Source organism: Microbacterium proteolyticum (assembly GCF_014192415.1).
In the GTDB taxonomy this organism is placed as follows: domain Bacteria; phylum Actinomycetota; class Actinomycetes; order Actinomycetales; family Microbacteriaceae; genus Microbacterium; species Microbacterium proteolyticum.
Genome location: NZ_JACHXY010000001.1, coordinates 1,140,599 through 1,255,941, shown reverse-complemented (window position 1 = coordinate 1,255,941; position 115,343 = coordinate 1,140,599). Strand labels below are relative to the sequence as shown.

General features: G+C 70.1%; 90 protein-coding genes (2 of these 90 running past the window's edge). 56 read left to right on the top strand and 34 right to left on the bottom strand.

What is annotated here, in order from left to right; translation table 11 throughout:
- A protein-coding gene (gene aceA / locus FHS07_RS05735; protein ID WP_183418879.1) for an isocitrate lyase crosses the window boundary here: on the top strand, positions 1 to 1,199 show its 3' portion. Its footprint begins 118 nt before the window's first position; the window shows 1,199 of its 1,317 coding nt (coding positions 119-1,317); its start codon lies beyond the left edge, outside the window; it ends in the stop codon at positions 1,197 to 1,199.
- Positions 1,200 to 1,370: 171 nt separating this feature from the next.
- Positions 1,371 to 2,984: a malate synthase A gene (gene aceB / locus FHS07_RS05730; RefSeq protein WP_246383121.1), complete on the top strand. Its 1,614-nt coding sequence runs from the start codon at positions 1,371 to 1,373 to the stop codon at positions 2,982 to 2,984.
- 62 nt (positions 2,985 to 3,046) lie between these two features.
- Here the strand turns inward: aceB and FHS07_RS05725 are convergent, their stop codons facing one another.
- Entirely contained in the window at positions 3,047 to 3,532 is a 486-nt protein-coding gene (locus FHS07_RS05725; RefSeq protein ID WP_183418877.1) for a DUF1990 domain-containing protein, read from the bottom strand.
- A gap of 306 nt (positions 3,533 to 3,838) precedes the next feature.
- Here FHS07_RS05725 and FHS07_RS05720 point away from each other — a divergent pair, with 306 nt between their 5' ends.
- Both FHS07_RS05720 and FHS07_RS16440 read left to right on the top strand, forming a co-directional pair.
- Positions 3,839 to 5,053 (top strand): molybdopterin molybdotransferase MoeA, encoded by a 1,215-nt coding sequence (locus FHS07_RS05720; RefSeq protein ID WP_221189128.1) that lies wholly within the window; start codon positions 3,839 to 3,841, stop codon positions 5,051 to 5,053.
- Positions 5,047 to 5,877, top strand: a complete 831-nt coding sequence (locus FHS07_RS16440; RefSeq protein ID WP_343054617.1) for an NTP transferase domain-containing protein — start codon at positions 5,047 to 5,049, stop codon at positions 5,875 to 5,877. The genes FHS07_RS05720 and FHS07_RS16440 overlap by 7 nt, the downstream gene beginning before the upstream one ends.
- Positions 5,878 to 5,954: 77 nt before the next feature.
- Here the strand turns inward: FHS07_RS16440 and FHS07_RS05710 are convergent, their stop codons facing one another.
- Entirely contained in the window at positions 5,955 to 7,130 is a 1,176-nt protein-coding gene (locus FHS07_RS05710) for a citrate synthase (protein ID WP_183418876.1), read from the bottom strand.
- Positions 7,131 to 7,182: 52 nt separating this feature from the next.
- On the opposite strand from FHS07_RS05710, the gene FHS07_RS05705 reads away from it, so the two are divergent.
- The gene (locus tag FHS07_RS05705; protein ID WP_183418875.1) at positions 7,183 to 8,322 is read left to right on the top strand and encodes a citrate synthase; all 1,140 of its coding nucleotides are present in this window, start codon (positions 7,183 to 7,185) and stop codon (positions 8,320 to 8,322) included.
- A 112-nt stretch (positions 8,323 to 8,434) separates the two neighbouring features.
- Here the strand turns inward: FHS07_RS05705 and FHS07_RS05700 are convergent, their stop codons facing one another.
- On the bottom strand, positions 8,435 to 8,806 hold the full coding sequence (locus FHS07_RS05700) for a hypothetical protein (protein ID WP_183418874.1): 372 nt from the start codon (positions 8,804 to 8,806) through the stop codon (positions 8,435 to 8,437).
- A 111-nt stretch (positions 8,807 to 8,917) separates the two neighbouring features.
- Here FHS07_RS05700 and FHS07_RS05695 point away from each other — a divergent pair, with 111 nt between their 5' ends.
- The gene (locus tag FHS07_RS05695) at positions 8,918 to 9,670 is read left to right on the top strand and encodes a DUF429 domain-containing protein (RefSeq protein ID WP_183418873.1); all 753 of its coding nucleotides are present in this window, start codon (positions 8,918 to 8,920) and stop codon (positions 9,668 to 9,670) included.
- Between the two features lie 51 nt (positions 9,671 to 9,721).
- On the opposite strand, the gene FHS07_RS05690 is transcribed toward FHS07_RS05695, so the two are convergent.
- Positions 9,722 to 10,732 carry a Fic family protein gene (locus FHS07_RS05690; protein WP_183418872.1) on the bottom strand — a complete coding sequence of 337 codons (1,011 nt, stop codon included), beginning with the start codon at positions 10,730 to 10,732 and terminating at the stop codon, positions 9,722 to 9,724.
- A gap of 32 nt (positions 10,733 to 10,764) precedes the next feature.
- Between FHS07_RS05690 and FHS07_RS05685 the strand changes: the two genes are divergently transcribed.
- The 3 genes from FHS07_RS05685 (at position 10,765) to FHS07_RS05675 (ending at position 13,484) form a co-directional block, all read left to right on the top strand.
- Complete coding sequence (locus FHS07_RS05685) at positions 10,765 to 11,109, top strand: ArsR/SmtB family transcription factor (protein WP_183418871.1); 345 nt, start codon at positions 10,765 to 10,767, stop codon at positions 11,107 to 11,109.
- Positions 11,110 to 11,520: 411 nt separating this feature from the next.
- On the top strand, positions 11,521 to 13,185 hold the full coding sequence (locus FHS07_RS05680) for an FAD-dependent oxidoreductase (RefSeq protein ID WP_183418870.1): 1,665 nt from the start codon (positions 11,521 to 11,523) through the stop codon (positions 13,183 to 13,185).
- The gene (locus FHS07_RS05675) at positions 13,182 to 13,484 is read left to right on the top strand and encodes a metal-sensitive transcriptional regulator (RefSeq protein ID WP_183418869.1); all 303 of its coding nucleotides are present in this window, start codon (positions 13,182 to 13,184) and stop codon (positions 13,482 to 13,484) included. Before FHS07_RS05680 ends, FHS07_RS05675 begins: the two co-directional genes overlap by 4 nt.
- A gap of 183 nt (positions 13,485 to 13,667) precedes the next feature.
- On the opposite strand, the gene FHS07_RS05670 is transcribed toward FHS07_RS05675, so the two are convergent.
- Positions 13,668 to 14,885, bottom strand: a complete 1,218-nt coding sequence (locus tag FHS07_RS05670; RefSeq protein ID WP_183418868.1) for an AAA family ATPase — start codon at positions 14,883 to 14,885, stop codon at positions 13,668 to 13,670.
- Positions 14,886 to 15,399: 514 nt separating this feature from the next.
- Between FHS07_RS05670 and FHS07_RS05665 the strand changes: the two genes are divergently transcribed.
- Positions 15,400 to 15,882, top strand: a complete 483-nt coding sequence (locus FHS07_RS05665; protein ID WP_183418867.1) for a metalloregulator ArsR/SmtB family transcription factor — start codon at positions 15,400 to 15,402, stop codon at positions 15,880 to 15,882.
- A gap of 19 nt (positions 15,883 to 15,901) precedes the next feature.
- Positions 15,902 to 16,879 carry an SRPBCC family protein gene (locus FHS07_RS05660; RefSeq protein WP_183418866.1) on the top strand — a complete coding sequence of 326 codons (978 nt, stop codon included), beginning with the start codon at positions 15,902 to 15,904 and terminating at the stop codon, positions 16,877 to 16,879.
- A gap of 58 nt (positions 16,880 to 16,937) precedes the next feature.
- Here the strand turns inward: FHS07_RS05660 and fdhA are convergent, their stop codons facing one another.
- The 4 genes from fdhA to FHS07_RS05640 all read right to left on the bottom strand — a co-directional run bounded on the left by fdhA (position 16,938) and on the right by FHS07_RS05640 (position 20,733).
- Positions 16,938 to 18,155 carry a formaldehyde dehydrogenase, glutathione-independent gene (fdhA, locus tag FHS07_RS05655; RefSeq protein ID WP_183418865.1) on the bottom strand — a complete coding sequence of 406 codons (1,218 nt, stop codon included), beginning with the start codon at positions 18,153 to 18,155 and terminating at the stop codon, positions 16,938 to 16,940.
- 190 nt (positions 18,156 to 18,345) lie between these two features.
- Positions 18,346 to 18,789: a hypothetical protein gene (locus tag FHS07_RS05650; RefSeq protein ID WP_183418864.1), complete on the bottom strand. Its 444-nt coding sequence runs from the start codon at positions 18,787 to 18,789 to the stop codon at positions 18,346 to 18,348.
- Positions 18,790 to 19,018: 229 nt separating this feature from the next.
- Complete coding sequence (gene sufU, locus FHS07_RS05645; protein WP_183418863.1) at positions 19,019 to 19,474, bottom strand: Fe-S cluster assembly sulfur transfer protein SufU; 456 nt, start codon at positions 19,472 to 19,474, stop codon at positions 19,019 to 19,021.
- On the bottom strand, positions 19,471 to 20,733 hold the full coding sequence (locus tag FHS07_RS05640; RefSeq protein ID WP_183418862.1) for a SufS family cysteine desulfurase: 1,263 nt from the start codon (positions 20,731 to 20,733) through the stop codon (positions 19,471 to 19,473). The genes sufU and FHS07_RS05640 overlap by 4 nt, the downstream gene beginning before the upstream one ends.
- 271 nt (positions 20,734 to 21,004) lie before the next feature.
- On the opposite strand from FHS07_RS05640, the gene FHS07_RS05635 reads away from it, so the two are divergent.
- The 3 genes from FHS07_RS05635 to FHS07_RS16885 all read left to right on the top strand — a co-directional run bounded on the left by FHS07_RS05635 (position 21,005) and on the right by FHS07_RS16885 (position 22,752).
- Positions 21,005 to 21,481 carry a hypothetical protein gene (locus FHS07_RS05635; RefSeq protein WP_183418861.1) on the top strand — a complete coding sequence of 159 codons (477 nt, stop codon included), beginning with the start codon at positions 21,005 to 21,007 and terminating at the stop codon, positions 21,479 to 21,481.
- 399 nt (positions 21,482 to 21,880) lie between these two features.
- Positions 21,881 to 22,141, top strand: a complete 261-nt coding sequence (locus FHS07_RS05630; protein WP_183418860.1) for a hypothetical protein — start codon at positions 21,881 to 21,883, stop codon at positions 22,139 to 22,141.
- A gap of 332 nt (positions 22,142 to 22,473) precedes the next feature.
- A complete protein-coding gene (locus FHS07_RS16885; RefSeq protein ID WP_183418859.1) occupies positions 22,474 to 22,752 on the top strand; it encodes a helix-turn-helix domain-containing protein in 279 nt (92 codons plus the stop codon).
- A 53-nt stretch (positions 22,753 to 22,805) separates the two neighbouring features.
- Here FHS07_RS16885 and FHS07_RS05620 read toward each other — a convergent pair whose 3' ends face one another.
- The 7 genes from FHS07_RS05620 to FHS07_RS05590 all read right to left on the bottom strand — a co-directional run bounded on the left by FHS07_RS05620 (position 22,806) and on the right by FHS07_RS05590 (position 31,342).
- Positions 22,806 to 23,477, bottom strand: a complete 672-nt coding sequence (locus tag FHS07_RS05620) for a response regulator (protein ID WP_183418858.1) — start codon at positions 23,475 to 23,477, stop codon at positions 22,806 to 22,808.
- On the bottom strand, positions 23,474 to 26,257 hold the full coding sequence (locus FHS07_RS05615) for a DUF4118 domain-containing protein (protein WP_343054615.1): 2,784 nt from the start codon (positions 26,255 to 26,257) through the stop codon (positions 23,474 to 23,476). The genes FHS07_RS05620 and FHS07_RS05615 overlap by 4 nt, the downstream gene beginning before the upstream one ends.
- A 377-nt stretch (positions 26,258 to 26,634) precedes the next feature.
- The gene (gene kdpC / locus FHS07_RS05610; RefSeq protein WP_183418857.1) at positions 26,635 to 27,225 is read right to left on the bottom strand and encodes a K(+)-transporting ATPase subunit C; all 591 of its coding nucleotides are present in this window, start codon (positions 27,223 to 27,225) and stop codon (positions 26,635 to 26,637) included.
- 11 nt (positions 27,226 to 27,236) lie between these two features.
- Positions 27,237 to 29,405, bottom strand: coding sequence for a potassium-transporting ATPase subunit KdpB (gene kdpB / locus FHS07_RS05605; protein WP_183418856.1), 2,169 nt, complete (start codon positions 29,403 to 29,405; stop codon positions 27,237 to 27,239).
- A complete protein-coding gene (kdpA, locus tag FHS07_RS05600; protein WP_183418855.1) occupies positions 29,405 to 31,090 on the bottom strand; it encodes a potassium-transporting ATPase subunit KdpA in 1,686 nt (561 codons plus the stop codon). Before kdpA ends, kdpB begins: the two co-directional genes overlap by 1 nt.
- 1 nt (position 31,091) lies before the next feature.
- Positions 31,092 to 31,181 carry a K(+)-transporting ATPase subunit F gene (kdpF, locus tag FHS07_RS05595; RefSeq protein ID WP_082450303.1) on the bottom strand — a complete coding sequence of 30 codons (90 nt, stop codon included), beginning with the start codon at positions 31,179 to 31,181 and terminating at the stop codon, positions 31,092 to 31,094.
- On the bottom strand, positions 31,178 to 31,342 hold the full coding sequence (locus FHS07_RS05590; RefSeq protein ID WP_156459120.1) for a hypothetical protein: 165 nt from the start codon (positions 31,340 to 31,342) through the stop codon (positions 31,178 to 31,180). Before FHS07_RS05590 ends, kdpF begins: the two co-directional genes overlap by 4 nt.
- A 351-nt stretch (positions 31,343 to 31,693) precedes the next feature.
- Between FHS07_RS05590 and arfB the strand changes: the two genes are divergently transcribed.
- Entirely contained in the window at positions 31,694 to 32,131 is a 438-nt protein-coding gene (gene arfB, locus FHS07_RS05585; RefSeq protein WP_183418854.1) for an alternative ribosome rescue aminoacyl-tRNA hydrolase ArfB, read from the top strand.
- Positions 32,132 to 32,255: 124 nt separating this feature from the next.
- Here arfB and FHS07_RS05580 read toward each other — a convergent pair whose 3' ends face one another.
- Both FHS07_RS05580 and FHS07_RS05575 read right to left on the bottom strand, forming a co-directional pair.
- Entirely contained in the window at positions 32,256 to 34,349 is a 2,094-nt protein-coding gene (locus FHS07_RS05580; RefSeq protein WP_183418853.1) for an APC family permease, read from the bottom strand.
- Positions 34,350 to 34,495: 146 nt separating this feature from the next.
- Complete coding sequence (locus tag FHS07_RS05575) at positions 34,496 to 35,383, bottom strand: serine hydrolase domain-containing protein (RefSeq protein ID WP_183418852.1); 888 nt, start codon at positions 35,381 to 35,383, stop codon at positions 34,496 to 34,498.
- A gap of 48 nt (positions 35,384 to 35,431) precedes the next feature.
- On the opposite strand from FHS07_RS05575, the gene FHS07_RS05570 reads away from it, so the two are divergent.
- The 5 genes from FHS07_RS05570 (at position 35,432) to FHS07_RS05550 (ending at position 40,086) form a co-directional block, all read left to right on the top strand.
- Positions 35,432 to 36,523 carry a VanZ family protein gene (locus tag FHS07_RS05570; protein ID WP_343054614.1) on the top strand — a complete coding sequence of 364 codons (1,092 nt, stop codon included), beginning with the start codon at positions 35,432 to 35,434 and terminating at the stop codon, positions 36,521 to 36,523.
- A gap of 24 nt (positions 36,524 to 36,547) precedes the next feature.
- A complete protein-coding gene (locus FHS07_RS05565; RefSeq protein ID WP_183418850.1) occupies positions 36,548 to 37,801 on the top strand; it encodes a wax ester/triacylglycerol synthase domain-containing protein in 1,254 nt (417 codons plus the stop codon).
- A gap of 283 nt (positions 37,802 to 38,084) precedes the next feature.
- A complete protein-coding gene (locus FHS07_RS05560) occupies positions 38,085 to 38,681 on the top strand; it encodes a hypothetical protein (RefSeq protein WP_183418849.1) in 597 nt (198 codons plus the stop codon).
- A 65-nt stretch (positions 38,682 to 38,746) separates the two neighbouring features.
- Positions 38,747 to 39,499 carry a YcnI family copper-binding membrane protein gene (locus FHS07_RS05555; protein ID WP_183418848.1) on the top strand — a complete coding sequence of 251 codons (753 nt, stop codon included), beginning with the start codon at positions 38,747 to 38,749 and terminating at the stop codon, positions 39,497 to 39,499.
- A 2-nt stretch (positions 39,500 to 39,501) separates the two neighbouring features.
- Entirely contained in the window at positions 39,502 to 40,086 is a 585-nt protein-coding gene (locus FHS07_RS05550) for a copper resistance CopC family protein (protein ID WP_183418847.1), read from the top strand.
- 68 nt (positions 40,087 to 40,154) lie between these two features.
- Here the strand turns inward: FHS07_RS05550 and ypfJ are convergent, their stop codons facing one another.
- Entirely contained in the window at positions 40,155 to 41,030 is an 876-nt protein-coding gene (gene ypfJ / locus FHS07_RS05545) for a KPN_02809 family neutral zinc metallopeptidase (RefSeq protein ID WP_183418846.1), read from the bottom strand.
- Positions 41,031 to 41,213: 183 nt separating this feature from the next.
- Here ypfJ and FHS07_RS05540 point away from each other — a divergent pair, with 183 nt between their 5' ends.
- The 3 genes from FHS07_RS05540 to FHS07_RS05530 are packed head-to-tail and all read left to right on the top strand — an operon-like array spanning position 41,214 to position 44,360.
- Positions 41,214 to 42,515, top strand: coding sequence for an ABC transporter substrate-binding protein (locus FHS07_RS05540; protein WP_183418845.1), 1,302 nt, complete (start codon positions 41,214 to 41,216; stop codon positions 42,513 to 42,515).
- Positions 42,508 to 43,464 carry a carbohydrate ABC transporter permease gene (locus tag FHS07_RS05535; RefSeq protein WP_343054613.1) on the top strand — a complete coding sequence of 319 codons (957 nt, stop codon included), beginning with the start codon at positions 42,508 to 42,510 and terminating at the stop codon, positions 43,462 to 43,464. Before FHS07_RS05540 ends, FHS07_RS05535 begins: the two co-directional genes overlap by 8 nt.
- Positions 43,465 to 43,478: 14 nt before the next feature.
- Positions 43,479 to 44,360 (top strand): carbohydrate ABC transporter permease, encoded by an 882-nt coding sequence (locus FHS07_RS05530; RefSeq protein ID WP_183418844.1) that lies wholly within the window; start codon positions 43,479 to 43,481, stop codon positions 44,358 to 44,360.
- A 129-nt stretch (positions 44,361 to 44,489) separates the two neighbouring features.
- On the opposite strand, the gene FHS07_RS05525 is transcribed toward FHS07_RS05530, so the two are convergent.
- Both FHS07_RS05525 and FHS07_RS05520 read right to left on the bottom strand, forming a co-directional pair.
- Entirely contained in the window at positions 44,490 to 44,669 is a 180-nt protein-coding gene (locus tag FHS07_RS05525) for a hypothetical protein (protein ID WP_183418843.1), read from the bottom strand.
- 210 nt (positions 44,670 to 44,879) lie between these two features.
- Complete coding sequence (locus tag FHS07_RS05520) at positions 44,880 to 49,211, bottom strand: family 43 glycosylhydrolase (RefSeq protein ID WP_183418842.1); 4,332 nt, start codon at positions 49,209 to 49,211, stop codon at positions 44,880 to 44,882.
- A 374-nt stretch (positions 49,212 to 49,585) separates the two neighbouring features.
- On the opposite strand from FHS07_RS05520, the gene FHS07_RS05515 reads away from it, so the two are divergent.
- The 12 genes from FHS07_RS05515 (at position 49,586) to araA (ending at position 65,138) form a co-directional block, all read left to right on the top strand.
- The gene (locus tag FHS07_RS05515) at positions 49,586 to 52,567 is read left to right on the top strand and encodes an immunoglobulin-like domain-containing protein (RefSeq protein ID WP_183418841.1); all 2,982 of its coding nucleotides are present in this window, start codon (positions 49,586 to 49,588) and stop codon (positions 52,565 to 52,567) included.
- A 320-nt stretch (positions 52,568 to 52,887) separates the two neighbouring features.
- Positions 52,888 to 53,541 (top strand): hypothetical protein, encoded by a 654-nt coding sequence (locus FHS07_RS05510; protein ID WP_183418840.1) that lies wholly within the window; start codon positions 52,888 to 52,890, stop codon positions 53,539 to 53,541.
- A gap of 137 nt (positions 53,542 to 53,678) precedes the next feature.
- A complete protein-coding gene (locus FHS07_RS05505; protein WP_183418839.1) occupies positions 53,679 to 54,761 on the top strand; it encodes a hypothetical protein in 1,083 nt (360 codons plus the stop codon).
- Positions 54,758 to 55,000 (top strand): LPXTG cell wall anchor domain-containing protein, encoded by a 243-nt coding sequence (locus tag FHS07_RS05500; protein WP_183418838.1) that lies wholly within the window; start codon positions 54,758 to 54,760, stop codon positions 54,998 to 55,000. Before FHS07_RS05505 ends, FHS07_RS05500 begins: the two co-directional genes overlap by 4 nt.
- A gap of 213 nt (positions 55,001 to 55,213) precedes the next feature.
- Positions 55,214 to 56,245 carry a LacI family DNA-binding transcriptional regulator gene (locus FHS07_RS05495; protein ID WP_246383119.1) on the top strand — a complete coding sequence of 344 codons (1,032 nt, stop codon included), beginning with the start codon at positions 55,214 to 55,216 and terminating at the stop codon, positions 56,243 to 56,245.
- A gap of 200 nt (positions 56,246 to 56,445) precedes the next feature.
- Positions 56,446 to 57,453: a substrate-binding domain-containing protein gene (locus FHS07_RS05490; protein WP_183418837.1), complete on the top strand. Its 1,008-nt coding sequence runs from the start codon at positions 56,446 to 56,448 to the stop codon at positions 57,451 to 57,453.
- 112 nt (positions 57,454 to 57,565) lie between these two features.
- Entirely contained in the window at positions 57,566 to 59,137 is a 1,572-nt protein-coding gene (locus tag FHS07_RS05485) for a sugar ABC transporter ATP-binding protein (RefSeq protein ID WP_183418836.1), read from the top strand.
- Positions 59,137 to 60,174 carry an ABC transporter permease gene (locus tag FHS07_RS05480; protein ID WP_183418835.1) on the top strand — a complete coding sequence of 346 codons (1,038 nt, stop codon included), beginning with the start codon at positions 59,137 to 59,139 and terminating at the stop codon, positions 60,172 to 60,174. The genes FHS07_RS05485 and FHS07_RS05480 overlap by 1 nt, the downstream gene beginning before the upstream one ends.
- Positions 60,171 to 61,223 carry an ABC transporter permease gene (locus tag FHS07_RS05475; protein ID WP_183418834.1) on the top strand — a complete coding sequence of 351 codons (1,053 nt, stop codon included), beginning with the start codon at positions 60,171 to 60,173 and terminating at the stop codon, positions 61,221 to 61,223. The genes FHS07_RS05480 and FHS07_RS05475 overlap by 4 nt, the downstream gene beginning before the upstream one ends.
- Entirely contained in the window at positions 61,220 to 61,981 is a 762-nt protein-coding gene (locus FHS07_RS05470; protein ID WP_221189126.1) for an L-ribulose-5-phosphate 4-epimerase, read from the top strand. The genes FHS07_RS05475 and FHS07_RS05470 overlap by 4 nt, the downstream gene beginning before the upstream one ends.
- Positions 61,978 to 63,585, top strand: a complete 1,608-nt coding sequence (locus tag FHS07_RS05465; protein ID WP_183418833.1) for an FGGY-family carbohydrate kinase — start codon at positions 61,978 to 61,980, stop codon at positions 63,583 to 63,585. The genes FHS07_RS05470 and FHS07_RS05465 overlap by 4 nt, the downstream gene beginning before the upstream one ends.
- Positions 63,586 to 63,626: 41 nt before the next feature.
- The gene (gene araA / locus FHS07_RS05460; protein WP_183418832.1) at positions 63,627 to 65,138 is read left to right on the top strand and encodes an L-arabinose isomerase; all 1,512 of its coding nucleotides are present in this window, start codon (positions 63,627 to 63,629) and stop codon (positions 65,136 to 65,138) included.
- 595 nt (positions 65,139 to 65,733) lie between these two features.
- Here the strand turns inward: araA and FHS07_RS05455 are convergent.
- Positions 65,734 to 68,661 (bottom strand): immunoglobulin-like domain-containing protein, encoded by a 2,928-nt coding sequence (locus tag FHS07_RS05455; protein ID WP_183418831.1) that lies wholly within the window; start codon positions 68,659 to 68,661, stop codon positions 65,734 to 65,736.
- A gap of 175 nt (positions 68,662 to 68,836) precedes the next feature.
- Positions 68,837 to 69,034 carry a hypothetical protein gene (locus FHS07_RS05450; RefSeq protein ID WP_183418830.1) on the bottom strand — a complete coding sequence of 66 codons (198 nt, stop codon included), beginning with the start codon at positions 69,032 to 69,034 and terminating at the stop codon, positions 68,837 to 68,839.
- A 56-nt stretch (positions 69,035 to 69,090) separates the two neighbouring features.
- On the opposite strand from FHS07_RS05450, the gene FHS07_RS05445 reads away from it, so the two are divergent.
- The 4 genes from FHS07_RS05445 (at position 69,091) to FHS07_RS05430 (ending at position 74,998) form a co-directional block, all read left to right on the top strand.
- Positions 69,091 to 71,799 carry a LamG-like jellyroll fold domain-containing protein gene (locus FHS07_RS05445; RefSeq protein WP_183418829.1) on the top strand — a complete coding sequence of 903 codons (2,709 nt, stop codon included), beginning with the start codon at positions 69,091 to 69,093 and terminating at the stop codon, positions 71,797 to 71,799.
- Positions 71,800 to 71,885: 86 nt separating this feature from the next.
- On the top strand, positions 71,886 to 72,905 hold the full coding sequence (locus tag FHS07_RS05440; protein WP_183418828.1) for a permease: 1,020 nt from the start codon (positions 71,886 to 71,888) through the stop codon (positions 72,903 to 72,905).
- A complete protein-coding gene (locus FHS07_RS05435) occupies positions 72,898 to 73,638 on the top strand; it encodes a TIGR03943 family putative permease subunit (RefSeq protein WP_183418827.1) in 741 nt (246 codons plus the stop codon). Before FHS07_RS05440 ends, FHS07_RS05435 begins: the two co-directional genes overlap by 8 nt.
- Positions 73,619 to 74,998, top strand: coding sequence for a hypothetical protein (locus FHS07_RS05430; RefSeq protein WP_183418826.1), 1,380 nt, complete (start codon positions 73,619 to 73,621; stop codon positions 74,996 to 74,998). The genes FHS07_RS05435 and FHS07_RS05430 overlap by 20 nt, the downstream gene beginning before the upstream one ends.
- A 387-nt stretch (positions 74,999 to 75,385) precedes the next feature.
- On the opposite strand, the gene FHS07_RS05425 is transcribed toward FHS07_RS05430, so the two are convergent.
- Complete coding sequence (locus tag FHS07_RS05425; RefSeq protein WP_183418825.1) at positions 75,386 to 79,531, bottom strand: beta-L-arabinofuranosidase domain-containing protein; 4,146 nt, start codon at positions 79,529 to 79,531, stop codon at positions 75,386 to 75,388.
- A 470-nt stretch (positions 79,532 to 80,001) separates the two neighbouring features.
- Between FHS07_RS05425 and FHS07_RS05420 the strand changes: the two genes are divergently transcribed.
- The 4 genes from FHS07_RS05420 to FHS07_RS05405 all read left to right on the top strand — a co-directional run bounded on the left by FHS07_RS05420 (position 80,002) and on the right by FHS07_RS05405 (position 83,909).
- Positions 80,002 to 81,309, top strand: a complete 1,308-nt coding sequence (locus FHS07_RS05420) for an ABC transporter substrate-binding protein (protein ID WP_183418824.1) — start codon at positions 80,002 to 80,004, stop codon at positions 81,307 to 81,309.
- A gap of 91 nt (positions 81,310 to 81,400) precedes the next feature.
- Complete coding sequence (locus FHS07_RS05415) at positions 81,401 to 82,273, top strand: carbohydrate ABC transporter permease (RefSeq protein WP_183418823.1); 873 nt, start codon at positions 81,401 to 81,403, stop codon at positions 82,271 to 82,273.
- Positions 82,270 to 83,169, top strand: a complete 900-nt coding sequence (locus FHS07_RS05410) for a carbohydrate ABC transporter permease (protein ID WP_183418822.1) — start codon at positions 82,270 to 82,272, stop codon at positions 83,167 to 83,169. The genes FHS07_RS05415 and FHS07_RS05410 overlap by 4 nt, the downstream gene beginning before the upstream one ends.
- A 2-nt stretch (positions 83,170 to 83,171) precedes the next feature.
- Positions 83,172 to 83,909, top strand: a complete 738-nt coding sequence (locus tag FHS07_RS05405; protein ID WP_183418821.1) for an alpha/beta fold hydrolase — start codon at positions 83,172 to 83,174, stop codon at positions 83,907 to 83,909.
- Positions 83,910 to 84,416: 507 nt separating this feature from the next.
- On the opposite strand, the gene FHS07_RS05400 is transcribed toward FHS07_RS05405, so the two are convergent.
- The 3 genes from FHS07_RS05400 to hisD (FHS07_RS05390) are packed head-to-tail and all read right to left on the bottom strand — an operon-like array spanning position 84,417 to position 87,252.
- Complete coding sequence (locus FHS07_RS05400; protein WP_221189125.1) at positions 84,417 to 85,184, bottom strand: aldolase/citrate lyase family protein; 768 nt, start codon at positions 85,182 to 85,184, stop codon at positions 84,417 to 84,419.
- Positions 85,181 to 85,939, bottom strand: a complete 759-nt coding sequence (locus FHS07_RS05395; protein WP_183418820.1) for an SDR family NAD(P)-dependent oxidoreductase — start codon at positions 85,937 to 85,939, stop codon at positions 85,181 to 85,183. The genes FHS07_RS05400 and FHS07_RS05395 overlap by 4 nt, the downstream gene beginning before the upstream one ends.
- The gene (hisD, locus tag FHS07_RS05390; protein ID WP_183418819.1) at positions 85,936 to 87,252 is read right to left on the bottom strand and encodes a histidinol dehydrogenase; all 1,317 of its coding nucleotides are present in this window, start codon (positions 87,250 to 87,252) and stop codon (positions 85,936 to 85,938) included. The genes FHS07_RS05395 and hisD (FHS07_RS05390) overlap by 4 nt, the downstream gene beginning before the upstream one ends.
- 109 nt (positions 87,253 to 87,361) lie before the next feature.
- On the opposite strand from hisD (FHS07_RS05390), the gene FHS07_RS05385 reads away from it, so the two are divergent.
- The 4 genes from FHS07_RS05385 (at position 87,362) to FHS07_RS05370 (ending at position 91,458) form a co-directional block, all read left to right on the top strand.
- Positions 87,362 to 88,360 (top strand): LacI family DNA-binding transcriptional regulator, encoded by a 999-nt coding sequence (locus FHS07_RS05385; RefSeq protein ID WP_183418818.1) that lies wholly within the window; start codon positions 87,362 to 87,364, stop codon positions 88,358 to 88,360.
- Positions 88,361 to 88,478: 118 nt separating this feature from the next.
- Complete coding sequence (locus FHS07_RS16800) at positions 88,479 to 89,459, top strand: ester cyclase (protein ID WP_183418817.1); 981 nt, start codon at positions 88,479 to 88,481, stop codon at positions 89,457 to 89,459.
- 20 nt (positions 89,460 to 89,479) lie between these two features.
- Positions 89,480 to 90,646, top strand: a complete 1,167-nt coding sequence (locus FHS07_RS05375; RefSeq protein WP_183418816.1) for a cupin domain-containing protein — start codon at positions 89,480 to 89,482, stop codon at positions 90,644 to 90,646.
- Positions 90,538 to 91,458, top strand: coding sequence for a nitrilase-related carbon-nitrogen hydrolase (locus tag FHS07_RS05370; RefSeq protein WP_343054611.1), 921 nt, complete (start codon positions 90,538 to 90,540; stop codon positions 91,456 to 91,458). The genes FHS07_RS05375 and FHS07_RS05370 overlap by 109 nt, the downstream gene beginning before the upstream one ends.
- A 19-nt stretch (positions 91,459 to 91,477) precedes the next feature.
- Here FHS07_RS05370 and FHS07_RS05365 read toward each other — a convergent pair whose 3' ends face one another.
- A complete protein-coding gene (locus FHS07_RS05365) occupies positions 91,478 to 92,404 on the bottom strand; it encodes a LysR substrate-binding domain-containing protein (RefSeq protein WP_221189122.1) in 927 nt (308 codons plus the stop codon).
- 78 nt (positions 92,405 to 92,482) lie between these two features.
- On the opposite strand from FHS07_RS05365, the gene hisD (FHS07_RS05360) reads away from it, so the two are divergent.
- The gene (gene hisD / locus FHS07_RS05360) at positions 92,483 to 93,805 is read left to right on the top strand and encodes a histidinol dehydrogenase (protein WP_183418815.1); all 1,323 of its coding nucleotides are present in this window, start codon (positions 92,483 to 92,485) and stop codon (positions 93,803 to 93,805) included.
- Positions 93,806 to 93,874: 69 nt separating this feature from the next.
- Here hisD (FHS07_RS05360) and FHS07_RS05355 read toward each other — a convergent pair whose 3' ends face one another.
- The gene (locus FHS07_RS05355; RefSeq protein WP_183418814.1) at positions 93,875 to 95,089 is read right to left on the bottom strand and encodes an amidohydrolase; all 1,215 of its coding nucleotides are present in this window, start codon (positions 95,087 to 95,089) and stop codon (positions 93,875 to 93,877) included.
- A 196-nt stretch (positions 95,090 to 95,285) separates the two neighbouring features.
- Between FHS07_RS05355 and FHS07_RS05350 the strand changes: the two genes are divergently transcribed.
- Entirely contained in the window at positions 95,286 to 96,479 is a 1,194-nt protein-coding gene (locus FHS07_RS05350) for an NAD(P)/FAD-dependent oxidoreductase (protein WP_183418813.1), read from the top strand.
- Between the two features lie 107 nt (positions 96,480 to 96,586).
- Complete coding sequence (locus tag FHS07_RS05345; protein WP_183418812.1) at positions 96,587 to 97,681, top strand: DUF4190 domain-containing protein; 1,095 nt, start codon at positions 96,587 to 96,589, stop codon at positions 97,679 to 97,681.
- A gap of 32 nt (positions 97,682 to 97,713) precedes the next feature.
- Here FHS07_RS05345 and FHS07_RS05340 read toward each other — a convergent pair whose 3' ends face one another.
- Positions 97,714 to 99,618: a DUF4012 domain-containing protein gene (locus FHS07_RS05340; RefSeq protein WP_183418811.1), complete on the bottom strand. Its 1,905-nt coding sequence runs from the start codon at positions 99,616 to 99,618 to the stop codon at positions 97,714 to 97,716.
- A 391-nt stretch (positions 99,619 to 100,009) separates the two neighbouring features.
- On the opposite strand from FHS07_RS05340, the gene FHS07_RS05335 reads away from it, so the two are divergent.
- Positions 100,010 to 105,421, top strand: coding sequence for a FlgD immunoglobulin-like domain containing protein (locus tag FHS07_RS05335; RefSeq protein ID WP_183418810.1), 5,412 nt, complete (start codon positions 100,010 to 100,012; stop codon positions 105,419 to 105,421).
- A gap of 25 nt (positions 105,422 to 105,446) precedes the next feature.
- Here the strand turns inward: FHS07_RS05335 and FHS07_RS05330 are convergent, their stop codons facing one another.
- Together FHS07_RS05330 and FHS07_RS05325 are read right to left on the bottom strand one after the other, a co-directional pair.
- A complete protein-coding gene (locus tag FHS07_RS05330; RefSeq protein ID WP_183418809.1) occupies positions 105,447 to 106,436 on the bottom strand; it encodes a glycosyltransferase family 2 protein in 990 nt (329 codons plus the stop codon).
- Positions 106,433 to 107,530, bottom strand: coding sequence for a glycosyltransferase family 4 protein (locus tag FHS07_RS05325; RefSeq protein ID WP_183418808.1), 1,098 nt, complete (start codon positions 107,528 to 107,530; stop codon positions 106,433 to 106,435). Before FHS07_RS05325 ends, FHS07_RS05330 begins: the two co-directional genes overlap by 4 nt.
- 105 nt (positions 107,531 to 107,635) lie before the next feature.
- On the opposite strand from FHS07_RS05325, the gene FHS07_RS05320 reads away from it, so the two are divergent.
- From FHS07_RS05320 to FHS07_RS05300, 5 genes are all read left to right on the top strand, one after another.
- Entirely contained in the window at positions 107,636 to 108,325 is a 690-nt protein-coding gene (locus FHS07_RS05320) for a Pr6Pr family membrane protein (RefSeq protein WP_183418807.1), read from the top strand.
- A 140-nt stretch (positions 108,326 to 108,465) separates the two neighbouring features.
- Positions 108,466 to 109,599, top strand: coding sequence for a glycosyltransferase (locus tag FHS07_RS05315; protein WP_183418806.1), 1,134 nt, complete (start codon positions 108,466 to 108,468; stop codon positions 109,597 to 109,599).
- The gene (locus tag FHS07_RS05310) at positions 109,596 to 110,879 is read left to right on the top strand and encodes a hypothetical protein (protein WP_183418805.1); all 1,284 of its coding nucleotides are present in this window, start codon (positions 109,596 to 109,598) and stop codon (positions 110,877 to 110,879) included. Before FHS07_RS05315 ends, FHS07_RS05310 begins: the two co-directional genes overlap by 4 nt.
- On the top strand, positions 110,876 to 112,150 hold the full coding sequence (locus tag FHS07_RS05305) for a lipopolysaccharide biosynthesis protein (protein ID WP_183418804.1): 1,275 nt from the start codon (positions 110,876 to 110,878) through the stop codon (positions 112,148 to 112,150). The genes FHS07_RS05310 and FHS07_RS05305 overlap by 4 nt, the downstream gene beginning before the upstream one ends.
- The gene (locus FHS07_RS05300) at positions 112,147 to 113,637 is read left to right on the top strand and encodes an O-antigen ligase family protein (RefSeq protein WP_183418803.1); all 1,491 of its coding nucleotides are present in this window, start codon (positions 112,147 to 112,149) and stop codon (positions 113,635 to 113,637) included. The genes FHS07_RS05305 and FHS07_RS05300 overlap by 4 nt, the downstream gene beginning before the upstream one ends.
- Here FHS07_RS05300 and FHS07_RS05295 read toward each other — a convergent pair.
- Together FHS07_RS05295 and FHS07_RS05290 are read right to left on the bottom strand one after the other, a co-directional pair.
- Positions 113,566 to 114,912 (bottom strand): polysaccharide biosynthesis tyrosine autokinase, encoded by a 1,347-nt coding sequence (locus tag FHS07_RS05295; protein ID WP_183418802.1) that lies wholly within the window; start codon positions 114,910 to 114,912, stop codon positions 113,566 to 113,568. The two genes, FHS07_RS05300 and FHS07_RS05295, sit on opposite strands and share 72 nt — an antisense overlap.
- A 335-nt stretch (positions 114,913 to 115,247) precedes the next feature.
- On the bottom strand, positions 115,248 to 115,343 hold the 3' end of the coding sequence (locus FHS07_RS05290) for a substrate-binding domain-containing protein (RefSeq protein ID WP_183418801.1). It continues 906 nt past the right edge of the window; the window shows 96 of its 1,002 coding nt (coding positions 907-1,002); its start codon lies beyond the right edge, outside the window — the gene reads right to left on this strand; its stop codon occupies positions 115,248 to 115,250.

The window sequence follows — 115,343 nt, the reverse complement described above, 5'->3', positions numbered from 1 at the left end:
CGTTCTCGGCCGACGACGTCATCCGGCTGCGTGGCACCGTCCGCGAAGAGGCGACTCTCGCCCGTCGCGGCGCCGAGAACCTCTGGAACCTGCTGCACACCGAGGAGTACGTCCGCGCACTCGGCGCCTACACCGGCGGTCAGGCCGTTCAGCAGGTGCGAGCCGGCCTGAAGGCCATCTACCTCAGCGGCTGGCAAGTCGCCGCCGACGGCAATCTCGCGGGGCAGACCTACCCCGACCAGAGTCTGTACCCGGCCAACTCCGTACCCGCCGTCGTCCGCCGCATCAACAATGCGCTGCTGCGCCAGGATCAGATCGAGCGCGCCGAGGGCGAGGTCAGCCGGGATTGGCTCGCGCCGATCGTCGCCGACGCCGAGGCCGGGTTCGGCGGACCGCTGAACGCCTACGAACTCGCGCAGTCGCTCATCCAGTCGGGAGCCGCCGGCATCCACTGGGAGGACCAGCTCGCCAGCGAGAAGAAGTGCGGCCACCTCGGCGGCAAGGTGCTCGTGCCGATCCAGCAGCACATCCGCACCCTCAACGCCGCCCGTCTCGCGGCCGACGTCGCGGGAGTCCCGACGGTGATCATCGCCCGTACCGACGCTCTCGCCGCCGACCTGCTCACCAGTGATGTCGACGAGCGCGACGCGCCCTTCCTCATCGGGGAGCGGACGACCGAAGGCTTCTACCGGGTACGTCCGGGGCTGGATGCCGTCATCGCCCGCGGTCTCGCCTTCGCACCCCACGCCGACCTGCTGTGGGTCGAGACCGGCGAGCCCGACATCGAGCTGGCCCGTGCGTTCGCCGAGGCCGTTCACGCCCGCTACCCCGGCAAGATGCTCGCGTACAACTGCTCGCCGAGCTTCAACTGGAAGCGTCATCTCGACGATGCGCAGATCGCGACGTTCCAGGCCGACCTGGCCGCCATGGGCTACGCCTTCCAGTTCATCACCCTGGCCGGCTTCCACGCCGTCAACCACTCGATGTTCTCCCTCGCCCGCGGCTACGCCGAGCGCGCCATGAGCGCCTACGTCGAGCTGCAGGAGAACGAGTTCGCCGCCGAAGTCGACGGGTACACCGCCACGCGCCACCAGCGCGAAGCGGGTACCGGCTACTTCGACGTCGTCTCGACCGCGCTCAACCCCGACAGCGCCACCCTCGCCCTGGCGGGCTCCACCGAGACCGCGCAGTTCCACTGACCCCTCGTTCCGAGTGTCCGAGACACCCGGACCGCTTCGAAATCCGTCCGCGTTCCTCGGACGCTCGGCATCCCCCTCGCGTCGCGCGAGCGGCGGGTGCCGACCCCGACACAGAGAGCCACGACCATGACCCTTCTCACTTCTCCGCCACCCACCACCGAAGAATCACGGATGCCGCAGACCCCGGCATCCATCCCGCATCTGCATCTCGAGCGGCCGCTGCGGGGCCGCGACGCCGAGATCCTGACTCCCGCCGCCATCGGTTTCCTCACCGATCTGCACGACCACTTCGCTCGGCAGCGGCACGACCGGCTCGCCGCGCGCCTGCGGCGCCGATACGACGTGGGAATGGGCGCCGATCCCGACTTCCGCGCCGACACCGCGCACATCCGCGACAGCCCGTCGTGGCGCGTGGCCGGGGCGGGCCCCGGGCTGGAAGACCGCCGCGTCGAGATCACCGGTCCGACCGACCCGAAGATGACGATCAACGCGCTGAACTCCGGGGCTCAGGTGTGGCTGGCCGACCAGGAGGATGCCACCTCGCCCACCTGGAGCAACGTCATCGGCGGGCAGCTCTCGCTGTACGACGCGATCCGCGGGCACCTGTCGTTCACCAGCGCCGAGGGCAAGCGGTACGAGGTCACCGCAGAGCGCACCCCGACCATCGTGATGAGGCCGCGCGGGTGGCACCTGCCCGAGAAGCACCTGACGTTCACCGATCGCTCGGGCCGTCGGCTGCCGGCATCCGGATCCCTCGTCGACTACGGGCTCTACGTCTTCCACAACGCGCACGCCCTCATCGCGGCGGGGCGCGGGCCGTACTTCTACCTGCCCAAGATCGAATCGGCCGAAGAGGCGCGGCTCTGGGACAACGTGTTCTCGTTCACCGAGAGAAGCCTGGGCCTGGCCCACGGGACGATCCGCGCGACGGTGCTGATCGAGACGCTGCCGGCCGCATTCGAGATGGAGGAGATCCTCTTCGCCCTCCGGGACCACTGTGCGGGCCTGAATGCCGGACGGTGGGACTACATCTTCTCGATCATCAAGACGTATCGGGGTCGCGGCGCGCGCTTCGTCCTGCCGGATCGGAGCGAGGTGACGATGACGGTTCCGTTCATGCGGGCCTACACCGAGCTGCTCGTGCAGACCTGCCACAAGCGGGGCGCCTATGCGATCGGCGGCATGAGCGCGTTCATTCCCAACCGTCGCCACCCCGAGGTGACCACGGCCGCTTTCGAGAAGGTCGCCGCCGACAAGCGACGCGAGGCGAACGACGGCTTCGACGGGACGTGGGTGGCCCATCCCGACCTCATCCCCGTCGCGCGTGCCGAGTTCGACGCCGTGCTCGGTGACGCGCCCCACCAGCTCGCGCGCACGCGCGAGGACGTGTCCGTCACGCCCGACGACCTGCTCGACCTGCGCATCGGCCGACCGATCACCGCGGCGGGCGTGCACGCGAACGTCTCGGTGGCGATCCGTTACATCGAGGCGTGGCTGCGGGGTATCGGGGCCGTCGCCATCGACGACCTGATGGAGGATGCGGCGACGGCCGAGATCGCACGGTCGCAGATCTGGCAGTGGATCCAACAGGACCGCTCGACCGAGGAGGGCATCGCCATCACCCGCGCGTTCGTCGAAGAAAGCGTGCAGAACCTCTTGAGCACGGTGCAGCGCTTCGACGGCGACCGCTTCGCTGACGCCGTCGAGATCTTCCGCGTGACGGCGCTGCGCGAGGAGTTCCCCGCGTTCCTCACGCTGCCGGCCTACTCGTCGTACCTCGACTGATCGCCCACGGTCGCGCCCCTCCCGCCCCCAGCGGGAGGGGCGCGTCCGCGGAGAGCCCGAGGTCAGAGCGCGTGCAGGTACCGCCGCGTCATCCACGCCTGCACGAGGCGCCCGAGCGGCGCGCCGACGCGCGTGAACCAGCGGCCCGGTCGCGAGAAAGCCGCGATCTCGAACACGACCTGGTCCGACGGCTCGAGGGTGAGCGTGAACCGCTCCTCCCCGCGCTCGGGGTGACCCGGGAGAGTGCCGTAGGCGAACCCCGCCGAGGTCGGGGTGCGCTCGGCCCAGACGACCAGACACGGGATGCGGATGCTCAGGATGCCGAACCCCAACCGCATCGTCACGCGGGTGCCGGTGCGCATCGGCGTCTCCGACAGCTCGACCCGTGCACCCGCCCGGCGCTGCACCTCTCCCGCCAGCAGAGCGTCGGCGGCTCGCTCGAAGAGCTCACGACCGCGTCCGATCACGCGCCGCTGCCGGACGTGGTGATAGCCGGGCGGCAGCTCGCCGGCGGTCGCGCCGATCTCGTCGTAGGTCAGGCCGTCCATCTTCCGACGGTATCCGGCACGGGGTGCGGCGTGCCGGGGTTGCGGCGGCGGCGCGCGTGAGGTGCGGCCGCGGCGAGGGGAGGAGATCCGGCGGAGGGAGGATGTCGCACCGCTCCCGGGTCCTCCGCTCGCCTTTGTTCCTCCGCTCGGCACCGTGCGGGGGCGCGAGATCCGCCCGGCCCCGCCTCAGCCCGCGCGCCAGACGCCCCATCGCGAGCTCCGTCGATGTCGGAGGGACTGCGACGACGGTCGCACGATCGGGATCCGAAACGCGCCACCCGCTTACGCTGACTGCATGCCCCTCTCATGCAGCGGATCGACCGCGTGATCGACGTCGCCGAGCACCTCGGCACGGTCCTCGCGCAGGTCGTTCCCTTCGCCCCCGAGTCGCGCGCGGTGGCGTCGGCGCGCGGACGAGTGCTGCGGCATCCGGTCCACGCCGACGTCGACGTCCCGGGCTTCGACTGCTCCGCGATGGACGGCTTCGCCGTGCGCGACGCCGATGTCGCGGTGGTCCCCGCGACCCTGCGTGTGATCGCCGACCTGCCCGCCGGCACCGAGCTCGATCCGAGGATGGATGCCGGGCAAGCCGCACGCATCATGACGGGGGCGCCCGTACCGAGCGACGCCACCACCGTGGTCCCGTTCGAGGACACCGCGCGCGGGCTCGCCGGCGGGCTCGACGCGGTCACGATCGTCGCGGCCCCGCGCGGACCGGGAGCCCACGTCCGGCGCCGCGGCTCCGACGTGCGGAAGGGAGCGCTCGTCGTCGACGCCGCGGTGCGCCTCACCGCCGCCCGGCTCGGGGCGATCGCGGCCGCGGGCGTCGGCACGGTCTCGGTGTCGCGAGCGCCGCGGGTCGCCGTCGTCTCGACGGGCTCGGAGTTGCAGCCCGCCGGCGACGCGCTCCGGCGCGGGCAGATCCCCGAGTCCAATAGCGTGCTGCTGGCCGGGTTGGCCGAAGAGGCCGGTGCCGAGGTCGTGCTGCGCACCAGCGTGGGCGACGAGGGGGAAGGACCCCGCCACGCCATCGCCGCCGCCGAAGCTGCCGGAGCCGACGTCGTGGTGTTCTCGGGAGGGGTCAGCGCCGGCGCGTACGAGGTCGTGAAGAACACCCTCGGCGACCTCATGCGCTTCGAGAGCGTGCGCATGCAGCCCGGCAAGCCGCAGGGGTTCGGGCGCACCCCCGGCGGCATCCTGCTGTTCGGCCTCCCGGGCAACCCGGTGAGCGCGGCGGTGTCGTTCGAGCTGTTCGTGCGCCCGGCGCTCCGGGCATTGGAGGGAGACGCCGACCTCGGCGGCGAGGCGGTGCGCGTCGCCCTCACCGTCGGTCGCCGCGCCCGGCCGGAACGCGTGCAGTACGTGCCGGTGCGCGTCGACCGCAGCGACCCCGCCCGATGGACCGCCACGCCGACGGCGCACGGCACGCGGGGTCTCGGCGACGCCGAGGGGCTCGCCGTCATCCCGCCCCGCGCGCACGACCTGGTCGCCGGAGACCTCGTGACGGTGACCCTGTGGTGAGCGTCGGGGCGATCCTCCTGGCCGGCGGACGTGGGTCGCGGGTGGACGGGGCGGTGAAGCCGTTGTTCGAGGTGAACGGAACGACCCTGCTGCAGAGGGCGGTCGACGCCGCCCGCTCGGGTGGCGCGGACCGCGTCGTCGTCGCCGCGCCCGTGCTCGACGAGCAGCTCGACGTCGTCTGGGTGCGCGAGGATCCTCCCTTCGGAGGCCCGGTCGCGGGGATCGTCGCGGCCCTCCCGGAGGTGGATGCCGACGAGGTCTACGTCATCGCGTGCGATCTGCCGACTGCGGATGCCGCGGTGGTCCTGCTCTCCGCTCCCCTCTCGGCCGGGGTCGACGGCGCGTGCCTCGACGACGGGCGCCGCCAGTGGCTGATCGGCCGGTACCGCACCGCGTCGCTGCGGGCAGCGGCATCCGCTCTGCCCGACCGCGGACGCGATGCGTCGATGCGTGCCCTGCTCGGGGGGCTGGCCGTGACCTCGGTGTCGGTGGATCCAGCCATGACGCACGACGTCGACACGTGGGACGATCTCACGAAGGCCCGAGGAGGAGTCATGACAGAATCCCGCACCCTGCCGCCCGAGGCGCTCAACGACTGGAGCGAGGCGCTCGCCGAGCGCTTCGGTCTGGCCGAGGGCGATATCCCCATCGCGCTGATCCTCGACCTCGCGCGCGACGTGGCGAACGGCGTCGCCCGCCCGGCGGCTCCGCTGAGCGCGTTCGTCGCGGGGCTCGTGGCCGGGCGTTCGGGCGGATCACCGGCCGACACCGAGGCCGCGGTCGCGGCAGTGGTCGAGATGGCGAAGGGGTGGGAGAACCGCTGACCCTCCGGGCGCGTGAGGCGCCCGACCGCCTGCCGGCGTTCGTCGAGGTCGGCGAGGCCGGGTCCGCGATCCGAGTACTAGCGCCCGACGTATTCACCTCGTGGCCGCAGCCGCATCGCCTGTTCGCCGTACTCCGCCTCGATGTGCGCGATCCAGCCCGCCAGGCGCCCCACGACGAAGATCGTGCTCGCCGCATCGTCGGGCAGTCGGGCCCCCGACACCAGGGCCGCCAGCGCCAGGTCGACGTTGGGCCGCAGACGCGTGCGGGCGGCGACGGTGTCGCTGAGTCGGCGCACGGCATCCATCGTCCCCTCCCCGTCGGGGAGCGCCCGCAGCAGGGGGAACAGAGCCTCGGCGCGATCGTCGACACCGGCGTAGAGGGGGTGCCCGAAGCCCGGGATGCCGTTGCCCTCCTGCAGCGCCTCGGTCAACGCCCGCTCGGGCTCGAGGCCCCGTCGCACCCGCATGAGCAGGCGGGCGGTCCGCGTCGCCGCCGAGATGTGCAGCGGGGAGTCGGCCGCTCCCAGGGCGGCGCTGACCGCGGCGTATCCGTCGGCGCGAGCGGACGCGGCCACCCGTGCGGCGAAGGTCGACACCGCGAGGTCGTGATCGATGAGCAGGATCAGAGCGGCGTTCACGGCGGCGTCGACGGAGGTCGGCACTCCCCACCTGCTCACGAGGGAGCGGGCGATGTCAACGTGCGGGTCGCCGCCCAGGGCGACGGGCAGGCCCGTGAGCAGCGTCCAGCCGATGCGGTGCAGGGTCGCTCGTGACGGTTCGTATCGCAGCGGATCGTCGGCGGCGAAGCCGGTGAGAGCGGCGCGCAGCCGATCCATGGCGCCGGCATGCGGGGGAAGGGCCGCCACCATCTCGCGTGCGCTGCCGATGGCGGGGTCGGGGGCGTCGAGGCGCTCGGCGGCCCACAGCCACGCGACGACGTCGGCGAACGGCTGGTCGATGAGATCGCGGGCCCGCCGGCCGCGGAACAGCAGCTCGCCGTCTTCGATGTCGGCGATGTCGGTCTGCACGACGCCGAGCGGCGAACCGGTGGTCGGGTGCGACGGCGTCCGCACCGTGATGCGACGGCGGCTCGTCGCGAACGCCTCGACGTCGAGCGCATCGAACGTCGAGCCGCGCGCGTCGCGCTCACGCGGCAGGAGGCCGCGCGACACATAGGCGTACAGCGTCTCGGGCTTGACCCCGAGGCGGGCGGCGGCTTGCGCGGCGGTGAGGCGGGGGAGAGGGGATGCCATCTTGATCCGATCAACGTTGACGCTGTTGCGGTCATGTTTGCACACTGGCCGAATGAGCGACCTGATCGATGTGCCCCGCGGCTTGAACGGCGTCGTGGCGGCCGAGACCACCATCAGCGACGTCGACGGAGACGCGGGTTCCTACCGGTACCGCGGCCACTCGGCCACCGACCTGGCCCGCACGAGGACGTTCGAGGAGGTGTGGCACCTGCTCGTCGTCGGCGACCTCCCCGACGTCGACCGTGCCGCCGCCTTCGCCGGGCGCATCGCCGCCGCCCGATCCGACCCCTGGATGCCGGAGCTCATCGCCGCGGTCACGGCTCGCACCGACCAGCCGCTCGCCGGCCTCCGCGCGGTGTGGACGCTTGCGGCATCCGTCCGCCGTTCGCCCGCCCTGTACGACCTCGACGAAGCCGGCCGGCTCGACGAGGCGATCGCCTTCGCCGCACTGGCGCCGCTCTCGCTGGCGCCGGCCGGCGACCCGGTCTTCCGCGACACCGCCGTCGACGACCGAGGGAGCTTCCCGCCCGCTACGAGCGCGCCTCCGGGCCTCGTCGCCGACTACCTCCGCCGTGTCACAGGCCGCGTCCCCGACGACGCCCACGTTCGCGCGCTGTCGGCGTACCTGATCGCGGCGATGGACCACGGCTTCAACGCCTCGACGTTCACGGCCCGGGTCATCGCCTCGACGGGGGCCGACATGGCATCCTGTCTCTCCGGTGCGCTCGGAGCCCTGTCCGGACCGCTGCACGGAGGCGCCCCCGCCCGCGCGCTCGACAGCCTCGACGCCGCCGGCGACGACCCCGGCGCGTGGATCGCGGGCGAGCTCTCCGCGGGACGGCGGCTGATGGGGTTCGGGCACGCGGTCTACCGCACGGCCGATCCGCGTTCGGAGCTGCTGCGCGAGGTCGCGCAGCGCCTCGGCGGACCGCGAGTGGCGCAGGCGTTGGCGTTCCAGCGGGCGGCGGAGCGCCAACTCGCGCGGCGGCGACCCGAGCGGCCCTTGCACGCCAACGTCGAGTTCTACGCCGCCGTGGTGATGGAGCAGTGCGGCATCCCGTCCACGATGTTCACGCCCACCTTCGCGCTCGCCCGCACGATCGGCTGGACGGCGCACGTGCTCGAGCAGGCGCGGGATCCGAAGATCATCCGACCGTCGGCGCGCTACGTCGGGCCGGTGTTCGCGGGGTGAGGCCGGTGTTCGCGGGGTGAGGCCGGCGTTCGCGGGGTGAGACCGGTGTTCGCGGGGTGAGACCGGTGTTCGCGGGGTGAGACCGGCGCGGTACCTGAGTCCGTGCCGCGCGTCAGTTCAGCAGTTCGAGCCCGCTGAAGAAGCCGATCGAGATCGACAACAGTGCCGCCGCGACCCCGGCGATGAATCCCGCGGCGGCGAGTTCGCGGGCCATCCGGGCATTCAGGCTCAGGATGCCGAACAGCAACGACACCCCCGCCAGCACCCACATGCCGATCTGGATGGCGGCCAGGTTGTCGAGGTCGGAGATGGTGCTGGCGGTCACGACGAACAGGTACCACGCGATCACGACGATCCCCGAGATCAGCGCGATGACCGAGGCCACGCGCAGGTCGCCCTTCGGCGTCGTCGGCGGGGGTGGCTCGTCGCGCGGCGGAACGTCGGTCGCCGGTTCAAGCGAATCGGGGAGATCGTCGTCTGCCATGTCCCGATCCTCCCAGGTCGCGCGCGCGAGCGAGGGTGCATTGTCGGAGGGATGCCGATGTGCACCGCCTGTTCGCCCGTCCATGTCTTCCGGCGGCATAGGCTCCTCCCGATGAGAACCGTGGGAGTCGACCTCGCCGCCGGAGCCCCGGGGACCGCCCTCGCCGAGATCGTCTGGGCCGACGGCGCAGCGATGCTGACGAGGCTGGAGGTCGGCATCGAGGACGCCGACATCGTGGCATCCGTCGCCGCCGGTGACGCGTGGCTGGGCGTGGACTGTCCGCTCGGGTGGCCCGACGCCTTCGTGGACTTCGTACGCTCGCATCACGGCGCCGGAGAGCCGGAACTCGGGCCCGTGGAGGGTCACGCCGAGTGGCGCCGACCGCTCGTCTATCGACACACCGACCATGTCGTGCGCGAGCGCATCGGGCGATGGCCGCTGAGCGTGTCGACCGACCGGCTCGGGGTGACCGCGCTGCGGGGCGCAGGCATGCTGCGACGGCTCGCCGAGGCGGGCGTGGGGGTCGACCGCGCCGCCGAGGGGCGCCTGTTCGAGGTCTACCCCGGAGGATCGCTGCGCCTCTGGGGCTTCGACACCACGGGATATCGAGTGGATGCCGATCGGCGGGCGATCCTTCTCGACGCCCTCCGCGAGCGCGCGCCGTGGTTCGACGTCGGCGGTTTCGCACCGCTCGCGATCCGCAAAGCGGACGCGTTCGACGCCGTCATCGCGGCCCTCGCCACGCGCGTGGGAGCACTCGGCCTGTTCGCGCTGCCGGCCCCCGAGGTGCTCGCCGTCGCGAGACGGGAGGGGTGGGTCGTGCTCCCGGACGGTCCCCTGGAGGGGTTGATCACCGGCGCGTGAGCGCGCGGCGCGACGACGTCGGCGCGGTCGCTCAGACGAGAACCGAAGGCTTCATACACGGCCCCGCCGTGCGCGTGCGGCGAACGCGTCCACGGCATCCAGGATCTCGGATGCCTGCCAGATGCGGTTGCGGCTTCCGCCGCCGACCTGGGTCAGCACTCCTGCTGCGGAGAGCTTGTTGATCGCCGTACCCGCGGCGACCGTGCTGATGTCGAGGGCGGAAGCGACCGACGCCACGGTCACGACCGGCTTCGCCGGCAGGAGTTCCATCAGGCGGTGCGCGGATGAGTCCGACCTGGTCTTGAGAACCGCACTCCATCTGCCGCGGACGCCGATGAGGTCGGCGGCGAGGCGACGACCGTTCGAGATCGCGGAGAAGCTCGCTTCGGTGATGGCGTGGACGATCGCATCCACATCCCCGGCGCGGTAATCGGTGAGGGCCTGGAAGTAGGCCCGCGGATCGCGCAGCAGCCCCGCGGACACGGGGACAGTCAGGTTGCGGGTGAGTCCGCCGCGGTGGAGCAGGGCATGGATGAGGGCGCGGCCTGTGCGGCCGTTGCCGTCGGGGAACGGATGGATGGTCTCGAACTGCGCGTGCGCGATCGCCGCCTGTGCGAGCAGGGGAACGTCGGTACGGTCGACGAAGTCCATCAGATCCCGCATCAACTCCGGCACGCGTTCGTGGTGAGGCGGAATGAACTCCGCATCGTGGGGCGAGATCGCGCCTCCTCCGATCCACACCTGCTCCGTGCGCCAGCCCCCGACGAACCCCGGGGCGGTATCCCGGAGGAGTGCCACCTGTATGGCGACGATCGCGTCTTCGTTTAGGTCGGTGCTGAGCGCTATCGCGGCATCCATCGCGCGTGTGTTCGCGACGATCAGCCGTGCATTCTCGGATCGCGCGGCACCGATCTCGGCGAGGGCCACCTGTCGTGCTCCCGCCGTCAGGTTCTCCACTTCGGAGCTCGAGGCGGACTCGGTGTGGAGCAGGCGCTCGCGTCCGAGCACGTCGGGGAGGGCGTGGGAGATCCGCGCGTCGTCGATGGTTCGTGCCACATTCATCGATGAATGTCAATATTGATTACTATCGATTCATGACCGCGTTGCCGCTCCTGCCGTCCGCCGCCTGCTGCGTGTCCAGCGAGGGTGCCGCGATGTCGGTCGCCGACGCCGAAGGGCTCGCCGCGCGACTGAAGGCTCTCGGTGATCCGACGCGGCTGCGCCTGTTGTCGATCGTCGCGGGCGCGGCGGAGCAGGAGGCCTGCGTGTGCGACCTGACCGAGTCGGTCGGGCTGTCACAGCCCACGGTGTCGCACCACCTCAAGGTGCTGACCGAGGCGGGGTTCCTCACGCGCTCGAAGCGCGGAACGTGGGCGTACTACCGGCTCGTGCCGGGCGCTCTGGATGCCGTGGCCGGGGCGCTGCGCATCGACGCCTGAGGCGGCGCGGTGCGAACACCGCCCGCACAGCTCCTGCGTCGCGCCCGCGCGCGTGTCCGCCGCGCGTTCGGTGCGCGCTCGTGTGCCTGTCTGGCGCGCGACGCGTGGGCGCCTCGGTCGAGCGGTGAGGCGTCATCCCCGTCGGCCGAGGCGCCGTTCGCCGGAGGTCAGCGTCCGAACAGCCGGGAGAAGAATCCGCCGCCCTCGGCGGCTTGCTTCTCGTGCCCCTCGCAGCGGTCGCGCCGGGGAACGCCGGCCATCACCTGATCGACGTGCATCCCGCACCCCGCCCACGTCGCTTTCCTACACGTCTTGCACGTCACCTGTCGGCACATCTCCGGCATCCTTCCGTTCTCCGTCGCAGTCGCGACTGGGCCTCGACTATACCCCCGGGGGTATACAGTGGATGACATGAAGACGGTCATCATCGGCGGAGTCGCGGCGGGAATGAGTGCGGCGACGAGGTTGCGGCGACTCGACGAGACCCGCGATATCACGGTCTACGAGCGCGGCGCGTACGTGTCGTTTGCGAACTGCGGACTGCCGTACCACGTGGGCGGTGTGATCACCGAGCGCTCGTCGCTGCTGCTGCAGACGCCCGAGTCGCTCGCCGCGCGGTTCGCGCTCGACGTGCGCGTGCGACACGACGTGGTCGCCATCGACACGGCCGCCCGAACGGTGACCGTGCGCGATATCGATGCGGGCACCGAGAGCGTCGAGACGTACGACGACCTCGTGATCGCAACAGGGGCCGCGGCTGCTCCGGGGCCGTCCGCAGGGGCCGTTCCCACGCACACGCTGCGCAGCGTCGACGACGTCGACCGCGTTCTCGAGGTGCTCGCCGACGCCGGTCCGCAACCGCGCGTCGTCGTGGCGGGAGCCGGGTTCATCGGGCTCGAGGCGGTCGAGAACCTCGTCGCGCGCGGCGCGCGAGCGACCCTGGTGACGCGCGGCCGGCAGGTGCTGTCGCCCCTGGATGCCGAGATGGCCGCGCCGCTGCTGCCTTTCCTCCGTGAGCACGGAGTCGACGTGCGGCTCGGCGCGACCATCGTCGGTGCGGAGCCGGGGCGCGTCCTCCTGGATGACGGCGGGACCGTCGACGCGGTGCTCGTCGTCGAGGCGAGCGGAGTGCGCCCTGATCGCGGTCTCGCCGAGGCCGCCGGTCTCGAGGTCGGTCCGACCGGTGGGATCGCCGTAGACGCACGGCACCGGACCTCGAGCCCGCACGTCTGGGCGGTGGGTGACGGCGTCGAGAAGCGCGACCACGTCGGCGGAGAGCCTGCGCTCGTCACCATGGCGGGCCTGGCCAACCGGCACGGTCGGGCGGTGGCCGACGACATCGCGGGCCTCGAGCCGTCTGCGGCGCGGCCCGCGCTCGGCACCGCCGTGCTGGGGCTGTTCGGCGCGACCGTCGCGTTCGTCGGGTGGAGCGAACGCCGACTCGTGGCCGACGGGCGGGCGCACCGCGTCATCCACACGCACCCGGCCTCGCACGCGACCTACTACCCGGGGGCGCAGTCGATGGCGATGAAACTGCTCGTCGACCCCGCGTCCGACCTCATCCTCGGCGCGCAGATCGTCGGAGGCGACGGCGTCGACAAGCGCATCGACGTGATTGCCGTGGCCATGGCGGCCGGGCTCACGGCATCCGCTCTCTCGCAGCTCGAACTCGCCTACGCTCCGCAGTACGGCTCGGCGAAGGACCCCGTCAACATGATCGGATACGTCGCGCAGAACCTCGCGGAGGGGACGACGGATGCCGTGCAGTGGCACGAGCTTCCGGCGGCACTCGGCGCCGGGGCCGCCCTCGTCGACGTGCGCACGCCCGCGGAGTTCGCCGCGGGGGCCATCCCGGGGGCGGTCAACCTGCCGCTCGACGAGCTGCGCGAACGCCACGGCGAGATCCCCGACGGCGCGGTGATCGTGCACTGCCAGGTCGGGCAGCGCGGGCACACGGCCGCGCGGCTGCTCACGCAGCTCGGGTACGTGGTGCGTAATCTCGATGGCGGTTACCGCACCTGGCTCGCCGGTCGTGAGGCGACCGCGCCGACGCTCGACGAAGGAGTTCACGCATGACTGACCGCAGCCTCCACGACCCCCAGGCCGTCAAGAAGGTCGCCAACCGCCTGCGCCGCGCGCAGGGTCAGCTCGCCGCCGTGATCGCCGCGGTCGAGGGCGGCGGCGACTGCCGCCAGGTCGTCACCCAGCTCGCCGCGGTGAGCAGCGCGATCGACCGCGCGGGCTTCGCGATCATCTCCACGGCGATGAAGCAGTGCATCACCGAACCGGATGCCGAGGATGCCGAGACCTCGGCCAACGCCCCCGGCCGGCTCACGGTCGAGGAGCTTGAGAAGCTGTTCCTCACGCTTGCTTGAGCGGGCTCCGTCCCCGCCGATTTTCGGAGGGCGGGGGCGCAGCGCCACGACGCCCCGCCGCTGGTCACGGCGCCGCGAGAAGATCCTTCATCGTGGCGATCTCGGCCGTCTGCGCGACCTTTCCCTGACACGGATGACGGTCGTCGACGAAACGAGCGCGACGTGGTGACCGCGCGCACGTAATCAGATTTTGGGGCGGCGGCGCTGCACCGGGGGTACCTCGAGTTTGGGAACCGCGCGGAGCATGAACTTGTCGAAGTCGGGCACCGTGAACGCTGCATATCCATGCTCGGGCGTGTAAAGCAGTCCCATTTCGATGAGTTCCGCGCGAGTTGGGCCGAGCTGGGTCGAGTCGCGCTCGAGCAATCGCGCCACATCCGAGGCCTTTTGGGGCTCGGGGCCCAGTTCGGCCATCGCGCGCATGTACGCGGTCTGAAGGGGTGTAGCGCGATCGAGGCGAACTCGAAAGAAGGAGCTATCGAGTTTGGCTTCATAAGCTTCTTGCGCCAGTGTCACGTCTTCGCGTGTGATCCGGTTATTCCGGGCGATGTTCCACACCTGATACCCGAGCTCCTGGATGAAATAGGGGTATCCGCGAGTGATATCGACGGCGAGGTCGACAGCGTCCCCGTCATAGACGGCGCCTTCCGCGGCGGCCGGCTCGGTGAGTGCGGTGCGTGCGTCAGCGTCATCCAGTGAATCGATCCGCGGGAACGTGAAGAGTCTCTCGGCGTACGACTTCGCATCGCCAGCAAGCTCGGCGATCTGCGGCAGGCCGGCGCCGACGAACGTGACCGGAAGCTTGCGTTGCACGGTCTTGTGGATGGATTGGATCAGCGCTTCGAGTTGAGTTGCGGCGAGGAACTGGACTTCGTCGATGAGTATTGCGACGCCTTTGCCCTCTTCAGCCGCGGCTTCCCCGATAGCGGTGAGGACATCGGTGAGGTCCATGCCCAGGTCACCGTGGTCGCCCAGTCCCTCAGCCGGAGGAACATCCCATGACATCGACCATGTTCCCTGCTGGTCGACGGACACCGCGAACGCGCTCAGGACCTCGGCTGCCCTGCGGCCGCGGGCTGTCCAACGCGCGCGGGGAGAGAGCCGCAAGAGCGCCGCCTTCAGCTGCGAGAAGAGCGCCTGTCGGAACTTCCTATCCTCGTGTTTGCTGGCCTCGAACTCGACGACCTCCCATCCGGCGCCGCGCGCGATTTGCTCAAACCTGTTCAGCAGGACGGTCTTACCGACGCCGCGGAGTCCCGTGATGATCATCGATTGCTCCGAACGCCCACGCTGAAGTCGACGGAGAAGAACCTCGAACGACGCGGTCTGATCATCTCGTCCGATCAGAGCCTCCGGTGAGGCTCCCGCGTTCGGTGTGTATGGGTTGTCAAGGTTGTCCACGGTTAGACCTTAGCAGCCTTAGGGTGATTTACTAGTTTTGAATAAAGCCGAATAAGACTTAAAAAGTACGCAGACTCCGGCGGCCGGCGAGGGCGGGAGGGGCGGTGCCGTCGGTGAGCTGGGCCAGCAGGTCGGGGATGTGCAAATGCCCGGACCGCCGGGAACCGTGCCCGACATCGACCGCCATCGGCTGCGCCCAGAGTCGGCAAACCTGCCCCGCTGGCGCGGGCACCCAGTGGAGCTCGGTACCCGCCGATCGGCGCCTGGTTGTGATCTGCTTCGCGAGGTCGACTGGTCGCTCCTGGAGGCCTCCCTACGGGCTCGCGACGCTGCGTGCTCGGTGCTGATGCTCCTGCTGAGAAGCGCAGCGGGCGCATCGGCATCGGCGTTTCGCTGCATCCCGCGCAACGACAAGCGGGACTCGTGCATTGAAAAGCCCGCAAGTGCAACGAGAACGCGTTCGCGACACGAACCCCCTTGCGACTCTTTTCGATCAACGCTAACGTGCAACCAAATGGTTGAACAACAGAGCGACGCCGACATCGACCGGGTCTTCCACGCCCTGGCCGATGCCACGCGACGCGACATCGTGCGGCGCACGCTGGTCTCCGAGCAGTCGGTGACGCAGCTGGCGACGGCATACGCGATGTCGTTCGCGGCGGTGTCGAAGCACATCGCCGTGCTCGCCGAGGCGCGGCTCGTCACCAAACGCGCGGAGGGGAGGGTGCGACTCGTGCGTGCCGACCCCGATGCGCTCGCCCGGGCGCAAGACCTGCTGCGTTCGTACGAAGACCTCTGGCGCGGACGCGTCGACCGGCTCGACGCGCTGCTGGCCGAGAGACCGGATGCCACGGCATCCGCCGCTCGATCCGTCACCGCCTCGCCCGCCGCGGCACGGGATGCCACGGCATCCACCGCTCAAGCCGCCGCAGCCCCGCCCACAGGGGTGCGGGATGCCGCGGCATCCGCCCCGCCGACCGAACCCACCCACCCCTGATCCGACGAAGGAGCCCGTCATGCCCGTCACATCCGTCGACAGCGACGCCGAAGCCCTCACCATGACCTTGATCGCCGACTTCCCGGTCACCCCGGAGCGGGTATGGGCGGCGTTCGCCGATCCGCGTCAGCTCGAGCGGTTCTGGGGTCCTCCCGGGTGGCCGGCGACCTTCACCTCGTTCGCGTTCGAGGCGGGTGGGCGCGCCAGGTACGAGATGCGCAGCGCCGGCGGCGAGGTCGCCCGGGGCAGCTGGAGGTTCGTCGCCATCGATGCTCCCCGTGGCTTCGAGGTGATCGACTCCTTCGTCGACGAGGACGGGGAGGCCATCCCCGGCATGCCGTCGATGCGCATGACGTTCGCGTTCGAAGCCACCGCCGAGGGCACCCGGATGACGAACGTCACGTTCTTCGACTCGCTCGAGGCGCTCGAGCAGCTCATCGCGATGGGCGCGGTCGAGGGATCGACGATGGCGATGAACCAGTTGGATGCCGTGCTGCAGGGCCTGCGGGAGTTCGCCCACGGCAAGGGGACGCAGCTCGAGATCCTCGACGATCAGCACGTGCGCATCACGCGGCTCATCGACGGCCCGCGCGAGCTCGTGTGGCGCGCGCACGTCGAGCCCGCCCTGATGCGGCAGTGGATGCTCGGTCCCGACGGGTGGCGCATGAGCGTCAGCGAGGTCGACGTCTCGGTCGGCGGGCACTACCGCATCGCGTGGGAGCCCGAGGCGGGAACCGAGGGCGAGGGCTTCGGCTTCGACGGCGAGACGCTGCTCGTCGACGAGCCGCGTCGCATCGTGCAGACCGAGCACATGACCGGCACCGACTGGCCCTCCACCACGAACGACCTGTCGCTCTACGAGGAGGACGGCGCGACCCTCGTCACGCTGCTCATCGAGTATCCGGACGCCACGACCCGCGACGCGGTCCTCTCCACCGGCATGGTCGACGGCATGGAGCAGAGCTTCGAGCGGATGGAGCGCGTCGTCCTCGCCTGACCCCGAAGAACGAGAGCCGGATGCCGCGGCCCCGAGGCCGCGGCATCCGCTCCGCCGATCAGTTCTTGATGTACCCGTTCGGGTTCAGCACGTACTTGCGCGGGGCGCCCTTGTCGAAGTCGGCGTAGCCCTGCGGGGCGTCGTCGAGGCCGATGGGCGTGGCGTTGACGGCCTTCGCGATCTGCACCTTGTCGTGCAGGATCGCCATCATCAGCTGCCGGTTGTACTTCATCACCGGGCACTGGCCCGTGGTGAACGACAGCGACTTGGCCCAGCCGAGACCGAGTCGCAGCGACAGCGAGCCGACCTTGGCCGCCTCGTCGACTCCGCCGGGGTCACCCGTGACGTACAGACCCGGGATGCCGACCCCGCCGCCCGCCGCGGTCACCGTGAACAGCGAGTTGAGCACCGTCGCCGGTGCCTCGTGGCCGGAGTCGGAGCCGTGACCGCGCGCCTCGAACCCGACCGCGTCGACCGCGGCATCCACTTCGGGGACGCCGAGGATCTGCTCGATCTGTTCTCCCGGGTCGCCTTTCGAAACGTCGACGCTCTCGAATCCGAGCGAGCGCACCTGTGCGAGGCGCTCCGGGTTGAGGTCGCCCACGAGCACCGCCGCCGCGCCGAGCAGCTGCGCGCCGACGGCCGCGGCGATGCCGACCGGACCCGCGCCCGCGACGTACACGGTCGACCCCGGACGGACCCCGGCGGTGTAGGCGCCGTGGAATCCGGTGGGGAAGATGTCGGACAGCATCGTCAGGTCGAGGATCTTCTCGAGCGCCTGCTCGCGGTCGGGGAAGACCAGCAGGTTCCAGTCGGCATAGGGCACGAGGACGTACTCGGCCTGCCCGCCGACCCACCCGCCCATGTCGACATAGCCGTAGGCGCTGCCGGGGCGGTCGGGGTTCACGTTCAGACAGATGCCGGTCTTGCCCTCCTTGCAGTTGCGGCACCGGCCGCACGCGATGTTGAACGGCACCGAGACGATGTCGCCCACCTTGACGAACTCGACGTCGGGTCCGACCTCGATCACCTCGCCGGTGATCTCGTGGCCCAGCACGAGGCCCGCGGGGGCGGTCGTGCGACCGCGGACCATGTGCTGGTCGGAGCCGCAGATGTTGGTGGACACGGTGCGCAGGATCGCACCGTGGGGGACCTTCCGGCCGACGTTTGCCGGGTTCACGCCCGGGCCGTCCTTGAGCTCGAACTCGGGGTAGGGGGTGTCGATGACCTCCACCACTCCGGGTTCTTTGTACGCCACTGCCTTGTTACCGGACATCGTCGTCCTCTCCGGCCGGTCGACCCGACCTGGTCGCGTCGCGCGAGCGGACCCGCGGCGACACCCGACGCGACGTGCGACCGGATTCGGCCGTGAGCGACGCGGAGGTACCCCTCAGCCAAGACGCCGATGATCGCAACGTCAAGGGATGGCGCGAGACGCCACTCGATGCGTCACCCGCGCGGGCCGGCTACTCCGAGGGGGAGGCCCGGCGCACGGCGTCGCGAACGGTCTTCTCGACCTCGGCTGTCACCTCGACCACCGCGAACGACACCGGCCACATCGGACCGTCGTCGAGCTGCGCGGTGTCGTCGAAGCTGACCGTGCCGTAGCGCGTCTTGAACTTCGACGCGGGCTGGTAGAACACGACGACCTTGCCGTCCTTCGCGTACGCCGGGAAGCCGTAGAAGGTCTTGGGCGTCAGGTGCGGCGCCTCCTCCAACACGATGACGTGGAGGCGTTCGGCCATCGCCCGGTCGACGCCGTCGAGCTTGTCGATCGCTTCGAGGCAGGCCTCGTTCTCCTTCTCGCGCTTCGCCGAGCCCTTGAGGCCCTTCATGGCCTTCAGCTCCTCGGCGCGCTGCGTCATCGCCGCGCGTTCTTCGTCGCTGAATCCCGCTCCGCTTCCCGCCATGGCATCCACCTCTCGTCGGTCTGGGGGCAGGATAGCGCCGCTGTCGGCGCGGACACAGGGCCGTGCACGACGCCGTAGGACGGGGCGCGCTCGCTCAGGGATCTGCGCAACGTCCGTGCCGATGGGGTGGATACCGCTGAGGTTGCGCGGATCGCTGAGGTCGTGTCTGGACGGGCTGGACGGGCCGGCCCTGGCGCGGCATCGCGGGGGTGCGCGTCCGAAACGCAGGTCAGGCCTGCCGCAGTCCTTCCTCGAGCGCGACCCACGCGAGCATCGCGCACTTCACGCGCGCGGTGTACTTCGACACCCCCGACAGTGCGGAGGCGTCGGCGAAGGTCTCCTCGTCGAGCGGGATCTTGCCGCGCGAGCGCAGCGCCTCGCGGAACGCGGAGATCAACGCCGAGGCGTCGGCGGTCGGCATCCCCTCGTCGCCGCCGTCCTCCTGCAGCAGGGCGACGAGCATGGATGCCGACGCCTGCGAGATCGAGCATCCCGCGCCCTCCCACGTGACGGATGCCACGCGGTCGCCGTCGACGTCGACGCGGAGCGTGATCTCGTCGCCGCAGATGGGGTTGCGCTGATGAACCGTGGCGCTGTGCGCACCCGGTTCGGCGAGGCCGAAGCCGCGACGGTTCTTCGCGTGGTCGAGGATCAGCTCCTGGTACAGCGACTCGAGCCCGCTCATGCGCGTGCCCCCGCGGTGCTCGCGCCGACGCCGAAGAACCCGCGAACGCCCGAGACGGCGTCGAGGAACGTGTCGATCTCCTCTTCGGTCGTGTGGATCGCCGCGCTCGCGCGCACCGACGCCGTCAGACCGAACCGGCGGTGCAGCGGCTGCGCGCAGTGGTGTCCGACGCGCACAGCCACGCCGCGGGAGTCGAGGAACTGGCCCACGTCGTGCGCGTGCACACCGTCGACGGCGAACGCCTGCAGGGCGATGCGCTCGGCGGCATCCGTGTCTCCGAGCAGGCGGATGCCGTCGATCGAGCGGAGTCCTTCGCGCATGCGGGCTTCGAGCGTCGCCTCGTGTGCGTGTGCGGCGGCGAGGTCGTGCTCGCCGAGCCAGCGCACCGCGGCGGCCAGCGCCACCGCCTGCGACACCGGCTGCGTGCCCGCCTCGAAGCGCTGCGGCGGCGGAAGATATTCGGCCTTGTCGAGGGTGACGGTGGTGATCATCGATCCGCCGGTGGTGAAGGGCGGCAGCGCCTCCAGCACCTCGTCGCGGCCCCAGAGAGCGCCGATGCCGTAGGGACCGTAGACCTTGTGCCCCGAGAAGACGGCGAGGTCGACTCCGGATGCCGGCAGGTCGAGCGCGAGGTGAGGCGCCGACTGGCACGCGTCGAGCACCGTCAGCGCGCCGACGCCGCGGGCGAGCGTCACGAGCTTGGCGACGGGGTTCACGATGCCGAGCACGTTCGAGACGTGCGGGAACGCGACGACCCTGGTGCGCTCGCCGATGAGGTCGGCCGCGGCGTGCATGTCGAGCATGCCGTCGTCGAGCACGGGGATGTGGCGCAGGCGCGCGCCCGTGCGCGCGGCGAGCTCCTGCCAGGGGATGAGGTTGGCGTGATGCTCGGCCTCGGTCACGACGATCTCGTCGCCCGCACGCAGGCGCCCCGCGTAGCCGAGGGCACCGGCGATCAGGTTCAGGCCGCCGGTGGCGCCGCTCGTCCAGACGAGCTGCTCGGGCTCGGCGCCGACGAACTCGGCGACGGTGATCCGTGCGTCCTCGAAGAGCTCGGTCGCGTCGGCGGCGAGCGTGTGCGCACCGCGGTGCACGGCGGAGTTCGCACGCTCGAGGAAGTCGCGTTCGGCGTTCAGCACGGCGCGCGGCTTCTGGCTGGTCGCTCCCGAGTCGAGGTACACGAGGGGCCGACCGTCGATCTCGGTCTCGAGGATCGGGAAGTCGGCTCGCACGGCGGCGACGTCGAAGGGGAGTGTCACCCCTCCAGGCTACGCGGGGATGCGTCTGCCCCGGCCGGCCGGGACGATCGTGCCGCGGCGGTACCCGCGTCGATGACGTGATCGGGGTGGCAGGACCGGGCCGAACTCCGCAGGATCGGGACTCGGGGGCATCCGCCCCTCTGATCGGGCGCCCCGCGTCCGGGGTCTCCGGAGTTCCGCACGCCTGAGCGGCGTGAGGTTCACGGCGCGCCCCGCACGGGAACCGTGAGGACGCCGGATCGGCGTCGGTCATCGGCGTAGACCGGATGCCATGACCCTCACGGCCCTGCTCCCCACCCTCCGATCCAGCATCCCGTCGCCCTTCGACTCCGCGGCGTGGCCCGCGGGGTCCGTGCCCACCCTCGACGACGTCACGGTGCGGGCGATGTCGGTCGGCCGTTACGCCGACATCTGCGGCACGCCCTGCGAGTGCACGGGACCTGCCGTCATCCCGGCGTCGGGTGGGGTGGCATCCGCGACGCTGTCGACGACGGTGATCGTGGCGACGGTGGTGGATGCCACTCCCGACACACTGCGCCTCGACGCGTGCCCCGCGGGACTCGACGTGGTGTGGCGCGAGGCGCGACTGCTCGGCCGTGTGTCGCACGCGTACGACGAGCCCTTCGCAGTGATCGACGCGCACGGCAGCGAGGCGTGCGCCACGGTCGCGCTCCCCGGGGACGTACGAGTGGGCGACCGCATCGCCGTCCCCTGCCCCGGGTGCCACACCCTCGGGGAAGTGCGGTGATGCTGCTGCACGCGATCGTCTACAGCTGCCGCTGCGCACGCGTGCAGGCGGAGTTCGAGGCCCGCGACGACGACGACCTCGCACCTTTCGAGCCGCTCTCCTGAGTCGCAGGGACGTCGCCGCCGCCACCGAGCCGCCCCCGAACAGCGCGGAGGCGAGCGGGGGCCGTTCGCGTAGAGGTCAGCCCACGACGGCGCTGCCGGTCGGTGGAAAAGACGGCGTACCGGTCATTTGGGGTTCTGGAATGGAAATCCCCGCGTGTGACGTTGTGGCGATCAGTAATTGTTTGTACTTGCGCTTCGCAGGGGATGATGAACACATTTCGAACTTTCGCCATTTGTGCAGCTTCGCGAAGAGAGAAGAAATTCCGCCGCAATCTCGACGCACTAATATCCCCGGGTGACCGACATGAGCCGTGAGAATCAGGCGCCCTCTCTCGAAATCGTCCTGCGCATCCACGGATGGCGACCCCGACGACAGGGTGACGGATGGGAGATCGGCCCTCGGACCAGCCCCGTCTGCATTCGGCCGCGGGCGAAGGGGGCGTTCGAGTTGGTCGTTGACGGCGAGCCCCTCGCGTTGCCCGATGAGTCCGCCGTCATCGACTTCCTCTCGCAGGTCGCGCTGAGCCGCGCACGCGAGGGCTCGCCGTCGCAGTGAGCGGGGCGAGGCATCCCGCGGACCTGACCGGGTCCTCTCCCGCGCGACACCGCACGCGCGCCCGGCTCCTTGTCGGGCGACGTCGCGTCGGATCAAGGTGAGGTGGGGGAGCAATCCCCCCGCGAAAGACTGCCGGAAGCTCCCCGTCATCGGCGTCGCGTCGCAGCCGAGCCTTCTCGGGTCGACCGTTGCGTGAGCGCACCGCCGGACGGTCCTGAAGGGGCGTGGAGACTCGGGATCTCGCCGCGTGACGGACACATATATGTTCTGGGTGCTGAATCGACCATGAGCGAAGATGAAGAGTTAACGTTCGTTCAGCAACCGGGGCTGCCGTGACTAGACCCTCCGTCGGATCCGCGCACGAGATTATCTGTGCACGTCTTTCGCGCAATCTCGCAATCGAAGTTCATAATGCTCGTAACAGCTTGGGGTATTCCCAAGAACAGGCCGCACTGAGGGCGGGGATCGCGCCTCCGGCTCTGGGTCGGATCGAGAGAGCACGTTTCTCGCACTATCCCTGGGCGAATCCCACATTGGAAACGCTCGTTCGCCTCCATTCGTCGTTCCAGATCGATCCGCAGCGCTGGATTCGGGGCCTTTCCGACGAATAGATCCCGCTCTCTCGTCCGCCGCGCGCGTCACACGTGTTCACGAGAGCGCGGGGTCACACGACGAGCCGGTACCCCATCCCCTGCTCCGTGAGCAGATGCACCGGTGCCGACGGATCGGCCTCCAGCTTCTTTCGCAGCTGCGACATGTACAGGCGCAGATATCCGGAGTCGGCGACCTGCTCGCTGGCCCAGATTTCCTTCAATAGCGTCTGCCGCGTGACGAGCGAACCCGGGTTGCGGGCGAGGAACTCGAGCATCCGCCACTCCGTCGGTGTCAGGTGTACGCGCGCTCCCTCCCGCAGGACGGCTTTGGCGGCGAGGTCGACCTCGACGTCGCCGAATCGCACGACCGACTCGCCGCTCGAGGGCACCGAGCGACGCGCGTGCACGCGCAGGCGGGCGAGCAGCTCATCGATCTGGAAGGGCTTGGTGACGTAGTCGTCGGCACCGGCGTCGAGCGCCTCGACCTTGTCCGCCGAGCCCGTGCGGCCCGAGACCACGATGATCGGCGCAGTCGTCCAGCCGCGCAACGCCTCGATCACCTGCACGCCGTCGAGGTGCGGCATCCCGAGATCGAGCAGCACGACGTCGGGGTGCGCCTGCGCGGCGAGGGTGATGGCCGCGGCACCGTCGGCGGCGGCGACCACGTCGTACCCGTGCGCGGCGAGGGTGATGCGCAGGGCGCGCACGAGCTGTGGATCGTCGTCGGCGATGAGGATCTTCACGGGGCGCCCTTTCCGAGGTCGGATGCCGTGCGGTCCGCGCGCGACGCGGCGGTGGCGGGTGGGTCGGCGACGCCCGGGAGGTCGTATGCCGTGCGGTCTCCGGGCGCCGCGGCCGAGGCGGGTCGGCCGGCGGAGGAGGGGAGGCCGGATGCCGCAGGGGCGGGCCGCGACGCCGCCGTCGCGGACCTTCCGTCGGCGGAGAACGGGGCGGATGCCGCGAGCCCCCTGTCGCGAGACGTCAGGGGCCGCGACGCCGAGCGGACGGAGCTGCGCGTGTACGGGTCGCCCATGGCGCCCTCGGCGGCCACCGGCAGTGCCACGACCATCGTCAAGCCTCCGCCGGGGGTGTCTTCGGGCGTGAGCGTCCCGCCCATGCCCTCCGCGAACCCGCGCGACAGCGCGAGGCCCAGCCCCAGGCCGGCGGTGTTGTCGGTGTCGCCGAGGCGCTGGAACGGCGAGAACATGTCTTCGCGCCGTTCAGCGGCGATGCCGGGGCCGTGGTCGATCACGCGGATCTCGGCCGTGCCGCCCAGGCGGCTCGTCGCGATGCGCACGCGCCGCCCCTCGGGTGTGTACCGCTCGGCATTCGTCAGCACGTTGACCAGCACGCGCTGCAGCAGCACCGTGTCGGCGCGGAGCGCCGGCAGGTCGGGGTCGAGCGCGAGCTCGACGGCATCCGGTCCCAGATCGAGTTCGTCGAGCGCGCTGAGCACGACGCCGGCGGCATCCACCTCGGTGAGCGACACCGCGAGCACCCCAGCCTGCACGCGGCTGACGTCGAGCAGGTCGGTCACGAGCACCGACAGCGTCGCGAGGCTCTCGTCGGCGGTCTCGAGCAGTTCGCGGCGGTCGTCGTCCGAAAGCTGATCGCCCGCGGCCCGGAGTCCCCCGAGCGAGGCGACTGCGGCGGCGAGCGGGCGGCGCAGGTCGTGGCTGACGGCCGAGAGCAGGGCGCTTCGCACCTGGTCGGTCTCGGCGAGGGCCCCCGCCTCGGCGGCGGTCTCGGCCAGGTCGGTGCGTTCGAGGGCGGCGGCCAGCTGCGCGACGACCACGTCGAGCAGGCGCCGCTCGCTCGCGTCGAGGTCGCGGCCGTGCAGCTCGAGCATCGCCCGGTCGGCACCCACGGGAACGGTGGTCGACCGATCGTCGCGCACCGGCTCGCCGTCGGTGGCGATGACCTCACCGTCGGCGGTGATCAGTCGCACGCCCGCGAGACCGAACGCCTCGCGGGCGCGACTGACCAAGGCCGGCACGGCGCTCTCGCCGCGCAGCACGCTGCCGGCGACCGTGGCGAGCAGCTCCGCCTCGGCCGCGGCGCGGCGGGCGGCGCGAGCGCGGCGGGCGGCCTGGTCGACGACGATGCTCACCAGCATCGCGATGATCACGTAGAGCACGAGGGCGATCGCGTGCACGGGGTCGCTGATCGTGACGGTGTACAGCGGCGCGATGAAGAGGAAGTCGAGGGTCACCCCCGACAGCACCGCGGCGAACACCGCCGGCCAGATGCCGCCGATCAGAGCCACGATCACGACGAGCAGCTGATACGCCAGCACGTCGGTGGTGATCGAGTCGTCGGAACGGGTGGACAGCAGCAGAAGCGAGATGAGGGGGCCGCCCACGAGCGCGGTGACGAAGCCCAGGATGCGACGCTTCGCGCTGAGCGCGGGCCCGGTCAGGCGGGGGAGGGCGAACCGGCCGCCGGCGCGCGCGTGGTTGACGATGTGCACGTCGATGTCGCCGGAGGCGCGGATGACGGTCGCGCCGATGCCGGGACCGGTGAGGGCCGCGCCCAGCCGTCCGCGGCGGCTGACGCCGATCACGAGCTGCGAGGCGTTGACCGACCGGGCGAAGTCGACGAGCGCGGGGGCGACGTCGTCGCCCACCACCTGGTGATAGGTGCCGCCGAGCGTTTCGACGAGGGCGCGTTGTTCGGCGAGGGCGCCGGGGGTGCTCGCGCGCAGGCCGTCCTGCGTCGACACGTGCACGGCGAGCAGCTCACCGCCCGACGAACGCGCGGCGATGCGGGCGCCGCGGCGCAGCAGCGTCTCACCCTCGGGGCCGCCGGTGAGTGCCACCACCACGCGCTCGCGCGCCTGCCACGATCCCTCGATGCCGTGCTCCGAGCGATACCGCTGCAGGGCGGAGTCGACCTCGTCGGCCAACCAGAGCAGCGCGAGTTCGCGGAGCGCCGTGAGGTTTCCGAGGCGGAAGTAGTTCGACAGTGCCGCGTCGATGCGTTCGGCGGGATAGACCGAACCCGCCGCGAGTCGATCGCGCAGCGACTGCGGCGCCAGGTCGACGACCTCGATCTGGTCGGCGGCGCGCACCACGGCATCCGGGACCGTCTCGCGCTGCACGACGCCGGTGATCTTCTCGACGACGTCGTTGAGCGACTCGATGTGCTGCACGTTGACGGTCGTGATGACGTCGATGCCGGCGTCGAGCAACTCGTCGACGTCGATCCAGCGTTTGTCGTTGCGCGAGCCGGGGGCATTGGTGTGCGCGAGCTCGTCGACGAGGGCGATACTCGGATGCCGCTGGAGCACGGCATCCAGATCCATCTCGTCGAGCGCGACCCCGCGGTGGGCGACGTCGCGGCGCGGCACGATCTCGAGACCTTCGGCCTGGGCTGCGGTCGCGGCGCGGCCGTGCGTCTCGACGACGGCGACGATGACGTCGCGGCCCTCGTCGCGAAGCCTTCGGCCTTCTTCGAGCATCTCGTACGTCTTGCCGACGCCGGGCGCCATGCCGAGCAGCACGCGTAGCCGTCCGCGCTTCACGCGATGCTCCGGTCTGCCCGTGAGCCCGCATGGGCCCGCGTCGCCCCGTCGAGTGTCCACGACACGCCGCGGCCCCGGTGTGCGTACGGCGTGTTGTGGACACTCGACGGGGCGGGACCCCGCCGGGGCCGTGAGTGCTCCCGCCACGGAATCCTTCCGCCGAGTGTCCAGGACACGCCGCTGCGGCCCCGGGCGTGCGGCGTGTTGTGGACACTCGACGGGGTGGGGGGCGGCTCGAACGCCGGGCACGCCTGCACGCCGGAGGGGAGCGCGGACGCGTGCGGGCGAACCCGCCGCCGGGCGCGAACCCGCCGCCGCGCGCGGAGCGCGACGGCGGCGGGGGACGCGACGAGAGCCATGTCAGCGATTCTCGTCGGTCAGAGCGCGTCGAGGGCGCGGTTGAGCTCGAGCACGTTCACGCGCGGGTCGCCGAGGTACCCCAGATCGCGCGGCAGGGTGTGCTCCGCCACGAGCGCCGACACGTCGGAGACCGGGATGCCACGCGCCTCGGCGACCCGTGCGACCTGGCGCCCGGCGTTGGCGACGGAGATGTCGGGGTCGAGGCCCGAGCCCGAGGCGGTGACCGCATCGGCCGGGATCGCGCCGGAGCCGTTCAGGGCGTCGTAGGCGGCTCTGCGCTCCTCGATCGCGGCGATGAGGTCGTCGTTCTCGGGCCCCCCGTTCGATCCGCTCGAGGCGGCGGAGTCGTAGCCGTCGCCGGCGGCGGACGGACGCGACTGGAAGTACTGCGGCAGGGCGTCGCCATCGGCATCCGTGAAGGACTGCCCGATCAGCCCGGACCCGACGACCTGGTCGTCGGCCGAGCGGATGAGCGATCCGTTCGCCTGGACGGGCAGGGCTACCTGTCCGATCGCGGTGATCAACAGCATGTACCCGACACCGAGCACGGCGGTGAAGACGAGCATCGCGCGGGCCGCGACGCCGGCGGTACGCAGGGTGGTGCGCATGAGGGGGCCTTTCAGAAACCGGGGAAGAGGCCCACGACGAGGTCGATGAGCTTGATGCCGATGAAGGGGACGATGACGCCGCCGAGCCCGTAGACGAGCAGGTTGCGGCTGAGGATGCTGGACGCGCTCGCCGCGCGGTACTTCACGCCGCGCAGCGCCAGCGGGATGAGCACGATGATCACGATCGCGTTGAAGATGATCGCGCTGAGCACCGCCGAGGCCGGAGACGACAACTGCATGACGTTCAGCACCGCCAAGCCCGGGAACACCCCCATGAACATGGCCGGGATGATCGCGAAGTACTTCGCGATGTCGTTGGCGAGCGAGAACGTGGTGAGCGCGCCGCGCGTGATGAGCAGCTGCTTGCCGATGCGCACGACGTCGATGAGCTTGGTCGGGTCGGAATCGAGGTCGACCATGTTGCCGGCCTCCTTCGCGGCCGAGGTGCCCGTGTTCATCGCGACTCCGACGTCGGCCTGCGCCAGCGCCGGTGCATCGTTCGTGCCGTCACCGGTCATCGCGACGAGGTTGCCGCCCTCCTGCTCGCGCTGGATGAGGGCGAGCTTGTCCTCCGGGGTCGCCTCGGCGAGGAAGTCGTCGACGCCGGCCTCGGCGGCGATCGCCTGGGCGGTGAGGGGGTTGTCGCCCGTGATCATCACGGTGCGGATGCCCATCGCCCGGAGCTCCCCGAAACGCTCGCGGAGGCCGTCTTTGACGACGTCCTTCAGGTGGATGACGCCGAGCACCTGCCCGGTGCCGGTTCCGGCCCCTCCGGGAGTCCATGTCGCCACGACGAGCGGCGTGCCGCCGGACTGCGAGATGGCATCCGTCGCGCTCTGCACCTGCGCGCGCAGCGCCTCGGGAACGGGGGATCCGGATGCCGCGAGCCAGGCCACGACGGCGGACGCCGCGCCCTTGCGCACCTGGGTGCCGTCGACGAGGTCGAGGCCGCTCATGCGGGTCTGCGCGGTGAAGGGCACCGATTCCGCGCCACGGGGCATCTGGGCGACGATGCCCTGCGATGCCGCGAGCTCGACCACCGAGACGCCCTCGGGCGTGGGGTCGGCCTGCGACGACAGAGAGGCGAACTCGGCCAGTTCCGGAGCGCCGACGCCCTTCATCGGCACGAAGGCCGACGCACGGCGGTTGCCGTAGGTGATCGTGCCGGTCTTGTCCAGCAGCAGGGTGGTGACGTCTCCCGCGGCCTCGACCGCGCGGCCCGACATGGCGAGGACGTTCCGCTGCACGAGACGGTCCATGCCGGCGATGCCGATGGCGCTGAGCAGGGCGCCGATGGTGGTGGGGATGAGGCACACGAGCAGGGCGACCAGCACCGGGATCGACACCGGCGACGCCGCGTACGAGGCGATCGGGTTCAGCACCAGCACGACGACCACGAACACGATCGACAGGCTCGCCAGCAGGATGTTCAGCGCGATCTCGTTCGGCGTTCGCTGGCGCGACGCGCCCTCGACGAGCGCGATCATGCGGTCGACGAAGGTCTCGCCCGGCTTGGAGGTGATCTCGACCACGATGCGGTCGCTCAGCACGCGTGTGCCGCCGGTCACGGCGCTGCGGTCGCCACCCGACTCGCGCACGACCGGCGCGGACTCGCCGGTGATGGCCGACTCGTCGACGGTCGCGATGCCGTGGACGATGTCACCGTCGCCCGGGATGAGCTCGCCGGTCTCGACCAGCACGATGTCTCCCACGCGCAGGTCGCCCGAGGGGACGTCCTCGCTCTCCGCATCGGAGGCCGCCGCATCCGCGGGGGAGTACGAGACGACGCGGCGGGCAGAGGTGGTCGTGCGGGTCTTGCGCAGGGTCGCGGCCTGCGCTTTTCCGCGCCCCTCGGCGACGGCCTCCGCGATGTTCGCGAAGAACACCGTGAGCCACAGCCACACCGCGATGGCCCAGGTGAAGCCGGCGGGCAGGCCGTCCGCGGTGCCGGAGCCCGTCGACGCGTCGCCGAGGAACGGCTCGGCGATCGCGATGAGCGTGGTCAGGGCCGCGCCCACCCACACCAGGAACATCACGGGGTTGCGCCACTGGGCGGCGGGGTTCAGTTTCTTGGCGGCGCCCGGGAGGGCGGCCGCGATCTGCGACGCGCTGAACGCGCGGCGCGGGGCGGGGGTCGGGGCGTCGTCGACGGGAGCCGGGGCGTGCGTGAGCGTGGACATCAGCGGGTAAGTCCTTCAGCGAGGGGTCCGAGGGTGAGGACGGGGAAGTAGGTGAGCGCCGTGACGATCACCGCGACACCGGCGAGCAGGCCCGCGAACTGCGGGCGATGCGTCGGCAGGGTTCCGGCGGTGGACGGCACGGCATCCTGTGCCGCGAGGGCACCGGCCAGCGCCAGCACGAACACGATCGGCAGGAACCGCCCGAGCAGCATCGCCGCACCCAGTGCGGTGTTGAACCACGGCGTGTTGGCCGTCAGGCCCGCGAAGGCGGAGCCGTTGTTGTTGGCCGCCGAGGTGAACGCGTAGAGCACCTCGCTCAGACCGTGCACGCCGGGGTTCCAGATCGAGGTGCCCTCGACGTCGGCGCGGATGGCCGGGATGCCGAAGCTCATCGCGGTGCCCGCGAGCACGAGCGTGGGGGTCACGAGGATGTAGAGGCTCGCGAGCTTGATCTCGCGCGGCCCGATCTTCTTGCCGAGGTACTCGGGGGTGCGGCCGATGAGCAGGCCACCGACGAACACCGCGATCACGGCGAGGATCAGCATGCCGTACAGGCCCGAGCCGACGCCGCCGGGGGCGACCTCGCCCAGCATCATGTTGATCATCGGCATCATGCCGCCGAGCGCCGTGTAGCTGTCGTGCATCGAGTTGACGGCGCCGGTGGAGGTCAGCGTGCTGGTCGAGCCGAACAGCGTGGAGCCGAAGATGCCGAAACGCACCTCCTTGCCCTCCATCGCCCCGCCCGCGAGCATCGGGGCCGTTCCGTTGCCCGCGAGCTCGGCCCAGGTGAGAAGGGCGGTGGATGCCGTGAAGATCGCGGCCATGACGCCCAGGATCGTGTAGCCCTGACGGTTGTCGCCGACGATGCGGCCGAAGGCGCGGGGAAGCGAGAACGGGATCACGAGCATCAGGAAGATGGAGAAGAGGCTCGTCCACGGGGTGGGGTTCTCGAACGGGTGCGCGGAGTTGGTGTTGAAGAAACCGCCGCCGTTGGTGCCGAGGAGCTTGATCGCCTCCTGCGAGGCCACCGGCCCGCCCGGGATCGACTGTGCGGCTCCGGCGAGGGTCGTGGCATCCGTGAACCCGGTCAGGTTCTGGATGACTCCGCCCGCCAGCAGCACGATCGCCGCGACGATCGCGAAGGGCAGGAGCAGACGGTAGGTGCCGCGCACGAGGTCCACCCAGAAGTTTCCGATCACGCCGCTGCGGCGGTACGCGAACCCGCGGACGAGGGCCATGGCGATGGCGATGCCGACCGCGGCGCTGACGAAGTTCTGCACGGTGAGGGCGGCGAACTGCACGGTGTACCCCAGGGTGGTCTCACCGGAGTACGACTGCCAGTTGGTGTTCGTGACGAACGAGACGGCGGTGTTGAACGACAGTGCCTCGCCGGGGGCCTCGAGGCCGAGCGAGAACGGCAGCACCGCCTGCAGGCGCATGATCGCGTAGACGAACACGACGCCGATGAACGAGAACAGCAGCACCGAGCGCAGATATGCCTGCCAGGTCTGGGCGCTCTGCGCGTCGACGCCGATCAGGCGGTAGGTGACACGCTCGACGGCGAGGTCGCGCTCGCCGGTGTAGATGCGGGCGATGTAGTCGCCGAGCGGGCGGTAGGCCAGGCCCAGCGCGACGATGAGGGTGAGGCTGGTCAGGATGATGGACCAGATCGTTCCGGCATCCATGTCAGAACTTCTCCGGGCGCACGAGGGCGATCACGAGGTAGACGACGGCGGCGACCGCGAGCACCGCGGCGAGGATCGAGAAGAAGATCATGAGCGCTCGCCCCCGTTGCGGCGGGCCGCAGGGGCGGACGGGCCGGTGGTGCGGGCGGACGAGGGGCGGGCTTCGGGGCCCAGCTTCTCGACCCCCTTGGCGACGAGGGCGACCAGCGCGAAGAGCGCGACGGTCGCGGCGAGGAAGACGGCATCGAGCACGACGACTCCAGGATCGGAACAGAACCGCGGCGGACCGCGGGCGCCGCGGGGCGGCACGTGTGTCGATACAACTCCGCCGGGTCCCGGCATCCGGGCGTCCTTACGTTTTCCCTACGGGTCGCTGACGGACGCATACGGAGTGCTTACGCCGCGGGCGGGCGCCGGGACTCCGGCTGATCCTCGCCGCCGACCGGTCGCGCGGCACGGGCAGAGGGATGCTGCGGACACAACGCAGGAGATACAGCGCTCGGGCGCCGCGATGCGGGGGGTCGGGGCAGCCTCGGGCGAGGATTTCCTGCGTTGTGTCCGGGTGATGGACGAGCGGACCCGTCCGAGGCGCAAGATTGAGGCATGCGCGCGACCGACGGCCCCGGCGTCCGGGTGACGGCCGCGCTCGTGATCCCGGCGGCGGAGCTGTCGTGGCGGTTCTCGCGCTCATCCGGCCCGGGTGGGCAGGGGGTGAACACCGCGGACTCGCGCGTGGAATTGATGTGGGATGCCGGGGCTTCGGCGGTGCTGTCGCGCGCTCAGCGCGAGCGGCTCGTCGACCGGCTCGGTCCCCGCCTCATCGACGGCGTGCTGACGATCGCGGCATCGGAGCACCGTGCGCAGCTGCGCAACCGCGACGCCGCCCGGGAGAGGCTGGCCGCGATCGTCGCCGAGGCCGTGCGCCCGCCCGCGCCGCCCCGCCGCGCGACGAGGCCCACTCGCGGCTCGAAGGAGCGCCGCCTGCAGGCCAAGCAGCGCCGCACCGACGTCAAGCGCCTGCGCCGCCGCCCCACCGACTGACGCCCCACCCGTTCCCGGTTGAGTGTCCACAACACGCCGGCGCTTTCCGAATCCGTCCGCGTGTCGTGGACACTCAACGGGCTCGCGCGGCGCCGCGTGGCGCCGCGGGGGCGTCGGGCGGGACTCAGGATGCCGAGCCGGGCGGTGTCTTCTTCGGGCGCGGGGCCGGGACGTTCGCCACGGGCTGCCCACCGCGCTGCTGGCCCGGGAGGGGCCGGGAGCGACGGCCGTAGATGAGCTCGGACGAGTCGAGCAGCCAGGGCACGAGGGTGATCGATACGCCGTGCACGAGCATGAGCTGGTGCGCGAGGCGGCGCGAGCGGCGGTTGTGCAGGATCGACTCCCACCAGTGCCCCACGATGTACTGCGGCAGGTAGACGGTCACGACAGCGGAGCCGTTCTTCTCGCGGTACTTCTTGATGAACGCCGACACGGGCGAGGTGTAGGCGCGGTACGGCGAATCGATGATCACGAGGGGGATCGGCACCTCGTGCTCGGCCCACTCCCTCTGCAGTTTGGCCGACTCCTCCTCGGAGATCGCGACGTGCACCGCGAGCGTCTTGTCGTGCTTGGCGGCCATGGCGTAGTCGATGGCCTTCGACGTGGGCTTCTGCAGGCGGTTCACCAGCACGATCGCGACGTCGCCCGACGAGCCGAAGTGCACGGTGTCATCCATCTGGATCTCGTGTTCGACGTCGCGGTAGTAGCGGTTCACGCCGACCATGAGCACGGCGAGGATCGGGATGGCGATAAACACCAGCCACGCGCCGTGCGTGAACTTCGTGACGGTGACGATGAGCAGCACCAGCACGGTCATCGCGGCGCCGACGGAGTTGATCCACAGTCCCGAGATCGCGGAGCGGCGCTCGATCGCCGCGGACTGCTGCTTCGCGGCCTCGGCGGGGAGGAGCTTGAACTCGCGCAGTGCGCGGCGCCAGTGCCGCACCATTCCGATCTGGCCGAGCGAGAACGACACGAACACGCCGATGATGTACAGCTGGATCAGCGTCGTGAGGTTGGCCTGGTACACGACCAGCACGCCCATCGCGACGATGCCGAGGATGATCATGCCGTTCGAGTAGACGAGCCGGTCGCCGCGGGTGTTCAGCGCCTTCGGGGCGTATCCGTCGCGCGCGAGCACGGCGCCGAGCAGCGGGAAGCCGTTGAAAGCCGTGTTCGCGGCCAGCAGCAGCACGCACGCGGTGGCGGCCTGGATGACGAAGAAGAAGACGCTGCCCGAGCCGAACGTCGCGGCCGCGACCTGGGCCATGAGGCTCGGCTGCGGGTTGTTCACGCAGTCGAAGCCGATCAGGCTGCAGGGGTTCTCTGCGTAGTGGACGCCGGCGATGAGCGCGAGAGCGGTCAGACCGGCGAACAGCAGGATCGCGATGCCGCCCATGAGGCTCAGCGTCGTCTGGGCGTTGCGGATCTTGGGCTTGCGGAACGCGGGGACGCCGTTCGACACGGCCTCCACACCCGTCAGGGCGGAACAGCCGCTCGAGAACGCCCGCAGCACGAGCAGGATCAGCGCCGCCTGCGTGAGTGATTCGGCCTGCACGTCGTACTGCTGGCTGGAGGCGACCGGGGCATCGCCGGCGAGCGTCCGGGCCAGGCCCACGACGATCATCACCGCGACCGAGCCGATGAAGAGGTAGGTCGGGATCGCGAAGACGCTCGACGCCTCGCGCACGCCGCGGAGGTTCACGATCACGATGAGGATCACGAAGCCGACGGCGATCTCCACACGGAACGGATTCAGCTCCGGGAGCGCTGAGATGATGTTGTCGACACCGGATGCCACCGACACGGCCACCGTGAGCACGTAGTCCACGAGCAGGGCCGCGGCCACGATGACCCCGGGCACCTCGCCCAGGTTCTTGCTGGCGACCTCGTAGTCGCCGCCGCCGGAGGGGTACGCCTTGATGAGCTGGCGGTAGCTCAGTACGACCACGGTCAGCAGCACGATGACGGCCACCGCGACCCACGGGCTGAGGGTCAACAGTGCCGTCCCGCCGATGAGCAGGATCATCAGCAACTCCTGTGGCGCGTAGGCCACGGACGACAGCGCGTCGGAGGCGAAGATCGGCAGAGCCATCTTCTTGGGGAGGAGCTGTTCGTCGAGTTTCTCCGACGTCAGGGGCTCGCCGATCAGGATGCGTTTCGCGATCGGAGTCTCATCGACGTCCCCGCGACTTTCGTCAGTCACGGCGCGCGACATTACGCGCACTGGGGGTTCTGCGCAATGTGACGCGCTCGTCGTTCACTTCCTCGTCGTTCGGAGAGGGGGATTTCGACGGGCCCGGTCAGCGGGCGGGTGGGCGGGGGTGCGAGGGCCGTGATCGTGCGAATCGATCGGATTCGCGCTCATCCGCGGGCAGCGCCATGGGGCTCTGTCGCCCCGTGCGAGCCGCTCGCGGCGGCGGCGATGAACGCCGCGACCGCGTCGGCCCCGCCATGGTCGTCCGCCGAGATCGTGACGACCGCGTCGCCCGCGAACACGATGAGCTGGCCGTGCGCCCCGTGCAGGCGCCAGGCGGCGCCGGGGCCGTCCCATCCGGCGAGGGCGTAGCGGCGGTACCCGTCGGCGGTGCCGCCCGTGCCGATCCACCCCGAGTGCATGGCATCCACGGTTCCTGCCGAGACGAGGCGGTGGCCGTCGAACATGCCGCGGTCGCGGATGAGCAGGCCCAGGCGGGCCATCTCGTCGGTGCGCAGGGCGAGCCCCTCACCTCCGAGCACGCGCCCGTTCGGACACCGCCGCCATGACACGTCCGCGAGTCCGAGCGGGGCGAACAGGCGCGGGCGCAGGTACTCCTCGACATCTCCGACACGCTGCGACAGGGCGTGCATGGCCGTGTAGGTGCTGGCGTTGGAGTACTGGAAGACACGGCCGTGCGAGGGGCGCGAGAGGAACTCGGCGGCCAGGTCGGGCCAGTCGGTCATCAGCGTCTCGGAGTACGGGAAGTCGATTCCGCTCGACATCGACAGCAGCTGTCGAAGGGTCGCATCGGTGGCGGTCGGCAGCAGTTCGCGCACCGGCGCGTCGAGCGACACCAGACCCTCGTCGGCCGCGATACCCGCCGCGAGCACCGCGACCGCCTTGGCGACCGAGTGGATCTCCTCGCGCACGTCGGGCGACCAGCGGTGGGTCGCGACGTCGTCGCCGACGCGCACGTGCAGTCCGTGCGCACCGAAGCCGGTGTCGTCGACCCGCACGACGAGGTCGTCACGGAGGGCGTCGGCACGGGTCATCCCCACAGGCTACTTTTCGGCGCGGCCCTGTTCTCTATGCTCACGGGGGTGGACAACATCTTGGGATCCGGTGTGCTCGCGGTCGCGGCCGGGGCGGTCGTCGCGGTGCTGGCATTCATCCCCTTCGTCGCGATCAGCTACCGCCGTCGCGGCGGGCTGACGCTCTGGCGCACGGCGCTCTGGGCCACCGCCGCGGTGTACTTCTGGGCCATCTGGACCTACACGCTCGTGCCGGTGCCCGAGTCCGACGAGTACCGGTGCCGCGGGGTGAACCTGCGGCCGTTCGAGTTCGTCGACGACATCCGCGCCGCCGTCGCCGTCTCGGGGCGCTATCTCACCGATCCCGTGGTGCTGCAGGTGGCGCTGAACGTGCTGCTGTTCGTCCCCCTCGGCTTCTTCCTGCGGGTGCTCGGCGGGCGCGGCATCCTGATCGCGGGCCTGGTCGGCTTGGCGACCTCGGGCATCATCGAGACCACTCAGCTCACCGGCGTCTGGGGTCTCTTCCCGTGCGCTTACCGCGTGTTCGACGTCGACGACCTCATCGCCAACACCTCCGGCGCCCTGCTCGGGTCGCTGGTGGCGTTCGCCGTGCCGGCGAAGCACCGCGGGGCGTGGAGGACCCCGGATGCCGAGGTGCCCCGGCCCGTGACCCGTCGCCGTCGTCTGCTGGGCATCGTCTGCGACGTCGTGGGCATCTCGCTCGTTGGCTTCGCGGTGTCGGTGCTGGTGCAGGCCGCAATCGCCCTCACCCTGGGAGACGCGGCCACCTTCTCGACCGACGACGTCGCCTCGCTCGCGGGCACGGTCGTCTCGGTCGGGCTCTGGCTGGTGGTGGTCTTGGCGACGGGCCGGTCGATCGGCGACATCGCGACGCGTGTGCGCTTCACCGACGGCGTCCTGCCGCGTTGGATGGCCCGCCCGCTACGCTTCGTCACGGGGGCGGGGGCGTTCGCGCTGCTCGCGGGGCTCTCGGCGCCCTGGTCGTTGACCGCGACGGTGCTCGCGCTGGCGACGGCGGCGATGCTGTTCGTCTGGCGCGACGGGCGCGGCCTCACCGGGTGGATCGGGCGCCGCCGCTTGGTGGACGACCGCGCGGGAGTGGTGAGTCCGTCGGTCGACGCGGCGAGCGAGACGCGATGACGCGATGCGCCCTCCGGTGATCGCATGACAGAGCCGTTGTCGCCGGCCGACGCCCGCATCCTCGCGCTGGAGTCCGACGTCGTGCGCGGGCACGCGCTGAAGCTGCTCGTGCTCGAGCCCGGGGCCGCCCTCGATCTCGAGGCGGTGCGTGACAGCGTCGCCGCGAGGCTGGCGGCGTTCCCGCGCGGAGGCCAGATCGTCGTCGATGCGGGCGACGGCCCCGCGTGGGTCGCTGCCCCCGCCGTCGACGTGACCGCGCACGTGCGTCGGCACGCCGCGGACGACCCCGCGGAGCTCCGAGCCGTCGTGGGGCGGCTCATGTCGGAGCCCCTCGATCGCGCCCGACCGCTGTGGAGCGTCGACCTGATCGGTCCCCTCGCCGACGGACGCGAGGCCATCGCGGTGCGTCTTCACCACGCGCTCGCCGACGGCCTCACGGCGGTGCGCTTCCTCGAGTCGGTGATCTTCGAACCGCACGACGCGGCGGCGCACGAGGTCGGCCTCCGCGACCCCGACGCGCGGCCCACACGATGGAGCGAGTGGGAACGGATGCCGATGACCCTCGCCCGCGAGCTCGGGCACCCCGGCTCGCGCTCGCCGTTCGATCGCCCCCTCACCGCCCGTCGTGCACTCGCCTTCGTCGACGTCCCCCTCGCCGAGGCCCGGGCGGTCGGCGCGTCGCGCAGCACGCACGCGACGGTGAACGACGTCCTCCTCGCCGTCGTCGCCGGAGCGCTGCGCCGGCGCCTCCTCCACCACGGCCACGCACCCCGCATGAACGCTCAGGTTCCGGTGAGCCTGCACGAGAAGGGGGAGGATGCCGCGGCATCCGGCAATCGCGACTCCTTCGTCGACGTGGGGCTGCACCTCGATGAGGCGGACGACCTGCGCCGACTCGACCTGCTGAGCGCGCAGATGCGCGCGCGCAAGCACGTGCACGACGCCCGATCGCTCGACGAGCTCTTCCACACCCTCGCCGCATCAGGTCCCGTCGGGGCGCTGGTGCGGGGGCTCGCCGACGATCCCCGCGAGTTCGCGCTGGCGATCTCGAACGTGCCCGGTCCGCGGGTGCCGGTCGCCGTCGGCGGCAGACGCGTCGGACACGTCTACACCTCGTCGGAGCCCGGGCCACGCCACGCGCTGCGGGTCGCGGCGATCTCGAACGACCGGTGGCTCGGCGTCGGCTTCTGCGTCGACCCCGATGCGGTGCCCGATGTCGAGCTGCTCGCCGACGCGGCGCACGACGCGTGGGAGGCGCTGCGCGCGAGCCTGCGGTGACGCCGCTCGCCTGGCCTTTTCACGCCGGGCGGGCCTGGGGGGTCGGGTGCACAGCGGCGGGGTGTTCGGTCGGCACGCCCGCGGGGGATGCCGTGGGGCGGCGTGTCGGTGGTGGCGTCCGCTGGTGCAGGAGCGGGGCCGGGGTGGGCTCGCCGGGCTTGCGGGCGCGGCCGGGCGCGGGGTGCGCGGGGGCGGCTCGGCGCCGGGCTGCCGTGTCTCGACCGCGGAGCAGCGCCGCCGCCGGTGTCGCACCCGCCGCCTAGGCTGGGACGGAAGGAGTCGCATGTCGTCGAGAACAGGTCGCGCCGCCCGCGCGGGGCGCGGTGTCGCCGCCGCCGCCGTGGCGACCTTCCTCGCGACCGTCTCGCATGCCTCGGTCGGGTCGCAGCCGCCGCCCGCGCTGAACGTCGGCATCGCGCTGTTCCTGGCGGCGCCCGTGTGCGTGCTGCTGGCCGGGCGCGCGATGTCCTGGTGGCGTCTGACGGCGGCGGTCGTGCTCAGCCAGGCGCTGTTCCACGGCATCCTGACCCTGGATCTGCGCGGCGACGGCGTCGTCGGCGGCGCGCACCACGGGGGAGCGACCGCGCTGTTCGACGCCACCGCCACCCATGAGGTCGCGGCGCACGCGTCGCACTCGCCCTGGATGTGGGCCGCGCACGCCCTCGCCGCGGCGGTGACGGTCGTGGCGCTCGGCCGCGGCGAACGGGCCGCGCAGGCGGTCGCGCGCTTCGTCGTCGCGGCGTTGTCGGTGTTGCGCCCCTTGCGCGGGCTCGGCCCGCGGACGGATGCCGTTCCCCCGGCGCCCGCGCCGCTGCTGCTGACGACGGCGATGACGGTGTTGTCGCCGATGAGGCACCGGGGTCCGCCGCTCGCGGCCTGACCTCGACCCCTCCTCTCGCGCGTGAAACGCCCCTTCGGCGTGCGCACTTTCCAGAAAGCAGCATCATGTCTCGCAAGACCACTCTTCGTCGCGCCCTCGTGGGCCTCGCCGCCGGCGCGGCGCTCGCCGTCTCAGCTCCCCTCGCGGCATCCGCCCACGTCACCGTCAACCCCGACACCGCGACCCCCGGTAGTTACGCCACCGTGAACTTCCGCGTCCCGACCGAGTCGGAGACGGCATCCACCGTGAAGCTCGAGGTGACACTGCCCACCGACACCCCGCTCAGCGCGGTGCTCGTGCAGCCCGTTCCCGGCTGGACCGCCACCGTCGAGAAGGGGGCGCTGCCCGTCCCCGTCGAGGTCGACGGCAACACCCTCACCGACGCTGCGTTGAAGATCGTGTGGCAGGCCGACCCGGGCGTCGGGATCGGACAGGACCAGTTCCAGGTCTTCTCGGCGGTGCTGGGACCCGTACCCGACACCGGCCACCTCGTGCTGCCGGCCGCGCAGTCGTATTCCGACGGCACGGTCGTCGACTGGGCCGCCACCCCCGACGAGGTCGCCGCCGACGACACCCTCGAACCCGCGCCGGTGCTCTACGTCAACGACGCCCCTCCGTCGGGTGGGCACGGCCACAGCCACGGCACCGCGTCCGCCGAGCCCGCCACGGACGACTCCACCATGGCGACGGCGTCGGCCGCCGCCTCGGATGACTCGTCGGGCGTCGCGCTCGGTCTCAGCATCGCCGCCCTCGTGGTCGCGGCCGCCGGCGCGGTGCTCGGCGCTCTGGCTTTCGCGCGTCGACCGAAGCGCGGCTGACGATGCGATTCCGGAACCCGTTGCGTCGTGTTCTGGCGGGGGCGGTGGTCGTCGCAGCCGCGATGACCGCCGCCCTCGGCGGGGCGACCGCCGCCTCGGCGCACGACTCGCTCGTGTCGTCGTCGCCCGCGGAAGGTGAAGCGGTCGCGTCGATGTCGGAGGTGCGCCTCGACTTCAGCGCCAACCTCCTCGGCGCCGACGGCGGCAACATCGTCATCGTGGTGGGGCCCGACGGGCGCCACTACGAGAGCGCGTGCACCTCGTTGGCCGGCCCCACGCTGACGACCGAGGTCGCGCTCGGTGCGCCCGGCGACTACCAGGTCGAGTGGCGGGCCGTGTCGTCGGACGGACACCCCGTCTCAGGCGTCATCCCCTTCACCCATACCGGCGCGAGCGAGTCGTCGGGGGCGGAGCAGTCGCCCTGCGCCGCCGCGATGGACGCAGGCGAGGCCGCCCCCGCACGCGATGCCGCCGCACCGGGCGGGATGTCGGGCCTCACCCTCGGACTGCTGCTCGGCGGCGGCGTCGTCGTGCTCGTGGGCGCCCTGATCGTCGTCATCCTGCGCACCCGCGCGCGGGAGGACTGACCTTTCACCGCAACGGATGCCATGACCCGGCGCGCTCTTCCCGGCGCCGGGTCGTGGCATCCGGTGCCTTACAGGTTCTGACCCGGCACCGAGAAGGTGTCGCACGCGTTGACGCCGCTGTCGTAGCCGACGTCGAACCAGCGCGTGCGCTGCTCGCTGGAGCCGTGCGTGAAGCTCTCCGGGTTGACGACACCGCCCGATTCGGCCTGGATGTGGTCGTCGCCGACCGCGGCCGCGGCCGCGAGGGCGTCGGTGATCTGCTGCGGCGTCGGCGGCTGCAGGTAGGGCGTCCCGTTCTCGTCGACCTGCTCGCCCGCGGCGGCGACCCACGCCCCGGCGTAGCAATCGGCCTGCAGCTCGGTGCGCACGCCGTTGCTGTCGGGTCCGGTGCCGTTGTTCGGGTACTGCTGCATCACGCCGGTGAGGTTCTGCACGTGGTGGCCGTACTCGTGTGCGAGCACGTACAGCTGGGCGAGAGGACCGGCGGTCGTGTCGAACTGCTCGCGCAGGATCGAGAAGAAGGTCGGGTCGACGAACACGGCTTCGTCGGGCGGGCAGTAGAACGGGCCCGTCGAGTTCGAGGCCGTCCCGCATGAGCTCGAGGTGGCCTGGTCGACGATGATGAGCTGCGGCTCGCGGTAGCCGTCGAGCCGTTCCACCCAGAACTGGTCGATGTTCAGCGACGCCGCGGCCAGGAGGCAGGCGTCGTCGTTGTTGGCATCCCGTCCCGTCTCGCAGTTCGCGATCCGCTCGCCGCCGGTCGCGGGACCGGCCGGTGCCTGACCGCCGCCGAGCAGCGGCGTCAGGTCGGTGCCGGTGAAAAGCGAGAGAAGCAGTACCACGATCGCGCCGACGCCGACTGTTCCGCCGCCGATCGCCGCCACGGTTCCGCCCCGGCGTTTGGCTTTGTTGCCGCCGACGCGGGCATTGTCGTTGAAGGTCACGACGGTCACCGTACCCGCTCGGATTGCCCCTTCGACAGGGCTGGAAATCACCGCCGATCCAGGTCATGGCGCGAGGCGCAACCCCTCCCCGTGCGTATTTCGCACCGGCGTAGCCTCGGGACCCGAGCAGCAGCGCAGCCCCGGCGTCCGCTCCTCGTTGTGACACAACGTTCGGAGTCCGACATGCCTTTGACACGCCGTACCTTCCTCGCCGGATCAGGCGCGCTCGCGCTGCCTTTCCTCCTCGCGAGCTGCGGATTCGTCCAGACCGCCCCCGCCGAGAGACGCCAGGGCACACTCACCTTCACCACCTGGGGGACGGATGCCGAGCTCGCCGGCTTCCGCTCCGCGATCGCTGCATTCGAGGCGGCGAACGAGGGCTCGACCGTCGAGCTCAACGCGGTGCCGTACGAGCAGATGTTCACGAACATCGACGCGCAGCTGCAGGCGGGCAACCCGCCGGACATCTTCCGCGTGCCGTATTACACCTTCGGCGCCTACGCCGGGCGCGGGCAGTTGCTCGACCTGAAGCCCCTGCTCTCGGCCGATCGCCAGAGCCAGTTCACCCCGCAGGCGTGGGCGGCCGTGCAGAACGGCGACGGCACCTTCGGCCTTCCCCACCACACCGACACCTCGGCGATCCTCGTCAACCTCGACATGTTCCGCCAGGCCGGCATCGACCCGTCCGAGATCCCCACCTCGGCAGATGAGGCGTGGACGTGGGATCAGCTCGACGCCCTCGGCGCGCGGCTGCGGGCGGGCCTGCCCGCCGACCGGTGGCCGTGGGCCTACAACTGGCAGGGCAACGGCGTCACGCGCTGGCTGAGCCTGCTGTTCCAGTCCGACGGCGCCTTCCTCGAGAGCGACCAGAAGACGCCGGCGATCGACTCCGACGCCGCCCGCGAGGCGGTGGAGTTCTCGAGTTCGTTCTTCTCGAAGAACTACGTGCCCGCCAACAACACGATCGCCTCGTCGAGCTATGCGGCGGAGTCGTGGTTCTCGCAGTCGGTGGCCATGGTGTGGTCGGGCGCGTTCCAGATCCCGGATGCCGAACAGACCGCCGACTTCGAATGGACGGCGACGTTCGCGCCGCGCAACGCCCGCGCCGGCAGCGACTTCGGCGGCAACGCACTCGTCGCCACGGCGAACACGCAACAGCCCGAGCTGGCCGCCGCGTTCCTGGAGTTCGTCACGAACGCCGACCCCATGCGCGACTTCTGCCGCGCGGCATCCCTCCTCCCCACCCGCACCGACCTGCTCACCGACGACCTCACCTTCGACGTGCGACCCGACCTCGGCCCCGTCTTCGCGGGCCAGGCCTCGCTCGTGCAGCCGCAGGACGTCGCGCAGGTCGCGAGCCCGTCGATGTCGGCGATCATCCCGGTGCTGAAAGAGCAGCTCGACCTCGCCTTCACCGGGGCGCAGGATGCCGCGACCACGGTGACGAACCTGCAGTCGGGGATCGGAGCGGCCACCGGTGGCTGACACCGCGGTCGCCCGACCCGGCACGGTGTCGCGGTCGGGTCGTTCGGGGTCGGGGGAGCGCATGCGCACCCGCCGCCCCGGCGCGCGCCGTGAAGCGCTCGCGGCCTACGGGTTCATCGCACCGAACTACCTGCTGCTGCTGGTGTTCGTGCTCGTGCCGCTGGTGGGGGCCTTCTTCGTCAGCCTGCAGCGCACCGACGGCTTCGGTGCGGGCGAGTTCACCGGTCTCGACAACTACGCGCGTCTCGCGGGCGACCCGCTGTTCTGGCGCGCCCTCGGCAACACCGTGCTGTTCACCGTCCTGGTGACGCCCCTGTCGATGATCCTGGGGCTCGTGGCGGCGACCCTGCTGAATTCGGCGCTGCCGGCGCGTCCGCTGTGGCGTTCGCTGCTGATCCTTCCGATGGCGGTGTCGGGCGTCGCCACCGCCCTCATCGGCGTGCTCGTGTTCGATCAGAACTCCGGCATCCTGAACCGCCTGCTGTCGGCCGTCGGGCTCTCGCCCATCACCTGGCAGTCGGATGCGCTGCCGGCGTTCGCGACGATCGTGCTGGCGACGGTGTGGTGGCGCACGGGATTCAACATGCTCATCTACCTCGCGGGTCTGCAGGGCATCGGCCCCGACCTGTACGAGGCAGCCACCCTCGACGGCGCGAACCGGCTGCAGCGCTTCCGTCACGTGACCGTGCCGCTGCTGGGGCCGACGTCCTTCTTCCTGGTGGTGCTGAACGTCATCTTCTCGTTCCAGGTGTTCGACATCGTCTTCGTGCTCACCGGGGGCGGACCGGGAGGTGCGACCAGCGTGCTCGTCACCTACGCCTACGAGACGGGCTTCGTCACCCGCGACCAGGGGTACGCCGCGGCGATCGGCATGGTGCTGTTCGTCTTCGCGCTCGTCTTCGCCGCCGCGCAGTATCGCGCCAGCGGCACGAAGGACGTGGTCGAGTGAGCGTCGACGAGCGGATGGCACCCGCATCTCCCGTGTCGCCGCCCACCGTGAGCGCCGGCCGGAGGGCCGCCGATCGGACGCGGCGCCGGAGTACGGTGCTGCGCACGATCATCGTCGCCGTCGTGGGGCTCGCGGCGGTGTCGCCGCTGTACTGGATGCTCGCGGTCGCCTTTTCGTCGCGCGCCGAGTTGCTGGGCGGTCGCGAACTGCGCCTGTGGCCGCGCGAGGTGACCTTCGAGAACTTCGAGCGGGTGTTCGCCTCGTTCCCCGTGGCGACGTGGTTCGGCAACTCCGTGGCCATCGCGGTCGTGGTGACCCTCATCTCGGTGACGACGAGCCTGCTGGCCGGCTATGCCTTCGCGCAACTGCGCTTCCGCGGCTCGACGGCGCTGTTCTTCCTCGCGCTCGCGACCCTCGTCCTCCCGGTGCAGGTCATCATGGTGTCGCTGTTCCGCATCGTCACCGCCACGGGCCTGTACGGCACGTACTGGGCGGTCATCCTGCCGGTCTCGGCATCCGCGTTCGGACTGTTCCTCGCCCGGCAGTTCATGCTCGGCATCCCGCGCGAATTGATCGAGGCAGCGCGGCTCGACGGTGCCGGTCACGTGCAGACGTTCCTCCGCGTGGTGCTGCCGCTGTCGAAGCCGCTGATCGCGGTGCTGGTGTTCATGAGCCTGCTGTCGTCGTGGAACGACTTCGCCTGGCCCCTCATCGCGCTGCGGGAGAACCGGCTGTTCACCCTGCCCATCGGCCTGTTGTACCTGCAGGGGCAGTTCGGTAGCGACTACGGCGCCACCATGGCCTACGCACTGCTGAACGTGGTGCCGATCGCGATCGTGTTCCTGGTCTTCCAGCGGTACTTCGTGGCGGGCTTCGCGCGCAGCGGCATCAAGTGATGTGCCGAGCGTCCACGGCGCGCCGCCCGCGCACGACGCGGGGTGTCTCGAGGAAGCGGGAGTCTTCGGCTCCGAGGCCGGTCACATCCTGGCCGACCGTGGTGCCGGGCCGGACCGCCCGCGGCGATGTCACTCCAGGATGAAGGCGCGCCCGTTGATGAACAGCGTGTCCGGCTCGGTGGCATCCATCTGGAAGACGGCGCTGCTGTCGAAATCGGCCTGCTCCCAGGCGACGAGTCCCACCGGCGCGACTGTCGAGGTGACGAGCAGGCCTCTGGCGAGGACGGAGAGAATCTGACGACGAGTCATCGGGAATCCTTCGGGAGGACCGTCGACGTCGACGGCCCCTACGCGGGTCCGCGGGGAACCCTGGTCGGTGGGCGAGGGTGAGCTCGCGTATAAAGCTAACTCGGTCGTGTTCTCGGTAACAAGGGGTTTTCCTGGGAGAACGACAAGTGGGCCCCGGCCGAAGCCGGGGCCCACCTCCTCACCCACCGGTGAGGCGCGTCAGCGTCAGCGTCAGCCGCACGTGCGTGCGCCGTACGCGGCTTTCACCTCCGTCGCGCCGCCACCCGCGTCGGTCGCAATGACCGTCACGGTGCCGGCCGCCAGCGACGACTGGCGCACCGTGAAGCTCTGCGTCGTCGTCTTGCCGGCGGCGAGAGAGGCGACCGTCTTCGACCCGTGGTCCGAGGTCATCGTCAGCGAGACCGGCGCATCGTCACGGTTGGTGACCGAGACGGCCAAGACGGCCTTGCCCGCCACGCACCGGGTGGTGACCGCCGCGGAGACCTCGGGGCCCGCTGCGGGAACGGTCTGCGGCTTCACGCTCTCGAGCGTCGGGGTGACCTTCTGCATGAGGCCGTCGGCGCCGAACGTCACCTTGTCGATGGTGGTCTCGCGGTTGTTCCCGTTGCCGTTCGGCATCGCGAAGCGGTGGTACGCGATGTACCAGTCATCGGTTCCGGGCACGTTGATGATCGAGCTGTGGCCCGGCCCCTTGATTCCGAGGGACAGGTCTTTCTCGAGGATCACGCCGCGGTACGTCCAGGGCCCGTTCATGCTCGTCGCGGTGGCGTACCCGACGCGGTAGTTCTCCGATCCGGTGTCGTCGATGGCGTACGTGAGGTGGTACAGGCCGTTCCGGTAGTTGAAGAACACGCCCTCACGGAAGTCGGTCAGCCCGTTGATCCGCTGGTAGGTGCCCGGCTTGATCGACTTCATGTCGTCGGCCAGCTCCGCCAGGACGGGGGAGCCGTTGCCCCAGCCGAGGTACCACTTGCCCGTCACCGGGTCGTGGAAGGCGGCGGGGTCGATGGCCTGGCCCGAGGTGACGGCCTCGTTGTTGAGGATCATCGCGTTGGGCTCCGCCGTGAAGGGCCCCTCGGGATCGTCCGCGACGGCGACGCCGATCGTCTTGCGATCGACGGCGGAGTTGTGGCCGCTGAAGTAGAAGTAGTACTTCCCGTCGCGCTCGATGATGGTGGGCGCCCACGCGTTGCCCGTGGCCCACGGCACGTTGCCGTTGGTCCCGTCGAGCGTGAGGAAGGGCGTCGCCGACCGCGTCCAGTCCGTCAGGTTCTTCGACTTCCAGACGTAGAACTCTTTGCCGCCCCAGCCGGGGAAGCCGTCGGACGTCGCGTAGATGTAGTACGTGTCGCCGAACACCGCGATGTTCGGATCGGCGTACAGCCCAGGCAGCACGGGGCTGTTGACCACGCGCGCCTCGATCTTCCACTCCGCCTTCGCACCCGAGGGTGTCGTGACCGTGTAGGTCACCGGCTTCGTCAGATCGACCGTGGTTCCCGAGGTCGGCGACACCGTCGAGCCGGGGACCGTGGTGAAGGTGGGCGCGAGCTTCGACACGTCGGTGCCCTTGATCACCGGCAGGATCGCCGTGCGCGCCGTGCCGTCGGTGATCGGAGCCATCTTCAGCTTCTCGGGCTGCGTGAGCGACACGTCGAGCAGCTGATCCTCGACGCCCGCGTTCTGCAGGATCTCCGTGTTCGACAGCGCCCGGTTGTACACCCGGACGTTGTCGTACCAACCCTGGAAGTACCCGTCCGCGCTGTACAGCGACTTGCCGAGATAGCCCATGAGGTTGGAGCCGAGCTCGCTCACCGAGGCGTTCAGGGCGAGGTTCTCATCGACCTTCACCCCGTCGATGTACATGCGCAGCGTCTTGCCGTCGTAGACGAGGTCGTACTTGTGCCACTGGCCGCTCGAGATGCTGCCGGTGACGTCGGACTCGTTCTGCCACGTCGCCTTAGTGATCGCTGTGCGCGCCTCACCGCCCCGCACCCGCAGGAACGAGTACTTGTCCTGGCTCTGCCCGAAGGCGAAGGTGAAGAAATTCCCGCTCGTGCGCTCGGACTTGATGTCCATCGAGACCGTCATCGTGTCGCGGCCGTCGAAGAACCCGGTCGGGAACGAGGCGAAGCCGTTCGCCGCTCCCGTCAGACGCAGAGCCGAGCCCTTCTCGGCATCCGTGGCGACGGATGCCGTGCCGGAGGCGGTGAGGTCGGCGTCGCCCACCGAGTCGGCGAGGGAGCCGTTCTCGAACGTGTACTCCGCGATCGGGGCCTGCTGGGGCTCCTCCGGCGTGACCGGGGTGTCGCCGTACTTCTCGAGCAGACGCGCTTCCTCCGCCTTCGAGAGGCGCAGGACGGACCCGTGACGGAAGCTCTGGTCGAACGAGAACTGGTTCGCTCCGGGACCGGCGCTCAGCTGGCTGTACGTGTTGCTGGCGAGCGTGTCGGCGGTGTGCGCGTAGTAGTTGAACTCGTCACCCATGACCGACCAGCGACCATCGGGCAGCTGGTAGACGGTGAGGCCCTCCATGCGGCCGCGCAGGCCCGCCGCGGCGGCCTGTCCGGGAGCGATCTTCTGCGTCCAGGGACCGTCGAGCGACGGGGCGGTGTCGACGACCGTGTCCCAGTCGGAGGTCGAGAACCGGTAGTAGGTGTCGCCCTCCTTCGCGATGGTCGAGTCGATGATGTTCCGACCGCCCTGACCGTCGCCCTTCGGGTTCAGCGTCGTCCAGATCTCGGGCTTCGTGAACGTCGTGAAGTCACGGGTCTTGGTGAGGTACATGCGCAGCGCCCAGTCGGGCGTGTTGCTATCGGTCTGGTCGCGCGCGGCCCAGTACACGTAGTACTCGCCGGTGGCCTCGTTGTAGATCGCCTCGGGCGCCCACACGCAGCCGGCCTTGTCGAAGCCGGCGAAGACGATGCGCTGGTCGCTCCAGGTCACCAGGTCGGTGGATTCCCACACGACGAGGTTCTGGCTGGCGTTGAGCTGATCCCAGCCCGAACCGCCGGCTCCGCCGCCTTCGGCGTGCAGGTCGGTGCCGATGATCCAGTACTTGTCGCCCTCGGGGGAGCGCACGAGGTGCGGGTCGCGCACGCCGAGGTCGCCGCCCAGGTTGGCGAGGATCGACTTGTTGTCGTTCAGCTTCTCCCAGTGCAGACCGTCGGTGCTGTGCCCCATGAAGATCTTCTCGTAGCCGCCCTCGGTGGCGAAGTGGGTCCACAGATATCCGGCGGTGTAGTCCTTGTCGAGACCCGCCGGAGCGGCCGTGACGGTGACCTCGATCTGACGGGTGACGGAGGTTCCGGATGCCGCGGCGGTCAGCGTCACCGTCGTGTCGGTCGCGCCGCGCGTGACGACGCCGGCGGCCTTGCCGTTGGCCGGTGACGTCGAGATCACACCGGTCGGCGAGGCCGTCCAGGTGATGGCCGTGCCGTTGACCGACCCGGTGGCCGGGAGGGTGATGTTGCCGCGCACGTCGGTGGCGTTGGGGATGCTGATCTGGTCGAGGTCGGCCTTCGCGAGCTCGGCGTTGCCCGGCATCGCCGCCACGGTGACGACGAAGGTGCGGGTCTCGGTGGCCGAGCCGCGCGTGAGGGTCGCCGTCAGCGTCGCGGTGGCGGGCTGCTGTCCGGCCGCCGGGCGCGTGACCTTGCCGGCCTCGCTCACCGCGGCGGTGTTGCTGGAGGCCCAGCTGATGCCGGCGCCGTTGACGCCCGTCGTGGGCAGGCGCAGGTCGGCGGTCACGGCGCTCAGGTCGCCGAGCGAGAGGGCCGCGGCGTCGCGCTGCAGACGGGTGGCGTCGGTGGGGACGAGGGCGGCGACATCGGATGCCGACAGGGCGGCGTTGTAGACCCGGAAGTCGCGCACGCTGCCGGCGAGGCGGCGGTCGGCGTTGTAGACCGAGCGGCCGATGTAGTTCGCGGCAGTGGACCCACCGCCGATGGCGCTCGGCTTGGTGGTGACGCCCGTGGCCTGGCCGACCTGCGCGCCGTCGAGGTAGATGCGCGCCGTGTCGGTGGCGTCGTCGAGGGTGTAGGTGAGGGTCTTCCAGACGTCGCGCTGCAGATTGGCATTGCTGTTCACCGTCTGCTCGGTGCTCCAGTTGCCCGTCGCGATCGACGTCTTGTACGAATTGCCGGTCGAGTAGAGGTAGCCGTTGCCGACACCGCCGCCGTCGGTGTTGCCGAGGCCGTAGATGAAGTACGGCGTGGCCTGATCGCCGCGCACCAGGACGTCGGTGCTGATGGTGATCGAGTCGAGGCCGGCCAGCAGGTTGTCGGGCAGGTCGACGTAGTCGTCGGTGCCGTCCAACCGCACGCCCTCGCCGCCCGTCAGGGCCGCGCCTCCCACGTAGGTGGCGTTTCGTCCCTTGCCGGACGCGTCGACGGCGGTGGTGCCGCTCGCATCCGTGAGGGGGTAGTGGGCGACGAGCCGGTCATCGGCGGCGGCAGCGGGCTGTGCGGCGGCGAGGGCGCCGGTCAGCGCGAGGGCGAGTGTCGCGACGCTCGCGAGCGCGCGGCGGGGTAGGGGATGCTCCATTGCGATCCTTTCGGACAGCCGTCATTGGCTGCCGTCGTGCGGGGATACCGGATGTTATCGCTCACAGGTGTCCGGAAACAAGAGCTCGCGGTGGCGTAGCCCACGTCGGCGGGCCGCGGCCGTGTGCGATCGCGGTCGAGGCGGGACGCGCGCGGATCGCGACCCCGATGAAGGATTGCCCCGGGCGAGTGATACCGCTAACGTGAGCACCACGATCGGCATCCGCCGTCTCCTCACGGGGGCGCGCGAACGCCCTCGAGGTCGTCCTTCCCGGGGTCGACCGACGCGTCGCCGCCGCGACGCAGCACCCACCGCTTCGCCTCGGCCCCCACCGTCGAAGCTGCGCACACAGCGCCGAGAGAAAGGTCTCGAAGATGAGATCACCGGTCACCCGCCCACCCCGAGCCGAGCGCTCGCGTCGTGTGTCGAAGGCGCTGACCGCGTCTCTCACCGGCGTGCTCGTCGCCTCGACCATGAGCATGGTCGCGCCCGCGGCCCACGCCGCCGACGTGCCGGCGCCCACGGCGCACTACGACATGTCGCACTCGGGCACGTCGCTCCTCGACGTCTCGGGCAACAACCGCAACGCCTCGCTCACCGGGTTCACCGACGCGTCGTTCGCCGACGCGGCCGGCGACGCCGTGCTGCGATTCAAGGCCGACGGCTACGCCGCACTTCCCAAGGGCCTGGTCACCGGCACCGACAACGACTTCACCGTCGAGTACACGGTCGCCGCGCAGTCCGCGGCGAACCACTTCGGGTGGGTCATCGGCGATGGCGTCGGGCCGTGGAACACCACGCAGCTCGGCAACCACATCTTCCTCAGCCCGCGTTCGGCGCAGGGCGGCTACACCGACCAGGTGCTCGCCGCCATCCGCGTCAAGAGCGGGTCGAGCAACGGCGAGACGCGCATGCCCGCCGGCGGCGGACTCAACCCGGGGTTCACGACCCTGACGATGGTCGGCAGCGGCAACACGTTGACGCTGTACCGCGACGGCAGCGTCATCTCGACCCTCACGCACGCCAACTCGCTCAGCTCGATCATCCCCTCGGGCAACGTGCTCGGGTACCTCGGCCGGTCGCTCTACCAGGGCGACGCGCTGCTTCGCGCCGACGTCACCGACGTCAAGTTCTGGGACGCGGCGCTCACCTCCGAGCAGGTCGGGTCGAGCATGCCCACGGCGTCGCAGAAGTCGTCGACCACCTCCGCGCTCCTGCGCGGTGACGTCGCGGCGACCATGCTGCGCTCCAACACCTCGCTCGACAGCGTCTCGAGCAACCTCAACCTCGCCTCGTCCGTGAACGGCGTCGCGCTGACCTGGGCGTCGTCCAACCCGGCCGTCGTGTCGACCACCGGTGTCGTCTCACGCTCGATCACGGAGAACACCCCGGTGACCCTCACGGCGACGAGCTCGCTCGGCACCCTGACCTTCGACGTCATCGTGGTCGCCCCCAACGTCGCCACCGACCTGGATGCCATCTCCCTGGCATCCCGCACGACCGAGAACCTGCCGCTGGCCACGAAGGGCGCCGTCAACGGTGCCGCGATCAGCTGGACCTCGTCGAACCCCGCCCTGGTCACCTCGACCTCGGCCGCGTACGTCGCTCCGGCCGTCGGTGCCGCCGACCCGTACCGTGGCGGCGGTCTGGTCGCGCGTCCCGCGTACGGCGCGGGAGACGCGAAGGTCACGCTGACGGCGACGGCCACCCTCAACGGGCAGTCCGCGCAGAAGACGTTCGATGTCACGGTCGCCGAGAAGGGACGCTGGGCCCCGGATGCCGGCTACGCCGCGGCGTACTTCAAGTCCGACGGCGACGAGAAGATCTACCAGGCGGCGACGTCGGGCAACGACTTCTTCTCGTTCTCGCCGGTGAACGCGGGCCAGCCCGTCATCACGTCGACGACCGACACGAAGGGTCTGCGCGACCCGTACATCCTGCGGTCGAAGGACGGCGACAAGTACTACATGGTCGCCACCGACCTGTGCATCAGCTGCGGCACGGGCTGGGGCCCGGCGCAGTCGAACGGCTCGCTCAAGATCGAGGTCTGGGAGTCGACCGACCTCGTGCAGTGGACCCGCACGAACGGCGTCAACGAGGGCATCACGATCAACCAGCCCGAGGCCGGCATGACCTGGGCCCCCGAGGCGTACTGGGACGACGCGCTGCAGTCGTACGTCGTGCACTTCTCGTCGCGTCTGTACAACAGCGCGGCCAAGACGAACACCGACAACCTGCACGCCCGGGTGTTCTACGTGCTCACGCGTGACTTCAAGACGTTCACCTACCCGCCGACCGAGTGGCAGAACACCGGCTTCGCACGCATCGACTCGACCGTGCAGAAGATCGGCGACTACTACTACCGCTTCACCAAGAACGAGGAGGGCGGCGCAGCCGACGGCCTCGAGGCGGGCAAGGACATCTTCCTCGAGCGCTCCAAGGTGCTGACCGCACCCACGACGCGCTCCGACTGGAACGCGGACCCCGAGAAGACCTGGCAACTGACCGACACGAACATGACGGCGTTGGAGACGGGTCAGGCCGGCGAAGGCCCGCAGATCGTCAAGCTCAACGCGGGCGACCCGAACAACGCCGGGGGCGACGGCTACGCCTTCCTCGTCGACAACTTCGGCGCCGGCGGGTACCGCGCGTTCGTCACCACCGGTTCGGCCATCTCGAGCAGCTCGCAGGCCGACCGCCTGTCGCGTCGTTCGGACTGGAACGTCCGTCCCGTCGGCGGCCTGCCCGCCAGCCCGCGTCACGGCTCGTTCGTGAGCGTGAGCCAGTCGGTGCTGACCGCGATGCGCGACTGGACGTCGGTCAGGGCGGTCGCCTCGACGACGACCGTCACCAACGCGGGTCGGACGGTCACCGCTGCCGTCGAGGCCGCGGACAAGGGCGATGTGGCCGGTACCGTGACCTTCACGGGCGAGGGGTGGACGCAGACGGCGGCGCTGAACCAGCGCTCCGCCTCCGTCGAGGTGCCTTCCACGGTTCGCTCGGTGACAGCCCGCTACGACGGGTACACCGACGGTCGGGTCACCGCCTCCACGTCGTCGGCATTGTCGCTGGGTCTCGACCTGTCCGCCGCTGTGGCGAACCGCTGCGTCGCCGGAAAGGTGACGCAGGTCGTCACGGTCACCAATGCCGACTCGGTCGCCGCCGACGTCACGGTCGCCGGTGCCTTCGGCAGCAAGAAGATGACCGTCGCCGCGGGCAAGACCGCATCGACGACGTTCTCGACCCGCGCGACGTCGATCGACGCCGGCACGATGTCGATCGACGCTGTCACCAGCGGCACGAAGAGCGACGCGACGACGTTCACCGTGCCGGCCCCCCGGGGCAGCTGCGGCTGATCCTGCGCCGCCGGTGGGTGGCCCGAATCGATCGGGTCGCCCACCGGCGCGTGGGCCCTCCCGGTGAGTCCCTCGAGTCGGGGGGACCGCCACTTTCACGAGCGGTGGTGCCGCGGTCCGAATCCGCGCACCTCGCCGTGCGACCCTCGATTTCGATTCGGCGTCTGCCCTCAGAACACTTGTCTTCGGATGGTGTTCTCGCTAACATTCATCATGTTGCGGGGCGGAGGATGACCCGGATCCTTCCCGTTACAACCGGAGCGTCCGGTGAGCTTGCTAGTCGTTCGACGTCGGTGTCGAACGAAGAAACGGAGTACACAATGAAGTTTTCCAAGGGTGCCGCGGCTCGTATCGCCGTGGCTGCTGCCGGTGGTCTGGTGCTCGTGGGCACGGCTGGTGCCGCGTTCGCCGCCGAGGTCGGAGACTCGGACGTCGACGTCAACGTGCAGATCGCGCCCGTCGTGGGCCCGGGCAGCCTGAGCCTGACGGTGGCCGGTACGTCGGCCACGCTGACGGAGTCGGCATCCGGCGACGCCGACGTGCGCCAGTTCGACGGCGCCCTGCCCACCGTCACCGTCACCGACACCCGCGACGTCGCCGACATCCCGGCAGACCACTTCTGGTACGTGGTGGGCCAGGCCTCGGCCTTCACCGGTCCGAACGGCGCCACCATCTCCCCCGACCACCTCGGCTGGACCCCCCGCCTCGTCGACGGTGGCGACACCGGCCTCGTTGCCGAGGGTGAGGCCGTCGGCACGTCCGAGGACACCGGAGACGACGCGGTCGGCCTCGTCGACCAGGAGCTGCTGTACACCGCGCTCGAGTCGGCCGCCGTCAAGGCTGACGGCGAGTCGTCCTGGACCGCCGACGCCGCGCTGGTGTTGAAGACCGACGCCGGCGTCGCGCCGGGTGCGTACACGTCGAAGCTGACCCTGTCGCTCTTCGAGGACGTGTTCACGCCGGCTCAGCCGTAAGCTCGACGCATCAGCGGGCCGAGTCCTGAACAGGGCTCGGCCCGCAGTTTCGTATGAGCGACGATGTCGACGGGATCGACGAAGATCTGGGATGGTGACGCAGCGGTATGTCCAGGACACGCCCCTTTCTCGCGCGGATGACGATCGCCCTTGCGGCCGTCGTCGCTCCGCTTCTGTTCGGCGTCCCCGCCGCATCCGCGGCATCCGCCGACGACATCACCTGGTCCGTCACCCCGGCCGATGCGTCGGGCGCCGACGACCGCGGTGTCATCCAGCAGGAACTCGATCCCGGGACGTCGCGCGCGGACTTCCTGGCCGTCCGCAACCTCAGCCGCACAGAGGTGACGTTCGCCCTCTCCGCGGCGGACGGCTACTACACCGACAACGGGCGATTCAACATGCTGCCCTCCGACCAGGAGTCGGTCGACGCGGGTCTGTGGATCGACCTGCCCGACTCGGTCACGGTCGGCCCGAACGGCACCGTCGTCGTGCCCTTCACCACCACGGTGCCGGAGGGAGCGATTCCCGGTGACCACGCGGCGGGCATCGCCGCATCCGTCTCCTCCACCGGTACCGATGCCAGCGGCTCCGAGGTCGGCGTCGAGAGCCGCGTCGGCTTTCGCGTGATGACGCGCGTCACCGGCGACATCGTTCCCTCGTACGCCGTGTCGGGGATTCAATCGGGGTACGACATGTCGTGGAACCCCTTCCGCCCGGGCTCCGCGAGCACGACGTTCACGGTCGAGAACACCGGCAATGCCAGTCTCCTCGTCACCGGAGCCACGACGATCGGAACCGGATCCGCGGTCTTCCCCGCTGACGGCGCACCGCGCCAGGAGCTCCTGCCGGGGGAGTCCCGCTCGTTCACCGTCGCAGTCCCCGACGTCTGGCCTACGTTCTTCGTGCCGGGATCCATCGATCTGGCGCCGACGGCGACCGATCTGGGCGGCGGCGCCGTCGAGGTCGCGCCCCAGTCGGCGGATGCGTCGCTCTGGGCCCTTCCCGTGCCGCAGCTCCTCGTTCTGCTCGGCGTCCTGCTCATCATCGCGGCCCTCTTCTGGCGCCGCCGCCGCTTTACGGCCGCCCTCGACCGTGCGCGCGAAGAGGGGCGTCTCGCGGCGAACGGCACCGCCGCCGCGACGACCGCCGAGGTCCCGCCCACGGCGACGGGAGCGGCCGCCGGCCGCGCCGACGCGGCTCACACGGAGGGACTCCGATGACCCTCGCCATGACGGCGCTGCAGAGAGACGACGCCGTCTACGTCGACGTCGACATCACCCCTCTGCCGACGGTCCTTCCCTCCGCCCCCGCCGGAGTCGCGACGCCGCCGTCCGGTGTACCCGACCACGGGTGGCTCGCGGCGACCGGGTTCGAGCCCGCCTGGCTGATGGCCGCGGGGGCCGTCGTCGTCGTGGCTGTCGGCGTGGCGCTGCTGCATCGTCACCGTCGCCGCGCGTGAGGGCGCCGTCCCGTCGCCGCGCGTGAGGGCGCCGTCCCGCGCGTGTCGGCCGGCCGCAGGGGACGGGGCGCAGACCTATGGCCTTGCCGCGATGCGTGCGGGGTCGCCGCATAGTATGGAATGTTGTGATCAGGCCTTTTCCGGCGTGGTCCGTGGCCTGCCGTGTGCGTTGGGATCGTCCGGTGCGCACCTCGCCCATGATGTTCGGATCGGATGACCTCAATGCCCCAGTCCTCGAGTCGCGGGTGGCAGCGGCCCAGCATCTACGACGTGGCGCGTCGCGCCGGTGTGTCGCACATGACGGTGTCGCGTGTCTTGAACGGTCACCCGAACATCCGCGAGACGACGCGGGCGCGGGTCCTGCAGGCGATCGAAGAGATGAACTACACGCCGAGCTCGATCGCCCGGGCCCTCGCCACCCGGCGAGCCCGTCGGATCGGCGTGCTCATCGACGGCCCCGTGCAGAACGGCCCGAACAGCACCCTCCGCGCCCTCGAGAAGGCGGCGCGCGAGGTCGGATACGCCGTGAGCGCGTTCTCGATCGGCGATGACGACGCGTCGCAAATGGATTCCGGGGTGATGGAACTCGTCACCCAGGGGGTCGACGCGCTGTGCGTCATCGCTCCGCGCGAGTCATCGCTCGATCTGCTCCGACAGCAGACGACGGGCCTTCCTACGATCGTCATCAAGGCCGAGGCGGATGCCGCCTGGCACACGGTCGGCGTCGATCAGCGCGAGGGTGCGCGATTGGCCGTGCGTCACCTCATCGGACTCGGTCATCGCCGCATCGCCCACCTGGCGGGCCCCATGGACTGGTTCGACGCCCGCGAGCGCATGGAGGGCTGGCGCGAATGCCTCGCGGAGGCGGGTCTGCCGGAGGGGCCGATCATCATCGGCGACTGGACGTCGGACTTCGGCTTCGAGTTCGGGAAGTCCTTCGACCTCGGCGACACCACCGCCGTGTTCGCGGCGAACGACCAGATCGCGTTGGGCGTCATCCACGGACTGCACGGTCGCGGCATCCGGGTTCCGGACGACGTGAACGTCATCGGATTCGACGACCTGTCCGACGCGCGGCACTTCCTCCCCCCGCTGACCACGGTCCGCCAGAACTTCGCCGAACTCGGCGAGCTGGCGCTGCAGCAGCTCATCGCCGCCATCGAGGGCGACACCGATCCCAGCCACGACACGATCCAGCCCAAACTGATCATTCGCGAGTCGACGACGGCCGTCGTACCCGGCTGATTCGCCACCGAATCGATACGGTCGAGCGCGCCCATCGGGCCGTGATCGAGTTGTGATCTGAAACCGGGAAAATCTCGTGAAAAAGTCTTGCGCTCTTGAATGTTAGCGCGCACACTAATGAAGACCAGGAGTGCCGCTCTTAGCTGCACAGCATCCCCTCTCCAACCCGAATGCTGGAGAGATCTCAAGGAGGAGAACACATGTCGATTTCGAAGCGCATGCGCGGCGTCGTCGGATTCATCGGTGCGGGCGCAGTCGCCCTGACCCTGGCCGGCTGTGCCGGTGGTGCCGATTCGGGTAGCGGTGGCGACGCCGCCGATGACGGCGTCACCACGGTCGGCTTCGTCGCCGTCGGTCCCGAGGGTGGATGGCGCAACGCCAACGAGCAGGCCATCAAGGACGCCTTCACGGCAGATGCCGGCTTCGACCTCAAGTACGCCCCGGCCGCCAGCCCCAGCGACCAGAAGTCGCAGCTCGACGCCTTCGCCACCTTCGTCAACGACGACGTCGACGTCATCCTGCTCACCGCCACCGAGGCTTCGGGCTGGGAGTCTTCGCTCGAGCTCGCCAAGGAGGCCGAGATCCCCGTCGTGCTCCTCGACCGCGGTGTCGACGCGTCCGACGACCTCTACGTCACCCGCATCGCCCCCGACAACAAGCAGGTTGCGGAGTCGGTCGGCTCGTGGGCCGTCGAGACCTTCCCGACCGGTGCGAAGTACTTCGTCCTCGAGGGCGTCCCCGGCCTCTCGGTCGTCAACGAGCGCAACGAGGGCTTCGACGCCGAGGTGTCCAGCGCCTCCGGCTTCACCAAGGTCGGCGCTCAGACCGCCAACTGGAAGACCGACGAAGGCAAGTCGGTCATCGAGACCGTGCTGAAGGCCAACAACAACGACATCCAGTTCATCTTCGCCCAGAACGATGAAATGGGTATCGGTGCGGCCCAGGCCGTCTCCGCCGCGGGCCTGACCCCCGGCACCGACGTCAAGATCGCCACCATCGACGGCACCAAGGGTGCGCTCGAGGCTCTCGCCGCCGGTCAGCTGAGCTTCGTCGCCCAGTACAACCCGTTCTTCGGCGACACCGCCGTCGACGCGGTGCAGAAGGCCCTCGCCGGTGACACCGTCGAGAAGACGATCATCGTCGACAGCGCGACCTTTGACTCGCCGGCCGCGGCCGACACGGCGCTCGCCGAGGGCCTCGGCTTCTAAGCCGGGTCCACCCGCTCGACACGCACCACTCATGGAGTGGGGGCGGCCCGCCCGGGCTGCCCCCACTCCGCATTCCCCACCCGCTCCGTACCAGCGAGGAAGTTCGTCAGCGATGACAGAATCCCTACCGATCGTCGAAGTCCGCGGCGCATCGATCACATTCCCCGGCGTCAAAGCCCTCGACGAAGTGAACTTCCGACTCCTGCCGGGAGAAGTCCACACCCTCATGGGCGAGAACGGCGCGGGCAAGTCGACCCTCATCAAGGCGTTGACCGGCGTTTACCAGATCGACTCCGGGTCGATCCTCATCTTCGGCGAGGAGCGGCGCCTGACCGGCACCGCCTCGGCTCAGGCGGCCGGCATCTCGACCGTCTACCAAGAGGTCAACCTCTGCACCAACCTCACCATCGGTGAGAACGTCATGCTCGGCCACGAGATCCGCGGGCCGTTCGGCATCAACTGGCGCGCTACGCACGCTCGCGCCAAAGAGGCGCTGACCGGTATGGGTCTCGGCCACCTCGACCCCCGGTCCCCGCTGTCGTCGATCTCGATCGCCCTGCAGCAGCTCGTCGCCATCAGCCGCGCGATGGTCACCGATTCGAAGGTGCTCATCCTCGACGAGCCGACCTCGAGCCTCGACGCCGCCGAGGTCGAGGTGCTCTTCACCGTCATGCGTCGCCTCCGCGACCAGGGGGTGGCCATTCTCTTCGTCTCGCACTTCCTCGATCAGGTCTATGCGATCAGCGACCGCATCACGGTGCTCCGCAACGGCGGCTTCGTGGGCGAGTATCTGACCCGCGACCTCGACCGCACCCAGCTCATCTCGAAGATGATCGGCAAGGACATCGAGGCCCTCCGCGCCCTCGGGTCCAACCGTCAGGTCGATGCCCGTGACCGCAACGAGACCCCCGTCTACGCGGCCGAGGGCATCGCCCGTGCGGGAGCCCTCGCCCCCACCGACATCGAGATCCACAAGGGCGAGGTGGTCGGCTTCGCAGGTCTCCTCGGCTCGGGTCGCACCGAGCTCGCCCGCCTGATCGCCGGCGCCGACCGCGCCGACGCGGGCACCGTGCGGCTCAAGGGCAAGAAGGTCAACGTCAACTCCCCGGTCTCGGGTCTGGGAAACCACATCGCCTACTCGACCGAGAACCGTCGCGACGACGGCATCATCGGCGACCTGAGCATCCGCGAGAACATCATGCTCGCGCTGCAGGCCAAGCGTGGGTGGCTGCGCCGCATCCCCGCGAAGGAGGTCGACCAGCTCGTCTCGACCTACATGGAGCGTTTCAGCGTTCGACCGAACGACCCCGAGCGCCCGATCCGCCTGCTCTCGGGCGGCAATCAGCAGAAGGTCCTGCTCGGCCGGTGGCTGGCGACCGATCCCGAACTGCTGCTGCTCGACGAGCCGACCCGCGGCATCGACGTCGGCGCCAAGGCCGACATCCAGGAGACCGTCGCGGAGCTCGCCGAGGCGGGCATGAGCGTCGTCTTCATCTCGTCCGAGCTCGAAGAGGTCGTGCGCCTGTCCGAGCGCATCGTGATCATGAAGGACCACGAGAAGGTCGGCGAGATCGTCAACGGCCCCGACGTCACCGCCGAGCGCGTCGTGTCGATCATCGCCGCCGAGACCGAAGAAGAGGCGGAAGCCCAGACCGAGGCCCTCGCCGAAGGAGAGACCCGCTGATGACCGTCTTCAAGTCGCTGCTGCGCACTCCCTGGTTCTGGGGCATCATCGGCATCCTGCTGCTGCTGTCGCTGAACGTCATCAAGGACCCGACCTACCTCGCCGTCGGCATCAACCCGACCACCGGACAGCTCTCGGGCAACCTGCTCGACATCCTGCGGGTGTCGGCGCCGATCATCATGATCGCCCTCGGCATGACCTTCGTCATCGCCACCAAGGGCATCGACCTGTCGGTCGGATCGATCATGGCCGTCGGCGGTGCCGCCGCCATGGAGCTCCTGCGCTCGCTCAACGAGACGAGTTCGTTCGGCGCCATGTTCATGGCGATCGGCCTCGCCCTCCTGCTCGGCGCCGTCCTCGGTCTCGTCAACGGCCTGCTCGTCTCGGTCGTCGGCCTGCAGCCGTTCATCAGCACGCTCGTGATGATGCTCGCCGCCCGCGGTATCGCCCGTGTGATCACCGGTGGTCAGAACACCAACTCGCAGAACCAGCCGTTCCAGCAGATCTCCAACGGCCAGGTGCTCGGACTGCCCATCAGCTTCGTCACCGCGATCGTCATCGTCGTGGTCGTCACGGTGATCATGCGCCGCACCGCCCTGGGTCTCATGATCGAGTCCATCGGCGTGAACCCCGACGCAAGCCGCCTCGCCGGCATCCGTCCGCGTCCGATCCTCATCACCGTCTACGTGCTCTCGGGCATCCTCGCCGCCGGCGGTGGTCTGTTCACGGTCTCGGAGGTCATGACGGTCGACGTGTCGGGCACCGGCTATCAGATGGAGCTCGACGCGATCCTCGCCGTCGTCATCGGCGGCACCTCCCTCGCCGGAGGCAAGTTCTCCATCCTCGGTTCCACCATCGGGGCGCTGCTGATCGCGACCCTGAACAAGACCGTCCTCTTCCTCGGGGTCTCCGCCGCGGCGACCCCGGCCTTCAAGGCCATCGTCATCGTGCTGCTCGTCCTGCTGCAGTCCGAGCGGGTGAGGACCTTCGTCCTCCAGGCCGGACGCCGCCGTACCCGTAAGGAGGTCGTCGCATGAGCACGACCGTCTCACCCCCGTCGCCCTCGCACGGCACCGAGGTCCCGGTGCGGGGCCTGGCGATCTCCCGCATGTGGGGTCGCAGCCAGTCCGCCGTCCCGACGCTGGCCGCCGTCGTGCTCCTCGTCGCGATGCTCGTCTACGCCGAGCTCGCCTACGGTCGCGTGTTCCACGCCGGCACCATGTCGAGCCTGCTCGTCAGCTTCGCGCCGACGATCATCCTCGCCGTCGGCATGACCATCGTCATCCTGTCGGGGGGCATCGACCTGTCCGTCGGCGCCGTCGTCGCCTTCACCTCGGTGTCGGGCGTCATGCTGATGAACAACGGCGTCAACGGCTGGGTCGCCGTCATCCTGATGATCGTGTTCGGAGCCCTGTTCGGTCTGGTCTCGGGCGTCCTGATCCAGTACTTCAACGTGCAGCCCTTCATCGCCACGCTGGCCATGATGTTCCTCGCGCGAGGTCTGGCATCCATTCTCTCGACCGTGCCGGTGCAGGCGCCGGACAACTCCCCGATCCTGGTGCTCGCCACCGACTGGAAGCTGTACGACGGTCCGAAGACGAACGACCTCGTCCTCACGCCCGGCTTCTTCATCGCCGTGCTCGTCGTCGCAGCCGCCTTCATGCTCCTGCACCGCACCCGCACCGGCCGCACGGTGTACGGCATCGGCGGGGCCGAGAACTCGGCGCAGCTGATGGGCCTGCCCGTCGCCCGCACCCGCGTGCTCATCTACGTGCTCAGCGGTGCCCTCGCCGGCCTCGCGGCCGTCGTCTACACGGCCGAGGTGGGCGGGAAGGCGCAGAACGTCACCGGCATCGGATGGGAACTGGATGCCATCGCCGCGGTCGTCATCGGCGGAACGCTCCTGACCGGCGGCGCCGGGTACGTCCTCGGTTCGGTCGTCGGCTCGCTGGTGCTCGCCGCCCTGGCCATGATCATCACCAAAGACGGTGGCATCCGCCCCGAATACTTGACCATCATCACCGGCGGTATCCTGCTCGGATTCGTTCTGTTGCAGCGCGTGCTGACCGCGCGGCGCCGAAAATGAGCACCGTCGTCGACCCGCACCCCCGCAAGGAGAACCCCGTGGCAGCGTCCCCTGCTGACATCACACCCGGCGTCCAGGAATCCATCGACCGCGTCCGCGAGGACGTCGCCCGGCTGCACGCCGAGCTCGTGCGCTACAACCTGATCGTGTGGACCGGTGGAAACGTCTCGGGCCGTGTGCCCGGGGCCGATCTGTTCGTCATCAAGCCCTCGGGCGTCTCGTACGACGACCTGGCGCCCGAGAACATGATCCTGTGCGACCTCGACGGCAACGCGATCCCCGGTACGCCGGGCAGTGAGCGCAGCCCCTCGAGCGACACCGCAGCCCACGCGTACGTCTACCGTCACATGCCCGAGGTCGGCGGGGTCGTGCACACGCACTCCACCTACGGCGTCGCGTGGGCGGCCCGCGGCGAAGAGATCCCCTGCGTGATCACGGCCATGGCCGACGAGTTCGGCGGACCCATCCCGGTCGGCCCGTTCGCGATCATCGGCGACGACTCCATCGGTCGCGGCATCGTCGAGACCCTGCGCGGGCACCGTTCGCGCGGCGTCATCATGCAGAACCACGGTCCGTTCACCATCGGCTCGAACGCGAAGGATGCCGTGAAGGCGGCCGTCATGCTCGAAGATGTCGCGCGCACCGTGCACATCGCCCGCGAGGCGGGACCGCTCATCCCGATCCCGCAGGAACACATCGACGCGCTCTACAACCGCTACCAGAACGTGTACGGCCAGAACACGGACGCGCGCCGGTGAGCGCCGTCACCACCTCGCCCGCCGAGGTCATCGCCTCCGGCCGCGCCGTGTTGGGAATCGAACTCGGCTCGACGCGCATCAAGGCCTGCCTCGTCGATGCCGACGAGCCCACCCGCGTGCTGGCCACCGGCTCGCACGCGTGGGAGAACCGCTACCGCGACGGCAACTGGACCTATGCGCTGAACGACGTCTGGACAGGTGTGCAGACCGCCTACGCCGCGCTCGTCGCCGACGTGCAGCGTCGACACGGCGTCGCGATCGAGACGCTCGCCGCGGCGGGCGTGTCCGCGATGATGCACGGCTACCTCGCGTTCGACGCCGAGGGGGAGCTGCTGGTGCCGTTCCGCACCTGGCGGAACACCTCGACCGAGCGGGCCGCCGGCGTGCTGTCGGAGCTGCTGGGCACGAACATCCCGCTGCGCTGGTCGATCGCGCACCTGTACCAGGCGGTGCTCGACGAGGAAGACCACATCCCCGGCGTGGCCTCGTTCACCACCCTCGCCGGGTACGTCCACGAGAAGCTGACCGGTCGTCGGGTGCTCGGCATCGGGGACGCCTCCGGTATGTTCCCCATCGATGTCGCCACCCGCGACTACGACGCCGTCATGGCGGCCAAGTTCGACCGCCTCGTCGCGGAGCGGGCCCCGGGCCTCCGTCTCCGCTCGTTGCTACCCGACGTGCTCGTCGCCGGCGAGGCCGCGGGCGAGCTGACGACCGAGGGTGCGGCGCTCCTCGACCCGACCGGCGCACTGCGTGCGGGTGTGCTGTTCTGCCCGCCCGAAGGCGACGCCGGCACCGGCATGGTCGCGACCAACTCGGTCGCTCCCCGCACCGGCAACGTCAGCGCCGGCACGAGCATCTTCGCCATGGTCGTGCTCGAGGGTCCCCTCCGCCGCACGCACGACGAGCTCGACCTCGTCACCACCCCCGCAGGCGACCTCGTCGCGATGGTGCACTGCAACAACGGCGCGAGCGAACTCGCCGCCTGGGTGGGGCTGTTCGAGCGGTTCGCGGCCATCGCCGGCGGCACCCTCGACCCCGACGAGGTGTTCGAGGCGCTCTTCCTGGAATCGCTGGACGGCGCGCCCGACGCCGGCGGCTTGCTCGCCTACAACCATCTGGCCGGAGAACCCATCGCCGGCCTGCCGGAGGGACGGCCGCTGTTCGTCCGCACGCCCGACAGTCGTCTGACGCTGGCGAACTTCATGCGCGCGCAGCTCTACGGCGTGTTCGGCACCCTCGCCCTGGGCATGCGCGTGCTCGCCGCCGAGGGTGTGGAGCTCGACCGCATGTACGCGCACGGCGGGGTGTTCCGTACGGCAGGGATCGCGCAGCGCTTCCTCGCCGGTGCGCTGGACGCGCCGGTCTCGGTCGCGGCGACCGCGTCCGAGGGCGGAGCATGGGGGATCGCGGTCCTCGCGGCCTTCGCCGCGGACACCGCGGGAGACCCTATCGACACCTATCTCACCGACCGTGTCTTCGCGCAGACGGGCTTCGTCTCCATCGACCCCGACCCCGAGGACGTCCCCGGGTTCGCGGCCTACCTCACCCGATACCGCGCGGGGCTCGCCATCGAGCACGCCGCGATCGCGGCGACGCCCTGACCGCGGCTCTCGCCACTCCCACCACCAAAAGGAATTCCCGCATGACCCGCACCACTCTCCGGAACGATCTCGACGGCTACGAGGTCTGGTTCGTCACCGGCAGCCAGAACCTCTACGGGGAAGAGACCCTCAAGCAGGTCGCCGAGCAGTCGCAGGCCGTCGTCGAGGGCCTTTCCGGCCTGCCCGTCAAGGTCGTCTGGAAGCCCGTGCTGAAGGACTCCGACAGCATCCGCCGCATGGCGCTCGAGATCAACGGCCGCGACGACGTCATCGGCGTGATCGCGTGGATGCACACCTTCAGCCCCGCGAAGATGTGGATCTCGGGTCTCGATGCCCTGCAGAAGCCCCTGCTGCACCTGCACACGCAGGCCAACGTCGAGCTGCCGTGGAACGACATCGACTTCGACTTCATGAACCTGAACCAGGCCGCCCACGGCGACCGCGAGTTCGGATACATCCAGACGCGTCTGGGCATCTCGCGCAAGACCGTCGTCGGCCACGTGTCGAACCCGGCCGTCCGTCAGCAGATCGAAGACTGGGAGCGCGCCGCCGCCGGCTGGACCGCCGCCCGCACCCTCAAGCTCGCCCGCTTCGGTGACAACATGCGCTTCGTCGCCGTCACCGAGGGCGACAAGACCGAGGCCGAGCTGCGCTTCGGCGTACAGGTCAACACGTGGGGCGTGAACGAGCTCGCCGAGGCGGTTGCGCAGGCTTCGGATGCCGATATCGATGCGCTCGTGCAGGAGTACGTCGACACCTACGACGTGGCCTCCGAGCTGCTCCCGGGCGGGGACCGCCACCAGTCTCTGCGCGACGGCGCTGCCATCGAGCTGGGCCTGCGCTCCTTCCTCGAGGAGGGCGGCTTCGGCGCATTCACCACCTCGTTCGAAGACCTCGGTGCGCTCAAGCAGCTCCCCGGTCTCGCCGTGCAGCGCCTCATGGCCGAAGGCTACGGCTTCGGCGCCGAGGGCGACTGGAAGACCGCGATCCTCGTGCGCGTCGCCAACGTGATGGGCGCGGGCCTGCCCGGCGGCGCCTCGCTGATGGAGGACTACACCTACGACCTCGTGCCCGGTGCCGAGCGTATCCTCGGCGCGCACATGCTCGAAGTCTCGCCGTCGCTGACGTCGAAGAAGCCGCGTCTCGAGATCCACGCGCTGGGTATCGGCGGCAAGGACGACCCGGTGCGCCTGGTCTTCACCGCCGACCCCGGCCCCGCGCTGGTCGTGGCGATGAGCGACATGCGCGACCGTTTCCGCCTGACCGCGAACGTCGTCGAGAACGTCGACGCGCCCGACCTGCCGAAGCTGCCCGTGGGCCGCGCGGTGTGGAAGCCCGCGCCCGACTTCGCCACCTCGGCCGCCTGCTGGCTCGCTGCGGGAGCCGCCCACCACACCGTCATGACGACGGCCGTGGGCATCGAGGTGTTCCGCGACTTCGCCGAGATCGCCAAGACCGAGCTCGTCGTCATCGACGAGGACACCACGGTCCGCGCTTTCCAGAGCGAGCTGCGCTGGAACCAGGCGTACTACCGCCTGGCCCAGGGCCTGTAAGAACCCATCGTCCCGGGCGCCGCACTGCCCCGGGGCGATGCGGCACTCGCGCGTCCCGTTCGCTCGGGGCGCGTGCCGCGCGTCGGTTTCGACGCACGGATCGTGCCCCGGACTCGTGGTGGCGGTGGGCTACCGCAGAGTCCGGGGCACTTCTGCGTTCACGCGCGGCTGAGCGGGCGCGGCGCAGGCGCGATCCTGGCGCGCGGACGGGTTCGTCTGCCCGGTGTCGGCGAGGCGGGACGTGACGGACATCGCGGTCGCAGGCTGCAGTCGTCTCGTCCGCGAGATGCGGTCTCCCAGGGCCGCGGAGCGTGCCCCCACAGGGCCGCTCGCCTCGGGACCGCTCGCCACGGGGCCGCCTGCCTCAGGGCCGCCTGCCTCGGGGCCGCTCGCCGCGGGGTCGCCTGCCTCAGGGCCGCTCGCCTCAGGGCCGCCCGCCACGGGGGATGCCGCGACGCGGGCGCTACCGCTCGGGCGTCAGTCCGCCGCCGTATCCGGCACGGGACGTATCCGCGGCCAGGAGACGACGAAGGCCCCGGTGGAGGGGGAATCCACCGGGGCCCGGACCGTCACCCGAGGGGGACGGTGTGGGGGGTCAGCTGCAGGATCTCGCGGCGTAGGCGGCCGTGACCGTCCCCGTCGCCGATCCCTGGGTCACCGTCACCTGCGCCTCGCCGGCGGCAACCGACGCCGAGCGGGTGGCGAAGACGGCCGACGTGGTGGCGCCCGCGGCGACCGTCGCGTTCTTGGAACCGTAGGTCGACGTCATGGCCAGCGTGGCCGTCGTGTCACCGGTGTTGACCGCCTTGAGAACGAGCTGCACCTTGCCGGCGACGCAGCGCGCCTCCGCCGAGAACTGCACCTTCACCAGCGAGCGGACGGTGACGGTGGCCTCGACCGGCATGCGCGAGTCGTCCTGTGCGACGCCCGACACCGTGAAGGTGCCCGCGGCGGCGAACTTCGCAGCATCCACTGCGTCCCACTTCACGTCGACCGTCTGGACCGAACCGTCGGCCTTGGTCAGGCGTGCCTGGGGCAGCACGGGCGCCGTACCGGCGTCGGTGGCGACGTCGATGGCATCCACGGTTTTCACCGCGATGTTCGGCGCGTACGCCTCGAGCACCTTCTGGTACTCAGCGCGTGTGACGGGGATGACGGTGCCGTGGCGCGGCTTGCCGCCGTCGGCGTTCTGCGGCAGGCCCTGACGGAGCTTGCTGCCGAGCGCCTGCCAGCTGCCGGCGCGGTCGAGGTCGTTCGTGCCGAAGGGCACGTAGTGGTTGGGTCCACCGTGATAGTTCGGCTGGTCGATGAAGAGGAACCAGTCGAGGCCGTTCACGTCACCCTCGTTGGCCGCGAAGATGTTCGGGCCCTCACCGCTGGAGTAGGTGCCGTTCGGTTCGCCGTTGGGCAGGCCGCTGGCGACGCGCTCCTCGACGAGGGTCCACTGGTTCGCCGCTCCCGTCGTGCCCGGCAGCGAGCCGGAGATCGTCGCGAGCAGGTCGGTGGACTTCTCGTGGCGCAGGGTCATGCTCGCCTCGTCCTTGGTGAAGCGGTGGTAGACGCCGTCCTTCTTCGCCACGCTGGAGTCGATCAGACCGAGACCGTTTCCGCGACGCACGTCGCTCCAGACCTTCGCGTCGGAGAACGTGACGAAGTCGTCGGTCGTGGCGTACATCATGCGGTTGTAGGTCACGCCCGTGCGGTCGGCCGCGTTCGTGGTGGGGTACAGGTTGGACGCCCAATAGACGACGAAGGTGTCGAGCTCTTCGTCCCAGTACGCCTCGGGGGCCCAAGTGTTGCCGGCGAAGTCCGACGACACCTTCACGTGACGCTGTGCCGACCAGGTGACCAGGTCGTCGGACTCCCAGACCTCGATGTACTTCGAGCCGGAGATCTGCGCGGTGGCGAAGCCGCCCGCGAGGCCGTCGATCTTGAGGTCGGTGGCGATCATGTAGAACTTGTCGCCGTGGGGAGCGCGGATGATGAACGGGTCGCGCAGACCCTGGGTGCCGACGGTCGAGGTGAAGATCGGCTTGCCCTGGTTGAGGGTGTTCCAGCTCAGCGCGTCGTTGCCCTTCGAGGCGGCGATGCTGACGCGCTCGGCGCCGTCGCCCTCACCGGTGAAGTAGGTCCAGAAGTACGCCTCGGTCTTGTCCGTCGCGCCCGGCATGGGCTGGATGCGAGCGGTGAAGGTGCGGCTCGAGGTCGCGCTGCCGTTGGTGGCGGTGGCGGTGAGCTGCACGTCGACGGCGGGGGAGCCGGCGGCCGGACGCTTCACCTCGACGGTGCGCGAGTCTGCGCGCACACCGTCGCGCAGCTCGGCGTTCGCCGCACCGGCGGGGGCGACCGACCAGACGATGGTCGACCCCTGGGCACCGGCGGTGGACACCGAGAAGTTGCCACGGATGTTGTCGAGATTCTGAATCGAGAGGGCGGTGAGGTCGCGCGACACCTTCTCGGAGTCGGCGAGCTGCTGCGGGACCGTCACGGCATAGGTCTGCGTGCGCGTCTCGGCACCGACGGTGAAGGTGGCGGTGAGGGTCACCGAGGCGTCACCCGAGCCGGAGGTCGGACGCGTGACCTTCGCCGCGCCGCCGGTGAAGGCGACGGCGGCGTTGTCGGACGCCCAGCTGACGGTCGCGCCCGCGCTGGAGGTGGGGACCGTGAAGTCGGTGAGGGCCGTGGACGGCACGCTCACGCCGGCGACGGCGCGGTCGAGCGCCTGCGAGTTGTACAGCGCTGTGACGTCGCTCTCGCTGAGAGCCGAGGAGTACACGGCGAAGTCGTCGACGAGGCCGCTCCACCCCGCGTCGGGGTAGGTCGAACGGCCCAGGTACGACACGAGCGACGATCCGAAGGAGGAGACGTCGCGCGCGATGGTGTTCTGCGCGATACGCGTGCCGTTGATGTAGACGCTGAGCTGGCCGGTGGTCCCGCTGATCACCGTCGTGTAGAGGCTGAGCCCTGCGGGGGTACGCGCACCGGTGGTGGCCGTGTTCGTCGCGCCCGGGCCGACCTCGGTGCCCCACGGAGCGCCGGCGTTGACGGAGTTGGTGACGACCGACTTGACATAGCCGTTGGGGTTGGCGGGATTGAGCAGCCAATACCCCGACGAGAACGACGCGCCGGAGGCGACGGGGGCGCCGATGAAGGCGGCGGCGACGTTGCCGTTGCCCGAACGCGGCGAGAGCCACGTCGAGATGGTGAGGTCCTTCTTGCCGACGAGGCCGGCGGTGGGGATGTCGAGGTAGGCCGCGGTGCCGGCCGCGCCGCCGGGCAGAGACAGGGCGCCGCCCGTGACGGAGCCGCCGTTCTGACGAAGGGTGGCGTTGTAGCTGTTGCCGCTGCTGTCGGCGATCGTGACGCCGTCGGCGCCGTCGAACGAGTAGTGGATGAGCGGCTGCGGCCCCGTGGCCGCGTGGGCGGCCGTCGCGGTGGCGCCCAATCCGGTCATCGTGAGGGTGACCGCGGCTGTGACGGCCAGGCCCTTCCTCCACTGGGGTGAACGTGTGCGCGTGCGCATTGCGGGCGTCCTTGCTCTTCGGGCGACGCGAGGCGCATCTCCGGCCCGGACGGCGACGTCGGGGGCGCCGGGACACGCGTCATCGCGGTCTTCGGGTGACCGCAGGGCGGTCGAGGGGCTGTGTTGTTACCGGGAACACCCAGTCATCACAAAATAGGACCGCTGTCAGGGGGTGTCAAGCACCGGTCGGCCCGGATGTGCGGCGAACGCCGTGCGCCGCCGTCATCGACGTGGCGAGCGTCGCCTCCTCGGGGATCGTCGGCGAACCGCGCGAGGCGACGACGGGGAGTCCGGTCTGGTGTCTTCGGTCGCGCGACGGGTCGCCGGTGTCGGAATCACCGGTCTTGCCCGTCCCCGAAGTGAGCGGTAACATCCAGTACGTTCCTGCGCCTCAGGGGCCCCGATCATCCTGGCAAAGGAGCTGGAGTGATGACCGCACACTCGACCGCCCCCACCGCGTCGGCGCGAACGTCGACCAGACGCCGGGGGAGCGTGATCGCCAGCCTCGCCGCCGGCGTCGCCCTGCTCGCGGGCGGCCTCGTGCCCCTGGCTGCGGCACCGGCCACGGCGGAGACCGGGATCCCCTCCGCGGGTCTGCGTGCGGAATACGTCTTCGACGAGACCGCCGGTGCCAGCGTGCCCAACAGCGCGCCGACGACGCTCGGGGCGGCGACCGTGATGAACGCCACCGACGCTCTGTGGACGGGATCGTCGCTGGTCTTCACCGGGGGTGCGAAGACCAGTCCGACCGCCAGCTGGGTCCGGCTCCCGAACGACGCCCTCGCCGGCGCACGTTCGGCGACGGTGACCATCGAGACCAAGCTCGACGCCTCGATGAAGAACAACTGGAACTTCCTCTGGAACATCGGCAGCGACTCCCCGACGCGGTCGTACTTCGCGTCGGTCCGTGACAATCCCCGCACCGTCATCACCACCGACGGCGGTGGCGGCGAGGTCAACGCCCGCTCCGGCGCCGCACTGTCGGCCGACCGGTGGTACAGCCTCACCTCGGTCATCGACGGCGCCGCCGGGCGCGTCACCTTCTTCGTCGACGGCACGCAGGTGGCATCCACCCCCACCACCCTCTCGCCCGCCGACATCACCGATCAGACCCTGAATGCGATCGGTCGCGCGCCGTACCCCGACCCCATGTACAAGGGCGAGGTGTCGACGTTCCGCGTGTACGACCGGGCATTGTCGGCCACCGAGGTCGCGCAGGTGTCGACGACGGACGCCACCATCCACGCCGACGCCCACCGGCAGGCCGCGCAGGCCGTGGTGGACACCGTGTCCCCGGTGACCGTCGACGAGGGCACGACCACCCTCCCGACCTACGGCGGCCGCGTGAGCTGGGCCGCAACCGACTCCGGCGCGACGGTCGCCGCCGACGGCAAGACGCTGACGACGGCACTGCCCGCGGTCGGCTCCCCGGCGCGGACCACCACGCTGACGGCAACCGCGACGGTCCGCGGGGTGGCCGCCTCCCGTGCCGTGACCGCGACGATCCAGCCCGCCCGTGCCGCCGACGACGCGTTCGGGTACGCCATGGTGCACTTCATCGAGGATGCCGACGGCTACGCCGAGAAGATCTACCTCGACGTCTCGCGAGGCGACGACCCCGAGGCCTGGGACCCGTTGAACGGCGGCAAGCCCATCCTCGCGTCGCAGCTGGGCACGACGGGTGTCCGCGACCCCTACCTGACCTACAACCTCGAGACGCAGACGTACTACATCATCGCCACCGACCTGCGGGTGTTCGGGGGCGACGGGGGATCGGGCTCGTGCACGAGCTGGTGCTACTGGACGACCCAGGGCTCCACGAAGCTGGACGTCTGGGAGTCCAAGGACCTCGTCACCTGGGGCGACCTGCGCCAGTTCGACGTCGCCCAGTCGCCCGCCGGAGCCGAGGTCGCCGAGCTGGGAATGGCGTGGGCGCCCGAGGCGACGTGGGTCGACGGGTACAACGCCGACGGCAGCGGTGCCTTCGTCCTCTACTGGTCGTCGACCGTATACGGCAACGACGCCCACACCGGGTCGTCGTACTCGCGCGTGCTCTGGGGGGCGACCACCGACTTCACGCAGCAGACCTACCGCTACGGCGGCACGATGATCGACACCGGCGGCGACGCCATCGACACGACCGTCATCCAGAACGACGGCACGACCTACCGCGTCACGAAGGACAACGCCTTCGGCCGGGGTATCTACATGGAGTCGACCACGGCGGCCGACTGGTGGAAGCCCTCGACGGCCTGGACGACGGTGCAGGAGCGGATCGGCGCGGACTACTCCGGGGGTAACCCGGGCGGCGTCGAGGGACCCGCCGTCTTCCAGCGCCACGGCGAGGACGAGTGGTACCTGTACGTCGACGTCATCCCCTCGACCGGGTACCGGCCGATGCAGACGACGGACCTCGACGCCGGGTGGACGCCGCTCGTTTCCGACACCTTCTCGATGGCGCCCAGCACCAAGCACGGCGGAATCGTGCCGCTGACCTTCGGCCAGTACGACGGGATCCGTCAGGCGGATGCCGCGGCCGTCGTCACCACGGATCTCGGTGACGCCGCCGTCACGCAGGGCGCCACCGCGCCGACCATCACGGCCGCTCTACCCGGCGAAGCGCAGGTGACCCTGGCGTACGGTCGCGGCACCGCCGCGCAGCCCGTGACGTGGAACCTCACCGGCGTCGACGCATCGAAGCCCGGGTCGTATCCGGTCACCGGGACGGTGCGGACGGTCGGAGCGAACCTGAACCAGTGGGTCGGGCCCCACGGCTCGACCGCGTACGACGTCGCCGACCGGCGCCTGTTCAGCTCGACCGCGCTCACCGTCACCGCGGACGTCGTCGTGACCGCCCCCGCGCCGGCCGTCACGGCCACGGCCGAGACGCGGTGCGCCGCCGGCAAGGCGATCGTGGTCACCCGCATCTCCAACGGCGGTGCGGCACCGGTCGCCCTGCAGGTGGACTCGGCGCACGGCTCGAAGACGATCGCGTCCCTCGGCGCCGGCAAGAGCACGATCGTGACCTTCACGGCCCGGACGAACCCCCTGGCCGCTGGCGAGGTCACCGTCGTCGCCGGCGCGGGCGGCGCCACCTCGTCGGTGACGGCGTCGTTCGGGGCGACCACCTGCCGCTGACCCCGCGGCCACGCCCGCACCGCCCACCGACGTCGACCGACGGCCAGGACACCATGCTCCCCACGCGCTCCCGCTCGGCGGCGCCGATGACCGTGCGACCGGAGCCCACCCCTCCGACGCTCGGCTCCGGCGCGCGCCGGGTGCTCCTCGTGGCAGCGGCCCTCGTCGTCGCCGCGATCGTCGTGCGGTGGATGACCATCGACGCCGACGGCTCCCTCCCCAGCGCCCTCTCCGACGGCATCACCCTCGCCGCGAGCGTGGTCATCGAGTCGCTGCCGTTCGTCTTCCTCGGCATCTCGATCTCGATCGCGGTGCAGCTGTGGGTCCCCTCGCGCGTTCTGGATGCCGTCATCCCGCGCGCCGGCATCCTCCGACGCGCCGTCCTGTCGCTGCTCGGAGTCGTTCTGCCGGTGTGCGAGTGCGGCAACGTCCCCCTGGCCCGCGGGCTGATGATGCGCGGGTTCTCGGTCGCCGATTCGGTGACGTTCCTGTTGGCGGCACCCATCCTGAACCCGGTGACCCTCATCACGACGTACCAGGCGTTCGGGTGGAACGACGGCATCCTGGTGTCCCGGCTGGTGGGCGGTTTCGTGCTCGCGAACCTCGTGGGCTGGCTCGTCAGCCTGCACCCGGAGCCGCAGCGGCTGCTCACTCCGCAGTGGGCGGCGGTGTGCGCGGCGGCGGCGTCGTCGCCGCGGGAGCCGGCGACCCTGCGGCGTGCGGCCGTGATGTTCCGCGATGAGGTCTCGGCCATGCTGCCGGCACTCTTCCTCGGCGCAGCGGTCGCGGGCGTCATCCAGGTGGCGGTGTCGCGCGACACGCTGACGGGGATCGGCGGGCACCCCGTGCTCGGCATCCTGGCGCTGATGGTGCTGGCCTTCGTGATCGCGATCTGCTCCAACGTCGACGCGTTCTTCGCGCTGTCGCTGGCGTCGTCGTTCTCGCCCGGCGCGCTGGTGGCGTTCCTCGTGCTCGGCCCGATGATCGACGTGAAGATGCTCGTGATGCTCTCCACGACCTTCCGTCTGCGCACGCTCGCGGGGATCACCCTCGTCGTGGCGCTCGGCGCCCTCACCCTCGGTCTGGTGGTGAACCTGCTTGTCTGAGCTCCTCTCCCGATGGACGGGTCTCGCCCTGTGCGGCATCGGTCTCGTCGCCACCCTCGCGCTCGCCGCCGCGGGCGACCTCACGTTGTACATCCACCCCCGTTACGTCGTCTTCACCGTGCTGTTGAGCGTCGTGGGGGCGGGGCTCTTCGCGGCGGCGGTCTGGGTCACCGCCACGGGGCGCGAGGCGGCGCACGACCACGACCACGACCATGATCACCCCGGCCGGCGGCGCTCGTACCGGATGCTGTCGACCGCCGTGACGGGCGTACTCGTCGTCGTGTCCGCGGGGGCGCTGCTGGTCGCACCCCCGACGACGCTGAGCGCCGAGCGCGCGCTGTCGAGCACGAGCGCCGTGGACGGCGGTGGCGACGTGCCCCGCCCGTCGCTCGTCGGCAGCGACCCGACCCGCTTCTCGGTCCGTGACTGGGCGAGCATCCTCGGCAGCGGCGCGACCGCCGACGACCTCGTCGGGCAGCAGGCCGACGTGACGGGGTTCCTGCTCATCGACGACTCCGGCGCCGTCCGCGTCGGGCGCTACGCCGTCACCTGCTGCACGGTCGACGCGCAGCTGTTCGCCGTGCCCGTCATCGCGGCCGATCTGCCGAGCGATCTGCGCTCGGGCGACTGGGTGCACCTGACCGGCACCTTCGCCGACGATGAGGGTGCGACCCACCTGCGCCCCGCCACCGCCGACGCCGTGGAGGAGCCCGATGACCCGTACCTCTCCTGAAGCGGAGGCCGCCCGCTCGCCCTCCTCCCGCCGCTGGGTCGTGGCCGGTATCGCCGTCGTCGTCTGCCTGGCCGCGGTCAGCACGACCCTCGCCGCCGCCGCGCTCGAGCGCGGACCGCGCATCCGCGGCGTCGACGGCGACCCGTCGCTCGCGGTGCAGCAGTCGGGTGTGACGCTGGTTCTCCGCGCCGATCAGCCCCTCGACCCCCGATCGGCGGAGGGGGTACGGGTCGAACCCGCGGTGCCCTTCGAGGTGGAGGTGACCGGATCGACGATGCGTCTGCGCTTCACCGGCACCGTCGATCATGCTCGCGATTACCGGGTGAGCATCCCGACCCTCCGCGGGCGCGCGACGGGCGCGACCGCGGAGGCCGCGTTCGACTTCGCGACGCCGCCCCTGAGTGTCACCACCCTCGAACGCGGGGGGAGCTTCGACCGCGCGGGCGGTGCCGACGATCGGATCGTGCGCCACGACCTGTCATCCGGCTCCGACGAGGTGATCTTCTCGGCGCCGCGCATCCAGGAGTACGCCGACGACGGCGACGGGGTGGTCGCCGCGGTACTCCACGCAGACGGCCGCGCCACCCTGACCCGCGCCGGCCAGGGGGCGGATCCGGTGCCGCTGCCCCTCCCGGGCGACGGGACCGTCGGGTTGCTGCGGGCCTCGGCCGACGCCGGTCGCGCGGGCTTCGTCTTCACCGGCACCGGGGCGCAGGCGCAGTCGTACATCAGCACGCTGTTCCTCGTCGACCTCGCTGATCCCGACGCCGGTGCGCGCGCCGTGCTCGACCTGGACGGCCTCCCTCTGCAGGCGGATTCGTGGTTCTTCGTGCCCGGCAGCTCCTACCTCGTCGCACAGGCGCCCACGGGGTCGCTCATCCTCGTGGATGCCACCGGCTCGGCGCCCCCGCGTCTGCTCGGGGAGGTCGGGGCGCTGCGCGCTGTGCTACCCGCCTCGACGTCGCTCGTGATCGACGGTTCCGCAGGTCCGGCCGTCCTCGACCTCACCAACGGCACGCTGAGCGACATCGTCGGCGCTGCCGCTGACGAGGTGTCGACGGGCACGGTGTTCCTCTCCGACTCCTCGTCGGTGCAGTGGACGGCAGAGGACGTCGTGCGCCGGACCGCGACGGAACCGCCTGCCGGGGTCTTCCGGGCCGGCGCCGGCGGCCGGATCGAAGAAGTCTGCGTCTCACCCAGCGGCCGCTTCGCGGCGATCGGGGTGGTTCGGGCCGACGCCGGGATCGACGACTACCCCGCGCGCGCCGAGTGGCTGGGGCGGACCTCGACCGTGATCGACGTGTCCTCGGGCACCCGGCTCGCCGAGGTTCCCGGGACGCGCCCGGATTGGTGCGCCTGAGGCGCGTCTGCGCCGGCGACGGTACTTCGGGTGCGCGGGTGCGCGGGTGCGCGGGTGCGCGGTCGCGCGGCGTGATGCGCGATCGCCCGAGGCGCCGGCCATCGGGTGCGCGGTCGCGCGGAGGCGATCGCGCGGGGTGCGCGCTCGCGCGGACCCCGGATGCGGATGAGCACGGCATCCGGGTTCCGGGAGGCGAACACCCGCATGCGGGGGACCCGGCTGAACGGCATCCGGACGCCGAGAGAGCGAACCGCCGACGCGTGAGCTCGGTCTCGTCGTCCTCGACGCCGAAACGCCCCGGGCCATCCGTGAAGGATGCCCCGGGGCGTTCCCGGTGGTTGGGCCCCGGGCGGCTGAGCGTCACGCATCAGCCGCCCGGGGACGTTTTCAGCCGCAGCTGCGGGCGTCGTACCCCGCCTTCTGCGTGGCGGTCGCCGTCGTGCCGTTGACCTGTCCGGCGGCGGTGATCGTGACCTCGCCCGCGGCGATCTGCGCCTGACGGGTGGCGAACGCCTGGCTGACGCTCTTGCCCGGTGCGAGGGTCGCGATGCTCTTCTTGCCGAAGGGGGTGGTCATCTCGATCGAGACGGGCACCGCGCTGGTGTTCTTCACCGTGGCGGTGAGCGTCACGCGACCCGAGATGCACCGCGTGGCGGCCGAGAGCTCGGTCGTGATCGCGGGGGCCGCGGGGGCCCGGACGATCTGGACGCGGTACGTCTTGGCCGTCGTGTGATCCTGCGCCAGCGAGCGCAGGGTCACCGTGGTCGGCGCGCCGTCTGCGGCCAGGCCGACCGTGCGCTTCTGCGTGTCGTCGATGAGGATGTCACCGAGGTAGACCAGGCCGCTGGGGGTGGCCGGGTCGGCATCGAACGTCGCCGTCGTCGCGTCGCGCGGAACCGTGACGGTGTAGTCGTAGGTTCCGTCCGTCAGCTTCGGGCTCAGGGTGCCGCCGTCGAAGGTGAGCGCGTTCAGGTCGGCGTCGGTCGCGTAGGACGTGGTCGTGGTCGTGTAGACCCCGAACACACCGCCGACGTAGCTGGCGCCGGTGCCCTGGAAGCGCACGGTGACGATGGGGATCTTGTTCCCCTTCTCATCGAGCACGTAGGCGCCGGCCTGGTCGCGCTTGTAGCGGTCCTTCGCCGCGATGTCGGCGAGCGCCGACGCGGGGATCTCGTCGTACTGGATGTAGAACGAGTTGGCCCCGTTGGCGTTGGTGATGCGCTCGGTCTTCAGCTTGACGTCGTTGATGTAGACGTCGAACGTCCGGCCGTTGTCACCGCCGAAGTACCGGACGCCGAGATAGTTCTTCGGCGCGGACGGGTCGACGGCCATGTCGTACTGGAAGAACGCCTCGGACGACCACTCTCCGTCGCGGTACTGCTGCCCGAGCCAGGTGCCGACGGACGACCGGTTGAACTTGTAGTTCTTGCCGGCCTCGCTGTTGTTGTTGTCGAACGAGGTGAGGGAGTCCGTGGTCATCTCGTCGGTGCGCAGCTTCTCCTTCTCCGACATGATGAGCGCCTGCGCCGCCGCGGAGTCCGGCTCGATCAGGTTCATGTACAGCGCGTAGCGGGCGTTGTACATGCTGTAGTACGGCTCGAAGGTCAGCGCCGCCGAAGCGGTGTCGACGTTCTGCAGCTGGAACTTCATGACGGTGCGACCGTTGTTGTCGGGGCCGTTGTCACGACGGACGAGGTTCTTCTCGATGTCGTTCTTGAAGGCCTCGACGTTGGCGACGCGGACGCTGTTGGTGACGGACTTGTCGGCGGTGCCCATGCGCACGAGGATGCCCGCCTGCGTGGTGGCGTCGACGTTGGTGCGGTTCAGCTCGGCCGACAGGACGATCGGGCCGTAGCGGAACGCGACCCAGTTGGGGTCTTCGGTGCCGGCCTCGACCTGCACCTTGGCGGGCAGCGTGTACGAGATCCGGTCGCCTGCCGAGACGGGGACGACCACGTACCCCTTGTCGGTGTCGGCCGCGACGTCGCGCGTCTGACCGTTCACCGTCAGGGTGGGGTTCGGCGACCACGACGGCACGCGCAGGCGCAGGGTGGTGCCGTCCGCGAGTGTGCCTCCGTCGAGCGCTGCGACCGTGAAGGTCGCGGTGTCCGTGTTGGGGATGTCGGCCGTCTGGGTCAGCTTCAGGTTCTGCGGCTTCGAAGAGAACTCCGTCGAACGGAACATGTTGACGTAGACCGACGCTCCCTTGCGGAAGTAGATCGAGTCACCGAGCTTGGTGAAGCTCTCGGAGGCCGTTCCGTGATCGCACCAGAATTCATCCTCCTTGCGGCCGAACACCTTGGCGTACCCGGCCGTCTGCGGCTGGAAGTACGTCATCATTCCGGTCTCGGGGTTCTGCGACGCCAGGATCGTGTTGATGTAGGTGTTCTCGTACCAGTCGGCGTACTTCACGTCGGGGTTCACGCGGAACAGACCGTGCGTGAGCTTGAGCATGTTGTACTCGTTGCATCCCTCCACCGTCGACTGCTCGCCGTAGCCGGTGGTGATGCCGCTGGTGGCGAACTCGTGCAGAGTACCCGGCTCCTGGAAGTGCTCCGAGTAGCTGTTGCCGCCGCCGATGTAGGAGTGGTCGTCGGCGACCATCTGCCAGAAGTTCTCGGCTGCTCGACGGTACATGTCGAGGTCGGACTTCTCCGTCGCGGTCAGACGCGCGTAGAGGGCGGGGTTGTCGGTGAACACCGTGTAACGCTTGAGGGCGCCGACGAGCTTGGGGATCGTCGTGTTGGCGTGCTTGCCGGCCAGGACGTCCTGGTTGTCTGCGAGCTGGCGGAACAACTGCACCTCGTCGAAGAGCTCGGCGGCCTTCTTGTGCTGGTCGTTCTCGGTGATGCTGTACAGCTCGTACAGTGCCTCGTTCATGCCGCCGTACTCGGTGCTGAGCAGCGAGCTCGGGTTCGCCTGACGCGAACCCCACACGCTCAACCACGAACCGAAGCCGCTCGCGACCGAGAGGGCCTTGTCGGCGACCTCCTTCGGCGCGTACTCGTGGGCGTCGATGAGGCCGGCGAGCACCTTGTGCAGGTTGTAGAACGGCACGATGAGACCGTCGGCGCCGTGCGGCAGGTACGACACCGGGAAGGGGGCGACGTAGCCGGCGTTCGAGGGGTCCTTCTGACCGTAGGCCGCCTGCGCGGCGGCGAGACCGTCGACCGCGGTGGTCAGCTTGGCCAGCAGCTGGGCTTTGCGGCCCGCGTCGGTCTCGGTCGAGTACGCCTGCGACAGCGCCGACATGAAGTGTCCGAAGAAGTGTCCCTGGAAGCGTGCACCGGTGGTGCGCTCCCATCCGCCGTACGGCTGCGCGGTGGTGGGGATGCCCGCCTGCTGGTCGAAGGAGTAGAGGAAGCGCTTGGGGTCGAGGGTCAGCAACCAGTCGACCATCTTGGCGTTGCTGTTCTGCAGGTACGGGTCGAGCAGCAGCACTTCGTTCAGGTCGGTGTCGTCGACGTAGATCGAGGTCGACACGCCCTCCTTGGCGACCTCGACCGAGAAGGTCTTGGTGCGCGGGGCGCTGCCGGCGTAGGTCGCGGTCGCGGTGAGGGTGACCGTGGCGTCCGCGTTCTTCGGGCGCGTCACGGTCGCCTGGCCGCCGTCGACGGCGATCACGCTCGGCGTGGACGAGGTCCACGTGAACGCCGTGCCGTTGGAGGCGGAGGTCGTCAGCCCGAAGCTGGCCGACGCGCTCGCGGGCACGGACAGCTGGTCGAGCGCGCGACCCGCCACCTCTGCCGGGTCGAAGGCCGGGTTGTTCGCCTTCGTGAGGGCGACCACATCGGTCGCCGAGGCGACGGTGTTGTAGAGCGTGTAGTCATCGAGGGCGCCGCGGACGTAGGCGCCGTTGTACTGCGGGCCGTTGAAGCCGATCGACTTGGTGGTGGTGTTCTCGGACGTCAGCGCGCCGGTGGCGGCGCCGCCCATCGCGGAAGCCACAGAGGAGACCTGCTGCTCGCCGTTGCGGTAGAAGGTGACCGCCTTGGTGACCTGGTCGTAGGTGACCGCGACGTGCGTCCACTGGCCGGCGGGGAAGAAGGCGTCGCGCGAGCCGTTGACGGCGATCTTGTACGGCTGGCCTCCGCCGGGGCCGATCGAGAGGGCGAGAGGGGTGTTGGCGTTCTCGGCGGTGAGGTACCAGCCCGCCGAGTTGTAGACGCTCTTGTTCCAGGTGAACACCTGCTCGCCGTTGCCCATGGAGCCGTCGGGCTTGAACCAGAACGAGAGGGTGAGGTTCTCGGGCTGCAACGCGGCGCTGGTGCCGAGGCTGACCGCGTCGGTGCCGCGCAGGCTCAGCGCGCGGCCGTGGATGCCGTCGACGTACGCGGCCTGCCCGCGAAGCATGGACGTGCCGATGTTGTTCGGGCCCGCGTCCGTGAGGGAGTCGTCGAAGCCGAGGTCGAGGACCTTGGCCGAGTCGAGGGCGGTCGCGGCGGTGGCGGCGGTGGGGGCGATCACCGCCAATCCACTGGCGATCACCATCGCGGTCGCGCTCAGCGCCACCGTCTTTCGGATTCGGGACATCGATGTTCCTCTCTGCGACTCTGCAGAAGTTCGGTGGAGCGGTTCGAGTACTGTCGGACTCGCGCGCAGGTACGTGAGTCGGGTCTCTCGCGCGAGTCCGACGAGAGTCATGTTAGTGCTAACAACGGCGAGTAGGCAACAGATTCGCGTCGACGGCGGCACAGTCCTCGAGTAATGCGCGGCCCCGCGCGATGGTGGGCGCCGGATGCCGTCGCCTTCGCACCGTTCGGTGGCACGGCGCCGTCGGTCGTGGCATCCGCGGGGAGGGGTTCGTCGTGATCCGGCCATTGCCCTCCCCGTCGCGGTGACCTCGCCCCGCGTGCGGGGGGCCGCCGCGCTCGGGGCGATCCACGCCGATCGCGCATTCAACGAGCGACGGCGCTTATACGTATTCACGAAACACAATCGTTACGCGACTTTCTGCGCACTTAGGCTTCCCTAAACGCTGTGCATACGTATACGTTTTGGCCATGTCATCCACAAGAAAGCGCGCTATCGCCTTCGTCGCCATGGCGACCCTGGGTGCACTCGCCCTCTCGGGATGCGGCGCGGGTAGCCGCACGGGAAACGAGAATGCCACCGAGGTCGCCTGCGACTACACAGCACCCGAATCCGCGACCACGGTCAACGTGCTCGCCTACAACTCCTCCGCCATCGACCCGTTCACCGACACGATGGTCTCCAGCTGCACGAAGGACGACGTCACGGTCAAGCACGACCCGATCGACTTCGGCGGCCAGGTGACCAAGACGACCGCGACCCTCTCGGGCGAGACCGGCAGCTACGACATCGTCGAGACGTACGGCTTCGTCATCCCGAGCCTCGCCGTCGACGAGAAGCTCGTGCCCCTCGACGACCTGTTCGCCGAGTACGCCGACAAGTACGACCTCAACGCCATCAGCGAGTCGATGCGTCAGGGCATGTCCTACGACGGCAAGCTCTACGCCCTGCCCATGCAGGCGCAGATGTTCGTCATGGCCTACCGGGCCGACGTGTTCGACGAGCTGGGGCTCGAAGTGCCGAAGACGTTCGACGACATGATCGCCGCCGCCGAGGCGATCAAGGCGTCGGGAAAGATGCAGTACCCCATCGCCCTGCCGTGGCTGGCCACCGCCGATGTCGTGACGAGCTTCCAAGCCGTCATGAACTCGCTGGGCGCCGACTTCGTCACCGCCGACGGAGAGGTCACGCTCGACACCCCCGAGGCGAAGGAAGCCCTGCAGGCCATGCAGAGCCTGCAGCCCTACATGGATCCCCAGGTCACCACCTTCGATCAGCCGAAGGTGCAGCAGCAGATGTACAACGACACCGCTGCCATGTCGATCATGTTCTCCGGCCGCATGAGCGACCTGACGAACGCCGAGAACAGCAAGCTGTCCGACTCGTTCGGCTTCGCGGCACCGCCCAAGGTCTCGACCTCGGCGCCGTACCTGTACGACCGGCTCTCGATCGACGGGTGGTCCATCCCGTTCAACACCAAGCTCGACCACAAGATGCTGTTCGAGATGATGGCCTCCGCCGTCAGCGAAGACGCCTCGACGGCGTCGGTCCCGGCGGCGTACCCCGCTCGCGAGGGCATGGTCACGCCCGAGAACTCGCCCTACGGTCAGGCGGCCAACGACTCCATCGCGGGTGCGATGCCGCCGGTGGTCTCGCCCATCCTCGCGCCGATCAGCAACGAGATCACGCCGATCGTCGCGCAGTTCCTGGCCGGCGGCCTCTCGGTCGACGAGGCGGCGACGCAGATGCAGGCAGCGGGGGAGAAGATCGCGGGCTGACCCCCACGATCACCTCCCATCAACGGCGAAGTGGTGCATCCCGACCCGGTCGACGACGACCGGGTCGGGATGCACCGAGAGGAGAACCCCCGTGAAAGCACGTGAATTCTGGGTGCTGTTCGCCCCCAGCCTGGCCATCATGAGCGCCCTTCTGGTGTTCCCTCTCCTGCGCACCGTGCAGTGGAGCCTCGAGAACGTGCGGTACGGCGTTCCCGGCACCTTCGTCGGTCTCGCGAACTTCACCGATGCCCTGAGCGACCCCCGCTTCCATCGGGCGGTGGTGTTCACCGTGGTCGTGACGCTCGTCACCACCGTGATCCTGCTCGTCTTCGGCTACCTGATCGCCATCGCGGTCAACACTCTGCGGCTGTCCCGGCCGCTGGTGCTCGGCATCATGCTGGTGTCGTACGTGCTCCCCAACCTGGTCGGAGCGGTCGCGTTCTCGTGGCTGTTCGACGACAACTTCGGCGGCGTGGTCAACAGACTGATCGGGCTCCTCGGCGGCACCCAGGTGCTCTGGTTCACCGATCAGGTGCCGAACGCCCTGCTGGTCATCCTCAACACCGTCTGGCAGATGCTGCCCTTCGCGATGCTCATCATCCTCGCCGGGCTCCAGGGCGTGCCCGTCGAGTTGCGCGAAGCCGCCCGCATCGACGGTGCCAACGCCTTCCAGACGCATCTGAGCGTCATCATCCCCACCATCCGCGGGGTGCTGGGCTTCGTCTGCCTCATCACGATCATGGACGTGCTGCGCATCTTCGACGCCCTCATCCCGCTGTCACCGCAGGCGGAGACGATCGGCAACGAGTCGATCATGTTGTACGTCTACGCCGTGGCCTTCGCAAACGGCGCGCAGGAGCTCGGTCTCGGCAGCGCCATCAACGTCTTGACCATCCTGCTCATCCTGGTCATGCTCATCCCCTTCATCCGGGGCATCTTCAAGGAAGCGAAGGCCGCCCGATGACCCTCAGCAGCGAGACGCTCTCCACCCGCGCCATCACCACCGGCGACATCGAGGGCAAGAGCCGCCGCCCCCGACCGCGGCGCCGCATCGTGGGCGTGACCGGCCTGCTCCTCGGCATCCTGTGCTTCCTCATGCTGAGCCCGTTCGTCTGGATGATGCTGTCGGTGACGAAGCCGACGGACGTCGCCTTCGCCAACCCGCCGGTCCTCTCGGGCTACGAGCCGACGCTGAAGGCCTTCGTCGACCTGTGGGAGACGACGTACTTCGCCGACTACCTGGTCAACACGCTGGCCGTCGCGGTCATCTCGACGTTGCTCGCTCTCATCATCGGCATCCCCGCCGCCTACGCGCTCTCGCGCTTCCCCAGCTACATCTCGGCGCTCCTGCTCGTGCTCGCCCTGATCTTCCGCGCCCTGCCGCGATTCGCCGTGGTGCTTCCGATGTACGACATCAGCCGCGCGCTCGGCATCTACGACACCCAGTTCGCCCTGGCGATCGCGCTCGTGGCGATCAACCAACCGTTCACGATCTGGCTGCTGCGCAACTTCTTCGCCGAGATCCCCCGCGAGCTCGACGAGGCGGCCATGATCGACGGCTGCACGCGCATCGGCATGCTGCGGCGCGTGATGATCCCGCTCATGGGACCCGGCATCCTCACCGCCGGCATCTTCGTCTTCCTGTTCGCGTTCCAGGAGTACCTCACGGCGCTGGTGCTCACCGACACGTCGTCCAAGACGGTGCCGGTGTTCATCGCGACCCAGCTGGGACAGACGCTGCCGATGCTCCAGCAGGCGGGGGCGGCGTCGATGCTGCTCACGATCCCGGTGGTGGTCATCGCCTTCATCGCCCAGAAGTATCTCGTCGCGGGGCTCAGCGACGGCGCCGTCAAGGGGTGAGCGTGCCCGCCGTGCCGCTCGTCCTGCTGGCGGGGATGAACTGCACGCCCGATCTGTGGACGGGATGCGGGCTCGACGATGCGCTCACCCCCGCGGTTGATGCCGACGATCTCGACACCCAGGTCGATCGACTGCTGCGGGACCTGCCGCGCACCTTCGTGATCGGCGGTCTCTCGCTCGGCGCGATCGTGGCGATGGCGGTGACCGTGCGTGCGCCGGAGCGGGTGCTCGGCCTGTGCGTCACGGCGACGAATGCGAAGGCCCCGACGCCGGCGCAGCGCGCGGGATGGGCGGGATGGCTCGATCGTCTGTCGGCGGGCGAGACGCCGGCCGACCTCCAGGCCGAGATCGTGCCCGTGCTCCTTTCGGAACGCGTGCGGGCGACGCGGCCCGACCTGGTGGCGCGCACGCTGCGCATGGCGGAGCAGACGCCGGATGCGATGCTGGCGGCGCAGCTGCGCCTGCAGGCGACGCGCGTCGACCTGTTGCCCGGGCTCGGCGCGGTGCGCGTGCCGTCGCTCGTGATCGCCGGCCGGGAGGACGCGCTGTGTCCGCCGGGCTTCCACGACGAGATCGCCACGGCACTCGCGGGGTCACGGCGCGAGCAGCTGGAGGCGGGGCACCTCGTGCCGCTCGAGCGGCCCGCCGAGTTCGGCGCCCTCGTGCGCGACTGGTGCGCCGGTGTGGATGCCGCGACGCGCGGGCGGCGGTCGCGCGCGGGCAGCACCGGTGCGCGGTGAGCGGGCGACGTTCGGTCTGAGACCGCGGCCCTGGCGGTGCCGCGCAGGTGTCGTCGCGGGTCGCGCGCGGGGTCAACCGCGGCCACCGAGCCCGACCTCATCACGGTCCGGCCGGCGCACACCTGCCCCTCGATGTCCGACTGCGCCGCGTGATCGCGACCGTCGACGTTCCCCACGATGTCGTCGCCTCGCGCGTCGGACTGACGCGTCATCCGCTCGGTTGCCGCAGATGGTCGCCTCCCCCGCACGGGGAGGGCGATGTGAGGCAAATGATGCTGGGCGCGGAGGGCTCGGTTGCCGCAGATGGTCGCCTCCCCCGCACGGGGAGGGCGATGTGAGGCAAGTGACGCTGGGCGCGGAGGGCTCGGTTGCCGCAGGTGGTCGCCTCCCCCGCACGGGGAGGGCGATGTGAGGCAAATGATGCTGGGCGCGGAGGGCTCGGTTGCCGCAGATGGTCAGGTTGAGAGGGACCGACGGCCGGTGGCGTGTTGTGTCGTCGCGGAGGGCTCAGTCGCCGGCGGCGCGCAGGCCGTGCAGGTGCGTCATGAGCGACGACGCGAGGTTGTAGACCACGAGCCGCGCGCCGTCGTCGAAGGCGGCTGAGGCAGCGGCGGCGGTTCCCACGATGTCCATGCGCAGCTTGCCCGTCGCGGCCACCGCCCGATTGACGATCGCGGTCGCCTCGGCGACGGGGAGGTCGTCGGCTCCGGAGGAGGCCGCGAGGTCGGCAGGGCCGATCATGATCCCGTCGAGACCCGGGGTGCCGGCGATGGCGTGGGCCGCGGTGACGCCCGTCGGCGACTCGATCATCGCGAGCACGAGGGTGTTCTCCCGGTACCAGTCGCGGTGCTGGTCGGGAGGCGTCTCGCCGAAGAACCCGGCGCGACTGTAGGTGGCGAAGCCGCGGGTGCCGAGCGGTGGGTAGTGCGCCGCCGCGACCACCGCGGCCGCCGCCTCGGCATCGTCGACGTGGGGGACCAGCACGCCCTGCGCGCCCTGATCGAGCACGCGGAGCACCATGCCGGGGTCGTCCTCGCCCACTCGCACGATGACCGGGACTCCGTGCAGGCCCGCCACGGCGATGTGCTGGCGGAGGGCGATGACGTCGGCGGGTCCGTGCTCGGCGTCGATCAGCACGAAGTCGAAGCCGGCGACGGCGAGCATCTCGACGAGCTCCTCGCCCGGCATGCGCAGCAGTGCACCGATGAGACGCTCTCCCGCCTCCGCCCGGGCGCGGAGGGATGCCGCGCGCGGCGCGCGAGGGGCCGCGCTCACGCGATCATCCCCGCCGACAGGTCGACGTCGGCTCCGCACATCCCGGGCATCGACAGCATCGCCACCACGGCGGCGCCGACCTCGTCTTCGGTGATCATGCGTCCCAGAGCCGCGCGCGAGACGAAGGCGGTCTCGGCCTCATGGATGCTCTTGCCCGAGCGTTCCGCCTCGAGCCGGAAGTTGCGTGACATGCGGTCCCCGGCGACGGGCCCCGGTGACAGTGTGTTGACGTTCACGCCGGCGGGTCCCACCTCGAAAGCGAGGGTCGAGGTCAGGCCCAGGACCGCCATCTTCGACGCGGTGTACGGGGTGCGGTGGGCAAGGGGCCGTTTGCCGGAGACGGAGGCGATGTTGATCACGTCCCCGCCGCCGCGCTCCACCATCGCCGGCAGGAACTCCCGGCACAGCAGGAACGTCCCGCGCACGTTGACGGCGAACACCTCGTCCCAGTCGGCGACGCCGATGTCGGTGAGGGCGGCGACGGGCCCGGCGATACCGGCGTTGTTGACCAGGATCGAGACCTCGGTGTCGGCGAGATCTGCGCGCAGGCGCGCGACCGACGTCTCGTCGGCGACGTCGCAGACGAACGCGCGAGCGGAGCCGGGCAGCTCGGCGGCGACCGCATCGAGCTTGCGCGCGTCACGACCCACGACGATCAGGTCGGCGCCGGCGAGCGACAGCGCCCGGGCGATGGCCGCACCCAGACCGCTGCCGCCGCCGGTGACCAGTGCCGTCCGCCCGCGGAGCTCCGTCATCGTGCGCCCGCCCGGCTCTCCTCGATCCAGGGGAACGTCGCGCCGCCGTGACGCCAGGCGCGTGCGTCGCCCGAACGGGCGTGCCCCTCGAACAGCTCCACGCGCGCGGCGCGGCCGCAGACCTCGCCGAGCATCGCCGACGAGGCGGGGTCGGTGATCTCCTGGTACGTGATGGTGCGCAGGTATTTGCCCACCCACAGGCCCCCCGTGTAGCGCGCGGCACCGAGGGTCGGCAGCACGTGGTTGGTGCCGATGACCTTGTCGCCGTACGACACGCAGGTGTTCTCGCCGAGGAAGAGTGCTCCGTAGTCGTGCATCTTCTCGAGCGCGGCGCGGGGTTCGTTCGTGAAGATCTGCACGTGCTCGAAGGCGAACGAGTCGGCGAGCGCGTACGCCTCGTCGATGTCGTCGACCACGATCACCTGGCCCCAGTCTCGCCACGCGGGTTCGGCGTAGTCCCGCGTCGACATGCCGGGGAGGATCTCCTCGACCAGCTCCATCACGCGCTCGCCGAGGGCTCGCGAGGTCGTGATGAGCACGGCGGGCGACTCGGGTCCGTGCTCCGCCTGCGACAGCAGGTCGACCGCGGTGAGGAACGGGTCGGCGTCGTCGTCGGCGACGATGAGGATCTCGGTGGGGCCGGCGAACAGGTCGATGCCCACCTCGCCGAACAGCTGACGCTTCGCTTCGGCCACGTACGCGTTGCCGGGGCCGGCGATCATGTTGACGGGGGCGATGGTCTCGGTTCCGACGGCCATCGCGGTGACGGCCTGCACGCCGCCGAGGATGTAGATCTCGTCGGCCCCGGCGAGCTTCATCGCCGCGACGGTGGCTGCGGGGATCTCGCCGCGGATCGGCGGGGTGCACGCGACGACGCGGGGGACGCCGGCGACCTTCGCCGTGATGATCGTCATGTGCGCGGAGGCGGTGAGCGGGTACTTCCCGCCGGGGATGTACGCGCCGGCGGCCTGGACGGGGACGTGCTTCTGGCCGAGGTGAACGCCCGGCAGTGTCTCGACCTCGATGTCGACGAGGGAGTCGCGTTGCGCCTGGGCGAATCGGCGCACCTGATCCTGGACGAAGTGGATGTCGTCGATGACCTGGGGTTCGAGCGTCGCCATGATCCGCTCGACATCGGCGTCGTCGAGCCGGAGGGGCCCCTCCCACCGGTCGAACTTCGACGCGTATCGGCGGACGGCATCGTCGCCGTGTTCGCGGATGTCGTCGATGATCGTGCCGACGGTCGCCGCGACGTCGCTCTGCGCCGTATCGGTGAACGACTTGGTGGGCGCCTTCTTCAGGTACAGGGGCATCATCGCTTCCTTTGGTTGCATACGTATGCTCTCATCATGACTGCGTATGCATACGAGGTCAACCTTTCGCTAGACTTCGACCCTCAGCACCCGATCGCCAGGGGGGTCCATGGCCGTCACGAGCAGAGACGTCGCTCGACTGGCCGGCGTCTCCCAGCCCACCGTGTCGCGCGCCCTCCGCGACGACCCGCGCGTGTCGGAAGAGACCAAGAAGCGCGTCCGCGACGCGGCCGTGCTGCTCGGCTACGTTCCGAGCGAGGCGGGGCGCGCCCTGTCGTCCGGGCGGACGCGACGCATCGGTCTGCTCGTGACCGACCTCGAGAACCAGTTCTACGCCCACATCATCGCGCCCCTGCATCGCGAGCTCGAATCCTGCGGGTACCAGTTGGTCCTTCACACCGAGACGGCCGACGAGTCGGTCGCGGAGCGCCTCATCGCCAACGGCCTCGACGGCGTCATCCTGGCCACCACGACGGTGGAGTCGGTCGTGCCCCTTCGCCTGCGCGACCGGGGACTGCCGTTCGTCTACTTCAACCGCACGGCGGCGCTGGTCGACGCGGATGCCACGGTCGTCGCCCCCGCGGCGGGATTCGAGGTCGCCGTCGACCGCGCGCTCGCCCTCGGCCATCGACTCATCGGGGCCGTGCTCGGCCCGCAGAACACCAGTACGGGACGTTCCCGCGAAGTGGCGCTCCGGGCGGCGCTGGCGGCGAGGGGCATCCCACTGGAGGCCGGGGTCGTGCGTCACGGCCCGTTCGACACGGCGGCCGGAGACGCCGCGACCGCTGAACTGCTGGCCCTGCCCGATCCGCCGACCCTCATCTTCTGCGGCAACGACGTCATGGCATACGGCGCATTGAACGCGGCTCGTCGGGCCGGCGCGTCAGTGCCCGACGACATCTCGATCATCGGATTCGACGATCTGCCCCCGGCGTCCTGGCCGATCCTGGAGCTGTCCACGATCGCGTACGACTACGTGCAGATGGCCCGCGAGGCGGGCCGACTCATGGTCGAGCGCATCGAAGAGCGCCCCGAGGAGTTCGCGCACGTCGAATTCGAGACGACGTTCGTCGAGCGGCGGACGTTGAGCGCACCGCGCGCGCACTGAGCCGACAACCGGCCTCCTCCCTTCGCGGGTGATGCTTGCATCCGTGTTGTGCATACGCATACACTGCCGACATCGCCCCGCGCGTCCCTCGCGACGCCGCAACCCGAAGGAGCCCAGAGTGCCTCTCGACCCGGTCGCCTACCAGCCGTACGCGGATCCCGACGACTTCATCCGCGAGGTGACGGATCTGATCTGGGTGGATCGGTCGATCAGCTTCATCCGCGACAACTACGAGCCCGACTCGATCGTCCACGGCGCGTACGGAACCTCGACGACCCGCGACGAGGTCATCGAGGGCACGCTGATGCGCATCTCCGCGACCCCCGACCGCACCGGGCAGGCCGAGGACGTCATCTGGGAGGCCCGCGGTGACGATGCCTTCCTCAGCTCGCACCTCGTGCTCTCGGGACACCTGCAGTCATCGGAGTACAGCCGCACCATCGCCAACTGTCTCTACCGGCGCGGCCGCATGGTCGAGGAGTGGGTCGTGCGCGACACCCTCGCCGGGGCACTCGTGCTGCAGAGCGACCTCGACGAACTGGCGCGGGCTCAGGCGTTCCGCGGATACACCGGCACCTGGACCGAACCGGCTCCGGCCGACCCCATCGCCGTCGGCGACTCTGGTCCCCGCCCCGACGAGTACCGCTCCGAGGTGGAACGCGTCGTCGAGATGATCGAGACGGTGTGGAACGACCGCGACCTGCAGAAGGTCGAGAGCTATTTCCACCGCGACCTCGTCCTTCTCACGGTGGGCAACCGCCTCGTCATCCGCCCCGAGGGCTACCGCCGTGCCCTGCTCCGCTTCCTGGAGTCGTTCCCGGCGGGACGTTTCGAGATCCGCGACATCCAGACCAACTACGACGTGCGCTACGCGGGCCTGCGGGTGGCGGTGACGTGGAAGTTCGTCGGCGACTACAACGGCGTCGCGAACTACGGCCCCCTCACGGGCCGCCCCGTCGACGTGCTGGGCATCTCGCAGTTCACCTTCCACCAGGGCTCCCTTGTCAAAGAGGTGCGGCTGTGGGACGACATCGCGCTGCGCGCGCAGATCGCCGGAATGCGGGGCGACGAGCCCGTCGTCCTGGGAAACATCTACTGAACGAACGAAGGAAGAGAAAAATGAGCACGGACCACCTGAGCCACGACGCCGTCGTCGACGGGGCCGAGATCGAACGGCGCACCATCCGCAAGAGCGACTGGGCGCCGCACAACGCCGCCTTCATCGACTGCCGTACCCCCGGCTCCGACCGCAAGCAGAACTACGCGTTCATCGGCGGAGGGGTCTCGCAGAACGCCGGCCAGGTCATCAACCTGACCGAGGAGCACGGCTTCAACACCGGCGCCGCCGGCATGCCGAACGGGATCTCGAACAACCTCCACCTCCACTTCACCGCCGAGGTCTTCGTCAATCTGGGAGGCGAGTTCCGCCTGCGCTGGGGGATCGACGGCAAGCAGGGCGAGTACGTCAGCACCGACGGCGACATCATCTCGATCCCCACGTGGATCTTCCGCGGATTCACCAACGAGGGCCCCGACGACGGCATCCTGTGGACCGTCCTCGGACGCGATGTGACCGGGGGCATCATCTGGGGGCCGTCTGTGCTGAAGGAGGCGGAGTCGTACGGTCTGCACCTCACGGCCGACAACCAGCTGATCGACACCGTCGCGGGCGATGAGCTGCCGAACGACGTCGCCCTCATCAAGCCCATTCAGCAGCGCTACATCGACGCGCTCACGCCGTTCACCGTCGAGCAGATGCGCGAGCGCGTGATCCAGCCGGGTGACCGCGTGTACAGCGACAACGCACTCCTCTGCGCAAGCCTGCCCGGCGGGGCCGCCGAGCTGAGCCTCGCGATCGGTTACGGCATGACCGAGGACCGCCGTCAGGTTCCCCGCATCCACGAGCCGCACTCGTTCAACATGGCGTGGGTGCGCGCCGCGGCCGACGAGGGACTGCTCCGTCACCGCCACGACAAGAACCAGGCGGTGCTGGTCAAGAGCGGCCGGTGGGCGGTCACCCTCAACGGCGACCCCTCCACCACGGTCGAACTCGACCCGTCCGACTCGTTCTCGGTGCCGGCCGGCGCGTGGCGCGCGTTCCGCTGCATCGACGGTGGCGAGGCGGGCGCGGGCGAACTCCTCGTCATCAACTCCGGCGACGACCGCGTCTATCTGGAGTGGGCCCCCGAGGTCGTCGACGCCGCCCGCGACGCCGACTGGATGCTCGACCCCAACGGCTACCTCGCGCCGGTGGGCGTGATGGTGACGGCGACGGAGGACGACTGATCGGCGAGCGCGAGCTCACGGTCGCCGCGACCTCCCCCCGCATCGACGTGGGGGAGGTCGCGGCGAACATCGGCGCGGTGCGGGCCGCGGTCGCCGAGGCCGTGGCAGCCGGCGCGCAGCTCGTCGTGGCGCCCGAGCTGGCCACCAGCGGCTACGTCTTCGCCGACGAGGCGGAGGCCCGCGCAGCCGCACTCCGGCGCGACGATCCCCGGTGGGAGGCGATCAGCGCCGATCTCCCGGAGGGCGTCGTCGCCGTCGTCGGGTACTCGGAGGACGCGGGGGATCGCGTCTACAACAGCGCCGCGGTGCTCGCGCGCTCCGGCCGCCTCGGCGACTACCGCAAGTCGCACCTGTGGGGCGAGGAGTCCCGCTTCTTCGCGCCCGGCGATGCGGCCGGGGCGATCTTCGACACCCCCGTGGGTCGCCTCGGCGTCGCGATCTGCTACGACAACGAATTCCCCGAGGTGCCCCGCCGACTCGCGCTCGCCGGCGCCGAGGTGCTGGCCCTTCCCGTCAACTGGCCGCTCGTGGATCGACCGGCGGGGGAGCGGGCACCGGAGACGATCCAGGCGATGGCTGCGGCGCGCTCCTCCCGCCTCGCCACGGTGATCGCCGACCGGCACGGATCCGAGCGCGGTGTGGCGTGGACCGGGGGGACGGCGATCATCGACGACGACGGGTGGATCGCCGCGGCGGCCTCCGGTGGGGCGGGTCTGGTCGTCGCGACGCTGCGGCTGCGGCATCCCTTCGACAAGTCCCTGCCCCCGTACAACGACCTCTTCCGCGACCGTCGTCCCGACCTCTACGCCTGACCCCTCCGGGGTGCGTGGCTCATTGGGGGGCTACGCGTCCCGGATGCCGGGTCATCCGCGCTCGCAGCATCTGCTGCGCCATGCCGGCCAGGCGCCGCGCCGCGGGGGAGAGGTCGGCGCCCTCCCGACGGGCGAGGGCGATGGTGTCGTACAGCGGTTCCGCGAACGGGACGACCCGGATCTGCGCGGGGAAGGCCGGCGACTCGGCGATCGACCGCGACACGATGGTGTCCGCCGTTCCGGATGCCACCAGGCCCAGCGCCGTCTCGACGTTCTCGACCTCGATCGCCGGTTCCACGGAGTGCCCCTGCGCGCGCGCCCTCTCGCGCAGCTGGCGGCGCGTGGGGTCGTCCCAGCCCGCGTAGGCGTCGTAGAGCACGAGCTTCGCCGCCGCGACCTCGGCCAGTTCGACGGGCGCCGTGGGGGCGTCGGCCCGGGCGGAGGCGAAGACCACCTCGTCGCGGAAGAGGGGGGTGATCGACAGGCCGGTCTCGTCGACGGGGAGGACGAGGAGTCCGGCCTCGACCTCTCCCGCGGCGATCGAGCGGGCGACGAGGGCGGAGTTGATCCCGACGAGACGCACGCGGACACCGGGATGCCGTTCGTGGAAGCGCTGCAGCAGCTCCGACAGGTCGTAGTAGGCGGCGTTGCGCAGGACCCCGAACGTGCAGGTGCCGGCCTCGAGCGCGGTGAGCGCGCGCATGGTCTCGATGCCGTTGTGTATCGCGCCCACCGCCCGCTCGGCGTGCGCGCGCAGGGCGAGGGCCGACTCGGTCGCCACGAGGCGGCGGCCCCCGCGCTGGAAGAGCATGACGCCGAGTTCGCGCTCCAGACGGGCCACCAGCTCCGAGACGGATGCCTGCGTCGTGTCGAGGTCGACGGCCGCGGCGGTGAACGACCCCTTCTCGAGCGCGGCCAGGAAGGCGCGAAGTTGGGTGATCGTCACAAGCCAATGGTAAACCCTGTGGATTCCATCGTATCCATCGTTCTTGTGGGGGGCGTCGCGATCTTCTAGCGTTCCGGTATGCAGTTCACGCCCGCGCTCCTCGAGCGCCTCGACGGTTCCTTCCGCCACCTCAAGACGCCGCTGGTCGACGCGCCCGCCGCCCAGCGCGATCCGGCCGTCATCGAGACGGTGTCGAAGATGCTCGGCGACATCCAGCGTCGCGGTCTCGACGCGGTGCTCGACTACGCGCGTTCCCTCGACCGGTACGCGGGCGGCGACATCGAGTTGACGAGCGCGCAGATCGCCTCGAGCGGCGACCGTCTCGCCCCCGACCTCCGCGCCGCGATCGAGCTGGGGTCGGAGCGGACGAAGGCCTTCGCCGCCGAGCAGCGGGGCCGCCTGCACGACTTCGAGACCGAACTCGTGCCGGGTCTGACGACGGGGGTGCGCTACGTGCCCGTCTCCCGCGTCGGCGCCTACCTTCCGGCGGGCCGCTTCCCCCTGACCGCCAGTGCGTTCATGACGGTCGGCGTCGCGAAGGCGGCGGGTGTGCCCACCGTCATCGCCTGCACGCCGCCGCAGCCCGACGGGGGCGCGAACGACGCGGTCGTGTACGCCGCTCATCTCTCGGGCGTCGACCGCGTGTTCGTCCTCGGCGGCGTCCAGGCCCTCGCGGCGATGGCCTACGGGCTGTTGGGCGACCTGCCGGTCGACATGCTCGTGGGTGCGGGCAACGCCTTCGTGGCCGAGGCCAAGCGCCAGCTCTTCGGAACGGTCGCCATCGACCTCCTGGCCGGGCCGTCCGAGGTCGCTGTCCTCTCGGACGACAGTGCCGATCCCGAGATCGTGGCGGCCGATCTGCTCGGCCAGGCCGAGCACGGCCCGAACTCGCCCGCGGCGCTGGTGACCACCTCGGAAGAGCACGGTCGCGCCGTGATGTCGGCCGTCGAACGGCAGCTCGAAACGCTCGCCACGGAACCCATCGCGGGACCCGCGTGGCGCGACTACGGCACGGTGACGGTCGCCGCGGACCGCGATGTCGCCGTGGCCCTGATGGACGATCTCGCCCCCGAGCACCTCGAGGTCATCACCACCGACGACGACTGGTACCACGACAACCTGCGCAACTACGGCTCCCTGTTCCTCGGCACCTGGAGCACGGTCGCCTACTCCGACAAGGGCATGGCGGGCACGAATCACGTGCTCCCCACCGCGGGAGGCGCCAAGCACAGCGCGGGCCTGTCGGTGTCGCGCTTCGTGAAGCCGCTGACATATCAGCGCATCGGCCGCGCGGCGACGCCCGCCCTCGCGGAGGCCGTGCAGACGATCTCCGACTCCGAGGGGATGGCGGCCCACAGCGCGACCGCGACCATGCGCCTCGCCACCTACGCGCAGGACTGAGGCTCGCGCTCCGCTGACGTGTCTGCGGCGCCCCGGCGGGGGCCTGACGCGTCAGCGGGACGCGGCGGATCAGCCGAGGAACTCCCGCGCGGCCACGACGAGGTTCTCGACCCCCCGGTCGATGGTCGGCTGCATGACGGGCGCGAAGAACGGCGAGTGGTTCGTCGGGATGTCACGCTCCATCGTGCCGGCGGCCATGGCATCCGCGAACGCCTGCGGGTCCACGCCGCCCCAGAACCAGAACACCAGCGGAGCGCCCGACTCGCGGGCGAACCACGACACGTCCTCGCTGCCGGTGAACATGCCCGGGTCGACGACCGAGGCCTCACCGAACGAGCGCCGGAACGCCGTGGTCAGACGGGCGGTGGCATCCGGGTCGTTGATCGTCGGCGGCAGGGTGTGATCGGTGCTGATCGTGGGTTCCTGCTCGGCTCCGGATGCCGCAGCCTCCGCTCGGATGATGCGCTCGACCTTGGTCATCACGCGGCTGCGCGCGGCATCGTCGGGGTAGCGCAGGCTGAGCTCGAGCTTCGCCTCGGCCGGGATGATGTTGTTCTTCAACCCCGCGTGGATGGAGCCGACGGTGACGACGGCGACATCGCGCGGGTCGACCTCTCGCGAGACGACGGTCTGCAGGCGCATGACGGTGGCCGCGGCCATGACGACGGGGTCGATGGTCGAGTGCGGGCGCGAGCCGTGGCCGCCCCGGCCGTGCAGTACGACGGTGAGCCCGTCGGATGCCGCCATCTGGGTGCCCGGGCGCACGCCGATGACACCGGCGGGAAGCGGCGTGACGTGCTGGCCGAGCACGATGTCGGGCGTCGGGTAGCGGGTGAGCACGCCGTCGGCGATCATCGCCTGCGAGCCCGCGCCGTACTCCTCCGCGGGCTGGAACACGGCCACGATCGTGCCCGACCACTGTTCGCGCGTCGCGACGAGGCGCTCGAGCGCGCCGATGAGGGCGGTCACGTGCATGTCATGACCGCACGCGTGCATGACGGGCACCGCGTTGCCGGCGGGATCGGTGCCGCGCGCGGTGCTGGCGTAGGCGAGGCCGGTCTGCTCTTCGACGGGGAGGCCGTCCATGTCGGCGCGCAGCCACACGACGGGACCCTCGCCGTTGTCGATCCGGGTGACCACGCCCGTACGACCGACACCCTCTTCGACGGGGAGCCCCAGCTCGGCCAGGTGCCGGGCGATGACCCCGGCCGTGCGCGTTTCCTGGAACGACAGCTCCGGGTGGGCGTGCAGGTCGGTGTACAGGCTCTCGAGGTCGACGCTCATGGGTCGAGCCTACTCAGCCCCGTCGACACGCGGCCGGCGCCCACCCCGCCCGTCGAGTGTCCAGGACACGCCGGGTGCGTGGGGCGGGGGCGGCGTGTCTTGGACACTCGGCTGGGTTTTGTGCGGGGGGCTACCGGATGCCGCGCAGCCTTGCAAGGCGTCCGATCCGGTCAGGTGCGGCGGCGATGCTGACGGCATGACGACGACACACTTCGATTACCTCATCGTCGGCGGCGGAATGGTCGCCGACACCGCCGCCCGCGGCATCCGCGAGATCGACGCCGACGGGACGATCGGCATCCTGAGCGACGACGTCGACGAGCCCTATACGCGCCCCGCCCTCAGCAAGAAGCTGTGGACCGACGACGAGTTCACCTGGGAGAAGGTGCCGCTGGGGACGGCGGACGACACCGGCGCCGACATCCGGCTGCGCACCCACGCGACGGCGATCCGCCCCGACGCGCACGAAGTGGACGCCGAGGGCGGGACGTTCTCGTACGCCAAGCTCCTGATCGCCACCGGAGGCACGCCCGTCGCCCTGCCCGTCGACGATCGCTCCCACGGCGAGCGCGCCCTGACCTTCCGCACCGCCGAGGACTACCGGCGCCTGCGCGCCCTCGCCGGAGAGCTCGATCGCATCGTCGTCGTCGGCGGCGGGTACATCGGCTCCGAGCTCGCCGCCGCGCTCGTGCAGAACGGCGTCGACACCGTGCTCGTCCACACGGGTGCCGTTCTCGGCGACGCCGTCTTCCCCGCCGCTCTCGCCGAGCGCTTCGAGAAGCTCTTCCGTGACGCGGGCGTCGAGATCGTCGCCGGTTCCAAGGTTTCCGGCGGAGAGGCGGATGCCGATGGCGCCCGCCTCGAACTCGAGAACGGCGACGAGGTGCGCGCGGATGCCGTCGTGAGCGGCCTCGGCATCGAGGTGGCCACCGAGCTGGCGGAGAGCGCCGGACTCCGTGTCGACGACGGGGTGCACGTCGACGCGCAACTGAGGACCTCCGCTGACGACGTGTACGCCGCGGGGGATGTCGCCAGCTACCCCGACCGCCTCCTCGGGCGTCGTCGCGTCGAGCACGTCGACAACGCCAACGAGCAGGGCAGGGCCGCGGGCCGCAACCTCGCGGGGGCCGCCGAACCGTACACGTACACGCCCTACTACTACTCGGCGGTCTTCGGCATCCGCTACGAGGCGGTGGGCACGCTCGACTCGTCGCTCGAAACCGTCGAGGACTGGATCGACAGCGAGCGCGGTGTCGTCTTCTACCTCGACGACGGCCGCGTGGTGGGCGTGCTGCTGTGGAACGTCGAAGACGCCCGGGACGCCGCGCGCGAGGTGCTCGCTGCGGCCGATACCCTGACGCGCGACGACCTGGCCGGCCGTATCCGCTGAGCCCGAGGGTGTCGCCGCGACCCGCGGGCTAACCTGGATCGACGCTGCGAGCCCGTGGCGGATGAGCAAACGCCGCGAGCCCGCGGCGAGTGACCTCGGGAGCACCCATGGCGGCCGCCGAACTGCGACTCTCCCTCCCCGCGGATCCGGCGCGCGATGCCGTCGCCGCAGCCCTCACCGATCAGGGCTTCGAGGTCGCCGCCTCCTCCGACGCTCTGGTCGCGTCGCGGATCGCGACGGACGACGGCGACGTCGTCCCCGACCGATTCGACGTGCGCCTGTCGGAGGTGCCGGAGGGGACGCTCGCGGTCTTCGCACCCTCGGACGACGCCGCCGATCCCGCTGCGCCCACCGGCGACGCGGCGGCGGGCGAGGCCGCGCGGCTCGTCGGGGCACGCTTGGCGCAGCAGGGCGTGCTCGCCATCGCCGCTCCCGCAGCCGGCTCACTCGCACCGATACCGGCCGCGCCGCTGTCCACAGGGTCTCCCGACATGGTGGGGTATCCCGGCGGCCCGGGGGTCGACGCGCCGTCGGCTCCCGGCGCGCCCGGGGCGAGCCGCACGAACGTCGTCGCCATCGTCGCCCTCGTGCTGGGCTTCGTGGTCCCCGTGGCCGGCATCGTGACGGGCGCCGTCGCGCTGTCGCAGATCAAGCGCACCGGCGAGAAGGGCCGCGGTCTCGCCCTCGGCGGCATCGTGGCGGGAGGCGTGCTGACCCTCTTCATCTCGACCGTCGTCATCGGCACACTGGTGTTCTCGGCCTTGACGGTCGCAGGCGGGTCCGTCGACCCGTACGCGCCCCCGGAGGAGGGCGGCGTGACCGTCGCGCCCGACGAGCAGGCGCCGTTCGATCCGTCGGCTCTCGTCGTCGGTTCGTGCCTCGACGATCTGCCCGGCGGGTTCGTCGCGGCCGACAACGTCGTGGACTGCGCGCAGCCGCACTCGTACGAGGCCTTCGGCGGATTCGACGTGGCCGACGGCGCCTACCCGGGTGACGCGGCGATCGAGACGGCGGCTCTGCAGGGGTGCGAGGCGGCGTACGGCGGGTACGTGGGGGTGTCCTACCAGGATTCCCGGCTCGACTACTACTACGTGGGGCCGACGGAGCAGACCTGGGCGGTCGGAGACCGCGAGATCTTCTGCCTGCTCTTCGACCCGAACGCCGAGCAGACGGTGGGATCGCTGGCCGGGTCCGGACTCTGACGCGCCCTGTCGCGCCGGCGCGCGACGGCCGCTCAGCCGGGGATCGCTGCGTCCGGGCCGAACAGCTCGTCGCACGATGCGTCGATCGTGACGGTCGTGGGCGAGGTGAGGGGGGTGTGGCGCAGGTCGAGCGGGCCCAGGACACCGTCGGGCAGACGGATCGTCGACGAGACCGTGCGCGACTCGCCCTGCGGTATCACGACGAGCCGGCTCAGCGCGCTGTTGCCGCTCTGGCTGCCCGCCCGGTCGAACTCGGCGACATCGCCGACGGCCGGTTCGGTCGAGACGATCCGGGCGCCGGGAGGGGCGAAGAAGAGGACGTCGATCATCATCGCTGTGCGCGGGTATCCGAACCGCGGGTTGCGCGCTCCCAGCGTGTACGTGCTCTGAATACTCGACGGGATCTCGTTCGCCAGCGTGGTGGTGGTCGTGACGGTGCGCGCTGCGGCGTCGCACGAGGCGTCGACCCTCTGCCGGAGGTGGTACTCGAGTTTGCCCACCGAGTAGTCGTTCAGATACGTGCCGAGCTGCGTCGATTCGACGTTGTCCGTCCGTAGCGAGCCGTCCAGACCGAACTCCTTCGAGAGGGCCTGCGCCCCCTCGTCGCGGAAGTTCATCAGCAGTCTCTGCTCCGTCGCGGACACCTGCAAGGCGCCGAGCATCTGGGTGGGGTCCCACCGGGAGGTCGTGAGGTACTGGAAGAACCCTTGCGAGATCGCCGTGAAGAACGCGTCGGACTCCTCGCCGGTGGGGAATCTCTCGTAGGCGTCGCTGAGCAGCACCTGGACGGCGTTGTCCGCCGTGAGTTCGAGGTCGCCGTAGGTGACCGGCCCGGTGACGGCGAGCATGTGCGACAGCACCACCGGATCGATCGAGATGACCCCGTCGAACTCCTCGCCACTGGTCTGCCGCCAGAGCTCTTGGAACAGTCGGACCGTGGTGGGGAAATCCGGGGTCATCGTGAAGTCCTGCGAGTACAGCGCGAACGTCGACGGGTACAGCGCCGACGTCTCGGGCGCCAGGTCGGCGAACGGCCGCCCGGCGTCTCCGGCCGCATCGAACGTGAGCGAGTTCGCCCGGTCGAGGATCTCCACCCGGCCCTGGTCGGCGCGGACGATGAGGCTGGCGGCCGGATTGCCGCCGGTGGCACGCACCTCCGCATTGTTCTGGAAGAGCACCAGATACGTCTGGGGGGATCGACCGCCCGCGACGTCGAGGAGTGTCGGCAGGTACTTCTGCGCGACGTCGAGAAGGACGGTCGCGTCATCCATGAAGGCACGTACTTCGGAGACGGAGTCGGCGACGGGCGGCAGCAGGTCGGAGACGTCGATGGCGTCGGTCTGCCCGCGCGCGTCGGCGAACGCCGCCGCCACGAGCGGGATCGAGGCCTGCGACTCCCGGAACGGCTGCAGGTCGACACCACCGTCGGCGAGCGCGATGTTGTCGATGCTGAGCTCCGACAGGATGACCGACCCCGGGGGGAGGGCGTCATTCGCGAGAGTCTGCACCGCCGCGGTCAGATCGGTGATCGCCCTCAGATTCGCTCCCACCGCCGGAATGACCGACCCCGCCTCCCACAGGGGGCCCCGCACCGTCTGGCTCGCCCGCGACACGCGCTCCGACGCCTCGTCGGCCGCGGATTGCAGCGCGTCGGCGTCACCGGTCACCATGGCGGACTGCAGGGAGGCGATCAGCTCGTGAGCCGAGCGGAGATCGTCACGGACGCTCGCGGCCTGCGCGGTCAGCGTCACGGCCAGGACGCCCGCGACGGCGACGACCGCCCCGACGATCACCGCGGCGATGCGAGACGGTCGGCGATACCACGGGCGTCGCGCGTTCTGCGCGGCTTCCGCTTCGGCCCGGCTGCGTAGCGCGCGCCGCGAATGCTCCCCCGCCGCGGGGCGGGGTGGCTCATTCCTGCGCGCGCGGCGGGTCATGTCGACGATTCTAAGGTCGTCGCACCCGGCCTCTTTTTCGCGATGAATGCCGTCACCGTGTGACACCCGATGAACGTCTCCGTCGAGAATGCGCGCGCGGCCCGGCCGGTCCGGTGCGGGCATGTCCGGCGTCGTCCTCCCCGCCCTCGCGCGTGATGCGGGTCGATCGGCAGGGCGAGGCGGGGGATGAAACGAGCTCGACGATCATTCGAATGAGCCGTGAAAGAGAGCAGGATACGACTCGACCGGCCCGAAATGCGCACGATAAGACAGAAATGGTAGCGCAAACATTGGCCGTCGTCTTCACCTTTGGAATGGCTTGTCTGCGCGCTTCCCACGCAATATTTTGTGCCGTATACGGGGTACCGGGGTGTGGCGAATGGAGCTGGACATGAGGCAGCAGCCGTGGCGCAACAGCATGCGCGGAGTCGCTTCGCGCAGTGCAGAACGAGGGCGGGACCGCGAGGGCGCCGGCCATCGCGAGGCACCCCGTCGCACGCCGGCACAGCTCGCACGCGCAGCGGGTGCGCCGTCGGTGTCGGCGGCGCTCGTCATGCTGATGGTCCTCACCGGCACGGTCGGCGTTCCGACGGCCGCAGCCGCGGCCGAGTCCGGTGTGTCCGTCGACACCTTCGATGACGCCGCGCCCCGCGTCTCGACGATCACGGGGTCGGCCACCCCGTCTCGATCGACCGACGCGACCGAGGGCGAGGCGGCACTCGCGGTCGCCTACGACGTCACCGACGGCATGAGCGAGGTGGCCTATCCGGCGGCCTCGGCGCCGTCCATCCCGCCCTCCACGACCGCCCTCACCCTCGATATGAAGGGCGACGGCACGTACAACACCGTGTACCTGCGTGTGCGCGACGCGAGTGGAGAGACCTTCGTCTACCGCGTGGACGCGATGCGCGATTCGGTGTTCCAGACCCTCACCGTCGACCTCACCGGCACCCCCGTCGCGCGGGAGGGTGGTAACGCCGACGGTGTGCTCGACACTCCGCTGACGGTGGCAGGGATGCTCGTGGTACGAAACGGCGCGCAACCGCCGACGGGCACCTTCGTGATCGACGACCTGCGCGCCGTCACGACCGGGTGGGGTCTGCCCGTGGCATCCCCCTCGTTCTTCGACCCGCGCGCGGGTGCCGACGCCGAGGTGTCGTTCGACGCGGCCGGGCCCGGCGAGTGGGAGCTGCGCCTCATCGACGAGGGCGGGCGGACGCGGACCCTCGCCGGTGCCACCGACGGTGCCGGGACGGTGCGGACACCGTGGGACGGGCGCGACGACGCCGACCAGACGATGACCGGTCAGGTGCGTGGAGTCTTCCGTCACGCGGCCTCCGCGAATGGGGTGGTCGGCGCCGCGCTCACGGTGGGTGTCCCGACACTGCTGACCGTGGCCGAAGCCGACGACGACAGTGCGACCTCGCTGATCGAGGGCTTCGAGTCGGGCGGCGACGGGTGGAGCGTGTCGACCGGATCCGCGAGCGTCGACCGCGCCGGGGTGGCCGCATCCGGCGACGTGCGGCGGACGCAGGGCGATGATGCACTGAGCATCGACTACGACCTCGGTCAGGGCATGGTGAGCGTCGTGCGCAGCGCCCCCCTCGACGTCTCGGACTCCCCGGTGCTCGCGTTGAAGGTCGACATGCGCGGCGACAGCACGTACAACACCGTCTACGTGCGGGTCGCCGATGCCACCGGCGAGGCCTTCACGTACCGCGTCGACGCCATGCGCGATGCGGTGTGGCGGACGGTGGCGGTGGACATGACGCAGGAGCCGGCACTGGTCGAGGGGGGCAACGGCGACAGGGTTCCCGACATGCCCCTCACCCTCGCCGGATTCTTCGTCGTGCGAAACGGCGAGCAGCCGGCGACCGGGTCGCTCCTGCTCGACAACCTTCGCGTCGTCCGCAGCGGCTGGAGCATGCCGCAATCGGACGTCGACTTCCTCACTCCCGAGTCCGGAGAGACGGCGACCCTCGACTTCGACGCCGCATCGGCCGGCAACTGGCTCATCGAGCTGCGCGACCAGGAGGGACGCGAGCGACGCATCCCCGGCCGGGCCGACGAACCCGGCGACGTCACGGTGGCGTGGGACGGCAAGGCGGGCGAGGGCGTCGAGATGGAGGGCCCGATCCGCAGCACGCTCCAGCACGACTCCTCCCCCGACGCGGAGTGGTCGGCGACGCCGGCGCGAGCGGGTACGCCCACCCTGCTGACCGTCGCGGCGGCTCCGACCGCGACGGCGCAGACCTCCGAGGACTTCGAGGCGGCCGCGTCGACCTGGCGCGTCGCCATGGGGACGGCATCCATCTCGCGGGTGAGCTCGCCCAAGACCCAGGGCGCCTTCGCCCAGCGCATCGACTACGACGTGTCGTCCGGTCTCGTCGAAACCGTGCGGAACACCCCGGCGACCGTCGTCGCGCAGCCCGCGACGGGCTTGCGGGTCGACATGCGCGGAGACGGCTCGTACAACACGGTCTACGTGCGAGTCCGGGATGCCGCCGAAGAGGTGTTCACCTACCGCCTCGACGCCATGCGCACGACGGCGTGGACCACCATCGATGTCGACCTGACCGCTCCCGCGGCCCTGATCGAGGGCGGCAACGGCGACAAGGTCCTCGATCTGCCGGTGCAGCTGTCGGGGTTCATCGTCGTGCGCAACGGAAACCAGCCGGCCACCGGCTCGGTCGTGCTCGACAACGTGCGGACGCTGTCGACGGGGTGGACCCTGCCGCAGGCGGCGACGTCGTTCTACACCCCGACCTCGCCCGCCACCTCGCTGTCGTTCTCGGCCGCGGGCCGAGGCAACTGGAGCATCCTCCTGACGGACCAGGAGGGTCGCACCAAGACCCTCACGGGCTCCGCCCAGGCGGCCGGCACCGTCTCGGTGGCCTGGAACGGAACCGATGACGCCGGCACCCCGATGCGCGGAGACGTGCGTGCCACCTTCGCGCACGACGACGCCGCGCCGGCGTCGACGGTGGCATCCACGGCGTCGCGCAGCGGCATCCCCCTGCTGCTCACCCTCGCCCACATCGACACCGACGCGACCGTCGCCGACGGCTTCGAGACCGCGGGTGAGGAGTGGATCTCGGCCAGCGGCACCGTGACCCCGAGTACGTCGACGAGGGCGACCCAGGGATCGGGAGCTCTCGGGATCGCCTACGACGTGTCGTCTGCGGACGCCGAGATCGAGACCACGACCACGCCGGAGGCGTTGCTGACCTCCCCCGCCTCGGCGTTGAAGGCCGATCTGCTGGGCGACGGCAGCTGGAACACGGTCTACCTGAAGCTGCGCGATGCGACCGGGGAGATGTTCTTCTACCGCGTCGGCGCGATGGGCCTCTCGCGTTGGACCACCGCCACGATCGATCTCGGCGAACCGGCGGCCACCACGCATCTCGGCAACGACGACGGCATCCTGGACTATCCGGTGGCTCTCGTGCGGGTCATCGTGGTGCGCAACGGATCGGCCGCGCCGGCCACGGGAACGGCGGTGCTGGACAACCTCCGGGTCATCGATCAGAACTGGACGCTGCCGACCTCCAGCACGGCGCGGTTCTCTCGCGCCAACGCCGGAAGCACGACGGTCTCGTTCACCGCCGGCGCCCCCGGCGACTACGCCCTCACGCTCCACGACAACAGCGGGCGCACCCGCACGGTCGCGGGCACCGCGGCGGCATCGGGGGAAGTGAAGGTGACGTGGGACGGCACCGATGACGCCGGCGTCGGCATGACGGGAAGCGTCTCCGGTCGCCTCGCCTGGGACACCACCCCCGACGGGACGCTCACGTCCACGGTGCAGGCGGCCCAGCCCTACCTCACCGGTATCTCGGCCCGACCGAGCGTCGCCTCGCCGTCGTCGATCAGCGGCATAAACAGCTTCCTCACCGAGCAGGACGCCCCGGCCGAGGCCGATCGTCAGGCGGCCCTGCTCGAGGACGCCTCGGTGCGCTGGGCGCGGGAGGAGTTCGAGTGGAAGCGGGTGGAGCCGCGCAAGGGGTATTACGACTGGGCGAAGTTCGATCAGGCGGTGGCCATCAGCCGGGCGCGCAACGTCGACATGATTGGCAAGCTCGTGTACTCCGCTCCCTGGGCGTCCTCGGCGCCGGCGGGCACCCCGGCGGCCGACGCGCAGTACTACCCGCCCGCGGACAACGCCGACTTCGCCGCGTACGCGGCGGCGACGGTGGCCCGGTACAAGGACCGCGTGCGCGTGTGGGAGGTGTGGAACGAGCCGAACACCGAGTACTACTGGCGTGGTGGTGCCACCGCGCAGCAGTACGGCGCGCTGCTGAAGGCGACCTACGACGCGATCAAGGCGGTGGACCCGACCGCGACGGTGCTCGTGGGCGGACTGGACCAGTTCAGCGACCCCTTCATGCAGGGCGTCCACGCCGCCGGGGCGGGCAACTCCTACGACGCTCTCGCGATCCACGTGTACACCGTCGACGGGGCACCCGAGATCGGGGCGATCCCGACGTACCTCGACGCGGCGCAGGCGTTCCTCAACCGCAACGCGCCCGGCCGCGGGTTGTGGATCACCGAGGTGAGCTGGTCCACGTGCACGACGTGCCCCGGGGCGACGAGCGAGGCGGATCAGGCGTCATATCTGAAGAGGATCTATCTGGATGCCGCGGCCCGCGGCATCCGGGGGATCGCCTGGTACAACCTCGTCGGCGGGAACGACCCCGAGTCCTTCCTCGACACGTACGCGGTCACCGAGAAGTCGGGCCGGCTGAAGCCGGCGTACACCGCCCTGAAGGAGGTCGGTGCCGTGCTGGCCGACGGTGCGGCGGTCGGTCGCGCCGGCGTGAGCGCGACGAGCACTCCGACGCGCGTGGACGACATGGCATCCGCCAACGGATACGCCGCCTCCGGGATCAACGGGGGCACGGCGACCCTGCGCACCACGTCGACGGTCTACGCCGGTAGCGGCGCCCTGCAGTTGTCGTACGACTTCTCGGGCTCATCGCGGGGAGCCCAGATCCAGACCGACAAGACGATCTCGGGCCAGCCGACCGCCGTCTCGGTATGGGTGAGCGGCGACAACAGCGCCAGCCCGGTCTACCTGAAGATCAAGGATGCCACCGGCGAGACGTTCCAAGGACTCGTGGGCAACGCCGTGGGCTCCGCCTGGACGAAGATGACCCTGTTCTCCGACGGACTGAACGCCAACTACACCCGCTCGGGCGGCGACGGAGACGGTGTCTGGGACTACCCCATCAAAGTCACCGACATCTTCGTCTACAAGAGCACCTCGGGGGTGTCGTCCGGGAACATCTCGTTCGACGACCTCACCGTCGATTCGGGCGTCAACCTGCACGGCACGGTGTTGCAGACCTCGGCGGGCACCGTGCAAGCCCTCTACACGAACAAGGCCGCGTCGGTGTCGGTACCCGTGTCGGGTGGGTCGGCCGCGATCTGGACGCAGAACGGCCTGGCGCCGGTGCCGGTGGCGAACGGACGCGCGTCGGTGGCGCTCACCTCGGCGCCGACCTTCCTCACCTCCTCGCCCGCGGTGACGCCCACCACCACGACGCGCGGGAGCACGGTGACGGTGGACTGGGTCTCGGGGGAGGCGAGCGTGACGACGGTCAATGTCGTGAACTCCTCGGGCGCCGTGGTGCGGACGCTGGCATCGGGAAAGCGGTTCGGCGCCGGGGCGCAGACGCTGCAGTGGAACGGACGGACCTCCAGCAACGCCATCGCCCCCGCCGGCGCCTACACGGTGCGCCTGACCTTCACCACGGCGGACGGTCGCGCGAGGATCGCGAACCTGCCCCTCACCCTCACCTGAGCGAGGTGTCGGAGGCGTCGCGCACTCACAGCGACCGGGAGAAGGCCTCCCGGTCGCGAGTGAGCGGTGCGCGGCGCAGTGCCGACGCGTAGATGCCGAAGCGGCGGATCTGCGCGGCGGCGGCCTCCGGGTCATGGCGACGTCGAGCCGCCGCGCGGAACCACCACAACCGGCCGTACATCCCCGCCAGCACGATCCCGCGCCACAGCTGCTGTTGCAGACCCGTGCGCGCCATCCGCCACCCGTACAGGTCGAAGAGATTCACGATCCACGCCGTGTTGACCGACCCCTCGACGCCGCTGGACGACCCGCCCAGAGCGTGGTGCGCGCGCTCGCCGGCGTCGACGATCACGCGAAGCCCCGCAGCGCGCAGGCGCAGGCAGAACTCCACGTCCTCGGCGTACATGAACCACCGATCGGTGAGGCCCCCTGCGCGGCGCCACACCTCCCGGGGCACCATGAGGCATCCGCCGCTCACCCAGTCGACGTCGCGCACGCCCTCGCGGACGTCGGCGGCGAACAGGTAGTGACCCTCGAGGGCGCTCCAGCGGCGGCCGAGGCGCGACAGCCCCGACTGATGCAGGAACATCCGGGTCATGGTGGGAGCGTGGCCGGCGGCGAGGATGACGACCTCCTCGCCTTCGTTCTCGAGGACGGGCGAGGCGGCGCCGATCGACGGATCCGAGTCCAGCAGCCGTGACAGGCGCGCGACACCCTCCGACGAGATGCGCGCATCGGGGTTGAGGAGCAGCAGGTGGCGGCCCGAGGCGTGAGCTGCGGCGAGGTTGACCGCCCGTGAGAACCCCGCGTTGGAGTCGTTCTCGATCACGCGGACCCACGGGTGGTGTTCGCGCAGCACGGCGACGGTGTCGTCGGTCGAGAGATTGTCGACCACGATCACCTCGGTCCGGTCCGGGGGCGCGCCGTCGCGGGTGAGCGCATCGAGGCACGAGCCGATCACACCGAGGCTGTTGTAGGTGACGATCACGATCGAGACAGCCGGTCCTGGGCTCATCGCGCGCCCTCCAAGATCGCCGCGCGCATGCGATGCACCGCGTTCTCCCACGTGTAGTGCTCGAGCACCGCCGAGGCGTCGACGGGCGGTCGGGGCGCCGCCATCAGAGTCGAGAGGGCTGCCGTCACCGCCGCGACATCGCGCGGATCGACGAAGGTGGCGCGATCGCCCAGGATCTCGCGGAACACCGGGATGTCGCTGGCCAGCAGCGGGGCGCCGGTGGCCAGCGCCTCGAGGGTCGGCATCCCGAATCCCTCGTCGAGGGTGAGGAACAGGAAGAGAGCGGCGTTCTCGTAGAGCCAGCGCAGCTCCTCGACGTCGATGCGCCCCATCAGGCGCACGGAACCGTCGGCGAGGGCGGCTTCCACCGAGTCGGGAAGTGACGCGCCCAGGCCCGACTTCTCTCCCACGACCAGCAAAGGGAACGTCGGCGTGGCGACGCCAGACTCCCGCGCGGCGCGGATGGTGGTGGCGAGGTTCTTGCGGGCGTTCAGTCGGCCGACGGTGAGCAGGAACCCGTCGACGTCTCCCAGATCCGTGGGTCGGCGGGGCGTCGCGTTCTCGAACGAGCGATTGAGCCCCAGGCCCACCGCGGTCGCCGTGGTCGCAGCCGACGTCCGCGTGATGCGCTCCGCCTCCGATGCGGTGCTGGTGAGCACGACGTCGGCGCGGCGGATCGTGGCGGGCATCAGCGAGAAGTACGCCCGTTCCGCACGGGTGAACCATTGCGGATCGGTGCGGAACAGGAAATCGTGCACGAACACCGCCGAACGTCCGTACAGCGGCGTGAAGTTGTGGGCGATGGTGACATCGGGCCGGAGGCGCGCCGCCCGGAGCGCCAGCCCCAGGATGACACCGACCCCGTGCGGTCGTATCCCGGTTCCAATCACGCGCGCGGAATGTCCCACCTCCCGCTGCACCGTGGCGACGTCGCTGTTCGGAACGCTGATAATTGCCGAGTCATCGGGGAATTCTCGCAACCAGGCGAGAATGAACTCCCGCTGGACTTCGCGATTAGCCAGAGGGCCGTCAATCCACCAACTACCATCGAAGAGCACCTTGAGGCTGCGCCCCGGTGATTTGTCGTCGGGCATAGAACCCCTGTCTCGAAGGCGATCTCGGTTTGTCAGACAGACTGTACCGAACGCTGAGAACGCAACCGTCCGCTGCAAGGCGCGCGATACACGTCAGGAGAATAGTTGGCATCCCACCGAGTCATCGCTTTCTTGCGCTGGGCGATCGCCGCGACGGGAGCGGTGACCGTGGGCATCGCCATGAGCACCGCGCAGACCGCGTCCGGTTTCGAGGCCACCGCGGATTTCCTGAGCTCGGTCACGGCCCAGACGAACATCCTCTCGATCGTCGCCTTCGTGATCGCCGGCGCCCACGCCTGGCGTCGCGGCGGGCGGGTCGCCGGTCGTGCCGGGGGGCGGGGTCAGGACGTCCTCGCGCGTCGTGCCGCGTGGATCGCGCTGATGCGCGGTGCGAACGTCGCGACGCTCCTCGGTATGTCGGTGCTGTTCCTGGGCATCTACGGGCCCGTCGTGGTCACCGACCCGGCCCAGCTGAATCCGACCTCGGTGTTCCTGCACGTGGTGATCCCCGCTCTGGCGGTGATCGAGTGGATCGTCTTCCCGCCGGAGCACCGCGCGACTATCCGCGGCGTCTTTCTCGTGATGGCCTTCCCCGTGCTCTGGTTCATCTTCACGAATGTGCGCGGTGCGGTGACCGGACGGTATGTCTATGAATTCCTCGATCCATCCGGACCGAGCGGACCGCAGGGGCCCGCGGCTATGACCGTTCTCATCCTCGCCTGCTTCTTCCTCGTCGGCGTGGTGGTATTCGTTACACAGCGGTCGCGCAGATTCCGTCCGCCGACGATATATTGAGCGCCGACGCCATCTGAGAGTGGAGTGGCCGCATTCGCACGCGACCCGGCCGTTTCGTTTCCTGTCCGGGGGTCGACGCGTGGGACATTCCTGTCGCAGTCTAGAGACCAGTGGTGCGTTTTCATCGGGGGGATAAAGGCTTGAGTAAGTCTGTCGCAATCATCGGGACCCGGGGATACCCGAGCTACTACGGAGGCTTCGAGACGGCGGTACGCCGTCTGGCTCCCTACCTGGCCGAACAGGGGTGGGACGTCACGGTCTACGGCCGTCGGGGGACGACCGTCGACGATGATCCGGACCTCGACCCGCGGGTGATCCGGCGTATCACCCGCGGGGTGGAGACGAAGTCGCTCAGCACGCTGTCGTACGGATTGACGGCGAGCCTGGATGCGGCACGGAGGAAGCCCGACGTGGCTCTCGTGCTGAACTGCGCGAACGGGTTCTGGCTGCCGTCGCTGAAACAGCGAGGCGTCCCCACCGTGGTCAACGTCGACGGCATCGAGTGGGACCGGGCCAAGTGGGGTCCTGCCGCGAAGAAGGTGTTCCATCAGGGGGCGGTCTGGACCGCCCGCTACGCCGACCGCATCGTCTACGACGCGAGCTCGATCGAGACCCGCTGGCGCGAGGAATTCGGCCGGGACGGCGATGTGATCCCCTACGGCGGTGACGTTCCGCCCGACTACCCGGTCGAGCCCGGGCTCAGCCACCGGGGCTACGCACTGCTGGTGGCCCGGTTCGTGCCCGAGAACACGGTGCCGGAGTTCATCGAGGCCGCGCGCCGCATCGCGCAGACGAGAGACGTCGTCATCGTCGGTTCGTCCGGCTACGGCGGTCCGATCGACGACGCCGTCGCCGCACTCACCCGTTCCAACGCTCGCGTGCGATGGTTCGGCCACGTCAGCGACGATCGCCGTCTGCACTCGCTCTGGCAGCACGCCGGTGCGTACTTCCACGGGCACAGCGTGGGCGGCACCAATCCTGCCCTCGTGCAGGCCATGGCGTGCGGCGCCCCGGTCGTGGCTCGCGACACCGTGTTCAACCGGGAGGTGCTCGACGGCGCCGGAGTGCTGGTCACCCCCGACCCGCATGACATCGCCGCGACCGTGCTGACGTTGATGGACGATCCGGACCGCCAGCAGTCCCTCTCCGAGTGGGCGCAGCGGCGCGCGGAGGCGGCCTACTCGTGGGAGTCCGTCCACGCCGCCTACGAGCGTTCACTGCTCGCCGCCATCTCCGAACGGCGGTCCGTGTTCGCCGGCGCGGGACGCGCATGACCGGGTTGCGGAACCTCGGCTACGACGACCTCACGATCTGCTACGTCCTCGGCCCCCTCGTCGATCTCACCCCCGAGAGGGCGCTCGCCGCGCTGAAAGACGTGCTGCGCTCCCCGCGCGGCACGACGCTGTTGCGCCTGCGCACCCGTGGACGACGGTGGAAGCATGTCGACCGGCCCACGGCTCTCGCCGCCAGCGGGCATGCGCTGGAGACGGTGGGGACGGTCCTCGACCGCGCGTCCTTGGCTGCGCGCGTTCTCGACACGGTGTTCGAGTCCGGTGAGCTGCCGGTGCGCCTGTTCGTCAACGACGGGATGCTGGCCCTGGCACTTCCGCACAGCCTGTTCGACGGCACCGGAGCCACCGCCGTCGTGAGCCTGGTCATGGAGAAGCTCGGCGCCCCGGGAGCGGACGAGATACCGGCCGTGCCGTGGGCGAAGGCGCCTCTGCGCGCGGCGACGAAGAAGTTCGGTCTGCACGGGGTAGCCGGCATCCGTTCGGCGCGGCAGACCTTCCGATCGCTGACCGCGGAGACCGAGACCGGATACCAGCTCTCCGAGACGCTGACCAAAGCGCAGTCGACCGAGCGCACACGAATGGTGTCGATGGTGCTGACGCCCGACTCGGTGCGCACGATCGCGCTGACGCCCGAGAAGGCGGTCGACGGACGCCGCCCGGCACGGCCGCCCCTTTCGGTGAAGACGGCGAGCCTCGTGCTGCGCTGTCTCCGCGAGAGCGAGCGCGAGGACGTGGACTTCCGCGTCGTGGTGCCCGTCGACGCCCGCCGTTGGGTGGCGAAGGGGTTCGATGCCGAAGGCAACTTCTCCCCGTCCGTACCGATGGGGCGCCTGCTCGTCGACGACTGGAGCGCGACGGCCCTGGCCGAGCGCATCTCGGCGGCGAACAAGTCGGGCGTGCCGATCGCCTGGCTGCTCGCGACCACTCTGATCGCGCTGAAGAGCGCCGTCCGACACCCCCGCGCGGCGCGGCGCTCGAGCGAGGCGACCCCGCGGGTCCCCTTCGAGATCCACGTCTCGCTGCCCACGACCGAGGTCGCCGTCACCGAAGAGCTGATGCCGCGCGTGGAGGCCGACACCTTCGTCGGGGGCATGCCGGCGCACCGGCACCTGCCCCTGGGGGTGTGGGTGGAGATCGCACCCCTCCGGGACTGCCTGCACGTGATCGTCCGCGACGAGACCGATGTCTTCGACCTCGACGGATTCGACCGACGGCTGCACGACATGATCGCCGCGACCGCAGAGGCGAGGAGGCGTCCGTGAGCGCTGTGATGCGGGTGTTCAATTCACCGATGACGATGCTCGGGTCGCGGCTGTCGGTCGCGGCGTTGGGGCTGATCAGCGCGCCGCTCATCGCGCACGCGCTGGGCCCGAGCGGCCGTGGCGAGACGGCGTCGGCTCTGGCCGCCATGTATCTCGTGCCGATCGTGCTGGCATTCGGGATGCCGTTCGAGGTGCGCCGACGCGTCCTCGCAGACGGGGGAATGGGAGCCGTGCGCACCGCTCGTCGGTTGGCCCTGTTGACGGTGGTCCCCGCGGGGCTGCTGGCGTGGCTGGCCGTGTCCACCCTGTTCTCGGGATTCGACACCGGCGCCGCGGTCGCGGTCGTCGTGGCGTTGGCCTGCACGCCGCTGATGGTGTGCTGGATGATCGACATCGGCGTCGTGGGCGCGCAACGGCGCTTCGGGGCGGTCGCCCTCCTGCAGGCGACCCAGCCGATCGTGTACGTCGGCGGCATCCTGGTCCTGGCGTTGATGGATGCCATGAGCGTCGCCGGCGTCATCTGGGCGAACGTCATCGGATCGGCGGCGACCGCCATCCTCGGCGCGATGCTCAATCGCACCCACCGCGCCGAGCCGGTGCCGTGGCGGCCGTTGCTGCGCGGCAGCTCGACCTTCTACGGGGCGCAGGCCTCCGACGCGGCGTACCAGCGGCTCGACCAGGTCTTGATGCTTCCCTTGATCGGCTCGCACGAAGCGGGCCTGTACTCCGTCGCGGTGACCATCGGGACCCTTCCCGTCTTCCTGGCCCACGCGGTCGCGGCACCCGTCTTCTCCGACATCTCGCACTCGAGCGGCCGAGCGCGCGTCCGCGCGACGGGTGAGGCGATCCGCTCGGCGTTCGTGGTCGGGCTGGCCTCGGCGATCTTCCTCGCGGTCGTCTCCCCCTGGGGCGTTCCGCTGCTCTTCGGCGCGGCGTTCACCGACGCCCTCCCGGCGGTGATGTTCGCCATCCTCGGCTCGCTGTTCGTCGTCGTGGCCGTCAGTGCCGGTGAAGTGCTCTCGGCGCAGAACCTGGGTGTGCGCCTGACGATCGCGCAGGGCTCGGGACTCGTCACGTGCCTCGTTCTGCTGTTCAGTTTGGGCCCGATCTTCGGCGCCAACGCCGCGGCGATCGCCAACGCGAGCGGTGTCGTCATAGCGTTGACCGTGATGCTGCTCTCCATCCGCCCCCCGGTCCGCACGATCGTGCCGCGTCCCTCCGACGCGTTGCTCGTCGTGCGCCGCCTCACCGGTCGAGGCGGCACGATGTGACCGCAGCCACGACAGTCGTGCAGGCGGGCCGGGCGGCGCTCGGCGCCCGCGTCATGTCGGCGATCGCGCCGCACGGCTGGTCGAGGCTGGGGGTGTTGTGGCTCGGCATCCTGCTCCTGGCGTTCGTGCTGCCGGCCAACGGTGTGACCTCGGCGTTCTTGCAGGGGTCGGCGGCCACGGCGTTCGGCGCGATAAAGGACGCCCTCCTCCTCGGCCTGTTCATCCTGGTGATCCTGACGGGGCGGATCCGCCGCGTGCCCGTCCCCATCGTCGTGATCGTGCTCATGATCGTCTCGCTGGGACTGGTCTCCGGGGCGTGGACGTCGAGCTTCACCCAGGCGGCGTACGGGTGGCGCAACGATTTCCTGCCGTTCCTGGCCCTCATCGTCACGCCGGCCGTGCTCGATCGCCGCCACGTGCCGATCCTGGCGACCGTCTTCGTCGTGGTCGCGCAGATCGCCGCGATCACCACGATCGTGACGTGGAGCCAGGGGTTGAAGTGGCTGTTCACCCTCGGGGTCTTCCCGGTGCCCGAGGGCGAGCCCTTCCCCTCCTCCCTCTTCGTCGCCGGCAGCATCGTGCCGCGCGGGTTCAGTCCCTACACCGCTCCCAACGAGAGCGCGGCGGTGGCGACGATGATGCTCGCCGTGCTGTGGACGCGCCCGCGCTGGCCCCTGTGGCTGAAGGCGGGTCTGACGGTCCTGCCGCTCGTGGCCATCTACCTCACGCAGTCGCGCAGCGGCTACCTCGGCCTCGCTCTGCTCGCGGCCGCCCTGGTGTCGTGGGCGATCTTCCGTGCGCGTCCCGAGATGACGTGGGCTTTCCTGACGATCATGGCCGCCGCCGGTATCGCGGGCATCACCCTGTACCTCTTCATCGACAAGGTCGTCTCGCATATCGCCGACCCGTCACTCATCGGACATAGCGACAGCCTTCTCGAGAACATTCCGTTCCTTATCACCCACCCGTTCGGATACGGATTGGGAATGGTCGGGCCGCGCGCCCTGAATTACTCGAGCGACGCAATCTTGGTGGAGAGCTTCTTCCTCCTCCTCGCCATCGAATCCGGCATTCTCGTGATGCTGTTGTTCGGCGTGCTGTTGGTGTACCTGTTCCAGGGCGGCGTGCGTGCGCGCACGCTCGACGGCTTCCTCCCCGCGGCGGTCATCGCCGCCTCGGTCGTCAGCTTCACCGTGCTCCCGACGCTCCAAGAAGGCCCGGTGGCGTACACCCTGTGGATCCTCTGCGGCATGGGTGTGGTCGCCGCGCGTGCCGGCGGGCCCTCCCGCCCGGTGGCGCGCAGTGCCATCGAGCGGGTCGACGGCCCCTCGACGCCGATGCCGACAGCCCCCGAGACGGGGGCGGCGACGCCCGACGGCGCTCCTTCGCGCCGACGCCGTGCCCTCGCGGGCGCGTCAGGCGAAGGGGACGATGGGCGCCGCGGGAGCCGGCGAAGCCTTCGGGGCGCGGGAGACGACGGCGCCTAGCACGTCACTGCGGACCGTGCGCAGCCGGTCGGTCGCCGTGGAGATGTCGGCCGCACCCGACACGCCGACGCCGGCCACGAGCAGAGTGGCATCGGCCAGCTTGCTCAGCAGCACCGCGTCGGTGGCCGTCAGCACTGCGGGCGAGTCGATGAGGACGTGGTCGAACCGTCGCGCCAGCTGAGACAGCACGCGTTCCATGGCGGCGGTGCCGATGAGGTTGCTCGGGTTGGCCGCCGTTCGGCCGGCCGGAAGCACGCTCACGCCCTCGGCGGTGCGTGCCAGGGTGGCCCCGTCGGGGAGTGCCGCGCTGTTCAGCAGGTGGACCAGGGTGGGCGCGCCACGGGGCGTCCGGAAGACGTCGCCCATCACCGGGGAACGCAGGTTCGCGTCGATGACCAGCACGGAACGGCCGACCTGGGCCATCGAGGCCGCCAGGTTGGCGACGACGACGCTCTTACCGTCGCCCTCGCGGGGCGAGGTCACCAGCAGGACGCGCGACACCGCGGGCGTTCCGTACAGCAGGGTCGTCCGCAGCATCCGGAACGACTCGGCCGCGGGGCCGTCCTCGTCCACCAGGGTGGGTCCCTTGCGCAGGGTGGCGTCGTACGGGACCGATTCGACGACGGTCAGGTCGGTGTGGGTGGTGATGTCGGCTGCCGAGTGGATGCGGCCGTCGCGCAGGTGGCGGAGCGCGATGATGCCCACGCCGAGGATGAGTCCGGTCGCGCCGCCGATGAGCAGGTAGACCCCCAGGTCGGGGGTGAGGGGTGCGTTCGGCACCGGGGTGGACTCCAGAAGGCGCAGGTTCACGCGGCTGGGGCCGCCGTCGGAGGTGCCCTCGAGCTCACGGACGTACTCGGTGAGGCTGGTCGCCACGGTGTCGGCGATCTGCGCTGCGCGTTGTCCGTCGGCGTCCACGACGTCGATGGTCATGATGGCCGTGTTCGGCATGGGCGCGGCGGTGATCTCGGCCGCGAGCTCGCTCACGGTCATGTCGAGGTCGAGTTCGGCGATCACGGGCTCGAGCACGGAGGCAGAGGTGGTGAGGGCGACGTACGAGGGGACGCGCGCCGCCGCGCTGGTGAACGAGGCCCCCACGTCGGTGCTCGACTGACTCGAGACGGTGCTCAGCGACACGAGCACGGTGGTCTGAGCCCGATACTCCGGAACGGCGGTGACCGTGACCGCTGCGGCCGCCGCCAACCCCACGGCGACGAAGATCGAGATGGTCAGCCAGCCTTTGCGAATCAGGCGTCCGTATTCGCGTATCCCCACGTGTGCGACTCCTGTCGATTCGATGATTCGTATACGCATCGAATGACACGCAGTCGGATCTGGCAGAACGGGCCGGAACTTCCCATAATTATGTCGCACGCCAATGCGGAGACCGTTTCATTGAAGGCAATTCGGGGGAATACGACGCGAATTGGACACACGGCGCGCGCACCGCGCGTGTCCGGTCCGGTCGTCGGCCCGGCGCGGCAGGTCGGCGGCACCTCGGGCGGCGTCGTGCGATCGACGGTGCCCCGGTGAGGCAGGTGGCACCTCGCGCGGCGTCGTGCGATCGACGGTGCTTCGCTCGGCGTCGTGCGGGGAGGCCGCCGGGCGGATCAGCGCCTCGGGGGCGCGGTAGAGCCGCGGTCGACCAGCTCGAACGGCAGGGTGCCCAGGCCTCGGGCGGGCCGGGCGCCGTCGAGCGCGTCCAG

Excerpts from the sequence above, each read along its gene's own strand:
- aceB (WP_246383121.1), top strand. The coding sequence starts at position 1,371 with ATGCCGCAGACCCCGGCATCCATCCCGCATCTGCATCTCGAGCGGCCG.
- FHS07_RS05725 (WP_183418877.1), bottom strand. The coding sequence starts at position 3,532 with ATGGACGGCCTGACCTACGACGAGATCGGCGCGACCGCCGGCGAGCTG.
- FHS07_RS05720 (WP_221189128.1), top strand. The coding sequence starts at position 3,839 with ATGCAGCGGATCGACCGCGTGATCGACGTCGCCGAGCACCTCGGCACG.
- FHS07_RS05710 (WP_183418876.1), bottom strand. The coding sequence starts at position 7,130 with ATGGCATCCCCTCTCCCCCGCCTCACCGCCGCGCAAGCCGCCGCCCGC.
- FHS07_RS05705 (WP_183418875.1), top strand. The coding sequence starts at position 7,183 with ATGAGCGACCTGATCGATGTGCCCCGCGGCTTGAACGGCGTCGTGGCG.
- FHS07_RS05700 (WP_183418874.1), bottom strand. The coding sequence starts at position 8,806 with ATGGCAGACGACGATCTCCCCGATTCGCTTGAACCGGCGACCGACGTT.
- FHS07_RS05695 (WP_183418873.1), top strand. The coding sequence starts at position 8,918 with ATGAGAACCGTGGGAGTCGACCTCGCCGCCGGAGCCCCGGGGACCGCC.
- FHS07_RS05690 (WP_183418872.1), bottom strand. The coding sequence starts at position 10,732 with ATGAATGTGGCACGAACCATCGACGACGCGCGGATCTCCCACGCCCTC.
- FHS07_RS05685 (WP_183418871.1), top strand. The coding sequence starts at position 10,765 with ATGACCGCGTTGCCGCTCCTGCCGTCCGCCGCCTGCTGCGTGTCCAGC.
- FHS07_RS05680 (WP_183418870.1), top strand. The coding sequence starts at position 11,521 with ATGAAGACGGTCATCATCGGCGGAGTCGCGGCGGGAATGAGTGCGGCG.
- FHS07_RS05675 (WP_183418869.1), top strand. The coding sequence starts at position 13,182 with ATGACTGACCGCAGCCTCCACGACCCCCAGGCCGTCAAGAAGGTCGCC.
- FHS07_RS05665 (WP_183418867.1), top strand. The coding sequence starts at position 15,400 with ATGGTTGAACAACAGAGCGACGCCGACATCGACCGGGTCTTCCACGCC.
- FHS07_RS05660 (WP_183418866.1), top strand. The coding sequence starts at position 15,902 with ATGCCCGTCACATCCGTCGACAGCGACGCCGAAGCCCTCACCATGACC.
- fdhA (WP_183418865.1), bottom strand. The coding sequence starts at position 18,155 with ATGTCCGGTAACAAGGCAGTGGCGTACAAAGAACCCGGAGTGGTGGAG.
- FHS07_RS05650 (WP_183418864.1), bottom strand. The coding sequence starts at position 18,789 with ATGGCGGGAAGCGGAGCGGGATTCAGCGACGAAGAACGCGCGGCGATG.
- sufU (WP_183418863.1), bottom strand. The coding sequence starts at position 19,474 with ATGAGCGGGCTCGAGTCGCTGTACCAGGAGCTGATCCTCGACCACGCG.
- FHS07_RS05635 (WP_183418861.1), top strand. The coding sequence starts at position 21,005 with ATGACCCTCACGGCCCTGCTCCCCACCCTCCGATCCAGCATCCCGTCG.
- kdpC (WP_183418857.1), bottom strand. The coding sequence starts at position 27,225 with ATGCGCACCACCCTGCGTACCGCCGGCGTCGCGGCCCGCGCGATGCTC.
- kdpB (WP_183418856.1), bottom strand. The coding sequence starts at position 29,405 with ATGTCCACGCTCACGCACGCCCCGGCTCCCGTCGACGACGCCCCGACC.
- kdpA (WP_183418855.1), bottom strand. The coding sequence starts at position 31,090 with ATGGATGCCGGAACGATCTGGTCCATCATCCTGACCAGCCTCACCCTC.
- kdpF (WP_082450303.1), bottom strand. The coding sequence starts at position 31,181 with ATGATCTTCTTCTCGATCCTCGCCGCGGTGCTCGCGGTCGCCGCCGTC.
- arfB (WP_183418854.1), top strand. The coding sequence starts at position 31,694 with ATGCGCGCGACCGACGGCCCCGGCGTCCGGGTGACGGCCGCGCTCGTG.
- FHS07_RS05580 (WP_183418853.1), bottom strand. The coding sequence starts at position 34,349 with ATGTCGCGCGCCGTGACTGACGAAAGTCGCGGGGACGTCGATGAGACT.
- FHS07_RS05575 (WP_183418852.1), bottom strand. The coding sequence starts at position 35,383 with ATGACCCGTGCCGACGCCCTCCGTGACGACCTCGTCGTGCGGGTCGAC.
- FHS07_RS05565 (WP_183418850.1), top strand. The coding sequence starts at position 36,548 with ATGACAGAGCCGTTGTCGCCGGCCGACGCCCGCATCCTCGCGCTGGAG.
- FHS07_RS05560 (WP_183418849.1), top strand. The coding sequence starts at position 38,085 with ATGTCGTCGAGAACAGGTCGCGCCGCCCGCGCGGGGCGCGGTGTCGCC.
- FHS07_RS05555 (WP_183418848.1), top strand. The coding sequence starts at position 38,747 with ATGTCTCGCAAGACCACTCTTCGTCGCGCCCTCGTGGGCCTCGCCGCC.
- FHS07_RS05550 (WP_183418847.1), top strand. The coding sequence starts at position 39,502 with ATGCGATTCCGGAACCCGTTGCGTCGTGTTCTGGCGGGGGCGGTGGTC.
- FHS07_RS05540 (WP_183418845.1), top strand. The coding sequence starts at position 41,214 with ATGCCTTTGACACGCCGTACCTTCCTCGCCGGATCAGGCGCGCTCGCG.
- FHS07_RS05530 (WP_183418844.1), top strand. The coding sequence starts at position 43,479 with ATGGCACCCGCATCTCCCGTGTCGCCGCCCACCGTGAGCGCCGGCCGG.
- FHS07_RS05525 (WP_183418843.1), bottom strand. The coding sequence starts at position 44,669 with ATGACTCGTCGTCAGATTCTCTCCGTCCTCGCCAGAGGCCTGCTCGTC.
- FHS07_RS05520 (WP_183418842.1), bottom strand. The coding sequence starts at position 49,211 with ATGGAGCATCCCCTACCCCGCCGCGCGCTCGCGAGCGTCGCGACACTC.
- FHS07_RS05515 (WP_183418841.1), top strand. The coding sequence starts at position 49,586 with ATGAGATCACCGGTCACCCGCCCACCCCGAGCCGAGCGCTCGCGTCGT.
- FHS07_RS05510 (WP_183418840.1), top strand. The coding sequence starts at position 52,888 with ATGAAGTTTTCCAAGGGTGCCGCGGCTCGTATCGCCGTGGCTGCTGCC.
- FHS07_RS05505 (WP_183418839.1), top strand. The coding sequence starts at position 53,679 with ATGACGATCGCCCTTGCGGCCGTCGTCGCTCCGCTTCTGTTCGGCGTC.
- FHS07_RS05500 (WP_183418838.1), top strand. The coding sequence starts at position 54,758 with ATGACCCTCGCCATGACGGCGCTGCAGAGAGACGACGCCGTCTACGTC.
- FHS07_RS05495 (WP_246383119.1), top strand. The coding sequence starts at position 55,214 with ATGACCTCAATGCCCCAGTCCTCGAGTCGCGGGTGGCAGCGGCCCAGC.
- FHS07_RS05490 (WP_183418837.1), top strand. The coding sequence starts at position 56,446 with ATGTCGATTTCGAAGCGCATGCGCGGCGTCGTCGGATTCATCGGTGCG.
- FHS07_RS05485 (WP_183418836.1), top strand. The coding sequence starts at position 57,566 with ATGACAGAATCCCTACCGATCGTCGAAGTCCGCGGCGCATCGATCACA.
- FHS07_RS05480 (WP_183418835.1), top strand. The coding sequence starts at position 59,137 with ATGACCGTCTTCAAGTCGCTGCTGCGCACTCCCTGGTTCTGGGGCATC.
- FHS07_RS05475 (WP_183418834.1), top strand. The coding sequence starts at position 60,171 with ATGAGCACGACCGTCTCACCCCCGTCGCCCTCGCACGGCACCGAGGTC.
- FHS07_RS05470 (WP_221189126.1), top strand. The coding sequence starts at position 61,220 with ATGAGCACCGTCGTCGACCCGCACCCCCGCAAGGAGAACCCCGTGGCA.
- araA (WP_183418832.1), top strand. The coding sequence starts at position 63,627 with ATGACCCGCACCACTCTCCGGAACGATCTCGACGGCTACGAGGTCTGG.
- FHS07_RS05455 (WP_183418831.1), bottom strand. The coding sequence starts at position 68,661 with ATGCGCACGCGCACACGTTCACCCCAGTGGAGGAAGGGCCTGGCCGTC.
- FHS07_RS05450 (WP_183418830.1), bottom strand. The coding sequence starts at position 69,034 with ATGTTACCGCTCACTTCGGGGACGGGCAAGACCGGTGATTCCGACACC.
- FHS07_RS05445 (WP_183418829.1), top strand. The coding sequence starts at position 69,091 with ATGACCGCACACTCGACCGCCCCCACCGCGTCGGCGCGAACGTCGACC.
- FHS07_RS05440 (WP_183418828.1), top strand. The coding sequence starts at position 71,886 with ATGACCGTGCGACCGGAGCCCACCCCTCCGACGCTCGGCTCCGGCGCG.
- FHS07_RS05430 (WP_183418826.1), top strand. The coding sequence starts at position 73,619 with ATGACCCGTACCTCTCCTGAAGCGGAGGCCGCCCGCTCGCCCTCCTCC.
- FHS07_RS05425 (WP_183418825.1), bottom strand. The coding sequence starts at position 79,531 with ATGTCCCGAATCCGAAAGACGGTGGCGCTGAGCGCGACCGCGATGGTG.
- FHS07_RS05420 (WP_183418824.1), top strand. The coding sequence starts at position 80,002 with ATGTCATCCACAAGAAAGCGCGCTATCGCCTTCGTCGCCATGGCGACC.
- FHS07_RS05410 (WP_183418822.1), top strand. The coding sequence starts at position 82,270 with ATGACCCTCAGCAGCGAGACGCTCTCCACCCGCGCCATCACCACCGGC.
- FHS07_RS05395 (WP_183418820.1), bottom strand. The coding sequence starts at position 85,939 with ATGACGGAGCTCCGCGGGCGGACGGCACTGGTCACCGGCGGCGGCAGC.
- hisD (WP_183418819.1), bottom strand. The coding sequence starts at position 87,252 with ATGCCCCTGTACCTGAAGAAGGCGCCCACCAAGTCGTTCACCGATACG.
- FHS07_RS05385 (WP_183418818.1), top strand. The coding sequence starts at position 87,362 with ATGGCCGTCACGAGCAGAGACGTCGCTCGACTGGCCGGCGTCTCCCAG.
- FHS07_RS05375 (WP_183418816.1), top strand. The coding sequence starts at position 89,480 with ATGAGCACGGACCACCTGAGCCACGACGCCGTCGTCGACGGGGCCGAG.
- hisD (WP_183418815.1), top strand. The coding sequence starts at position 92,483 with ATGCAGTTCACGCCCGCGCTCCTCGAGCGCCTCGACGGTTCCTTCCGC.
- FHS07_RS05355 (WP_183418814.1), bottom strand. The coding sequence starts at position 95,089 with ATGAGCGTCGACCTCGAGAGCCTGTACACCGACCTGCACGCCCACCCG.
- FHS07_RS05350 (WP_183418813.1), top strand. The coding sequence starts at position 95,286 with ATGACGACGACACACTTCGATTACCTCATCGTCGGCGGCGGAATGGTC.
- FHS07_RS05345 (WP_183418812.1), top strand. The coding sequence starts at position 96,587 with ATGGCGGCCGCCGAACTGCGACTCTCCCTCCCCGCGGATCCGGCGCGC.
- FHS07_RS05340 (WP_183418811.1), bottom strand. The coding sequence starts at position 99,618 with ATGACCCGCCGCGCGCGCAGGAATGAGCCACCCCGCCCCGCGGCGGGG.
- FHS07_RS05335 (WP_183418810.1), top strand. The coding sequence starts at position 100,010 with ATGAGGCAGCAGCCGTGGCGCAACAGCATGCGCGGAGTCGCTTCGCGC.
- FHS07_RS05330 (WP_183418809.1), bottom strand. The coding sequence starts at position 106,436 with ATGAGCCCAGGACCGGCTGTCTCGATCGTGATCGTCACCTACAACAGC.
- FHS07_RS05325 (WP_183418808.1), bottom strand. The coding sequence starts at position 107,530 with ATGCCCGACGACAAATCACCGGGGCGCAGCCTCAAGGTGCTCTTCGAT.
- FHS07_RS05310 (WP_183418805.1), top strand. The coding sequence starts at position 109,596 with ATGACCGGGTTGCGGAACCTCGGCTACGACGACCTCACGATCTGCTAC.